The organism is Dyadobacter sp. CY261 (genome assembly GCF_021440085.1).
Classification (GTDB): domain Bacteria; phylum Bacteroidota; class Bacteroidia; order Cytophagales; family Spirosomataceae; genus Dyadobacter.
Map to the genome: position 1 here is coordinate 1 of NZ_JAKCPW010000014.1, position 115,343 is coordinate 115,343.

General features: G+C 48.7%; 92 protein-coding genes and 1 pseudogene (1 of these 93 running past the window's edge). 64 read left to right on the forward strand and 29 right to left on the reverse strand.

Going from position 1 to position 115,343, the window contains the following annotated elements; genetic code table 11:
* Both atpG and atpA read right to left on the reverse strand, forming a co-directional pair.
* Positions 1 to 860: ATP synthase F1 subunit gamma (atpG, locus tag LZD49_RS28860; RefSeq protein ID WP_234671386.1), on the reverse strand; the 860-nt coding region annotated here is incomplete at its 3' end.
* An 88-nt stretch (positions 861 to 948) separates the two neighbouring features.
* Positions 949 to 2,526, reverse strand: coding sequence for a F0F1 ATP synthase subunit alpha (atpA, locus tag LZD49_RS28865; RefSeq protein WP_234671388.1), 1,578 nt, complete (start codon positions 2,524 to 2,526; stop codon positions 949 to 951).
* A gap of 289 nt (positions 2,527 to 2,815) precedes the next feature.
* Between atpA and LZD49_RS28870 the strand changes: the two genes are divergently transcribed.
* Positions 2,816 to 3,574 (forward strand): FKBP-type peptidyl-prolyl cis-trans isomerase, encoded by a 759-nt coding sequence (locus tag LZD49_RS28870; protein WP_234671389.1) that lies wholly within the window; start codon positions 2,816 to 2,818, stop codon positions 3,572 to 3,574.
* Positions 3,575 to 3,585: 11 nt separating this feature from the next.
* A complete protein-coding gene (locus LZD49_RS28875; protein WP_234671390.1) occupies positions 3,586 to 5,712 on the forward strand; it encodes a carboxy terminal-processing peptidase in 2,127 nt (708 codons plus the stop codon).
* Between the two features lie 71 nt (positions 5,713 to 5,783).
* On the opposite strand, the gene LZD49_RS28880 is transcribed toward LZD49_RS28875, so the two are convergent.
* Complete coding sequence (locus tag LZD49_RS28880) at positions 5,784 to 6,053, reverse strand: helix-turn-helix transcriptional regulator (RefSeq protein ID WP_234671391.1); 270 nt, start codon at positions 6,051 to 6,053, stop codon at positions 5,784 to 5,786.
* Positions 6,054 to 6,220: 167 nt separating this feature from the next.
* On the opposite strand from LZD49_RS28880, the pseudogene LZD49_RS28885 reads away from it, so the two are divergent.
* The 3 genes and pseudogenes from LZD49_RS28885 to LZD49_RS28895 all read left to right on the forward strand — a co-directional run.
* Positions 6,221 to 6,655, forward strand: a pseudogene (locus LZD49_RS28885) (Spi family protease inhibitor); the annotation flags it as partial.
* Positions 6,656 to 6,816: 161 nt separating this feature from the next.
* Positions 6,817 to 7,542, forward strand: coding sequence for a C10 family peptidase (locus LZD49_RS28890; RefSeq protein ID WP_234671565.1), 726 nt, complete (start codon positions 6,817 to 6,819; stop codon positions 7,540 to 7,542).
* Between the two features lie 19 nt (positions 7,543 to 7,561).
* Entirely contained in the window at positions 7,562 to 8,008 is a 447-nt protein-coding gene (locus LZD49_RS28895; RefSeq protein WP_234671392.1) for a hypothetical protein, read from the forward strand.
* 49 nt (positions 8,009 to 8,057) lie between these two features.
* Here the strand turns inward: LZD49_RS28895 and LZD49_RS28900 are convergent, their stop codons facing one another.
* From LZD49_RS28900 to LZD49_RS28915, 4 genes are all read right to left on the reverse strand, one after another.
* The gene (locus LZD49_RS28900) at positions 8,058 to 9,500 is read right to left on the reverse strand and encodes an efflux transporter outer membrane subunit (RefSeq protein ID WP_234671393.1); all 1,443 of its coding nucleotides are present in this window, start codon (positions 9,498 to 9,500) and stop codon (positions 8,058 to 8,060) included.
* Positions 9,501 to 9,565: 65 nt separating this feature from the next.
* Complete coding sequence (locus tag LZD49_RS28905) at positions 9,566 to 12,718, reverse strand: efflux RND transporter permease subunit (protein WP_234671394.1); 3,153 nt, start codon at positions 12,716 to 12,718, stop codon at positions 9,566 to 9,568.
* A 29-nt stretch (positions 12,719 to 12,747) separates the two neighbouring features.
* Complete coding sequence (locus LZD49_RS28910; protein ID WP_234671395.1) at positions 12,748 to 13,899, reverse strand: efflux RND transporter periplasmic adaptor subunit; 1,152 nt, start codon at positions 13,897 to 13,899, stop codon at positions 12,748 to 12,750.
* Positions 13,900 to 14,086: 187 nt separating this feature from the next.
* Complete coding sequence (locus LZD49_RS28915) at positions 14,087 to 14,506, reverse strand: hypothetical protein (protein ID WP_234671396.1); 420 nt, start codon at positions 14,504 to 14,506, stop codon at positions 14,087 to 14,089.
* A 287-nt stretch (positions 14,507 to 14,793) separates the two neighbouring features.
* Here LZD49_RS28915 and LZD49_RS28920 point away from each other — a divergent pair, with 287 nt between their 5' ends.
* Together LZD49_RS28920 and LZD49_RS28925 are read left to right on the forward strand one after the other, a co-directional pair.
* The gene (locus tag LZD49_RS28920; protein ID WP_234671397.1) at positions 14,794 to 15,909 is read left to right on the forward strand and encodes a GNAT family N-acetyltransferase; all 1,116 of its coding nucleotides are present in this window, start codon (positions 14,794 to 14,796) and stop codon (positions 15,907 to 15,909) included.
* A gap of 1 nt (position 15,910) precedes the next feature.
* Complete coding sequence (locus LZD49_RS28925; RefSeq protein ID WP_234671399.1) at positions 15,911 to 16,528, forward strand: YdeI family protein; 618 nt, start codon at positions 15,911 to 15,913, stop codon at positions 16,526 to 16,528.
* A 36-nt stretch (positions 16,529 to 16,564) separates the two neighbouring features.
* Here the strand turns inward: LZD49_RS28925 and LZD49_RS28930 are convergent, their stop codons facing one another.
* The 7 genes from LZD49_RS28930 to LZD49_RS28960 form a co-directional block, all read right to left on the reverse strand.
* Positions 16,565 to 17,146, reverse strand: a complete 582-nt coding sequence (locus LZD49_RS28930; RefSeq protein ID WP_234671401.1) for an HmuY family protein — start codon at positions 17,144 to 17,146, stop codon at positions 16,565 to 16,567.
* Positions 17,147 to 17,172: 26 nt separating this feature from the next.
* The gene (locus tag LZD49_RS28935; protein WP_234671403.1) at positions 17,173 to 18,567 is read right to left on the reverse strand and encodes an HmuY family protein; all 1,395 of its coding nucleotides are present in this window, start codon (positions 18,565 to 18,567) and stop codon (positions 17,173 to 17,175) included.
* A gap of 35 nt (positions 18,568 to 18,602) precedes the next feature.
* A complete protein-coding gene (locus tag LZD49_RS28940) occupies positions 18,603 to 20,873 on the reverse strand; it encodes a TonB-dependent receptor domain-containing protein (protein ID WP_234671405.1) in 2,271 nt (756 codons plus the stop codon).
* A 119-nt stretch (positions 20,874 to 20,992) separates the two neighbouring features.
* Positions 20,993 to 21,529 (reverse strand): YceI family protein, encoded by a 537-nt coding sequence (locus LZD49_RS28945; protein WP_234671407.1) that lies wholly within the window; start codon positions 21,527 to 21,529, stop codon positions 20,993 to 20,995.
* Between the two features lie 25 nt (positions 21,530 to 21,554).
* Positions 21,555 to 21,893: a n-acetylglutamate synthase gene (locus LZD49_RS28950; RefSeq protein ID WP_234671566.1), complete on the reverse strand. Its 339-nt coding sequence runs from the start codon at positions 21,891 to 21,893 to the stop codon at positions 21,555 to 21,557.
* Between the two features lie 52 nt (positions 21,894 to 21,945).
* Positions 21,946 to 22,332 (reverse strand): glyoxalase/bleomycin resistance/extradiol dioxygenase family protein, encoded by a 387-nt coding sequence (locus LZD49_RS28955; protein ID WP_234671414.1) that lies wholly within the window; start codon positions 22,330 to 22,332, stop codon positions 21,946 to 21,948.
* A gap of 67 nt (positions 22,333 to 22,399) precedes the next feature.
* Positions 22,400 to 23,209 carry a helix-turn-helix domain-containing protein gene (locus LZD49_RS28960; RefSeq protein WP_234671416.1) on the reverse strand — a complete coding sequence of 270 codons (810 nt, stop codon included), beginning with the start codon at positions 23,207 to 23,209 and terminating at the stop codon, positions 22,400 to 22,402.
* 233 nt (positions 23,210 to 23,442) lie between these two features.
* Between LZD49_RS28960 and LZD49_RS28965 the strand changes: the two genes are divergently transcribed.
* The 3 genes from LZD49_RS28965 to LZD49_RS28975 all read left to right on the forward strand — a co-directional run bounded on the left by LZD49_RS28965 (position 23,443) and on the right by LZD49_RS28975 (position 26,665).
* A complete protein-coding gene (locus tag LZD49_RS28965) occupies positions 23,443 to 24,297 on the forward strand; it encodes a cupin-like domain-containing protein (protein ID WP_234671417.1) in 855 nt (284 codons plus the stop codon).
* Between the two features lie 77 nt (positions 24,298 to 24,374).
* Entirely contained in the window at positions 24,375 to 26,393 is a 2,019-nt protein-coding gene (uvrB, locus tag LZD49_RS28970; RefSeq protein WP_234671418.1) for an excinuclease ABC subunit UvrB, read from the forward strand.
* A gap of 53 nt (positions 26,394 to 26,446) precedes the next feature.
* Complete coding sequence (locus LZD49_RS28975; RefSeq protein ID WP_234671419.1) at positions 26,447 to 26,665, forward strand: hypothetical protein; 219 nt, start codon at positions 26,447 to 26,449, stop codon at positions 26,663 to 26,665.
* 302 nt (positions 26,666 to 26,967) lie between these two features.
* Here LZD49_RS28975 and LZD49_RS28980 read toward each other — a convergent pair whose 3' ends face one another.
* Positions 26,968 to 27,519 (reverse strand): 5' nucleotidase, NT5C type, encoded by a 552-nt coding sequence (locus tag LZD49_RS28980; RefSeq protein WP_234671420.1) that lies wholly within the window; start codon positions 27,517 to 27,519, stop codon positions 26,968 to 26,970.
* A gap of 115 nt (positions 27,520 to 27,634) precedes the next feature.
* Here LZD49_RS28980 and LZD49_RS28985 point away from each other — a divergent pair, with 115 nt between their 5' ends.
* A complete protein-coding gene (locus LZD49_RS28985; protein ID WP_234671421.1) occupies positions 27,635 to 28,384 on the forward strand; it encodes a DeoR/GlpR family DNA-binding transcription regulator in 750 nt (249 codons plus the stop codon).
* An 8-nt stretch (positions 28,385 to 28,392) separates the two neighbouring features.
* On the opposite strand, the gene LZD49_RS28990 is transcribed toward LZD49_RS28985, so the two are convergent.
* From LZD49_RS28990 to ileS, 5 genes are all read right to left on the reverse strand, one after another.
* Positions 28,393 to 28,551, reverse strand: a complete 159-nt coding sequence (locus tag LZD49_RS28990) for a hypothetical protein (RefSeq protein ID WP_234671422.1) — start codon at positions 28,549 to 28,551, stop codon at positions 28,393 to 28,395.
* Positions 28,552 to 28,647: 96 nt separating this feature from the next.
* Positions 28,648 to 29,043, reverse strand: a complete 396-nt coding sequence (locus LZD49_RS28995; RefSeq protein WP_234671423.1) for a hypothetical protein — start codon at positions 29,041 to 29,043, stop codon at positions 28,648 to 28,650.
* On the reverse strand, positions 29,040 to 29,819 hold the full coding sequence (locus LZD49_RS29000) for a 3-hydroxyacyl-CoA dehydrogenase (protein ID WP_234671424.1): 780 nt from the start codon (positions 29,817 to 29,819) through the stop codon (positions 29,040 to 29,042). Before LZD49_RS29000 ends, LZD49_RS28995 begins: the two co-directional genes overlap by 4 nt.
* Positions 29,820 to 30,010: 191 nt before the next feature.
* Entirely contained in the window at positions 30,011 to 30,454 is a 444-nt protein-coding gene (locus LZD49_RS29005) for a DUF6934 family protein (protein WP_409021359.1), read from the reverse strand.
* A complete protein-coding gene (gene ileS, locus LZD49_RS29010) occupies positions 30,454 to 33,885 on the reverse strand; it encodes an isoleucine--tRNA ligase (protein WP_234671428.1) in 3,432 nt (1,143 codons plus the stop codon). The genes LZD49_RS29005 and ileS overlap by 1 nt, the downstream gene beginning before the upstream one ends.
* Positions 33,886 to 34,062: 177 nt before the next feature.
* On the opposite strand from ileS, the gene can reads away from it, so the two are divergent.
* Together can and LZD49_RS29020 are read left to right on the forward strand one after the other, a co-directional pair.
* Positions 34,063 to 34,692, forward strand: a complete 630-nt coding sequence (gene can, locus LZD49_RS29015) for a carbonate dehydratase (RefSeq protein ID WP_234671430.1) — start codon at positions 34,063 to 34,065, stop codon at positions 34,690 to 34,692.
* A gap of 172 nt (positions 34,693 to 34,864) precedes the next feature.
* Positions 34,865 to 36,022 (forward strand): PepSY domain-containing protein, encoded by a 1,158-nt coding sequence (locus LZD49_RS29020; RefSeq protein ID WP_234671432.1) that lies wholly within the window; start codon positions 34,865 to 34,867, stop codon positions 36,020 to 36,022.
* A 74-nt stretch (positions 36,023 to 36,096) separates the two neighbouring features.
* Here the strand turns inward: LZD49_RS29020 and LZD49_RS29025 are convergent, their stop codons facing one another.
* Positions 36,097 to 36,924 (reverse strand): family 16 glycosylhydrolase, encoded by an 828-nt coding sequence (locus tag LZD49_RS29025; RefSeq protein WP_234671434.1) that lies wholly within the window; start codon positions 36,922 to 36,924, stop codon positions 36,097 to 36,099.
* A gap of 186 nt (positions 36,925 to 37,110) precedes the next feature.
* Here LZD49_RS29025 and LZD49_RS29030 point away from each other — a divergent pair, with 186 nt between their 5' ends.
* From LZD49_RS29030 to LZD49_RS29065, 9 genes are all read left to right on the forward strand, one after another.
* On the forward strand, positions 37,111 to 38,169 hold the full coding sequence (locus tag LZD49_RS29030) for a bile acid:sodium symporter family protein (protein WP_234671436.1): 1,059 nt from the start codon (positions 37,111 to 37,113) through the stop codon (positions 38,167 to 38,169).
* 3 nt (positions 38,170 to 38,172) lie between these two features.
* The gene (locus LZD49_RS29035) at positions 38,173 to 38,796 is read left to right on the forward strand and encodes a DUF4230 domain-containing protein (RefSeq protein WP_234671439.1); all 624 of its coding nucleotides are present in this window, start codon (positions 38,173 to 38,175) and stop codon (positions 38,794 to 38,796) included.
* A gap of 28 nt (positions 38,797 to 38,824) precedes the next feature.
* The gene (locus LZD49_RS29040) at positions 38,825 to 40,201 is read left to right on the forward strand and encodes a glutamine synthetase family protein (protein WP_234671441.1); all 1,377 of its coding nucleotides are present in this window, start codon (positions 38,825 to 38,827) and stop codon (positions 40,199 to 40,201) included.
* A 150-nt stretch (positions 40,202 to 40,351) separates the two neighbouring features.
* Positions 40,352 to 41,125 carry a glucose 1-dehydrogenase gene (locus tag LZD49_RS29045; protein ID WP_234671443.1) on the forward strand — a complete coding sequence of 258 codons (774 nt, stop codon included), beginning with the start codon at positions 40,352 to 40,354 and terminating at the stop codon, positions 41,123 to 41,125.
* Positions 41,126 to 41,252: 127 nt separating this feature from the next.
* Positions 41,253 to 42,638 carry an aldehyde dehydrogenase family protein gene (locus LZD49_RS29050; protein WP_234671444.1) on the forward strand — a complete coding sequence of 462 codons (1,386 nt, stop codon included), beginning with the start codon at positions 41,253 to 41,255 and terminating at the stop codon, positions 42,636 to 42,638.
* Between the two features lie 46 nt (positions 42,639 to 42,684).
* Positions 42,685 to 42,864, forward strand: coding sequence for a hypothetical protein (locus LZD49_RS35860; RefSeq protein WP_310590509.1), 180 nt, complete (start codon positions 42,685 to 42,687; stop codon positions 42,862 to 42,864).
* Entirely contained in the window at positions 42,858 to 43,271 is a 414-nt protein-coding gene (locus LZD49_RS29055; protein ID WP_310590510.1) for a Uma2 family endonuclease, read from the forward strand. Before LZD49_RS35860 ends, LZD49_RS29055 begins: the two co-directional genes overlap by 7 nt.
* Before the next feature lie 7 nt (positions 43,272 to 43,278).
* Positions 43,279 to 43,983, forward strand: a complete 705-nt coding sequence (locus LZD49_RS29060; RefSeq protein ID WP_234671445.1) for a glutamine amidotransferase-related protein — start codon at positions 43,279 to 43,281, stop codon at positions 43,981 to 43,983.
* Positions 43,984 to 44,035: 52 nt separating this feature from the next.
* Entirely contained in the window at positions 44,036 to 44,554 is a 519-nt protein-coding gene (locus LZD49_RS29065; protein ID WP_234671446.1) for a phosphoribosyltransferase family protein, read from the forward strand.
* A gap of 85 nt (positions 44,555 to 44,639) precedes the next feature.
* Here the strand turns inward: LZD49_RS29065 and LZD49_RS29070 are convergent, their stop codons facing one another.
* The 3 genes from LZD49_RS29070 to LZD49_RS29080 form a co-directional block, all read right to left on the reverse strand.
* Positions 44,640 to 46,847 (reverse strand): alpha-galactosidase, encoded by a 2,208-nt coding sequence (locus tag LZD49_RS29070; RefSeq protein WP_234671447.1) that lies wholly within the window; start codon positions 46,845 to 46,847, stop codon positions 44,640 to 44,642.
* 98 nt (positions 46,848 to 46,945) lie between these two features.
* Positions 46,946 to 48,892 (reverse strand): KUP/HAK/KT family potassium transporter, encoded by a 1,947-nt coding sequence (locus tag LZD49_RS29075; RefSeq protein ID WP_234671448.1) that lies wholly within the window; start codon positions 48,890 to 48,892, stop codon positions 46,946 to 46,948.
* A gap of 299 nt (positions 48,893 to 49,191) precedes the next feature.
* Positions 49,192 to 50,499, reverse strand: a complete 1,308-nt coding sequence (locus LZD49_RS29080) for an Nramp family divalent metal transporter (RefSeq protein WP_234671568.1) — start codon at positions 50,497 to 50,499, stop codon at positions 49,192 to 49,194.
* Between the two features lie 196 nt (positions 50,500 to 50,695).
* Between LZD49_RS29080 and LZD49_RS29085 the strand changes: the two genes are divergently transcribed.
* The 11 genes from LZD49_RS29085 to LZD49_RS29135 all read left to right on the forward strand — a co-directional run bounded on the left by LZD49_RS29085 (position 50,696) and on the right by LZD49_RS29135 (position 62,633).
* Positions 50,696 to 51,358, forward strand: a complete 663-nt coding sequence (locus tag LZD49_RS29085; protein WP_234671449.1) for a metal-dependent transcriptional regulator — start codon at positions 50,696 to 50,698, stop codon at positions 51,356 to 51,358.
* A gap of 14 nt (positions 51,359 to 51,372) precedes the next feature.
* The gene (locus LZD49_RS29090) at positions 51,373 to 52,455 is read left to right on the forward strand and encodes an LptF/LptG family permease (protein WP_234671450.1); all 1,083 of its coding nucleotides are present in this window, start codon (positions 51,373 to 51,375) and stop codon (positions 52,453 to 52,455) included.
* Between the two features lie 2 nt (positions 52,456 to 52,457).
* On the forward strand, positions 52,458 to 53,381 hold the full coding sequence (locus tag LZD49_RS29095; RefSeq protein WP_234671451.1) for a DMT family transporter: 924 nt from the start codon (positions 52,458 to 52,460) through the stop codon (positions 53,379 to 53,381).
* 85 nt (positions 53,382 to 53,466) lie between these two features.
* The gene (locus LZD49_RS29100; protein ID WP_234671452.1) at positions 53,467 to 54,417 is read left to right on the forward strand and encodes a glycosyltransferase family 2 protein; all 951 of its coding nucleotides are present in this window, start codon (positions 53,467 to 53,469) and stop codon (positions 54,415 to 54,417) included.
* A complete protein-coding gene (locus tag LZD49_RS29105) occupies positions 54,410 to 55,846 on the forward strand; it encodes a DUF6056 family protein (RefSeq protein ID WP_234671453.1) in 1,437 nt (478 codons plus the stop codon). Before LZD49_RS29100 ends, LZD49_RS29105 begins: the two co-directional genes overlap by 8 nt.
* The gene (locus LZD49_RS29110) at positions 55,830 to 57,527 is read left to right on the forward strand and encodes a hypothetical protein (RefSeq protein WP_234671455.1); all 1,698 of its coding nucleotides are present in this window, start codon (positions 55,830 to 55,832) and stop codon (positions 57,525 to 57,527) included. The genes LZD49_RS29105 and LZD49_RS29110 overlap by 17 nt, the downstream gene beginning before the upstream one ends.
* 72 nt (positions 57,528 to 57,599) lie before the next feature.
* Entirely contained in the window at positions 57,600 to 58,544 is a 945-nt protein-coding gene (locus LZD49_RS29115; protein ID WP_234671457.1) for a glycosyltransferase family 2 protein, read from the forward strand.
* 4 nt (positions 58,545 to 58,548) lie between these two features.
* On the forward strand, positions 58,549 to 60,018 hold the full coding sequence (locus LZD49_RS29120; protein ID WP_234671458.1) for an MBOAT family protein: 1,470 nt from the start codon (positions 58,549 to 58,551) through the stop codon (positions 60,016 to 60,018).
* A gap of 92 nt (positions 60,019 to 60,110) precedes the next feature.
* A complete protein-coding gene (locus LZD49_RS29125; protein ID WP_234671460.1) occupies positions 60,111 to 60,491 on the forward strand; it encodes a co-chaperone GroES family protein in 381 nt (126 codons plus the stop codon).
* Between the two features lie 181 nt (positions 60,492 to 60,672).
* Positions 60,673 to 61,701, forward strand: a complete 1,029-nt coding sequence (locus LZD49_RS29130; RefSeq protein WP_234671462.1) for an aldo/keto reductase — start codon at positions 60,673 to 60,675, stop codon at positions 61,699 to 61,701.
* Positions 61,698 to 62,633, forward strand: a complete 936-nt coding sequence (locus tag LZD49_RS29135; protein ID WP_234671464.1) for a polysaccharide deacetylase family protein — start codon at positions 61,698 to 61,700, stop codon at positions 62,631 to 62,633. The genes LZD49_RS29130 and LZD49_RS29135 overlap by 4 nt, the downstream gene beginning before the upstream one ends.
* A 63-nt stretch (positions 62,634 to 62,696) precedes the next feature.
* Here LZD49_RS29135 and LZD49_RS29140 read toward each other — a convergent pair whose 3' ends face one another.
* Positions 62,697 to 62,888: a cold-shock protein gene (locus LZD49_RS29140; protein WP_234671466.1), complete on the reverse strand. Its 192-nt coding sequence runs from the start codon at positions 62,886 to 62,888 to the stop codon at positions 62,697 to 62,699.
* Positions 62,889 to 63,002: 114 nt separating this feature from the next.
* Between LZD49_RS29140 and LZD49_RS29145 the strand changes: the two genes are divergently transcribed.
* The 16 genes from LZD49_RS29145 to LZD49_RS29220 all read left to right on the forward strand — a co-directional run bounded on the left by LZD49_RS29145 (position 63,003) and on the right by LZD49_RS29220 (position 87,705).
* Positions 63,003 to 63,974 (forward strand): YheT family hydrolase, encoded by a 972-nt coding sequence (locus LZD49_RS29145; RefSeq protein WP_234671467.1) that lies wholly within the window; start codon positions 63,003 to 63,005, stop codon positions 63,972 to 63,974.
* Positions 63,975 to 64,216: 242 nt separating this feature from the next.
* A complete protein-coding gene (serA, locus tag LZD49_RS29150) occupies positions 64,217 to 66,124 on the forward strand; it encodes a phosphoglycerate dehydrogenase (RefSeq protein WP_234671468.1) in 1,908 nt (635 codons plus the stop codon).
* Between the two features lie 78 nt (positions 66,125 to 66,202).
* Positions 66,203 to 67,276 carry an aminotransferase class V-fold PLP-dependent enzyme gene (locus LZD49_RS29155; protein WP_234671469.1) on the forward strand — a complete coding sequence of 358 codons (1,074 nt, stop codon included), beginning with the start codon at positions 66,203 to 66,205 and terminating at the stop codon, positions 67,274 to 67,276.
* Positions 67,277 to 67,354: 78 nt separating this feature from the next.
* Positions 67,355 to 68,263, forward strand: coding sequence for an Rpn family recombination-promoting nuclease/putative transposase (locus LZD49_RS29160; protein ID WP_234671470.1), 909 nt, complete (start codon positions 67,355 to 67,357; stop codon positions 68,261 to 68,263).
* Between the two features lie 150 nt (positions 68,264 to 68,413).
* Positions 68,414 to 69,031 carry an RNA polymerase sigma factor gene (locus tag LZD49_RS29165; protein WP_234671471.1) on the forward strand — a complete coding sequence of 206 codons (618 nt, stop codon included), beginning with the start codon at positions 68,414 to 68,416 and terminating at the stop codon, positions 69,029 to 69,031.
* A gap of 92 nt (positions 69,032 to 69,123) precedes the next feature.
* Positions 69,124 to 70,269 (forward strand): FecR family protein, encoded by a 1,146-nt coding sequence (locus LZD49_RS29170; protein ID WP_234671472.1) that lies wholly within the window; start codon positions 69,124 to 69,126, stop codon positions 70,267 to 70,269.
* Positions 70,270 to 70,484: 215 nt separating this feature from the next.
* A complete protein-coding gene (locus tag LZD49_RS29175) occupies positions 70,485 to 73,979 on the forward strand; it encodes a TonB-dependent receptor (RefSeq protein ID WP_234671473.1) in 3,495 nt (1,164 codons plus the stop codon).
* A gap of 17 nt (positions 73,980 to 73,996) precedes the next feature.
* Positions 73,997 to 75,904 (forward strand): RagB/SusD family nutrient uptake outer membrane protein, encoded by a 1,908-nt coding sequence (locus LZD49_RS29180; RefSeq protein ID WP_234671474.1) that lies wholly within the window; start codon positions 73,997 to 73,999, stop codon positions 75,902 to 75,904.
* A gap of 27 nt (positions 75,905 to 75,931) precedes the next feature.
* On the forward strand, positions 75,932 to 76,633 hold the full coding sequence (locus LZD49_RS29185) for a DUF3823 domain-containing protein (RefSeq protein ID WP_234671475.1): 702 nt from the start codon (positions 75,932 to 75,934) through the stop codon (positions 76,631 to 76,633).
* 50 nt (positions 76,634 to 76,683) lie between these two features.
* Entirely contained in the window at positions 76,684 to 80,274 is a 3,591-nt protein-coding gene (locus tag LZD49_RS29190) for a PVC-type heme-binding CxxCH protein (protein ID WP_234671476.1), read from the forward strand.
* 173 nt (positions 80,275 to 80,447) lie between these two features.
* Positions 80,448 to 81,188: a ThuA domain-containing protein gene (locus LZD49_RS29195; protein WP_234671477.1), complete on the forward strand. Its 741-nt coding sequence runs from the start codon at positions 80,448 to 80,450 to the stop codon at positions 81,186 to 81,188.
* Between the two features lie 153 nt (positions 81,189 to 81,341).
* Positions 81,342 to 82,460 (forward strand): Gfo/Idh/MocA family protein, encoded by a 1,119-nt coding sequence (locus tag LZD49_RS29200; RefSeq protein WP_234671479.1) that lies wholly within the window; start codon positions 81,342 to 81,344, stop codon positions 82,458 to 82,460.
* Positions 82,461 to 82,522: 62 nt separating this feature from the next.
* The gene (locus tag LZD49_RS29205) at positions 82,523 to 83,395 is read left to right on the forward strand and encodes a sugar phosphate isomerase/epimerase (protein ID WP_234671480.1); all 873 of its coding nucleotides are present in this window, start codon (positions 82,523 to 82,525) and stop codon (positions 83,393 to 83,395) included.
* Positions 83,388 to 85,463, forward strand: a complete 2,076-nt coding sequence (locus LZD49_RS29210) for a hypothetical protein (protein ID WP_234671482.1) — start codon at positions 83,388 to 83,390, stop codon at positions 85,461 to 85,463. Before LZD49_RS29205 ends, LZD49_RS29210 begins: the two co-directional genes overlap by 8 nt.
* Before the next feature lie 22 nt (positions 85,464 to 85,485).
* Entirely contained in the window at positions 85,486 to 86,511 is a 1,026-nt protein-coding gene (locus LZD49_RS29215; protein WP_234671485.1) for a family 43 glycosylhydrolase, read from the forward strand.
* A 21-nt stretch (positions 86,512 to 86,532) separates the two neighbouring features.
* Positions 86,533 to 87,705: a cellulase family glycosylhydrolase gene (locus LZD49_RS29220; RefSeq protein WP_234671486.1), complete on the forward strand. Its 1,173-nt coding sequence runs from the start codon at positions 86,533 to 86,535 to the stop codon at positions 87,703 to 87,705.
* Positions 87,706 to 87,751: 46 nt separating this feature from the next.
* On the opposite strand, the gene LZD49_RS29225 is transcribed toward LZD49_RS29220, so the two are convergent.
* Together LZD49_RS29225 and LZD49_RS29230 are read right to left on the reverse strand one after the other, a co-directional pair.
* Positions 87,752 to 87,913: a hypothetical protein gene (locus LZD49_RS29225; RefSeq protein WP_234671487.1), complete on the reverse strand. Its 162-nt coding sequence runs from the start codon at positions 87,911 to 87,913 to the stop codon at positions 87,752 to 87,754.
* A gap of 12 nt (positions 87,914 to 87,925) precedes the next feature.
* Positions 87,926 to 88,375, reverse strand: coding sequence for a DUF6934 family protein (locus LZD49_RS29230; protein ID WP_234671488.1), 450 nt, complete (start codon positions 88,373 to 88,375; stop codon positions 87,926 to 87,928).
* 172 nt (positions 88,376 to 88,547) lie between these two features.
* On the opposite strand from LZD49_RS29230, the gene LZD49_RS29235 reads away from it, so the two are divergent.
* From LZD49_RS29235 to LZD49_RS29305, 15 genes are all read left to right on the forward strand, one after another.
* Positions 88,548 to 90,080 (forward strand): arylsulfatase, encoded by a 1,533-nt coding sequence (locus LZD49_RS29235; protein WP_234671489.1) that lies wholly within the window; start codon positions 88,548 to 88,550, stop codon positions 90,078 to 90,080.
* 120 nt (positions 90,081 to 90,200) lie between these two features.
* Positions 90,201 to 91,211 (forward strand): T9SS type A sorting domain-containing protein, encoded by a 1,011-nt coding sequence (locus tag LZD49_RS29240; RefSeq protein ID WP_234671490.1) that lies wholly within the window; start codon positions 90,201 to 90,203, stop codon positions 91,209 to 91,211.
* Between the two features lie 104 nt (positions 91,212 to 91,315).
* Positions 91,316 to 91,915, forward strand: a complete 600-nt coding sequence (locus LZD49_RS29245; RefSeq protein ID WP_234671491.1) for an RNA polymerase sigma factor — start codon at positions 91,316 to 91,318, stop codon at positions 91,913 to 91,915.
* Between the two features lie 116 nt (positions 91,916 to 92,031).
* Positions 92,032 to 93,156, forward strand: a complete 1,125-nt coding sequence (locus LZD49_RS29250; protein WP_234671492.1) for a FecR family protein — start codon at positions 92,032 to 92,034, stop codon at positions 93,154 to 93,156.
* 191 nt (positions 93,157 to 93,347) lie between these two features.
* Positions 93,348 to 96,683, forward strand: coding sequence for a TonB-dependent receptor (locus tag LZD49_RS29255; RefSeq protein ID WP_310590511.1), 3,336 nt, complete (start codon positions 93,348 to 93,350; stop codon positions 96,681 to 96,683).
* 36 nt (positions 96,684 to 96,719) lie between these two features.
* Positions 96,720 to 98,156 (forward strand): RagB/SusD family nutrient uptake outer membrane protein, encoded by a 1,437-nt coding sequence (locus LZD49_RS29260; protein ID WP_234671493.1) that lies wholly within the window; start codon positions 96,720 to 96,722, stop codon positions 98,154 to 98,156.
* Between the two features lie 23 nt (positions 98,157 to 98,179).
* On the forward strand, positions 98,180 to 100,258 hold the full coding sequence (locus LZD49_RS29265; protein WP_234671494.1) for an FAD-dependent oxidoreductase: 2,079 nt from the start codon (positions 98,180 to 98,182) through the stop codon (positions 100,256 to 100,258).
* 197 nt (positions 100,259 to 100,455) lie between these two features.
* The gene (locus tag LZD49_RS29270) at positions 100,456 to 102,099 is read left to right on the forward strand and encodes an FAD-dependent oxidoreductase (protein WP_234671496.1); all 1,644 of its coding nucleotides are present in this window, start codon (positions 100,456 to 100,458) and stop codon (positions 102,097 to 102,099) included.
* 157 nt (positions 102,100 to 102,256) lie between these two features.
* The gene (locus LZD49_RS29275; protein WP_234671497.1) at positions 102,257 to 103,498 is read left to right on the forward strand and encodes an MFS transporter; all 1,242 of its coding nucleotides are present in this window, start codon (positions 102,257 to 102,259) and stop codon (positions 103,496 to 103,498) included.
* Positions 103,499 to 103,553: 55 nt separating this feature from the next.
* Positions 103,554 to 104,075: a gluconate 2-dehydrogenase subunit 3 family protein gene (locus LZD49_RS29280; protein WP_234671499.1), complete on the forward strand. Its 522-nt coding sequence runs from the start codon at positions 103,554 to 103,556 to the stop codon at positions 104,073 to 104,075.
* 95 nt (positions 104,076 to 104,170) lie between these two features.
* Complete coding sequence (locus tag LZD49_RS29285) at positions 104,171 to 105,883, forward strand: GMC oxidoreductase (RefSeq protein WP_234671502.1); 1,713 nt, start codon at positions 104,171 to 104,173, stop codon at positions 105,881 to 105,883.
* 175 nt (positions 105,884 to 106,058) lie between these two features.
* Positions 106,059 to 106,724: an RNA polymerase sigma-70 factor gene (locus LZD49_RS29290; protein ID WP_234671504.1), complete on the forward strand. Its 666-nt coding sequence runs from the start codon at positions 106,059 to 106,061 to the stop codon at positions 106,722 to 106,724.
* Positions 106,725 to 106,824: 100 nt separating this feature from the next.
* Entirely contained in the window at positions 106,825 to 107,850 is a 1,026-nt protein-coding gene (locus LZD49_RS29295; RefSeq protein WP_234671506.1) for a FecR family protein, read from the forward strand.
* A 19-nt stretch (positions 107,851 to 107,869) separates the two neighbouring features.
* Complete coding sequence (locus LZD49_RS29300; RefSeq protein ID WP_234671507.1) at positions 107,870 to 111,334, forward strand: SusC/RagA family TonB-linked outer membrane protein; 3,465 nt, start codon at positions 107,870 to 107,872, stop codon at positions 111,332 to 111,334.
* Between the two features lie 27 nt (positions 111,335 to 111,361).
* A complete protein-coding gene (locus LZD49_RS29305; RefSeq protein WP_234671509.1) occupies positions 111,362 to 112,861 on the forward strand; it encodes a RagB/SusD family nutrient uptake outer membrane protein in 1,500 nt (499 codons plus the stop codon).
* 119 nt (positions 112,862 to 112,980) lie between these two features.
* Here the strand turns inward: LZD49_RS29305 and LZD49_RS29310 are convergent, their stop codons facing one another.
* Positions 112,981 to 114,075, reverse strand: a complete 1,095-nt coding sequence (locus tag LZD49_RS29310) for a phytase (RefSeq protein ID WP_234671511.1) — start codon at positions 114,073 to 114,075, stop codon at positions 112,981 to 112,983.
* A 149-nt stretch (positions 114,076 to 114,224) separates the two neighbouring features.
* Positions 114,225 to 115,343: the 3' portion of a right-handed parallel beta-helix repeat-containing protein gene (locus tag LZD49_RS29315; protein ID WP_234671513.1), read on the reverse strand. Its footprint extends 144 nt past the window's final position; 1,119 of the gene's 1,263 nt are visible here — the last part of the coding sequence; its start codon lies off the right edge, out of view; it ends in the stop codon at positions 114,225 to 114,227.

Genomic DNA, 115,343 nt, shown 5'->3' on the forward strand with positions numbered 1-115,343 from the left:
CCTACGATTTCGAGGATCTCTTTCGTGATCGCTGCCTGACGCGTCCGGTTGTAAACCAGGCGCAGTTCTTTGAGCAATTCCTGAGCGTTTTCCGTTGCTTTGTCCATCGCTGTCATACGTGCTCCCTGTTCCGATGCATTGGATTCGAGAACAGCGCGGTACAGCTGAATTTTCAACGATTTTGGGATCAGTTCCGCAAGGATTTCTTCCTCGGTCGGTTCGAAAATATAGTTAACCTCAGTCTTTTTCGACTTGGTCAATTTGTTCTCAGCTTTGATCGGAAGATATGGATCGGTATGCAGTATTTGCGTTGCGACGTTTTTGAACTCGTTGTAAACGATATCCACCGCGTCGTAACGACCTTCGGAGAAATCCTTCATGATCTCTTCGGCTGCGTTTTTCACGTTCACAAAGCTCAGACGTCCGAAAAGATCGGTAAAAGCAGTGTTTACGGTAAATCCGCGGCGTACCAGCGACTCAGCGCCTTTTTTGCCGATTGCAAAAATCTCTACATTTCCTTTCGCTGCCTGAACCGCATATTTGGATTCGATCCGCGCGAGTGTAGCTTTGATAACATTGGTGTTAAATGCTCCGCACAATCCACGGTCGGACGTTACGACTATGATCAGCACCTTCTCCACCGAGCGAACGGCTTTCAGCGGGCTGTCGGCAGCGCTCTCCGATGCTGACGAAACTGTCAGAAGCATTTCTCCAAGCTTCTGTGCGTAAGGACGCATCTGAACGATGCTGTCCTGTGCACGACGCAGCTTGGCGGCCGCTACCATTTTCATGGCTTTGGTGATCTGCTGTGTGGAATTAACCGAAACAATGCGGTTACGTACTTCTTTTAAGCTTGCCATTCTCTGGGTGTTTTATGCGATCCGGTGATCCTATTGAACGTGTATCAGGAAAAGGCCGTAACGTGTTCGGTTACGGCCTTTTTACCGGTTAACGATACTTTACAGCAACTTCTCTAGCTACTTTCTCGATAACGTCTGTTACGCTGTTGTCCAGTTTTCCGGCACGCAAGCCAGCAAGGGCTTCTTTATATTGTCCAGCCAGTACGGTAGTAAAGTCTTTTTCAAATTCCTTCACACGTGCAACGTCTACGGTATCCAGCAAACCTTTGGTGGAAGCGTAAACAGTCGCTACCTGAAGTTCGACAGGTACCGGCGCATACTGTGCTTGTTTCAAAACTTCCTGGTTGCGGCGTCCCCGATCGATCGCCAGCTTGGTAGCGGCATCAAGGTCGGAACCGAATTTAGCAAATGCTTCCAATTCGCGGAACTGCGCCTGATCAAGTTTCAGGGTACCCGAAACTTTCTTCATCGATTTGATCTGTGCATTACCACCTACGCGGGAAACCGAGATACCCACGTTGATCGCAGGACGGATACCCGAGTTGAACAGGTTAGATTCAAGGAAGATCTGGCCGTCGGTGATCGAGATTACGTTCGTTGGAATGTAAGCCGAAACGTCACCAGCTTGTGTTTCGATGATCGGAAGGGCTGTCAATGAACCACCACCTTTTACCTTGCCTTTCAATGAAGGTGGAAGGTCGTTCATGTTGGCAGCAATGCTGTCATCAGCGATGATTTTCGCAGCACGTTCCAAAAGGCGGCTGTGGAGGTAGAATACGTCACCTGGATAAGCTTCGCGGCCCGGAGGACGACGGAGCAGCAGGGACACCTCGCGATAAGATACCGCTTGTTTCGAAAGGTCGTCGTAGATAACCAATGCAGGACGGCCGGTATCACGGAAGTACTCACCAATCGCAGCACCTGTAAATGGTGCGTAGAATTGCATTGGAGAAGGATCGGATGCACCAGCAGCAACGATCACGGTGTAGTCCATCGCTCCGTATCTGCGAAGTGTAGCTTCAATCGACTTGATCGTAGAAGCTTTCTGTCCACAGGCAACGTAGATACAGAATACCGGTTCGCCTTTGTCGTAAAATTCCTTCTGGTTAATGATTGTATCGATCGCAACCGCAGTCTTACCCGTCTGACGGTCACCGATGATCAGCTCGCGCTGTCCGCGTCCGATGGGGATCATCGCATCGATCGCCTTGATACCGGTTTGAAGCGGCTCAGTTACCGGCTGACGGTAGATTACCCCCGGAGCTTTACGCTCGATAGGCATTTCGAAGGTCTCACCAGTAATAGGTCCGTTTCCGTCGATCGGCTCAGCCAGCGTGTTTACCACACGGCCGATGATTCCGTCACCCACTTTCACGGAAGCGATTTCTTTGGTACGTTTTACAGTCGCACCCTCTTTGATGTCACTGAAATCCCCCAGCAATACGGCTCCCACATTGTCTTCCTCGAGGTTTAGAGCGAGGGCCTTAAGGCCGTTCTCGAAAACAAGCAGCTCACCCGCTTGTACCTGGGAAAGACCATAAATGCGGGCAACACCGTCACCAACCTGAAGGACTGTTCCTACTTCTTCGAGTTCTGCTTCTGATCGAGCGCCTGCAAGTTGTTCGCGCAGGATGGCCGAAACTTCATCCGGTCTAACAGATACCATAGTATAATTGACTTATTTAGAGTATAGTAGTAAGTTTTCTGAAAACTCGCGCAAAGGTAGAGTTTTATTTTGGTAAAAACAGAATGATTTAACTAAAAGCTGCGATATAAAATTAGATTTTTCTAAGGAAGTGCATGGGATGGCTTTGCGGTCGGCTAATTTACCATTTATCCGCCGGTTGGAACATTTTTAAAACTTTTTTAGGTACTGATTGTGTTTTTGTTGTAATTGAGATCGTTAATAATACTTATCTATTAAATTTTAATCTTTTCGACCGTTCATCAGTGCAATGTACAAATTAGAAAAAACCATTTTAGCAGTCCTGGCATTTGGAGTATTGGCAACCGCGGAAGGCACAGCACAGACTATCAAAAAAACAACTAAACCGGCCGCAACAGTAAAGAAGTCAGCGGCAACAACTTCAAAAACAACAGCAACTCCTGCAACACTCAAGACAACTGCTGACTCTTTGTCTGCGGCGATCGGAGTGAGCTTCGCAAACTCGCTATCTTCACAAGGTATTAGCGATATCAACAGCGAACTACTTACACAGACCGTTAAAGCGGCTTTGAAAGGTGAAAAAACGGCATTTACGTCGGATCAGGCTAATTTGTTCATTCAAGGCTACTTCACAAAGATGATGGAGGAAAAAGGGGCTGTGGTACGGAAAGAAGGAGAGAAGTTTTTGGAAGAAAACAAGAAAAAGGAAGGTGTAGTGACCACCGAGAGCGGTCTGCAATACCAGATCATCAAAACCGGCGAAGGTCCGAAACCGGCTGCAACCGATAAAGTAAAGACACACTACCATGGCACACTGACCAATGGAACAGTTTTTGACAGCTCGGTCGACAGAGGCGAGCCGGTCGAGTTTCCGGTCAATGGCGTGATCAAAGGATGGACCGAGGCGCTTCAGTTAATGCCGGTCGGATCGAAATGGAAGCTTTTTATTCCATATCAACTGGCTTACGGTGAGCGTGCGGCAGGACCTCAGATACCGGCTTATTCAGCCCTCGTATTTGAGGTTGAATTATTGGAAATCGTAAAATAGCAAACGTGCAAATGAAAAAGTATCTTATCACTCTTATTCCGGTTGTGTTGCTGGGTTGGCAGCGGGGCCCTGTTCAGGAACGAGTGGGGGTAATGGCACCAGCGGCCGCCTCCATGGATGAAGATATCAAGCCGATTCCGGCACAATACAAGGCGGAAGAGCTGACAACCAGGATCCTATCCAGCTATCACTATAGAAAAACCAAGCTGAACGATTCTCTTTCGACAGCGATGTTTGATAAGTATCTCGACGCGATAGACCACGGAAAGCTCTATTACCTGGCTACCGACATTGCGGAATTCGAGCAGTATAAGAACTCTTTCGACGACTATCTGCAAAAAAGAGAACTTGACGTTCCATTCCAAATTTATAACGTTTTCAGAAAGCGCTATAAAGAAAGGAGTGAATACATTCAGACCTTGCTGAAAGAAGCGAAACCTTTCGACTTTACGCAAGACGAGTCCATGAACACAGACCGCGAAAAAGCGGCATGGGCTAAAAATACCGACGAATTGAACGATACTTGGCGGAAATACCTCAAAAGCGAGGCATTAGACCTCAAACTGTCAGGAAAGGCGGACACTGCGGTGGTATCAACCCTTCGTGATCGCTACAAAACCCGTGATCGTGCATTAGGCCGTATCCGTACAGAGCAGGTGTTCCAGATGTTCATGAATGCTTACGCGGAATCACTCGACCCGCATACCAGCTACATGGCGCCTACGTCGGCCGACCGTTTTAAACAGGAAATGAGCCAGTCACTGGAAGGTATCGGTGCATTGCTTCGCGAGGAAGATAATTATATCAAAATCGTTGAAGTAATCCCGGGCGGACCTGCATTTAAAGGAAAACAACTCAAAAAAGAAGATAAGATCGTTGCCGTTGCCCAAGGCGATGAAGGCAAATTTGTGGATATCGTCGGCTGGTTTGTGGACGATGCGGTCAAACTGATCAAAGGCCCGAAATCGACTGTGGTTCGTTTGCAGATCATCTCTGCTGATGCATTGCCCGGATCGGCCCCGAAAGAATATCGCCTAGTTCGCGAGAAGATCAAGCTGGAAGAGCAACGTGCTAAGAGTGAAATCGTATCTATCAATAATGGTAGTAAGGATTTTAAAATCGGCGTAATCGACATTCCGTTGTTCTACCGTGACTTTGAAGGCGCTCAACACCGTGAGAAGGAATTTTCAAGCACTACCCGCGACGTTCAGAAGCTGATCACCGATTTGCACGCTTCCAATGTAGACGGTATCGTGATTGATTTGCGTAACAATGGCGGTGGCTCGCTTACCGAAGCTGTTTCGCTGACAGGTCTGTTCATTAACCGCGGTCCGGTTGTTCAGGTGAAGGAAAGCCAGGGCGAAATTGAAGTGCAGTCCGATAATGATCCCAGCATTGCGTACGATGGCCCGCTGGCTGTCATGGTGAACCGTTTTAGCGCGTCAGCATCTGAAATCTTCGCGGCTGCGATCCAGGATTACAAGCGTGGGCTGATCGTAGGGGAGCAGACGTATGGAAAAGGAACCGTTCAAACGCTGATCGACCTGAACCAATGGGTGCCGAAAGAGCAAGATCAGTTGGGTCAGGTGAAACTTACCGTTGCGAAATTCTACCGCGTTAACGGCAGCAGTACGCAGCTAAAAGGTGTGATGCCGGATTTGGAATTGCCTACCGCATTCAAGGTTAATGAATATGGCGAAGGCTCTCAGCCCAGTGCATTGCCTTGGGACCAGATCCCATCTTCGCGCTACGAGGTAAATAGCAATATCAACCCGAAAATCGTTGAACAACTTCGTGATAAGTACAAACACCGTTTGAAAACTGACGAAGAGTTGAAAACGTTGGTAAAAACGCTGGATGAATTCAAGACGGCACGCGAAAACAAAGTCGTTTCCCTACAAGAATCGAAACGCAAGCTGGAACGCGACGAGGCAGAGAAGAAACGTGCAGCAATGAAGCAGCTGGGCGAAGACAGTGCCGACGATGAGGAAGAAGAAACCGACTCAAAAGTAGCCGAAGCTCCTAAGGAAGTGAAAAAGAAAAAGGACATTTACCTGACAGAAACAGGTAGAATGCTAGCCGATCTGATCGTGATCTCGAAAGAGCCGAGCCTGGCAGGTACTAAGAAGAAACAATAAGGATAATTTGCAGTATTATTGAGGAGGGCACCGGATTAGGTGCCCTTTTTTTGTTGCTGGATCGTGTCCAATTAAACTAATTGATTTTCACGCACTTCTTTCTTGCTGATGTATTTTTCGTAGAAAGCCTCCATTTCAAATTGGTTACAGAAGCCAAAGTATTGGGCAATTTTTTCTGCGACCGCTTTATCTATGCGAACCTTCCCATTTTCAATCTTGCTTATCGATTGCTGCTTGACGTTCAGGAGGCAAGCAATTTCACTTTGCTTAATTCCTCTCATCATTCTTATAGCCCTGATTTTTTCGTTAAACCCTGTTGACATAATAAAGAAGGGAATCATAAGTGTGCGACTTAATGCTGCAAAGTATATGATTTAGAATTGATCGTCAAGTTGTAAAATACAACCGGCTTGGGCGTAAAGTACAACCGGTTCTTTTTTGAGTACTAAAAGTAGTTTGGTCTTTTTGTGGAAATATCTGTTACAATGATTTTTCCAAACTGAAGACCATGAAAAAGAAATTTGCATTATTTGTCCTTCCCATTTTTGTTCTCGGCCTCTGCCTCATTCAGTGTAAGCAGGATAGAAAAGATCCGTGGCCAACCTCCAACAAATCAATTGAACCGTTGTCGGTAAGCGCTTCCAGGGCGACGGAAATAGCATCAAGCTATGCAGATTTTAACCGTAATCAGGAAACTGCCGGGAAAAACCTTCGCACGAGTGCGACGACGACAGGCACACCCAGAAAGGTGGGTAAAGTCAGGACCTTAAAGGATAGTCGGGGGGATGATTTAATGCATGTTATTGACTATATAGGCGATAATAGCGAGAACCGCGGCTTTACTATTGTCGCGGCAGACAGACGGGTAACACCGATATTGGCAAAAGCAGACAGCGGTACTTTTAACCCCGGCAACCCGGGCGTCCAAGTGTGGATCAGTCACGTGATGGATCAGGTTTATCAAGGGAAAAAAGAGCTATCGAAACCGGAAAAGGATATAGAAGCCCTTTGGAGGGATTTTGAAAGACACGCTGATATAAAGTCCGGAAGAATTACAACAAAGGCAGACCCTCAATTACCGCCTGGCCGTAATTGTCCTGACAACTGGGAGGCGTTTGTGTTACCGATTTACAAACGAGTTGGGGGCAAGGTTGGGGATATAACAGGTATTGTCCCAGCCGTTCATGTGCGGTCGCAGCAGACTGTAACAATGCGCCGGCGGGATGTGGTGCAGTTGCGATCGCACAGGTTTGGAATGCAAGCAATTTACAAAAGCCAACTCACTACACAGTACCTCCTGCCGGTCCCCAGCCTATTACTTATCCTCTTCTCGATCTCAGTGCACTTTTATGCAATACCAATGATCCCGAAGATATGATGATTGCCAGCCTGATTAGAGTTGCCGGTATGTGGGCGGGGTCAAACTACAATTTTATTGGCTGTAACACTTTGACATGGAGGGAAAATATTAAGGATGCCTTTGTCGCTGCCGGATATTCAAAGCCAGGCACGCGGGTAGCTTGGACTACTTATGAAAATAATGCCTTATCAGAATTATCTTTTGGTTATCCGGCTATCATTGATGGTACAAAAGGGACGGATGACATCGGACAATTTCATATATGGGTTGTGGATGGGATAGAGGCGGTCAATCATTATGTTGAGCCGGAAGACCCGTATGCGCAATGCATTGAAACGCGCCTCAGGTTGTATCATCTGAATTGGGGGTGGAATGGTAGTGATAATGGTTATTACGCACTTGGCAATTTTATGGGTAGCGCGCTCAATTATCGATCATATTTGAACGTAACTTATGGATTTAGGCCGTAGTCAATAATAATGGAAAATTATGTTTAGGTACTCTGTTATGCTTGTTCTTGCGCTGGGAGCACTGGTAGGTTGTGACGGTTGCAGGAAGGATGAATTTGAAGTTTTTAACCGGGTATTTCCGCCTTGTAATGTTTGTACAGCGGTGAAAATGGTGAATCGAAAAGCTAACGTAACGACCACATTTGACAGTCAGATGGTTCAGACACTCCGGAATGTAAATGACTCTCTGGTAATAAGGCAAAATGGCGTTGTTATCGTTGAGCTTGCCAATTTTAAGCAAAGAATGGATATGACGAATAGGAAGAAACGAAAATATTATTTCCAATCAGTTACAAGTTCAGGGACTAAAACAATTCGATTTGGCCTGACAGGTGCCGCAGATACACCGCTTGTCACGAGCGTAGTTATGGATGGAGAATATAACCCGGCAATTGATACGGTGGACATCTATTACAGGCACTACTGAATAGATACTTCAACAGGACAATCACAAACCGTCCTGTTGAAGCTTCCGTTTATTCCCAGCCTCCCCCGACTGCCCGATACAATTCTATCAATGCCAAAAACTGTTCTTTCTGCACATTAGTCAAATTCAATTCTTCCTGCAAAACGCTGCGCTGTGCGGTGATAACTTCCAGATAGGAGGCATAGCCTGTCAGGAAAAGGTCTTTGGACGTGGCCACGGCTTGTTGAAGTACTTCCACTTCCTGTTTTTTCAGTTCACCGATCTGCTTCATGTTTTCCAGCTTTTTGAGACTAGTACTTACTTCGCGAAAACCATTGAGCACCGACTTGTTGTAGGCATAAAGCGCTTCCAGGCTAGCTGCTTCAGTGCTTTTTTGCGCCGCTTTTAATGCTTTGCGGTTAATTAATGGTGCTGTCAGCCCGCCCAGCGCGGAGTATGCAATGGAACCTGATGAGAATAGCAGATTGCTCTTGAATGCATTGAATCCCAGGAATGCCGTGATGTTCAACGATGGCAAAAATGCTAGTTGCGCGGCTTGTTGTTCGGAATAATTGGCTTGCAAATCGAGCTGCGCCTGCTGAATGTCCGGGCGTCTCCTTAGCATTTGAGCTGGGACGCCTGCGCCGATCGTCTGCGGCATTGTCTGTTGCAGCCCATTGCTTCTCGGCACCGATTGTGAAAAACGGCCGGTGAGCAGGTTTACATTGTTTTCAATTTCAGTAACCTTTTGCTGGACCTCGAACTCCAGACTGCGGGTATTCAGCAGCTGCGCGGTCAACTGGCGGACTCCGAGTTCGTTGGCACGACCGGCCTCTTTCTGGATTTTGATCGTCTCTACGGCCGATTCTTGCAATGCGATGTTCTTCCGGATAATGTCAAGCTCGGTATCAAGCGCCAAAAGTTCGTAATAGGAACGCGCGATTTCCGCAATCAGCCCTGTTACGATCGCCTGACGACCTTTTTCGCTAGCCAGCAACCGGCTATATGCGGCCTTTTTTCGATTTTTGAGCTTGCCCCAAATGTCGATCTCCCATGAGCTGCGAAGCCCGACAAAATAATCGGGCATAAATGGGGCAGGGAGGCGACGGTCCTTGTCGATGTTTTCGGAGAAGTTGGTGTCGTAGTTACCCACACCATCCATCGTGTAGTCCCCGAATTTACGACCACCACCAGAAACATCTGCGCCGACTACCGGCAGCATGGCACCGCGTGCGGCAAGGATACCTGCACGTGCCATTTCGATGCGCTGAACAGCCATTTTTAGGTCGAGGTTATTTTGAAGCGCGGTGTCGATGAGGGCTACGAGGTGCTGATCGGCGAAAAATGCCTTCCATTGAATGGCACCAATGCCTGTCGAGTCGTTTTGCCCCGCGAATGTGTCGGGTGCTTTTATGCGGGCGCGTTGCTCTATCGGCTGCGTGAGCTTGCAGCTCGTAACCGATATGAGCAAAGTGACCACCAGCACGTGGGAGAGCTTTTTATAGTTTTTCATTAAAAATAAATGCTGATATGAATGGCCGCGGAAAGCCCCGCGGCCTTAAATGAGATTTGAGGGCATTAATGCAGCAAGGCTTCCTCTTCCTTCACCACCGGACGAACCTTTTTGGGTTTTACCATACTTGCAAAAATCACATACAAGCCAGGGATGATGATCACCCCGAAAATGGTCCCGATAAGCATTCCGCCCGCAGCCGCAGCCCCGATAGAGCGGTTGCCGATCGCACCCGCACCCGAAGCCATTACCAATGGAATAAGGCCAGCCACGAATGCAAAGGAAGTCATCAGGATAGGACGGAGACGTTCGGTAGCGCCTTCCAAAACCGCTTCTATCACAGTTCGGCCTTCTTTCTGACGGATAATCGCATATTCCACGATGAGGATCGCATTTTTACCCAAAAGTCCGATCAGCATGACTAATGACACCTGGGCGTAGATGTTGTTTTCCAAGCCCATTAATTTCAGGGCAAGGAATGCACCAAATACTCCGGTAGGTAGTGAAAGGATAACCGGCAATGGCAACAGAAAGCTCTCATATTGTGCCGCAAGCAGTAAATACACGAACACAAGACAGATGCCGAAGATAAAAATAGCCTGGTTTCCGGAAAGGATCTCCTCCCGCGTCATGCCTGACCAGTCGTAAGTGTAGCCTTTCGGCAGACTGGTGGCTGCTACCCGTTCGACGGCCTTAATAGCGTCCCCGCTACTATATCCCGGTGCAGCGTCACCGTTGATCATCGCCGATGTATACATATTATAGCGCGTCAGCAACTCGGGCCCGTAAACGCGCTCTAATCGGATGAAAGTGGAGAACGGCACCATTTCGCCCCGATTGTTTTTGACATACAATTTCAGAATGTCCTCGGGATTTCTGCGATAGCTCGCGTCGGCCTGCACCATAACCTTATACATTTGTCCGAAACGGATAAAATTGGAGGCATAATAGCTACCAATCATAGTTTGCAGCGTGCTCATGGCAATGTCGATAGAAACGCCTTTTTTAGCGGCGATATCGGAATCGACGTGGATCATGTATTGCGGAAAGCTCGCATCGAAGCTGCTGAATGCGGCGGAGATTTCAGGTGTGGCGATGAGGGCTTTGACAAACTGGTTGGTTACTTCCGCTGTTTTCTGCAAATCCTCGTTACCCGAGCGGTCCTGCACGCGCAATTCGAAACCGCTGGAATTACCGAAGCCAGGCACGGTAGGAGGTGGGAAAAACTGGATTTCGGCATCGGTAATGTGCTTCGTTTTCGCTTCCATTTCTGCGATAATGTCCTGAACGGATGCCTTACGCTGATCCCAGGGTTTCAGGTTGATCATCGCCATTCCGTAAGACGAACCAGCCGATTCGGTGAGCAGGCTGTAACCGGAAAGCGATGAAACGGATTCAACCGGTTCGAGGCTTTCGGCTACTTTTTGAATTTCATCCAAAACAGCCTCGGTTCTTTCCACGGTTGCGGCGACCGGAGTCGTTACGTTCACGTTAATCACGCCTTGGTCTTCAGTTGGAATAAAACCGCTTGGAAGGATGGAGTTGATGCCAAAGGTGGCCACGCAGAATCCTATCAATAACCCGATCGTGATCATCCTGCGGCCGATGATCGAGGATAAAAGTTTTCGGTAACCGCTCTGAACACCGTCGTAACCCTTGTTAAATCCGCCAAAAAAGCGTGTAAGCAGGTTTTGTCTAACAGGCTGACCGTGGGTGTTTTTCAGCATCAACGCACATAATGCAGGCGTAAGCGTAAGCGCATTAATGCCTGATATCACAATGGAAATCGCCAGGGTAATCGAGAACTGCCGGTAGAAAATCCCGACGGGGCCGGACATGAATGCCACGGGGACGAATACCGCCGACATTACGAGCGTAATGGCGATGATGGCGCCGCTCATTTCCTTCATGGATTCGATGGTTGCTTCTTTCGCATCGAGGTGTTTTTCGGCCATCTTGGCGTGTACCGCCTCGACGACCACAATGGCATTGTCGACTACAATACCGATTGCTAAAACCAATGCAAAAAGCGTCAGTAGGTTAATCGAAAAGCCGAACATCTGCATAAAAGCAAATGTGCCTACCAGCGCCACGGGTACCGCCAGGGCGGGAATGAGCGTCGAGCGGAAATCCTGCAAAAACAAATACACGATCAGGATCACAAGTATGAAAGCCTCGATGAGCGTGCGGATTACCTCGTGAATGGAGGCATCGAGAAAACGGGAGACGTCGTAGGAAACAAAATAGTCCATTCCGGGAGGGAATGTGGTCGTTTTCAACTCAGCTACTTTGTCTTTGATATCCTGGATCACTTCCTGGGCATTCGATCCCGGGCGCTGCTTGATCATGATCGAAGCGGAAGGGCGTCCGTTCGATTTGGAGGCCATGTCATATTCCAGCGTCCCAAATTCGATTTTGGCAACATCCTTGAGTTTCAGAACAGAACCGTCCGGGTTCGACCTCAATACTATGTTTTCATATTGCGCGGGTTCAAATAGCTTGCCGGTGTATTTCAATACATATTGCAGCACATTCTTTTCGCGGCCGGAGCTTACACCGGTTTTTCCGGGCGCGGCCACCACGTTCTGGTCGCGAATCGCCTGGATTACTTCGTCGGCAGAGACACTATAACTGTTCATGCGGTCGGGTTGCAGCCAAACGCGCATGGAGTAATCCTTGCTACCCATGATCTGCGCACGGCCCACGCCGTCGATCCGTTTGAGCTCTTTGAGGATATTAATGTCGGCGAAATTGTAAACAAAATCTTCCCCGACCGTAGAATCGGAGCTCATGATGTCGAGATACATGAGCATACTGTTTACTTCCTTTTCGGTCGTTACACCGGCTTTGATTACCTCTTCGGGAAGCTCGTCGATCACCGTTTGGACGCGGTTCTGAACGTTTACGGCTGCGAGGTCGGGATCGACACCTACGTTAAAGGAAATATTAATAGTAGTAACCCCGTCGTTACCGGAAACGCTGGTCATATAGGTCATCCCGGGCACCCCGTTGATGGCCTTTTCGAGCGGTACGGCCACGGCGTCGACGCACACTTCGGCATTGGCGCCAGTATAGGTTGCGGTTACGACTACGGACGGAGGAACGATGTCGGGGAATTGTGAAACGGGCAATTCCAGCACTGCCAGAATCCCGAGCAGAGTTATGAAGATAGAGATGACCAGCGAGAGTACCGGTCGCTCAATGAATTTTTGAAACATAATTTACAAATCAGGTGGAAGAAGAATTGCTACCGCGCGGTAAGCTCGATTTTTTCGGCCGACGCGTCGGTGGTGTCGATGGAAACAGTCCTGGGATTGATGGTCACGCCATCCCGCAATGACTGAATGCCTTCATAAACAATCGTTTCTCCTGGTTCCAGGCCTGATTTGACTACATAAAAAGTAGAGAGCCGCGAATGCGGTACAAAGCTGCGCGTCTTGATCTTGTTGTCTTTCCCGAGAACATATACAAAATTCTTGTCCTGAATTTCGAAAGCTGCTTTTTGTGGGATCAAAATGGCATTGTCGACGGTGTTGGTCAGGCGGATCGTGCCCGTGGAGCCATGTTTCAACAATTTTTCCGGATTAGAAAATTTCGCGCGGAATGCGATGGACCCGGTCCCTTCGTCGAATGCACCTTCCATGGTCTCGATAGTGCCTTTATGTTTGAAAAAAGAACCATCGGCCAGTTCGAGCTCTACGACAGCATTTTTGGTAGCCGCATTGCCTCTTGCTTTGACATATTCCAGGTATTCGTTTTCAGATACATTGAAATAAGCATAAACAGCCTTGGTGTCCGACAGGGTTGTCAGCAATGTGCCCTCATCAATAAGGCTGCCCATCTTATGTGGCAGACGATCGACCACTCCGTCGAATGGCGCTTTGATCACCGTATGTGCCAATAGGATTGCCGCATTCGATTTCTCGGATTTGGCTTCTTCGATTTTGGCATTGGCAGCAGCAAGTTTCGCCTGTGCCACTTCGAGTTCGGTTTTTGAAACGACGTTTTTGTCAACCAGCAGTTTTACACGTTTCATTTCCAGCTCGGCGCCTTTTGCATCGGCTATCGCGCTCTGCAATGTCGCTTTCGCCTTGGCAAGCTGCGCTTCGTATTCTTCATTATTAATGCGAAAGAGAGTCTGTCCTCTTTTTACTTCCTTGCCTTCGTCCACGTATACCTCTTCCAGGTAACCTTTTACACGGGCATATATTTCAACGTTACGCACGGCGTGGATGTCGCCCACGTATTCGCGGTGTAATTCTGTTTTCTGAGGTTTGAGTTCCGTTACGGGGATGGTCAGAACGCTGTCTTTTGCGTCGGACAACGTTTCACTTTTGGATGCACATCCGTAGGCGAAAACGCTGACGAGCAAAAGGAGTGGCCATTTTAAATTTTTCATGATGATGCGTTTGTATAAATTGGTTGGCAGTAAAGCAAGGGAGTAGTATAGCCTTCTAGCTGCGCGGCAAACCGGCAGAAAGAAGGAAACAGCGTAAAGCCCGGGTTCGTCCGAATATGCGCGAAAGGGCATACGGAACCGACCGTTGGTTACGAAATTTTTGGATTAAAGAACGCTTGCGGCGATTTCAAAAGGGGCAAAGGCGATGGAGAAAGCTGTAATAGTCGGGCAGCTTGATCTCTCCATTGCTAACGGGCAATAGCTGGACGGATTCCCTGATAACCTTGGGAACCCTGGTGATTTCGTATTGAGGCGCGGCCTGAGAGACCAGCGTCACGAACCGGTAAGTAGAGTGTCGGTGTCTTAGCAGGTCGGAAATAGCTTCTTTCCATGCGAATTCGTCGGCCCGGACAACCGTCTCGTCTTTGCAAACCGTATCGTCGATTAAGACAATATTACCCGTACCTGGTTTTTCCTCAACTTCGTATGGGGAAAATGCCTCGGTTCCCATATCAATCTTGCACGCAACAACCCCTTGCTGCCCGATGAGCAGTGAAATGGCAAATTGTGCGAGCCAGAAAAACAATACAAAAGTTCTTTTTATCATGAGGCTGATTGAAATCAGGTCATTAAAAAATTCATACTTTTATAATGAATTCAAGAATGATTGGAACTATTGGAGCGGAATTGTGATACAAACGACCAGTAATTCAAATATAACGTTTCAAATGTAGATTGCAAATTTTAAGCAATGTTAATGAACGTTAACAAAAATGCTACTGCCTTGAAAATCAAAAAACTATACTGCTTTTTTGTTCCTCACAATCGGTTGGTCGTTCAGAAGGACCAACCGGAAAGTGTAGTTTTCGAATGAGTGCAACTCTTTAATAAAAAATGTATATTTATCTGACCTCTTTCCGGGGAAAGAAGACAACAACCGAACCCATGGTCATACAACCTATATATACTGAGCATTTTGTACTGACCAAGATGACGGCCTCGGATGGTGACAAGTATTACAGATTGAGCAATAATGAGAATGTAATGAAATATGTGACTGGCTATTCGCTCACCCGCGAGGAGTCGGACAGGATGCTGGCGGGCTTTCTGGAAGAACATGGGATGGATACTTATTTGGGTAGGTATCTGATCGAGGACCGGCATTCCGGGGAATTGATCGGTGCGGCCAAGCTCGACAAGATTGGGGCGGCAATCGAAATTGGGTACAGGATAATGGAGGAATTTTGGGGGCGTGGAGTAGGTACCGAAATTGCGACCGGGCTCATCCGGTTTGCGAAAAATGTTCTGAATGCCACAGATGTTATCGCATTTGTGAATGTCGATAACGCAGCGTCCATCAGGGTGCTGGAAAAAGCCGGTATGACCAATACCGAGCGGATTGAAGATCTTGATGAAGTTAAGTACAGGTTTAATTATTCACCCAAAAGCATTTCCTCTATGAAAAAAGTGCTCTACATTTTGCTGGGACTTATTGCACTGTTCCTGATTGCCGCTTTTATCATGCCAAAGGATTACGCCGTCGAGCGCGAGATTGTCGTCAATAAACCAAAAGCGGAGGTTTTTGAATATCTCAAATCCCTCAGGAAACAGAACGACTGGAGTGTCTGGGGACTTCGCGATCCTAATATGCAGAAGACATTCTCAGGAACAGACGGTACGGTTGGTTTCGTATCGATGTGGGAAGGGAATGATGAGGTTGGGAAAGGAGAGCAGGAGATTACGAAAATCGAGGAAGGCCAGCGGATCGATACCGAGCTGCGCTTTCTGAAACCGTTCGAAAGTACAAGTGATGCCTACATGATCACTGAGGCAGTCAACTCGACGTCTACGAAGGTTCGTTGGGGCTTCACGGGAAGAATGCCCATTCCGATGAACGTCATGCTGCCATTTATGAATATGGAGGAATCGATTGGCAAGGATTTTCAGGAAGGGTTGACCAATTTGAAAGGAATTTTGGAGAAGAGAAATCCGGAAACCATCGTTAATTAAAATGACTTATAGCGACCCGCGTATTGACGCTTACATCGTCAAATCGGCCAGTTTTGCGATCCCTATTCTCGAATACCTGCGCGCGCTCGTACACGAAACCTGCCCGGAAGCAAAGGAAACCATGAAATGGAGTTTTCCGCATTTCGAGTATAAGGGCAGTATCCTGTGCAGCATGGCTTCATTTAAGCAGCATTGCGCGTTTGGCTTCTGGCTGGAATCGCGGCTTAACGATCCGCATCAACTGCTGGCTGTCAATGGCGAACGCGTCGGAATGGGTAGTCTCGGTAAAATCGCTAGGATGGAAGATCTGCCCGAAGAAACACATCTGAAAGGGTTTATCCTGGAAGCAATGCGGCTGATCGATAGTGGGGTGAAGCAAAAAAAGGACGACAAACCGAAAGAAACAAAGGATTTGGTCATCCCCGCTTACCTGACCGAAGCATTGGAAGATAACCCCGCCGCAAAGACGGTTTTTGAGGATTTCAGCCAATCCAATAAAAAGGAATATGTGGAATGGTTCGAAGATGCCAAAACAGAGGCGACACGTTTGAAGCGCCTTGAACAAGGATTGGAATGGCTGGCCGAAGGGAAGGTAAGGAACTGGAAGTATGTCAGATAGCAAAAAAGACTCCGGAGCTCCGGAGTCTTTTTTGCATTAGAACTTGCGGTCTTCGCCGGCAATCGCGTATCTGAAAGTGTAATAGCTGGATTCTTCGGTCGGCACATCTTCGGGTGCGCCTTTGTAGTAGCTGATAATCTCCACTTTGGCGACTTTGCCGTTCGCAGTCTTCACCAAAAGCGTCCTTCCCGGAATCGGCAGGATCGCGTGCACGCTCATATCATATTTATACCATGAATTTCCGCTACCACCGGGAATTGCAAAACCAGCGTCTCCGTCGGTCTTGAATCCATCTTTCGGAGCTTCGGTTACCTGGTCAAATGGTTTTTCCAGCACAATCGCACCGCCTTCGCCAGGGCCGCTTGTGCCGCTATTGGTAGCGATGGTGGTTTTGCTGAATGCAATATCCCAGTTCTTTGTTTTGGCGTCGGTGGCAGGAACTTCCTTACCGGTGGCCAGGCTAAAATAGATATAGGACTTGGTATTTGCATTCAGGTCTTTAATCACCTTGATTTCCGGTTTGGCAGCAGCTTTTTGCATGACAAAATTCTGCTTGGCCGCCCTTTCCGGCATTGCGGAAAGGGCAATGGCCGAGAGGATAATTGATTTCAATAACATACTTAAATGTGTTTGATATTGTAATTTTAAGCTCCTTTTTTGACGAGCTTGTATTCCAGCTTAGGCTTGCCGCGCTCGCCGCCGTCGTTCGGGTGGAAGCTCACGAAACGGAGTTTGTAAATATTACCCGCCGGATCTTTGATGAGGTAGAAACGATCGGTTTTTACACCCACTGTGCCACCGGAAGTTACACGCCATTTGGAACCGATTGCGTCGGCAGCCTTGCTGAATGTAATACCAGTGAGGTTGCTTTCGGCAAATGCGTCGTATGTAGCAGCTGAGGTAAGGACTTCGGCTGCTTCAACATTAGCCAGGCTGTTGGTAAATACGAGGTCGGAGAAGCCGTAAGGAATTAGTCCGGTACCGAAGTTGGTAAAGTACATGCTGTAACCCCATTTCAGGTCCCAACGATCTTTGGCAGGTTCCACATCTACGGTAGCGCCTTTTTCAAGTGAAACAAACTCAAAGTTGTAGGCCGCATCTTTGGTAACGTCGAGCGTCTTGAAAGTTGTTTCGTTCACTTTCGCATATTGGAGCGTATAGCCAGCGCCTTTGCGGAGAACGAGGATTTTGTACAGGTCAGTTGTAGCGAGTACGCTGCCGCTTCCGCCTTTGCGGTTCAGGATGTAAACTTTGTTGTCGGCATCGGTTGCTGACACAGCCTGGATAACAGTCTTGGTAAGGTCTCCCGCAGCGTCATCAACGAGGGCCAGTTTTCCAACGCCCTGGCCGACTGCCAATGAATCACCCACAAAATCCTTGTCAGAAACGGCATTGATGTCCGTTTTGGTGGTGACAAGGGCCGAGGCACCGTTGGTTCCGTTGATGGTCACGCGAAAATCAGTGCCATTGAAGAATCCGAGGTCCCAGCTATCCCGGAGGACAGGCGTCTGCGCATTGCTGCTCAGATCGAGGAAAACGGAATTGGCCGCGCTGCTGCCGGGTTCTGTACCCGCGATGCCATTGAGCTGGATGCCCGTTCCTTCCGAAATAATCGCTTTGAAGCTAAGTTTCAGGGAAGAATTGGTTCCTACCAATACAGGGGTGCCAACAGATGAAATTTTGAACTGAATGCTTTCGTCGCCGTCCAGCAATACCCCGGTTTTTTTAGTTATCTTGAAAAAAACAGACGACTGTCCCGCAGGTACCGACAGTGTGATAGCATTGTTTGCGGCAGCAGGTATCGTAGTGAATTCGGTGCCGTAAGTGAGCTGCGTTGGGGTCAGCGACACCGAAATAGCCGTAGCTGCGTCTACCGCTCTCGAAAGGGCGATCTTAATTTCAGTTTCCTCACCTTCAAACCCTTTTTCAGTGCTTTCGAAAGCAGCGAGGTTGTCCGGTAGTGGCGGTTCGTCGTCACTACATGCATTGAAAGTTCCCAGGAATGCAACCAGTAAAAGTGACCGGACTATTTTCTTCATAATTTATTGGAGTTATAATGAAAGGGTATTGATTGTTAGTTTTTTGTGAATTGAAAGTTCAGGCCGAGGAAGTATGATCTTCCAAACGACATCGGTACCGCACCGCCCGTGCTGTGCGCTCCGCCGGTATCGGTGGATGTATTTTGCAGGTTGGTGACGTCGAAAAGGTTCTTGATGCCGCCCAGTAGATTGAGATGCTTACCGAGTGTTTTGCTGGCGGTCAGATCGGCCATATGGAAGTCCTCCGTTTCTGCGAGGTGGACGTTAACCTGATCGGCGGTTTCATAAACAGGGCGTTTGCCTGAATATTTATAGAACAGGTTAACGCTGGCCCCCGCTTTTTTAAAGGAGTAAAGCAGATTAGCATTGATTTCCGTTGACCATACAAATTTGGGTAAAGAGCCGAAATCTTCCGGCGATTCGGAAAACTCGTTGTACCTGCCGATGTAAGTGGCACCGAGCGTCGCTTGCAGGTTTTTCCAGGATATTTTGTTGTCGAGTGAAAATCCGGTGGTTTTAAAAAGATGGATATTCAGATAGGTCGTCTGTGTGCGGTCGTCCGGATCTATGCCGGTGTCGATCAGATCGTGGAAAACATTGTAGAAGCTGCCAAGCGTGGAGCTAACCCTGATCCCCGTACGGCTCGCGGCCTGCCATACCAGGAACGAGTTGAAACTGTTCGAATATTCGGCTTTTAGATTGACATTTCCATTGATTGAATGCGACGCGTCGTGAAAATCGAAATAAAGTTCGCGCAAGGCAGGTGAGCGGAAGCCGCGCGCATAGCCGAAGCGGAAATCAAGCGATTTGCTGATGGTCAGTTTAGCATTGACGGAGGGGATTGCCGGAGGCGCGTCGTAAACGGAGTTTTTCAGGAACCGTAGGCCTGGTGTAAGTTTGAAAAAATTACCAAGGCGGATCTCAGGTGCGAGAAATAATGCATATTCATTAATCGTAGGAGTTCCAAGAATACGTGCGCCGGAAGCATTTTCGTTCGAAAAATCGATTCCTGCCAATATCGAAATGTAAGTGGCTGCTTTATAAAATGCCGTTCCCCTGAAAAAAGCAGTGGTGAAAATAGACTTATCCTGAGCGCCGGGATCGAGCGATAGTGTCCGGCGACCGGTAGAATCTTCGTTGGTGCTAAGTGTTTTACGAGAATAGTCAGTGAAAGATGCGACGCTGTTGAGATTCAGCTTTTCATTGAGCTTGATTTCTGACTGTACCTGATGGAACCATCGGTTGGTAATATAATCCTTATCAGCGGCAATGCCGGATACTGAGTTACGGTTGCCCAGGTATTTGATGGTTTCATCGGTCCCGTTGAAGCGGTACCAGATGTTCCATTGTTTGCCGCTATAACGTACGCCTGCCAAGTAAAGCATTTGGTCCTTCGGCATCCAGGCCTTGGCGCGGCCAATAGAGGCTCCCCGCCATCCACCGAAATTGTTTCGCGTAACATTACCGGAAAACTGCCAATGTTCATTTTGCCAGGTGAGGCCCAAACCTTGATTATGCGTGCCCTTTTTTGTGAGGGCATTATATTCGTCGCCCGCTGTTTCTTCCTGGATCCGGGCGTTAACTGTGAGCGGCGAGTCGCTGTGCCCCTTCTTTGTAATGATATTGATCACCCCAGCCAATGCATCGGTACCGTATATGACCGACATGGGTCCTTCGACGATTTCGATGCGCTCGATGGTATTGATATCGATCTGCCCCAGGCTTTCGCGCGTGCCGCCCCGGTCGACCATCGGAATGCCATCGAGAAGGATTTTGACGCCTTGCCCCGACATTCCCATCAGCTGTATGTCGCTGGTACCGAGGGTAAGATCGTTGGAAAAACGGATTCCCAGCTCTGTATTGAGGATTGTTTGCAAATTCGTTGCCCCGCGCAGACGTATGCGCTCGTTGTCGATCGTGCGTACCTGGTATACGGAGTTTCGCAGCGATTGTGGCCCCGATTGTCCCGTAATCACCACTTCATTTAGTGCAAGCGGGGTCTCGGTTAGTTCAATATCGTCCAGTTTGAGTTTTTCTCCGGCTTTAATCGAGATTTTAAGGGTCGATTCTTCATTCCCGATCGTGCGTACTATCAATGCATAATCGCCGGATGGAGCTGAGAGCAAAAAGAGGCCTTCTGCTGACGTTTGCGTGCCGTGAACCGTATTCCTAAGAAAAATGGTGGCCTCCGAAACAGGCTTGCCACTTTTTGATAATACCCGCCCTTCCACCGAACCACTGCTGTCCTGGGCTAAAAGCCTGCTGAATGTCAGGAAGGTGAGGAAAAGGGTAAAATAATACTTCACAGAAAATTAATTTAGACTAATTATAATTGTAAAGGAAGATATTATTTAGACTAATTACAATTACACCAGGAAAAATTTTAGTGACAGGTAAAATGAAGAGTAAGAAACGGAGGGGAACGCTACTTGATTGTCGCTTGCAGATTGACCGTCACGACGTCTTTCAGCTTCCAGTCTTTTTCGCCGATCTTGTAGTCGAGGCGGTTGACTTCAAAGGTGCTTGTAAGCAAATAGCTGCCGTCGGCATTCTTTTTAGCTTCGAAAGGAAGGGTCACGGTTTTGGAAACGTCCCGCATAGTGAGCGTACCGGTAGCCTGGTACTTGCCGTCTTTCTTTTCGACTTTGGTAGATTTAAAATGGATATCAGGATATTTTTCGACCCAGAAATACTTGTCGCTCTTGAGATCCTTATCCCGGGAGTTGTTGTTGGTTTTGAATGTATTCGCCGCAATTTTTATGTCGAAAGACGCACTTTCCGGATTCTTCTCATTGAAAATGGCTTCGCCGCGCGGTGCGTCGAATGTGCCATTACAGGTTCCGAGGATGAATTTGACGTTGAATTTAGTGGAGCCCGAAGCGATTTTAGACGTTTGGGCAAAAGCGTTACCAGCGAACAACGCGAGTATGAACAGCAATGTGAGCGAGAGCCGTATGCGCATGGCAGTTTTTAGTTTGGATGAAATATCAGAGTTCTTCCAGCAACGATTCCCCTTCCGACCGGTCGCCCGAAGTCCATTGCCATTTCTCGTGCATACGGATTTTGCCATTGGGGAGTTGCTCGGGCGTTGATTTGCAAATGCCGGTGGTGATCTCGCCTCTGTCGTTCACCTGGTGGTAACGCATGTCCAGGTTGCCCTGTCCATCCACGAGCGCGATCAGATGCCCGCTGCGGATACGCCCGCCGGAATAGGACGAGGTAACGATATTGCCTGCTTGTTTGTAAACAAATTGCATCTCCAGATCCACCTCGCCATTCTCTGAATTGGACAACGGGACGAAAATTTTGTTGTTATAATCGATCATAAGCTGAATGCCGTCTTGATGCGCTAATATAGGCATAAAGACGGCATTGCTGTTATAGGACGGCGGTGATCCACCAGGTGTTTCCGCAGGGATCGGTAACCCCGCAGCTTCGGCCATAATCCTGGTCGGCGGGTGGCATGATGCTCGTGCCGCCGGCATCCAGCGCTTTCTGGTAGCTGTCATCAGCGTTTTCAACGTACACAAACAGGTTGGCAGGTTGCGCGGGCCATTCGGCCCGGCTGTCGCAAAACATGATCGTGCTGTTGCCGATCGTCACTTCCGAATGTTTGATCTGATCGCGATTATCCTCCTGAAAGTGCGTGGAATTGATCGTCCCTGCAAAAACGGTGGTGGTGAAATCTTTGAATTTTGCGGCACCGTCCAGCATCAGGTAAGGCATGATGGTCTGGTGGCCGTTCGGGATTTTTACATTACTCATGATTTTTTGCTTTTGGTTTAAACAAAACTAGACAGGCCCCTAATCCGGAAATTGGAAAAATACGACATCATACATCCCGGTATCCCATGCCCTCGGCATTACCGGAAAAATAGGTTTTGGGATGCTCTCCCGAGAATGCCTTGAAATCGTGGATGAAATGCGACTGATCGTAATAGCCGCATTCGTAAGCGATTTCGGTAAGCGACTTGTCCTTATTACCATATTCATTGAGTGCCGAATGAAAGCGGATTATCCGGCTGAAAAGCTTCGGGCTGAAACCCGCGAAAGCCAGGAACTTTCGCTCAAATTGCCTCGTTGACAGAAAACTCTGTGCCGCAAGATCGGGGATCCTGGCAACGCCATTAGAACGTATCACGTTGCCAATAATGGAGAAAACCGCCGGCTCGTGTGTTTCATGGTTGCGGGCACAATTTCTCAGGAAATCGGAAATGATGTTGATGCGCGAAGCATGGTCGACGGCCAGCATGACCCGCTCTTCCAGTTCCGAACCGGCTTGTCCAAGGAATGTGGTAAGGTCGGGCATTTGGTTACTCAATTCCACCGCAGGTATGCCAAACAGCGCAGGAACGGCGTAAGGATAAAGATATACTCCCAAGATCCCGAAGTCCTGCCCGATCACAAACCGCCGGAACGATTGCGATTGCCCGTGAATGCCGGAGTGGAACGAAGGTTCTGATTCATTGGTTTCGAGAATTTCATCAAACCGCCCTTTGAAATGAAATATCATTTCCGCGCAGCCGTCAGCCATTGTTCGGTGGAAATACGGCTCAGAGTCCGAGAGTTCGTGTTCCAGTACCCAGAAGAAGCGGACATAGCGGGCCAGGTCGGCTGAGGGTGGTAAGGTGAAATATTTCATGGCTGGCGGTTTTTGAAAGCGCTGTCCTAAAATAGCGATTTTACTGGCAAAATAGTAAACTATATATCCTATCAATATTAAAGAGAACGTTTATTATATTCTGTGAAATTTATATTTTTGAAATCTCTTTAATACATTTGAACGGCGTACGGGCCACTTGAAAAAAGATGGTTTTGTGCCGTTGCAAAGGCGGCAATATTTTAACTAGTCGATTACCTACTCAGTTTCTTGATATGAAATTAGTGCCCATAGAAAAGCGCACCGGACTTACGCGCGAAGAATTCATTGAAAATTACTTAAAACCAAGTCGCCCGGTTGTGTTCACCGACCTGGCGAAAGATTGGCCGGCGGTTCAAAAGTGGACTTTCGACTGGCTGCGTGAAAATCACGGGAACCTCGATGTGCCTTTGGTGGATAACCATATTCATGATGCCGACAAATATTTCCAGATCGCTAAAACCATGAAGTTCGGCGATTACCTGAGCCTTATCGAAAAGGGGCCGACCGATCTCCGCATTTTCCTGTTCGATATTTTCAAGAAAATCCCCGAGCTCGCGGACGATATCCGGTTCCCGACGATCATGGATGGCTTTTTGAAGTCCTACAAATTCGTATTCTTCGGCGGGGAAGGTTCTATTACCAACCTGCATTATGATATGGACTGCTCGAACGTGTTCCTGACGCAATTCCAGACCCGTAAGCAGGTCATTTTATTCTCTCCCGAAGAAAGCCGCCGTTTGTATCACCACCCATTCACCGTCATGAGCAAGGTGAACCCGCTCAACCCGGATTATGAAAAATTCCCGGCTTTGGAAGGGGCAACAGGTTATGAAACGATCCTTCACCACGGCGAGACGATTTTTATTCCTTCGCTCTGGTGGCACTATATCCGTTATGTAGATGGTGGTTTTAGCCTGGCATTGCGTGCGAATAATTCCATTTTCACGGCCGTCCGTGGCGGTATGAACCTCGTGCGCCACACGTTCGTCGATAAAAGTATGACCAAGTTGCTCGGCCTCGATTGGCAGCACTGGAAAGAGAAAAAGGCTGTCGAGAATGCACAGCCGCTGTTGCAGAAGCAAGCATAGGGGAATCAGGGACGCATTTCAAGGAAACTAATCTATCTTTGAAATGCGTTATCCTTGTTACTGCCTTACGACTTGTTATGAACTTCGAACTCACTTCAGAATACCAGCCGACGGGCGATCAGCCGGAGGCAATCATCCAACTCATACAGGGAATAGAAGCCGGAGAACCGGCCCAGACGCTTCTGGGTGTTACGGGTTCTGGAAAGACATTTACAGTGGCCAATGTGGTGGCGAAGGTCAATAAACCCACCTTGGTTTTGAGCCATAATAAAACGCTCGCAGCCCAGCTTTACGGCGAATTCAAGCAATTTTTCCCTACCAATGCTGTCGAGTACTTTATCAGCTATTACGACTATTACCAGCCGGAGGCATTCATTTCCACCACCAATACCTACATTGAAAAGGACCTGATGATCAATCAGGAGATCGAGAAGCTGCGTTTGCACACGGTTTCGTCACTCATGAGCGGACGTCGGGATGTGATCGTGGTCGCGTCTGTGTCCTGTATCTATGGTGCGGGTAACCCTATGGAATACAAAAAGAGCATTGTCAGTGCCAAACTGGGCGATATCGTGCCGCGTAACCAGTTTTTATTCAGGCTGGTGGAAATCCTTTACAGCCGTACGGAAGTGGAATTCAACCGCGGTAATTTCCGGGTAAAGGGAGATACGGTGGATGTGTTTCCGGGATATGCTGATTTTGCATATCGGTTTATCTTTTTTGGGGATGAAATTGAGGAAATCCAGCGTATTGAGCCTGAAAGTGGCAAGAAGATTTCTTCTGAAAAAGCCATTGCCATATTTCCCGCAAACTTGTTCGTGACCGGCCGTGATGTACTGAACCAATCCATTAAGGAGATACAGGACGATTTGCAGACACAGATCAAATATTTCATTTCGGAAGGCAGGCTGGCTGAAGCGGAACGCGTGAAGGAACGGACTGAGTTTGACATGGAAATGATGCGCGAACTGGGCTACTGCTCTGGTATCGAAAACTATTCGCGTTACTTCGACCGACGCATGCCGGGCCAGCGTCCATTTTGCCTGCTGGATTATTTTCCCGAGGATTTTCTGATGGTAGTGGACGAAAGTCACGTCACAATGCCACAAATCCGCGCGATGTGGGGCGGTGACCGTTCACGGAAAGAAGCATTGGTAGAATATGGTTTCAGGCTCCCATCGGCGTTGGACAACCGACCATTGACATTCCAGGAATTCGAGGACATGACGCCGCAAACCATTTTTGTAAGCGCCACGCCTGCGGACTATGAGCTACGTAAGTCGGAAGGCGTTGTAGTTGAGCAGATTATCCGCCCTACCGGTTTGTTAGACCCTGAAATAGAGGTAAGGCCAAGTCTGAACCAGATCGATGATCTTTTGGAAGAAATCAACGAACGTACCAAGCTCGGAGATCGCACCCTGGTCACTACGTTGACCAAACGTATGGCAGAAGAGCTTAGTAAATATCTAGATCGTGTGGGTATCAAATGCCGGTACATTCACTCCGAAGTGAAGACACTGGACCGCGTGGAAATATTGCGCGAATTGCGTCTGGGTGTTTTCGACGTGCTGGTAGGTGTAAACCTCCTGCGAGAAGGCCTTGACTTGCCCGAAGTATCGCTCGTCGCCATCATGGATGCCGACAAAGAGGGCTTTTTGCGCGACACTCGCTCGATGATCCAAACGATCGGCCGCGCTGCACGTAACGACCGGGGGAAGGTAATCATGTACGCGGATACGATGACCGGCTCCATGCAGCTCGCGATCGATGAAACCAACCGTCGGCGGAGCATTCAAATGGATTATAATGTAGAGAACGGCATTACACCGAGAACGGTGCGGAAATCCAAGGAGGCTATTATGGAACAAACGTCCGTTGCCGACTCGAAAGTCCGCAAAGTGTACGTTGAGCCGGATGAAGTCCGCATCGCCGCCGATCCTGTTGTTCAATACATGGGGAAAACTGACCTGCAAAAACTTATCGCGGAAACCCAGCGAAAAATGGAGGCAGCGGCGAAAGACCTCGACTTTTTGGAAGCGGCGAGGTTGCGGGATGAGTTGCTGCAATTGAAGGCCCGGGTGCAGGAGCAGGGGTGATTGCGAAATGCGGATAATGTTTTTAAATTTATCAAAAGTTTATCAACCAGCTCATGGTCAGAACACTGATTACGCCGGAAAACACTAACATCTCATTGGAAGTGCCAGCCTCTTTCGTTGGAAAGCAGGTCGAGGTGATTGCGTTCACGGTTAATGATTTTGTTGAAGAGCGCATTGAGCAGGATAAAACCTTGACACACTATGCCAGCCAGAAAACGCTCGAAAAAGACTGGCTGACGGAAGAAGAAGATGAAGCATGGCAAAATTTATAAAGGGCGAAGTTGTAGTCATTCCCTTTCCATTCTCTGACCTGTCTGGTTCCAAAAGACGTCCGGCTCTGGTGCTGGCCGATTTACCAGGGGATGATCTGCTGCTATGCCAGATCACATCGCAAACTCTAAGGATATTCACTCAGTACCGTTGTTAGCAGCAGATTTTTTGACCGGCTCGCTGCCTGTGAACAGCTTTATCCGCCCGACTCGTCTGTTTACCGCCGATAAAAATATAGTTCTTCGGAAAGCTGGCCTGATTAAGGTAAAGACTATTAATGATGTTACTCAGACGATCATTAAGCTTATTCAGTGACTTGCTGTGGTTCTGCCAAGCGCTCTAGCAATTCCAAAGCCTCTTCCCAATTATTTACCCGCGTATGCCTGTCGATTCCCCTGTTATGCCCTGCTGTAAATAGAATAGGCTTGCCTTTATGGAAATCCAGGTTTTTGAAGTGATCGTCGATCAGGTAGTCGGTATTTATGACGCTCTTGTCGCCGCAGAAGATGATGTTCCTCCAATGGATGGACGGGAAATGCTCGGCTAGCCAGTCGTATTTCTCGGGCAGCGAATTCGGGAACTCCATAGCGGCCGACACAATGTATACCTCATAATTTTCCTGCAATTTGATTATGGCCTCCTGCGAGCCGGGGATGACGGGTGCATTGCGGAAAAATCCCGGTTTGTAAATCAGGTTTCGTGCGGCTAACGGATCCGGAAAGGCCTGGTCTTCGGGAATGCCGTGCATAGCCTCTTTCGTAATCCTTATCCCGAAAGCGTCTGCGTACCAGTTGATCCAGTTAGCTTCAATGTCGACGATGACATTGTCCATATCCACTGCAATCGATTTTTTCATGATTTGGTAAATTAGTACTTGCAATTATTTGCAACAAATGTACGGTATGCGTGCAATATTTTGCAATATTAAATTTAAAATGTTTGTTAAATTTGCATCCATAATCGGGGTTACTATGTTAAAAGAAGAACGGTTTCAAATCATACTGGATCAGCTAGGGCACGAGCAAAAGGTATATCTGGGGCATCTGAGTACACTTTTGAATGTGTCGGAGGATACGGTCAGAAGGGATATCAAGGAACTGGCTGACCAGGGATTATTGAAATCGGTGAGGGGAGGTGCAGTACCACATTCACCTGGGCCGCACCATTTTCGTGACCGAATGACATATGATAACGAGCAAAAGCTGATAATTGCAAAAAAGGCATTGCAATTTCTTAAAAACGGCCAGGTCGTCATTTTCGACGGCGGTACATCGGCTTTGCTGATTGCCCAAATGCTTCCGAAAGACCTGGAATTGACTGTAATCACCAACAGTTTCCCGATTGCTTCGATCCTGGAAGAACATGAGCATGTAGAGGTACTCTTTGCCGGCGGCCGCTTGTTAAAAAATTCCTTTGTAACAATCGGCAACGACGCCATGCAGTTCTTTAAAAAATTCAGGGCTGACATCTGTTTGCTCGGCATTTGCAGTATTCATGCCGATCTGGGAGTAACCGGACCGGATTTCGAGGAAAGTGAAGTCAAAAGAACTATAATTGAATCTTCGAAAGAGGTGATCGCCCTCGCAACGACAGAAAAACTGGGCACGGCCGAAGCCTATTATGTTTGTCCGACCGATCGGCTTGCAACGATCATCACCGATCAGCCGGACGACAATGAGGAATTCAAAATCTACAAGGATATGGGTATTCGGATGGTATAACCCGGTGCCTAATCGTGCTCATTTTGTTCAACTTGCTCTATTTTGAAAATAGTATCATCCAAAGTCTTTGTTTCCTTGTTGAGCGCATTGGAAAAGCCCAACATAAACGAAAGGGCTAATCGCAGCATCCATTTTTTTAGATGCAGGAGAATGGGTTTGATTTCCATGATTTTCTGAAAAAGTAATGAGTCATGGCCGGCACGGACGTGTGCAGGCGGAAACGATGCGCTGTGAGGTTGAGTGAACCTTTTGCGATCAGATTTTCAGGAATAGAAATCGATAGGATCTTCGGAGGAGAGAGATCTGCTTTTGAAATGAAGGTGATTGACGCTCTGCCGGACCATTAATGGCTTCGGACTATTGGTCACGAGGCGGGAAGCAATCGAAAGGCGGACTTTTAGAATTTCGAAAATTGCCGATTGATAGTTTTTGAAATCGTAAAAACTACTGACATTGCTAACCGTAGAGGTAGCAAAATGCGTGATTTGAGGAATTCGTGCACAACTTGCAAGCGTTCTACGCTGACTAACCAGCTCAACCCGGTTCGTTCTGCTAACGCCGACTTCGTTGAAATGCAGAAATCCTGTTGAAAGGACGACCAGAAATAGCCACTTCAATAAGATATTGTGATGTCGTATTTCAGAATTAGTCTTCATCATTTCGGTGCCATGCGTATTGCTCCATCCAAACGGATCACTTCCCCGTTTAGCATGGGATTTTCAATAATCGATTTGGCCAACAATGCATATTCAGAAGGCTTTCCAAGACGGGAGGGGAACGGAATTTGCTGTCCCAGCGAAATGCGTGCATCTTCGGGCAAGCCCATTAAAAGTGGTGTTTCAAAAAGCCCCGGCGCAATGGCCATCACACGAATGCCCGATTTTGCCAAATCACGCGCAACGGGAAGCGTCATACTCACGATCCCACCCTTACTGGCCGCATAAGCTACCTGGCCCATTTGCCCATCATAAGCAGCCACAGAAGCCGTATTAATGATCACGCCGCGTTCACCTTCCTCATTCGGTTCATTCTTCTCCATCGCAAAAGCAGCCAAACGCATCACATTGAATGTGCCGATCAGATTAATGCGGATAGTTTTTTCAAAAAGCTCAAAAGAATGCGGGCCGTAGATGCCGTCTGCTTTACCAATGATCTTACGTGCCGGAGCGATGCCTGCACAGTTGATTAGGATTTGAATGCTGCCGAAGGTTTGCAATGCAATATCTATCGCATTCTGGACTTCGCTTTCGCTCGTGACGTCGGTTTTAATGAATTTAAGCTCGTCGGAAAATTCGTTTTCGAGCGCTTGCCCGGCTGCTTCATTTAGATCCAGGACGACAACTTTGGCTCCCTGACTTGCGAATAGCCGCGCAGTCGCTTCTCCAAGGCCGGAGGCGCCGCCGGTGATGAGGGCAGTGGAGGTTTGGAGGTGCATAGGACGTTATTTCCTGTGCAGATTTTCAGGAACGGGATATTTTTCAAGAGTCTTACGAGCTCTCTCTGTTTTATCCAATACAATTTGAGGTATCGGAAGATTGTCCAGATGGGGGTTGTAAGTGATATTGTCGGTTTTCCCTGACTTTTTATCTAAGACTTTCATATTTCTGGAAGACTGTTTTTATAAAGTTAAGGCTTTTTCTCAGCCAAAAAACCTTCAAAATTAACATTCGGTTCAAATGGAAACCATTGATCGTCTTGAAGGCCGCTAATTAACAGATCCGACTGTTCAGGATAATAAATCTTTGAAATAGCAATTTGATACAACCGGGTTCTGGCAGGCGTGCTTCCTTCAAAATAGATTTTCTTACCAGGATTTGAACCAAGAAATTGATGAATGGCGGAGATTGCGGTAACAAGGACTTCGGGCATGTCCCCATTGTCAGTTACGGATAAGTCGTCATAACTTCCCGTTGCTTTATCGTAATCAACCAGAGATAAGTTATAGGTATCAATTGTCAAAGGCGTAAAGAATATGACCTTTTCGAAAACACCACGCTTCCCGATACTTTGGAACTGGAAGCGGGTGTTTTCTTCGTTGCTTTCGGTCTGATATGCCTTATACTGCCCCATCAGCCAACCACCTCGATCTTCACCTTCAGCAAAAATTCATCCATCTCGATCTCGGTCGCTTCTCCATTAAGGTCGCCGACGAGGTTGAGGTCCAGGGCTTGTACTTCCTGGCAGATGTAGTCTTTGTTGGCGATTACTGCGCTGGCGAGCAGGCCGTCGTTGTTTTGTAAAGTAATACGGATTTTGTCGGTTACTTCAAAACCGCTGTCTTTACGCAGGTTCTGCACGCGATTCACGAAATCGCGGGCGATACCTTCCAGACGGAGGTCTTCGGTAACGGTAATGTCTAGAGCAACGGTGAGGCCGCCTTCGCTGGCTACCAACCATCCGGGAACGTCTTCGGCAATGATTTCCACGTCGGTCAATGCGATCTCGATCGGGCCGCTCGCGGCAGTTAATGCAATGGTGCTATTGATTTCGATTTCGCGGATCTGATCTTCGGTCATCGCAGAAATAGCTGCCGCTACCTCTTTCATCTTCGGTCCGAATTTAGGGCCGAGGGTTTTGAAGTTGGGCTTGATTTTCTTTTTCAGAATGCCGCTATCATCGTGTACAAATTCGATATTTTTCACATTCACCTCGCTGAGGATGATGTAAGCCACTTGCTCGATCTGACGTTTGGTTTTATCGCTTAAAACCGGGATCAGGATTTTGGACAATGGCTGACGAACTTTCAGCTTATGCCCTTTCCGGATGGAGTGAACCAGCGAACTGATTTTTTGTGCCAGTTCCATCGCCTCTTCCAGATCAATATCCACCACTTCCGCTTCGATTTTTGGCCAGTAAGTCAAATGCACCGATTCGTATTTGAATGGCGCATTATGCCGGATCGATGCTTCGCGGTCGCTGTCCGTCAGGTTTTTATATAGCCATTCACCAAAGAAAGGTGCGATCGGCGACATCAATTGGGAAACGGTTACCAGGCAGTGGTGCAAAGTTTCGTAAGCTGCGGCTTTGTCGTCTGTCAAACCGGTTCCCTGCTCCGCCGATGGGTTCCAGAAACGGCGACGGTTCAGGCGGATGTACCAGTTCGAAAGCTGGTCGGTCACGAAATCCTGAACGAGACGGCCTGCTTTGGTCGGGTTGTAGTCGTCGAACTGCTCGCCGACCTCTTTGATCAATGTATTCAGTTTCGAAAGGATCCATCGGTCGAGCTCAGTGCGTTTTTCGATGGGCACAGAATTCGCTTCATGGAACTCATAACCATCCAGATTCGCGTATAATGCGAAGAAGTTATACGTGTTCACCAGGGTTCCGAAGAACTTGCGCTGCACTTCGCCGATCCCGTCAATATTGAATTTCAGGTTATCCCAGGGCTCCGCATTGGTGATCATGTACCAGCGCGTCGCGTCCGGTCCGTATTGGGCCAGGGTCGAAAACGGGTCAACAGCATTGCCGAGGCGTTTCGACATTTTGTTGCCATTCTTGTCAAGTACCAGGCCAGTCGATACCACATTCTTGAAAGCAACTGAATCGAACAGCATTCCCGCAATGGCGTGCAGGGTGAAGAACCAGCCACGGGTTTGATCTACACCTTCCGAAATAAAGTCGGCCGGATAGGCTTTGTCGAAGATTTCCTGGTTTTCAAACGGATAATGCCATTGCGCATACGGCATCGCGCCCGAATCGAACCAAACGTCGATCAGATCCGGTTCGCGGTGCATGATATGGCCGGTTTTGCCTACCAATACTACATCATCCACGTACGGACGGTGCAGGTCATAGTCACCATGTTCGAGTTTTTGAAGGTAATCCGAGTTGTGCAATGCCTGCTCGCGGGTCAAATGGCCGGAGATAATGGCTTCTTCCAACAAGTCTTTCAGTTCTTCGATCGAACCGACGCATACTTCATCACCATAATCATTCCGCCAGATCGGCAGCGGCGTTCCCCAGTAGCGCGAGCGGGACAGGTTCCAGTCCACAAGGTTTTCGAGCCAATTTCCAAAGCGGCCGGTACCAGTGCTTTCGGGTTTCCAGTTGATGGTCTTGTTCAGTTCTACCAAACGGTCTTTCACCGCCGTGGTGCGGATAAACCAGCTATCGAGCGGATAATAAAGCACCGGCTTGTCGGTACGCCAGCAATGTGGGTACGGGTGTTCGTATTTTTCAACTTTGAATGCCTTGCCTTCTTCTTTCAGTTTAATGGCAATAAGCACGTCGGTAGGACGGAATTCAGGATCGTCCTGTTCAGCCTGGGAGTAATATTCAGGTTTTACAAAACGGCCTGCATAATCCGTGATCTCTTTTACAAAACGGCCCTGGCGGTCGACAATAGGTACTTCTTTGCCATTTTCGTCCTTCACCATAATAGCCGGAATGCCGTTCGCCTGTGCAACCCGGAAGTCGTCCGCGCCAAAGGTAGGGGAGGTGTGCACCACACCGGTACCGTCTTCGGTAGTCACGAAGTCGCCGAGGATTACCCGGAATGCGGGCGTTTCCGGCTGGATATAGGGCAAAAGTTGCTCATATTCGATGCCTTCAAGGGCTTTACCTTTGAATTCTTTCAAGATTGTCCATGGCAATATTTTTTTGTCGCTGACCGCATAGCTTTCGAAATCGCCGTCGTGGCCTTTTTCGGAGAAATATTTGCCTACCAGATCCTTCGCAAGCACAACTGCAACAGGCTCGTGTGTGTAAGGATTAAAGGTTTTAACCAAAACATAATCAATATTGCCGCCCACCGTCAATGCTGAGTTGGCAGGAAGCGTCCAAGGCGTAGTGGTCCAGGCGAGGATGCGAATATCGAGGTCTGCCGAATCGGTAAGTACCTCCCATTTTGCAGCATCTTTCACCTTGAACATCGCTACAATAGTCGTGTCCTTCACGTCCTTGTACGTGCCGGGCATGTTCAACTCGTGTGACGACAGACCTGTTCCGGCAGCCGGAGAATAGGGTTGGATCGTGTAGCCTTTATAAAGCAAACCTTTGTCGTACAGCTTTTTGAGCAGGTTCCAGAGGCTTTCGATGTATTCACTTTTATAAGTAATATAAGCATCATCGAGATCGACCCAGTAACCCATTTTCTCCGTCAGGTCATTCCATTGGTCGGTGAATTTCATCACCGTCTGGCGGCATTTCTCGTTATAATCCGCTACCGAAATTTTCTTCCCGATATCGTCCTTAATAATGCCCAATTCCTTTTCAACCTGCAATTCAACCGGGAGGCCGTGTGTATCCCAGCCTCCTTTACGCTTCACCTGGAAGCCTTGCAGCGTTTTATACCGACAGAAAATATCCTTAATCGCCCGGGCCATTACGTGGTGGATACCCGGCGTTCCGTTGGCCGACGGCGGTCCTTCGTAAAAAGTAAATGAAGGTGCGCCTTCGCGGGTTTCAACCGACGCTTCAAAGATCTGCTTGTCTTTCCAGAATTTCAGTACCTCGTCCCCGATTTGAGGGTAACTCAGATTTTTATATTCGTTGTATTTCATATGCGTGGTTGGCTCCGGCATTTGCCGTGGCCGGTCAATGTAAATAGCACTATTTATAACCCTCTCCGGATTTTAAGAGTGCAAAATTACGGATTTTTTTCCGCTAAAAGGGTGCGTGCTTTTGAATGAATCTGAGAGAGATTGTATTATTTTGGTACTTCAACTTTCAATCACAAAATGGAACTTATCAACACCCTATTGACAGCCAATAAATCGTGGGCAGCCAAACAGCTCGAAGTGGACGAAAAGTATTTTGATAACCTCGCCAAGGACCAAAAGCCGGATTTTCTCTGGATCGGATGCTCCGACAGCCGTGTTCCCGCCGAAGACCTGACTGGCTCGCAACCAGGTGAAATGTTCGTCCATCGCAACGTGGCAAATCTTGTCGTGCATACGGATATGAATATGCTTAGCGTGTTGCAATATGCCGTGGAGGTGTTGAAAGTGCGGCATATACTTGTAGTAGGGCATTACCAGTGCGGTGGCGTAAAGGCATCGATGATGCACAAAGATCTCGGCCTGATCAACCGCTGGCTGCATAATATTAAGGACGTGTATGACAAGTACTCGACCGAACTGGACGCTATCGAGGACGAAAAAACGCGTTTCGACCGACTCGTAGAACTGAATGTGATCCAGCAGGTGCATAACCTCGCCCAAACAAGCATTGTACAAGGCGCATGGCACAAGGGGCAGGAGGTGCATTTGCACGGTTGGGTGTTCGGCCTGCACGACGGGCTTTTAAAAACCCTCGCGCATATGCCACCAAGCACCAAGGTCGAAGGGATTTACCGCTACGACTTCTGAACAGAGCCAAGCCTGCCTCGCGCAGGCTTTTTTTGCGGGAGGAAGGGAGGATGGAGGAAGGGAGTAAGGGAGTCCTCCTTTCCTCCATCCTCCCTTCCTTTGGTGGTTCGAGTCGTTCGTCCTATATTCGTATTCTTAATTGAGTCTAAATAAGATAATAGCGACGAAATCGATGAAAAAACTGATTGGAAAACTGCATCTGTACCTTGGGCTTGTCTCGGGCATTATGGTGTTCATCATTTCCATCACGGGGTGTATCCTGGCATTTGAGCAGGAAATCAAAGCTATTACGCAACCCTACATGTTTGTAAAAGGCCCGACGGGCGGGAAGGTATTGACACCCTCGGAACTGGGAGCGATCGCCAGAAAAGCTCTTCCCAACAAAGTGGCGAAAGGCGTTCTTTACGACACGCCCGACCGTAATGCACAGGTCGGTTTTTACAACATCGATCCTGAATATTATTACGTCGCCTACATCAACCAATACACAGGGAAAGTAGAACATATCTGGAACGAGGATGACGATTTCTTCCATTTTATCCTTCACGGACATTATTATCTCTGGTTGCCCGAGAAAATCGGTCAGCCGGTAACTGCTTCGGCGACGCTGGTTTTCTTTTTCATGATGATCAGCGGAATGGTGCTTTGGTGGCCCAAAAACAAGTCTGCAGCCAAGCAGCGCTTTTCGATCAAATGGAACGCGGCCTGGCGGCGTAAGAACTACGATCTGCATAATGTGCTGGGCTTTTACATCCTGTCTATCGGCGTGATTCTGGCCGTTACCGGCCTGGTTTGGGGGTTTCAATGGTTTTCGCAAGGCTTGTACACCGTTACGGGTGGTAAGGGCTCGGATATGTATTATAACCCGACTTCGGATACTGTGTCAACGGCGCAGGTAACCGGCCCGATGCAAGCTGTGGATAAAGCCTGGTTTCAATTACAAAAAGAATATCCTAAATATTCGACGCTGAACATTTCCTTCCCAACTGAAAAAGCAGAATCGATTTTCTCGTACGTCAATTTCCGGGAAGGCACTTATTATAATGTCGACTATAACTATTTCGATCAATATTCGGTCAAAAAGATCGAAGCGACAGGGCCTTACAGCGGCAAATACAGCGAGGCAAACTTCGCCCAGACCTTGCGGCGGATGAACTACGATATCCACACCGGTGCGATTCTTGGCTTACCGGGCAAAATGCTCGTATTCTTTGCCAGCCTGATCTGCGCATCATTGCCCGTCACCGGTTTTGTAATCTGGTGGGGCAGAAGAAAGAAAGCGCCGAAAAAGATCAGAAAGAGCGTTCCGGCTATGAAAACGGCCATCTGATAGGGTCGCCCAGACGGGGTCGCCCAGACGGGGTCGCCTAGACGGGGTCGCCCAGATCACGTCATCGGCATGCATTACTGTTTTTGGTAAATTCTTACATAATCCACTTCAAAGCGGGCGGGGAAATCAGTTTTGGACAAATCGCCGCCATTATCGCCTCCTAATGCAAGTCCCAGGAGAATGTAATGCGGCTGCTTGAATGGGGTAATTTCCTTGTTTTTAGCATTAATGGCCGTTGCCTGGTCTTGTGACGTAAGCAGCAAGTCGTCCACATACAGTTTGATGGAATTTTCGTCCCAGTCCATCCGCCAGACGTGAAATTTGGATGACCAGTCCGGGTCGTTGAAGGTGTTGATTTGTTTTTTAACCGAATTCCAAATGGGTTTGTAGCGTTCGCTGGAACCCCAGGCGAGGTTGGCGAGTAGCATTCCCCTGTAAAATTCCATGATGTCGATTTCCCCATTGTCGGGCCATTCGCCCTTTTCACCCAGCGTCCAGAATGCCGGCCAAAGGCCCGAGCGCATATCGATCTTCGCGCGCATTTCGAAACGGCCGTATTGAAAGCTCTTCTTGCCGCGGGTAATGATACTTGCGGAGGTGTATTCGGCATATTCGCGATTTTCCTTCCAATTTTGGCTGCCTGCCACATATTTAGGATTCTTAATCCGCTCCTTTTTGGCTTCGATAATCAGATATCCACCTTTGCAATAGGCATTTTCTCCCTGGTACCATTGGTCTTCATGGTTTCTGGTAAACCCCTTTTCCGGTTGCCAGACATTCGGGTCAGGAGCGCCATCATAGTCGAATTCGTCGGCCCAGGCGAGCTTGTACTGTGCCGTCGCGGGTGCCAGCGTGGTCAGTGTGAATAGAATTATGAGGAGCAATTTGTCAGGAGTTGTCATGAGGTAGTCATTGATGGTTCTTGATGCTAGCCGAAAAAGTGATACCGACCGCTCATTTACCCAAAACACTAAGTTGAAAAGAATTGACACTATTAATCGCCTAGCCGGGTTTTATTTCTGACAGTTTTCCATTCTTTTGCAAAGGGTAGCATACCACAGTTACAATGGTTGCCCACGATTTTTGATATGAATAAATTTATTGATACAGCAAAAAAAGCGGGCCTCGATGGTTTCATGCTTGCATTGCTCAGTATGATCGTGCTGGCTTGGCTCTGGCCAACGCCCGGGATGCAGGACAGTCCGCTGCATCTCTCAACGGTTTCGACTTATGCCGTTTCCGTGATATTCTTCTTTTACGGTCTTCGCCTGAGTCCCGAAAAACTGAAAGCGGGGCTCGTGAACTGGCGGCTGCACGTGATGGTGCATTTATCCACTTTTGTACTTTTCCCTGTGCTGGCGCTTGCATTCAAGCCGCTTTTCCACGCCGGTGAAGGACAAACGATGTGGCTGGCGATATTCTTCCTGACCGTATTGCCATCGACCGTTTCGTCGTCGGTAGTGATGGTTTCCATTGCCCGCGGCAATGTTCCGGCGGCGATATTCAATGCCAGTATTTCGAGCCTGATCGGCGTTTTTATCACGCCGTTGTGGATGGGGCTTGTGCTCGATTCGGGTTCAGGGCATTCCATCCCGGGGCATTCCAGCCCGGAGCAATCCAGCCCGGAGCATTTTGATCTGCTCTCGGTAGTCGGAAAACTAGCGATGCAAGTATTACTTCCGGTATTCGCCGGGATTGCACTCAACCGCCGTTGGGGGCATTTCGCGGAGCGGTATAAAAAGTACATCCGCTACTTCGACCAGTCATCGATTTTGCTGATCGTGTACACTTCTTTTTGCGAATCTTTCGGGGAACACCTCTTCGATTCGCTTGGAATAAAAGAAATCGTATTTTTAGGGATAGGAATGCTCGCGCTTTTTTTCGGGATCTATTTCCTGCTGACATTCATCAGTGGTTTGCTGCATTTCAACCGGGAGGACAAGGTGACGGCTGTGTTTTGCGGTTCTAAAAAGTCCCTGGTACAAGGCGCGGTGATGTCGAAAGTGTTGTTTGCAGGCCCGGAAGCGGGGTTGATGCTGCTTCCGATTATGCTCTATCATGCATTGCAACTGATCGCGGCAAGCATTATTGCACAGCGGATGGCCCGGGGAAGCGAAACAGCGGAGGATTTTGTACTTAAAAAATAATGTATGCGTCTGATATCGTGGCTGGTGCGGCTGGTCGTGTTGATTTTACTTTTAGCTGGGATTAATGCTTTGTGGTCGGGGTTCCGTACCGGTAGCTGGTTGCCCGAATGGCTTGGCGGGGAAGACAAGATAGAGGCGATGCACACTGTAGTTTTGCAGGAAATTACTTCCATGGGCAAACTGGAAGTGGTTAAATACAATTTCAAGGATGTGGTAGAGCAGGAAATTGTGAAAATGTGGCTGCCTAATGCCAAAGCGATCCTGATAGTACAGGGAGAGGCGATTGGTTGCGTGGACCTGGCCAAAATCTCCATGGAAGATATCAGTTCCGACGAGGCAACATTGGTGATCAATATGCCGGAGCCGGAGCTTTGTGTTTTTAAAATAGATCACAGTAAATCAAAAGTTTACAATACCGAATACGCATTTGCCGACGAGGCCAAATTAGTGCAGGAGGCTTATAAGCAAGCCGAAAACCAAATCCGGCAATCGGCCCTCGATATGGGGATTCTGGATCAAACCAAAGTAAATGCCCAAAAGATACTGACGCCTTTGCTGGAAAAGGCTTCCGGCAAAAAAGTGGTGATCAAGTTTCCGATGAACGCCAAAGTAGATAAGTTGCGATAATATCAATGCGCTAAACCAACGCTTTCTGATGAGTAAAAAAGGATTTCTGACGCTGGATGAACTTTCGGGCAAGATTGGGGAGGGAGAGATCGAAACCATTGTCGTTGCATTTACTGACCATTATGGCCGTTTGATGGGCAAGCGTGTGGACGCGGACTTTTTCCTCGATTCGGTTTCCGGATCGGGCACGCACGGTTGCAATTACCTGCTCACGACCGACATGCCCATGAACCCCGTGCCCGGTTACAATTATGCCAACTGGGAGCTCGGTTATGGCGATTTCCACATGGTGCCCGACCTCGCCACCTTGCGTATCGCCGACTGGCTGGAAAAAACAGCCATCATCATCTGCGACGTCCATAACGACAAATCGCACCAACTCGAATCCATTGCACCAAGATCAATATTAAAAAAGCAGCTTACCACACTCGCCGGCGACGGGCTCGAATGCTTCGCCGCTTCTGAATTGGAATATTACCTGCTGGAAAACAGCTATAAACAGGCATTTCAGCAAAACTATCAGAACCTCAGTCCGGCCGGATATTACCTGGAAGATTACCACATTATGCAAGGCACGCGGAATGAGAAGTTTACCTCGGCGGTGCGCCGGCATTTGAAAAACTCAGGTATTGCAGTGGAGACATCGAAGGGCGAATGGGGATTAGGACAGCATGAGTTGAACGTAAAATATGCTGACGTACTCTCGATGGCCGATAACCATGTCGTCTACAAGCAATGCCTGAAAGAAGTGGCGGATGCTATGGGTATTTCGGTAACCTTCATGGCCAAGTTTGCAACGGATCAGGCCGGTTCAAGCAGCCATATTCACATGAGTTTGTGGAACGACGGAAAGAATGTCTTCGACGGCGAGCAGCAATTCGGGCCGGTGAAAGGCTCCGACATTTTCCGCTGGTTCCTCGGCGGCTGGATCAAACATGTGACGGATGTAATGCCATTCTACGCACCAACTGTCAATTCATACAAGCGTTTCGTCGACGGCTCCTGGGCGCCTACGCGGCTTGCATGGAGCTACGATAACCGCACAGCAGGTTTCCGGGTGGTGGGCAGCGGGCCAAGCCTCAGGATCGAATGCCGTATTCCTGGTGCGGATTGCAATCCTTATCTCGCATTCGCGGCATCGCTGGCCTCGGGACTTGCAGGTATTAAGAACCGCATCGAACCGCCCGAATGCTTTATCGGCGACATTTACGCCGCCGCGCATCTGCCCCGCGTACCTTATACACTCGCGGAATCTATCACGCTCTTTGAAAACAGCCCGTTTGCGAAACAAGCATTCGGCGCGGAAGTCGTGGAGCATTATACGCATTTTTTCAAAAGCGAGCAGCGGGCATACGATATGTCTGTGACTGACTGGGAGCGCAAGCGGTATTTTGAACAGATTTGATTTGAAAAGTTTGGCGTTGTTGGATAGACAGGAGGCTTCTATGGAGCCTATTTGACCGAATGGCCTAAAAAGGATATTTTACCGTAATGAATCGATTTGTTCTGAGTACCATTAAACTCAATTACTATTTTTAATATCAACCAATCAACCATGCGCTTAGAAAACAAAGTCGCGCTTATTACCGGTGGGAGCGGCGGCATTGGCCGCGAAACCGCCATTCTGTTTGCCAAGGAAGGAGCTAAAATTGTCGTAACCGATGTGAATGACGAGGGCGGTCAGGAAACTGCTGATGAAATTGTCAAAAGCGGTGGCGAAGCCTATTTTTTGCATTCAGATGTTTCCAAAGCGGCTGATTGCGAGGCTGCTGTGGCATTCGCCGAGGAGAAGTTCGAGAAGCTGAATATCATTTTCAATAATGCCGGCATCATGCACAGCGATGACGACAATGCGGTCACCACTGAGGAGGCGATCTGGGACCTGACGATGAACATCAATGCCAAAGGTGTGTTCCTGGGCTGCAAATATGGCATACCGGCATTGCAACGCGCAGGCGGCGGGTCTATTATCAATACTGCCTCGTTTGTGGCGATTTTGGGTGCTGCAACGCCGCAAGTGGCTTATACGGCCAGCAAAGGTGCCGTTCTTGCACTTACGCGTGAACTCGCCGTCATCCATGCACGCGAGAACATCCGCGTGAATGCATTATGCCCCGGCCCGCTGCGTACCGAGCTGTTGATGAAGTTTTTGAATACCGAAGAAAAGAAACAGCGCCGCCTGGTACACATCCCGATGGGCCGTTTCGGTGAAGCCAAAGAAATGGCCTACGCCGCATTGTTCCTGGCCTCCGACGAAGCGTCATTCGTAACCGGTACCGACTTCCTCGTCGACGGCGGTATCACTTCTGCTTATGTAACTCCTGTTTAAATGGGAGGAAGGAGGTTGGAGAAAAGGGAGGAGGGAAAAAGGATTTCGTTTAAGATTTTTTCTCCCTCCTTTCCCCCTTCCTACCATTGTTCCTTCTTCCCTTCTCTCCCTTTCTCCTTTCAAAAAAATGATTCAAAAAACAATAAGCCCGATCGATGGCTCCGTGTACGTGGAGCGCGAGCTGGCGACCGCGGCGGCTGTGGAGGCTGCATTGGAAAAGGCGGTATCCGCGCAAAAGGAATGGAAGAAAACGACGCTGGCCGAACGCGAGGCGATATGCCGGAAGGCTGTTGAATACTTTCTGAATAACGCCGATGAGATCGGCCTTGAGCTGACCTGGCAAATGGGCCGACCGGTGCGTTACACGGCTAATGAGATCCGGCGGGGGTTTCAGGAAAGGGCTAATTATATGATCTCGGTGGCGGAAAAGGCATTAGCCGATGTAGAGGTCGATGAAATTCCGGGATTTAAGAGATTCGTGAAAAGAGACCCGCTGGGCGTGGTGTTTGTCGTTGCTCCGTGGAATTACCCTTATCTGACATCCGTCAACTCGGTAATACCGGCAATCATGTCGGGTAATGCAGTGATTTTAAAGCATGCGCAGCAAACACCGCTTTGCGCGGAGCGTTATGCGGCGGCATTTGAGTATGCAGGCTTGCCTGAGGGTGTGTTCCAATACCTGCATTTGAGCCACGATCAGGTGGCGCAGGTGATTGGTGACACACGCGTAGACTATGTCGCGTTCACGGGTTCTGTGGAAGGCGGTCATGCGGTTCAGAAAGCTATTAATGAGCGTTTTATTATTGGTGGGCTCGAACTCGGCGGAAAAGACCCCGCTTACGTACGTCCGGACGCCAACCTGGCCGATGCGGTCGAAAACCTCGTCGATGGTTCATTTTTTAACTCCGGACAGTCGTGCTGTGGAGTAGAGCGCATTTACGTGCATCAGGATGTCTATGAAGAGTTTGTAAAAGGATTTGAACAGCTGACTAAAACCTACGTCCTCGGAGATCCGCGTGATCCTGAAACCACGCTCGGGCCAATGGTCAGGACGTCAGCTGCTAGTTTTGCCCAAAAGCAGATCGACGAGGCAGTTGCACAAGGCGCCACCGCGTTAATCGACCCCGCATTGTTTCCTTCGCATCAATCAGGGACACCTTACCTTGCACCGCAGGTACTCGTGAATGTAACGCATTCCATGGAGATTATGACCGAAGAGACCTTCGCTCCGGTAGTGGGTATTATGCCTGTTGCGAGCGATGAGGAGGCCATTCGCCTGATGAACGACAGCCAATACGGCCTCACGGCGTCTATCTGGACATCTGATGTGGACGCTGCATTGCAAATCGGCGAACAGGTTGAAACCGGCACGTGGTTTATGAACCGTTGCGATTACCTCGATCCGGCATTGGCCTGGACCGGCGTCAAGAATTCGGGTCGTGGTTGTACATTGTCTGTTGTGGGGTATGAGGCGTTGACACGGCCTAAGTCTTTTCATTTGAAAATAGGGTAACTTCGTTTTACAGGCTATCCTTCATATCAAACCAGGCAATTGAATCATGAACAGCATTGACACACTGGACTTGAACGGTACGTATACCTACGCCGACTATCTGAAATGGCAGTTTGAAGAACGCCTCGAGTTGATCAAGGGAAAGATCTTCAAAATGTTACCCGCACCGGCAACCCGGCATCAAAGAATTTCCGGATTGCTTTTGCCGAAATATGGCAGTTGCTGAAAAACAGGGAATGTCAGGTTTTTGCTGCGCCGTTCGATGTAAGGCTACCTAGATTTGATGCGAGAGGCGACAAGGAGATTTTTACCGTCGTACAGCCGGACGTTTCCGTGATTTGCGACGCTACGAAAGTTGATGAGAAAGGTTGTATTGGCGCACCCGACTGGGTCATTGAAATACTTTCTCCGGGTAATACGGGGAAGGAAATGAATGAGAAGTTTGATGTATATGAAGAGTCGGGTGTGAAGGAATACTGGTTGGTAGAACCCAATGATGAAGTAGTGTTGGTATATGTGTTGCATGAAGGGAAGTACATCGGATTGAAACCATTTACGGTAGGTCAGGCTTTGACGTCGGTCACATTGCCCGAATTTACCGTAGAACTGAACCAGCTTTTCGATAAAAAGTAACGATAAGATGACAAAAGTCGGTTTACTGGAATGTGACCATGTGCGGGAAGAACTGGTGCCAATCGCAGGCGACTACCGCGAAATGTTTCCTGCCTTATTCTCACAAGTAGCGCTGGATTGGGAGTTTACGTTTTACGATGTCTGTAATGGACATTTCCCCGCGTCCGTGAATGAATGTGATGTGTATTTATGCACAGGCTCGAAGTTTTCGGTGTATGATGATGTGCCATGGATAGGGAGGTTAAAGTCATTTGTGAAGGATATTTACGATTCGGGGAAAAAGTATATCGGCGTTTGCTTCGGGCATCAGATGCTGGCGGAGGCGTTGGGTGGGAAGGTACAGAAGTCGGCGGTGGGGTGGTGCGTAGGTGTGCATAACTTCCAGATATTGATCCATGAAGAATGGATGACGCCAGCGCGCGCATCATTTAATTTGCTGATGATGTGCCAGGATCAGGTGGTGGAATTGCCGCCTGCCAGCACGCTTCTGGCCGAAACGCAGGACTGTCCGATTGGCATGTTTCGTGTGGGCGAGCATATGGTGGGCATTCAGGCGCATCCCGAGTTTCCGAAACCTTACGAACAGGCATTGATGGAAATCCGAACGGAACGCATTGGTCAGGCGAAGGTGGACATGGGTATCGTGAGCCTGGAATTACCATTGCATGAATTGACTTTTGCGAATTGGTTAAAGAATTTCGTGGCATTATGAAGTGGTTTGCTATTTTTACCACAACTAAGTTGTTAACCTACCAATACCCGCAATGACCGAGAACAGCACGGTGTCCCAGCGTCAGATTTTAAGTGCCCATCAGACGGGCCAGAAAATTCGCCGGATCGCTTTTGAAATATTTGAGCAGAATTTTGAAGAAAAAGGCATCATCATCGCCGGTATCGCTGGTGAGGGCTATGCATTTGCTAAAAGGCTCACAGCCGAACTGACGGAAATTTCCCCGCTCGATGTACAACTGATTGAACTGCGTTTCGACAAAAATATCCATCAGCAAAGCCCAATACTGTTCGACCACGAGCTGAATGTAGAAAACCAGGTTGTGATTGTCGCGGATGATGTGCTGAACACCGGCCGCACGCTCGCATTCGCATTGGAGCCGTTCCTGAAAGTCCGGATGAAAAAGGTACAAGTTGCTGTGATCGTCGATCGCAGCCACCATAAATTTCCCATCCATGCCGATTATGTAGGCTATTCATTGAGTACTACGCTTACCGAGCATGTGAAGGTGGTTTTGAGCCGCGCGGAAGAAGAGGGAGTTTATTTGAAATAAGTTAAATGCCGGGAAGGCACGAATTTACACAAAGCGCATTCGTGTAAATTCGTGCCTTCCTGGCATTTCTATTTTATAGCGAAACTTATTTCACTTCCAAAATCTCCAAAATCACACTAGCCCTTCTCGCATTCACAACCGGATTAAAACCAGCCGTCATCAGAAAATCCCCCGAATAAACCTGGTCTTCCTTAATGGGCGTTTTGGTGTCGGGATAGAGGTTCAGCTCTTTCACCTTATACTTTTTCCCGGCATCCAAACCCTGCAAACGGATGGCAAGGTCCGACCCTGCACCATTGCGGTTACTTACGAGATAAGAAAAGGCGATCGCGCGGTCTCTATTTTTAGTTGCAAAAAGCAACGACGCAAAGTCGTTTTTCTTCGGATCTACGAGACGGTACAAATCGCCGTGCCATACCACGTCCTTGATCGCATTGTAAGTCGCCACGGACTGTTGACTGAATTGCAAGTCTTTTTCATTCAAATGGCTTACCACGATGTCATAACCCAGCTTGCCCATCATGGCCACGTCGGTACGGAATTTGAGCGGTTGCTTGCCCCAGTCGGTCACGTGCGCACTTTGCGCGAGTGCAGGGAAGAAATATGAGTACTCCCATTGCATGAAAATGCGTTCGAGCGGGTCGGTGTTATCGCTGGGCCAGAACTCGGTGAAATATTTCAATGCCTCATAATCCACCCGGCCGCCGCCGCCCGAGCAGAGCATCATGGGTACTTTCGGGTATTTTGCACGTAACTTTTCGAGGACTTTGTAGAGACCTTTTACATAATCAACATAAAGCTGCGATTGCTTTTGCTTGGTTTTTTCGAGGTAAGCAGAATGTGCATTGAAAGTAATAGCATTACAATCCCATTTGATGTAAGCGATGTCCGGATTTTCGGTGAAAAGCTTGTCCAGAATGCCGTAAACAAAGTTTTGTACCTCCGGGTTGGATAAGTCCAGTGGAAGCTGGTTGCGCATGTAATGCTCTGGACGCTGCGGCTGGCGAATCACCCAGTCGGGGTGCTTTTCGTACAATTCGCTTTTAGGGTTTACCATTTCCGGTTCCACCCAGATACCGAATTTGATACCTGCGTTTTTGGCCTCTTTTACAAGGTAACCAATGCCGTGCGGAAGCTTTTTGACGTTTTCCTGCCAATCGCCCAGACCTGCCCGGTCGTCGTTGCGGGGGTATTTGTTGGCAAACCAGCCGTCGTCAAGCAGGAAAAGATCGACACCCAGCTTTTTGCCGTCTTTGAAAAGTCCGGCCAGTTTTTCCTCGTTAAAATCGAAATAAGTCGCCTCCCAGTTGTTCAGCAACGTCAGGCGTGAGCCTTCACCATCGAGAATGCGGTATTTGCGGGCCCAGTTGTGCAGGTTGCGGCTCGCTTCGCCTTTCCCGTTGTCGGAGAATGTGTAAATGAATGAAGGCGTTTTGAATTCCTTGCCCGTCGCTAGCGGGTATTCTGACGCGTAATTGTTGATCCCGGCAATGAGGCGCAGGTTGTGGTAGGAATCCAGTTCGAAATCCATCCGGAAATTACCCGACCATGCGAGCGTTCCGAGTAGCACTTTGCCTTCGGTTTCGGTAGCAGGTTTGTCAAATGAAAGCTGGAAACTTGGTGGCTGGAATAGGTTCGCACGCGTGCCCAGCTTGGAATCCAATACACGGACACCGGCAGTTAACAGTTCTTCTTCCGGAGTCATTTCACGTGCCCAGGTGCCATTGTAATGGGTCAAGTAGAACTCCTTGCCGGGGAAATAGAGGTTCGCCGAGGCATATTTGTTCAAAGTAATCTCGCCCTTTTCCGCACTTTTTATCACATTCCACTGCTCCACCACATTTTCGCGTGAATAGGTTTTGTAAAACAATGTAACCTCAATGGCGTACACCGGGTCTTTGAGCTGAATGCGCGTGACGGATACATTGTCGTTCTCACGCGTCGTCTGATGGTTGACGTAAACCAGATCGGTCGACTTGTTGCCGTCCGCATGTGTAATTTGCAAAGCAGGTTCCGAAACGCTCCACGAGCCTGAGGGCGTGTGAGCGGAGTTGTAAATGCCCGCATTGCCGTCGCGTTGGCGGCTTTGAGCGGTTACCAGGTCGTACTCGGCCGTCTGATTCAATTTTTTTCCAAAGTAAAGGATCGATAGGTGCTTATCCTGATCGGTTTGCAGCACCAGGGCATTCTGTGCGGTTTCGATGGGAATAGTCACCTTGTTCTGGGCCGTCGAGTCGAAAGTGTGCATGCATAGCAGCAACACGGGAATGGCGATGCGCCGGAGGAAATTCATTGGAGTCTTTAAAAGATAATGGTTTGACATAAAAAAGGACCGATACCGGCAATGTTACTTGGCAATATCGATCCTTTCAAAGGGTTTAAAATCTGAAATCAGGAGAACACTCTCCTCAGTTTGATGTTTTCCGCGGGGCGGATGATCAGCGGCACTTTCTCGATTTTGACCGAACTGCTATCCAGTCCGAACCACTTGTCTTCGGGTGTCGTGAAATCCTTCACAAAGAAATATGTCTTCATCACAAGCTGTTCGAACAAGGGGAGGTCGTTTTCAAATGAAAGGAACCTTTCTAATACTACAAACCGGAAGTCGCCCGTAATGTTCTGTTTACTGAGCGATTCGTATCGGCTGGTAATGTCGACCTCCTTGTTCAAAACCATATCTTCCACCACTTTCCTGAAGAACATATTGATCCGCTGATCGACACGGAACCCGAGCCGGAAGTTAATTTTGATCACATTGTCATGGTTATCTTCATCGGACAACACCTTATATTCCATGGTATAGGGATCATCCATAATATCGACGTGGATAAACCAGTACACATCAGCGCGTTTTGGCCGCTTCTGGAATATGGAGTAGATCACCTTCGTTTCAATCTCGGTCGCCCGTGAGGCGTTGGTCATGAAAACGAGGTGAGTGGTATATTTCGGAATGCTGATATCACGGCTCAGTTCGTGCAATGCAGGGAGGTATTTTTCCAGCTTCGTGTATTCAGTAAGCCGGAGTTTAATGTAGAACGCTTTCAGCCACACCGCCATCAGCCCTGCTACGAGCGTGCCAACCATGATCGTGAACCATCCGCCGTGAGTGAATTTCAACAGGTTAGCACCCAGGAACATACCTTCAATGCACAGGTACAGCAGCATGAACGCAATCACGATCCAGAGATTTACCCGTTTGATATACAAATAATAAGAGAAGAGAATTGTCGTCATGATCATCGTCAGCGTAATGGCGAGCCCATAAGCCGCTTCCATATTGGACGACTTCTGAAAAAACAGCACCACGCCGCAGCAGCCCAGCCACAAGAGCCAGTTGATACTCGGTACATAAAGCTGGCCTTTCTGATCGCTGGGATAAATGAGGCGGACTTTCGGCCAGAAATTCAATCGTATTGCTTCTGAAATCAATGTAAATGAACCGGTAATGACTGCCTGGCTGGCGATAATGGCAGCCAAGGTTGCGATCACAACACCTGGCAGCAGCCACCATTCCGGCATGATTTCGTAGAATGGCTTACGGGCATCAAGGAGGTTGCCCATTTCGGTCAATAGCCATGCTCCTTGGCCGAAGTAATTCAGTATGAGGCATATTTTGACAAATATCCAGCTTATTCTGATATTTTCCCGGCCGCAATGCCCGAGGTCGGAATACAATGCTTCGGCTCCGGTGGTACACAGGAACACGGCGCCGAGCATCCAGAAACCGCCGGGGTGTTTCGTTAGCAGGTCATAACCGTATATAGGATTGAGTGCTTTCAGGATTGCGGGATGGTCTTTGATCTGGTTCAAACCCAGCAGGCCGAGCATTACAAACCACGTTACCATGAGCGGCCCGAATGCACGTCCAACCACCTTAGTGCCAAATGCCTGGATGACAAAGATCATGGTCAAGATCGCGATGACGATCGGAACTGTCTGAATATTAGGGTATAATAGCTGTAAACCCTCCACAGCCGAAGACACGGAAATGGGCGGTGTAATGACCCCATCGGCTAGCAGCGTACTTCCCCCGATCACCGCCGGTACCGTAAGCCACTTCGCATGCTTGCGTACAAGCGCGTACAGTGCGAAAATCCCCCCCTCTCCGCGGTTGTCGGCCCGGAGGATCAGGATTACGTATTTGATGGTGGTTTGGAGAGTGAGCGTCCAGAAAATACACGAAATCGCACCATAGACGATTTCCTCGGTGATGGGCTCATTCATGATAATGGCCTGCATTACATAGAGCGGCGACGTCCCGATATCGCCGTATATAATGCCGAACGCCACCAGTAACCCGGCAGCCGTCACCTTGTCAACTTTGTGTTTTGATTCCATCCACCTTTTTTGAAAAAACGGCGAAAGTTAGGAAACCATAGAGAAAAAGGTTCCCGGGTGGTGTATTAAATTTTCAGTTTGACGATCGGCTATGACATGTTTTTTGTCGGACTGATAACTTGCCGATCTAAACTAAACACGGCAGCGCGGTTTGATAAACCAGTTGTCAAGTCAGACTTAGGTACGATTACTGATGGTAAGCTTCCGCAAATGATGGCGTTTGGTGGGGGGATGATAGCTGGTGTCAGTGGTGGAGTGCTTAATCTTGAAGCGCAACAAGTTTGCCTATATGGGAAATGTCAAACAAATGTTTCCCATAACAAAAACCCATTTAACCCAATAATAATGGCTGCAATTGTCCAGCTTAGCACTACTACTGGCTTCGAATTGGCGAAGCGGCCCATGAGTTTGCTGTTGGAGGTGAAAAACACAAGTGGTACCACGGCAAAACTCAGTTGCAGGGAAAGGATTACCTGGCTAAGCACAAGCAGTTCGGCGGTGCCGCGTTCTCCGTAGAGATAGGACACGATCAATGCAGGGATGATGGCAATGCCGCGGGTGAGCAGACGGCGTACCCAGGGTTTCAGACGAATGTTGAGAAAGCCTTCCATGACGATCTGACCCGCTAGGGTGCCGGTAAGCGTAGAGCTCTGACCGGATGCGAGCAATGCCAGCGCGAAGAATATGCCCGCGAGGCTTACACCCAGAACGGGATCAAGAAGATGATAGGCATCAGTGATGTCGGCGATTTCGTAATGGCCGTTGGCGTGGAATGCGGAGGCGGCCAGGATGAGGATAGAGGCGTTGATAAAAAATGCTAGCGCCAGCGAAACGGTGGAGTCGATGGTAGCGAACTTAATGGCGGAGCGCTTGCCTGGCTCGTCCCTCTTGAAGTTACGCGTTTGCACAATGCTGGAATGCAGGTACAAATTATGCGGCATGACGGTGGCACCGAGGATACCGATGGCGATATAAAGCATTGCGGAGTCGGTCACGATCTCTTTTTTAGGAACGAGGCCTCCCATGATGCCCGCCAATGAAGGTTGCGAGACGATCATTTCATACAGGAAACTCAGCAAGATGATGCCCATCAATCCCGCTACGATGCTTTCAATAATGCGGAATCCCTTTTGCTGGAAATACAGCACAATTAGCACATCGAAAGCGGTAAACAGCACGCCTATGGGCAATGGCAGGCCGAAAAGTAAGTTCAAGGCAATGGCTGAGCCAATTACTTCGGCGAGGTCGGTGGCGGCGATGGCGATTTCAGAAAGTATCCAAAGTACAAATGACACGGGCCGCGAATAATAGTCGCGGCATGCCTGGGCGAGGTCGCGGCCTGTTGCGATGCCTAGTTTCAACGACAGATGCTGTAAAAGCATCGCAAAAAGATTTGATATAAGAATGACCGAAAGTAATGTGTAACCGAAGCGCGAGCCACCCTCGATGTCGGTAGCCCAGTTGCCCGGATCGATGTAGCCGACGGCCACCATGAGCCCCGGACCAGTGAATGCAGCCATTTTTTTCCAGAAACCGGCTCCTTCCGGCACGGAAATAGAGGAGTGAACTTCGGACAATGACCGGAGCTGGTCACCGCCATCAGGCATTTTCTCTTGCAAGGATTTATCTAGTTTTATATCGTCAATCATTCCATTAGTCTCCGAAATAAACAATTAAGTTCTCTGAAAACAAAGATAAGGAAATTCTTAATATATTTTTAGGCTAGTCTAAATTTTTTATTTTACAATTAGGAAATCGTACTTTTGCCGGATACTTAGGATTGGTAACCGGGGCTAACTTGCAATGCAGAACTCCTTCACAGAAGAAAATTATTTAAAAATCATTCATGCGCTCTCGGGACGTGACGGGCTAGAGGTGAGCACGAATGCGCTGGCGGAGAGTACATCCACGCGTGCAGCGTCGGTGACAGACATGCTGCGGAAGCTCGCGGACAAGGGATTGATCCATTATAAGAAGTACCAGGGCGTCACGCTAACAGAGAGCGGAGAGAGGGTGGCGATTAAGGTAATCCGCAAGCACCGCCTCTGGGAGGTGTTTTTGGTTGAGAAATTGGGTTTTGGCTGGGATGAGGTGCATGACATTGCCGAAGAGCTGGAACATATACCATCGGAAGTGCTGGTTGAAAAGCTGGACGCTTTCCTGGGGCATCCGAAGTTCGATCCGCACGGTGATCCCATTCCTGATGCGAAGGGAAACCTGACCGAACCTGATTATCTGATACTAACGGACGTCCAGGTTAGTGAAAAAGTGTTAATGATGGGGGTGCTGGACCATGCGCCTTCTTTCCTGCAACACCTTGATCGATCGGGAATTACGCTTGGAGCGGTGATTGAAGTAAAGGAAATTAATGAATACGACAAGTCGGCGTCCGTACAGATTAACGGTGGACCGACGTTGTTTATCAGTCTCGAAGTGTCCAAAAACCTGCTGGTACAGCGCCGATGAGACCATAACCAGCCATGAACTTCAAAATCCTCGATCGTTATCTGATCAAAAACTTCCTGATTACCTATGTTTTCGTGGCGTTCGTCATCGTACTGATTATCTGTATGATCGACTACACCGAAAAAGTGGATGATTTTCTCGACAAAAAAGCGCCGCTCAAAGAGATAATCATCGATTATTATCTCAATCTGATCCCTTACTGGATCAATTACATCAGCCCTTTGATGGTGTTCATTGCTACGGTGTTTTTTACCTCGCGTATTGCGGCGCGCACGGAGATCATCGCAATGCTGAGCAGTGGGATCAGTTTTACACGGATGCTGATGCCCTATATGGCCGGCGCGATCGTATTGGGCATTCTGACATTCATACAGGTAGGGTGGATTCTGCCCAAGGCCAATAAAATCCGTAACGGTTTTGAAAAAACTTATGTAAAAAGCGAATTTTATTTCAGCGGGCATAATGTGCACATCACCATCGCGCCCGACGTGTACGCATACCTGGAAAGTTACAATACCACGACGCAGACCGGGAACAAGTTTACGATGGAGACGATCAAGGGTACGAAATTGCTCCAAAAGTTTTACGCCGAAAGAATCGTCTGGCAGCCTAAAAAGAAGAAATGGACCCTGCAGAATTACCAGGTCAGGACGCTCGACAGCCTCGGTGAGCGGCTAAGCAGGGGAACGGAAATCGACACAACCATCAACCTTTCGCCCAAAGACTTCGAAAGCGACTATAACCTTTTCGAAACCTTCACATTACCGGAGCTGAATGCTTACATCGACTTGCTGAAAAGCCGTGGCGCCGATGGTTTGGAAGTCTATCTGATTGAAAAATATACCCGTTTTACCCAGCCGTTCGCGATCCTGATCCTGACGGCCATCGGGGTGATCGTTTCGGCCCGAAAAAGCCGTCGCGGGGTGGGTTGGCAGATCGCGCTCGGGTTTATGCTCGCTTTCATTTATATCCTGTTTTTTCTATTGTCCAAAGGCGTCGCAGAGGCGGGGACAATCAATACGCTTTTTGCGGTTTGGCTGCCAAATATCGTCTTTGCCGGGATTGGGGTATTACTTTATAAAACATTGCCCCGGTAATTATGCTGTCGTCATCGTCCGTCCGCTCTTACCTGCACCTGCATTTCCTGGTAATGATCTGGGGTTTTACGGCGATTGTAGGATTAATGGTCGCTATTTCGCCGGTTGCGTTGGTGTTATACCGAACTTTTTTTGCTGCGATTGGGCTCGGTGCGGTAATTTTGCTTCAAAGAAAGAGTTTCGCTGCAAACCGCCGCGATCTGGTCAAAATGGTGGCGGTGGGCTTCGTGTTGTCGGCGCATTGGATGCTGTTTTTTGCTTCGGCAAGGGTTTCTACGGCATCGGTTTGCCTGGCAGGAATGGCTACGACCTCGCTCTGGACAAGTCTTTTAGAGCCATTGGTAAACAAAAGAAAGGTTCGGCCACTGGAGGTTGGGCTGGGTATTCTCGCGTTCGCAGGGTTGTATGTGGTTTTTAAATTTGAATTTGATCATGCATTGGGTCTTATGCTAGCATTAGCCTCTGCGGCGCTTGCCGCAACATTTACAGTGGCCAATAGCAGGCTCGTGCAACGGATCGATGCTTATGTGATCACTTTTTTCGAAATGGTGGGGGCGACACTATTCTCGCTCGTTTTTCTGGGTATTTCCGAATCCCGGAATTGGAACGGCGGTGCACCATTCGTCCCGGCATCGGGCGACTGGATTTGGATTCTGTTCCTCGCATTCATTTGTACTGTTTACGCGAGCACCATGGCAACGCAGCTGATGAAGCAGTTTTCAGCGTACCTTATTAACCTGACTATCAATCTGGAACCGGTTTATGGCATTGCGTTGGCGTTTTTTATATTCGGAGAGAAAGAGCGCATGACACAGGAATTCTATATGGGTACGCTACTGATTTTGCTGGCCGTGTTACTATACCCGCTGCTCACAAGTACCATACTGAAAAAGAATAACCGTAAGATAATTGAGGCCGGTAAATAGGTCTTTATCGGCCGGCCGGCGATATGAAAAGGAGCATATTAACTTATTACTGCTATTTTTGTCGATACAACCAACAGGGTGACATATGAATCCAGCTCGTTTACTTTTAGTTATACCATGCTACAATGAGGAAGCGATCTTGTTTCGGACGTATGCTAAATTAAACACCTACTACAACGGCATCAAAGAGCAGGGCCTCATTGCGGAGGACAGTCGCATCTGCTTTGTGAACGATGGGAGCCGGGATAAGACCTGGACGATCATTGAGGGCCTTTGCAGCCAGGACAGTCAAGTAATAGGAGTGGGGCTTTCCCGGAATTTCGGTCATCAGAGCGCGATCATGGCAGGTTTAGAAAAGCATGTCGATGATTTCGACTGCTTTATCACCATCGACGCCGACCTGCAAGATGATATCAATGCCATCACAGCCATGATCGAAAAGCACCGCGAGGGGGCAATGGTCGTGTACGGTGTCCGCAGCGACCGGCGCTCAGATACCTGGTTTAAGCGATTTACAGCCGAAGGGTTTTATGTATTAATGCAAAAAATGGGTGTTCCGGTGGTATTCAACCACGCCGACTTCCGTTTGATGGACCAGCGTGTGCTCAAAGAGCTGGGCAACTTTCGCGAAATCAACATGTTCCTTCGGGGCATTGTGCCACTCATTGGTTTCAAAAATGAAAAGGTATTTTACAGTCGTCTCGAACGTGAAGCGGGTGAAACGAAATACCCATTGAGCAAAATGTTGCTCTTTGCCTGGAATGGCATTACCTCTTTTTCGACATTTCCTATGCGGCTGGTGCTGTATTTCGGTTTTGCCAATTTTTTTATCGCGATGCTCATCGTAACCTATATCCTTTTTTCCTTCCTGATCGGTCACACCGTGGCGGGCTGGACGTCGACCATGTTACCGCTCACATTTTTCAGCGGTTTCAACATGATGGCACTTGGCCTGATCGGTGAATACATCGGTAAGATTTATGAAGAAGTGAAAGGCCGTCCCCGCTATATCATAGAAAAAATTGTAAATGAATAAATTTTATAGAAAATACCGGGTTGTTGGCAATTGGATCAATATTCTCCTGATGCTGACCGTACTGGTGCCATTGCTGGCGCTTTCGTACTTCAACCACCCGTCGCCAGCGGATGATTTCTGCTATATTTTTACTGTCTTCAAAATAGGCTGGTTTGAGGCCATGAAGCTGTATTATACAGAATGGACCGGTCGCTATTTCGGCATCTTTCTAAATCATACGAGCCCATTGCTTTTCCACTCCATCATTGGTTTTAAAATATTGCCGGTCATCTTACTTTCTGGGATGGTGTTTGCATTGTACAGCTTGTTTCGGCATCTCACGCCTACATTGTCAAGACTGGCGCATGTGGGCTTCGCGGGCATTGTTTTCTTTTTATACATTCTTAAAATGATGAGCATTTCGGAGGCATTCTACTGGATGGCTGCTTTCGTGACTTATACGGTTCCGAATATCCTCACATTGCTCTGGATCGTGCTTGTGCTACGCTGGTACCGGCAGGATACCCAGCCTGCTAAACTGTTCGTGGGGGCGCTTTCGGGCTTTTTGATATTCGCGGTGATCGGTAGCAGTGAAACCAACTTGCTTGTAATGGTGCTGTTGGTAGGGGCGTGGCTGGCGTACAGGGTAATTTTTCACAGGAAAGTCGATGCGTTTATGGTTGCGATGCTGATCGTCACCGGCGCTTCCTGTTACTTCTATTTTGCCTCTCCCGGAAATGCAGCCCGAATTGGCGGAAACCCGTTGGGTGGCAACGTCCCGTTTTCAGTGATTTCTTCATTTAAAAAGCTCGCTTACCTCGGTTACGACTGGGTTTTCAGAACGCCGCTGGTGTTATTTACGCTGGCATGGCTGTTTGTTCTGTCACGTTTGTCGGAAGGTGCCCGTAATTACTTTTCAATCCCCGTTTGGTATGCCATGCTGCTGTTTATTGGGGTATTGTCAGCGCAATTGTTCCCTTCCTATTATGGTGTTGGAATAGAGCCTACGCCGCGTGTGATCAACTGCGTCTACTTCTTCTTCCTGATTGGCTGGTTTTATATCATCGGCGTCATTTTCCATTACATCCGAAAAAGAAAAGTAACCGGATTTTACTTCACCACACCTCGCTATGGCATCGTATACGTGCTGCTGCTGGCGTCGGTGGGACTGGCGTTTTTTCGGAGCAGCAATGTAAAAATGATCTACTCTGATTTGCTGAAAGGCAAAGCAGCTGCATTCGACAAGGAGATGTATCAGCGTTACGCATTGATTAAGAATTCGCAGGAGGACATTCTGTACCTGCCGCCCGTCCGCTCAAAACCGATGTCTATTTTCCTAGACGACGACATCAAAACTGACCGAAACCACTGGTGGAACAAGTGTACAGCAGGCTATTTTGGCAAGGAAGCCATTTACATGAAAGATACCGAAGGTGAACAACAGCAATAAAAAGCCGCTCCTCTTTCTGGTCCTGGTGTTGCCCGTCGTGGTTTGGATTGCTGTGATCCTCTACTATTCGGTGAACCTGCCCTGGTACGACGATTTCGATCCGTTTCCCGATTTCCTGCACAAATGGATCACCAGTGACTCATTACCTGAACGTCTGACACTCCTATTTCAGCCCAATAATGAGCACCGGATGGTGATTGGCAAATTGGCTACATTGGGTTACTACTGGGTTACGGGGCATCTCAATTTTACATTCCTGCACGTTGGCGCGGCGCTTTTTACATTAGGTACGCTGGTGATCTTTTGGCGCGCGTTCAAACGCTCGAATCTCAATGCATGGTATTTTCTACCAGTCCCGTTTTTGCTTTTTCAGCTTCAATACCACCTGATTTTTCTTTGGGCGATATGCGGCTGGCAACATCAGCCGGTGGTCTTCTTCGTGGTGCTATCCATGTTTTTGCTCTCGGGAAGGCGTTTCACAGGCGCATTGGTTGCCGGTGTTTGTGCGACGTACGCCATGAGCAGTGGGATATTTGTCTGGCCTGCCGGTGTAGCAGTGCTATTATTGAGGTCTCAGTATAAGCAACTGGTTGCATGGATTTTGGTAGGTGCAGTCGCGGTAGGATTGTATTTCCACGGCCTTTCGGCGCAGGGTAACGAGTCAAGTTTAGCTTTTTTTACCAAATATCCGCATTTATCTGTGCTCGGCTTCTTTGCTTTTCTGGGAGGACTGTTCGACTTCTTTCCGGAGAAAAGCATTATTGTACGCTCTGCGTTACCGGTAGTGATGGCTTTCACTGCCATGATCTGGATCACGATCTGGCTGTGGCGACAGCTAGTGCCCTGGTTTAACAGGACATTCGGCGGATACAAAAGGCCTGCCGGGTCAGTTGATGCCGGAAGCATGAACAATCTCGAAGCTTTCCTGTTGGGCATCCTGAGTTTTTTGCTTGTCGAAGCATTGGTGATCGGATTGCTGCGGCCGCGTTTCGGCTTTTTTGTGATGATTGTGAGTAATTACAAAATTTACCCAGCCTTATTTCTGGTCGTTACTTATTTGACTTTCATTGTTTCAACCCAAAATGAAAATCTGCGGAAGCGCGCATTGCAATTAGCCGCGTTGGGGGGGCTTGTCATCTGGGGTGTTTCTATTTACTCGTATTTACCGGTCATTTCCGAACGCCGCAAATATTACATGGTGAACGGCTACAACCAGGAACACAATGGTTTCGGACTGGGACACGTGCCTTACTCGGAAGGCGCGCGATACGTGGATAATGTGATGAAATACCTGGTTAAAACAGGTGTTTACAGTTATCCAAGAGAAGGAAATGAGCTCGGCCGCCAGGTTCATGCGCTTACGACCGCATTCCCGGTGGAGCGGCAAGTGACTGTCGTACATCGCGAAAAGGGCATTTACATCAACGATCCGGAAGGAACGATTTCGCCTGTACGCACGAATGGTGAATATGCATTCGTACGCGATGCCCGGCGTTTGTATTTCTTTAAAATGGAGCCGCACAAGTACACTAGCCGCAATTTCTTCAAACAATACGATAAAGGTTTTGATATTGAAATACCACATTCATCGCTGTTGCCCGGCACATACGACCTTGGGATATTGAATGTGGAGGGAGCCGGTTTGAAAGGGGGCATTCTTGGAAAAGTGACAATACCTTAAATAACAGAATGTTTCGATAATGCACCGAAAGGTGTATTTTTGCCAGCATTGGTCATTGATAAACTTAGCATATTGAAAACTCCTCAAATTTCCATTGTCGCGCCGCTGTATAATGAATCTGAGACATTCCCACTGCTGGTACAACGTATCAATGCATTGATGGACGCCAGTCCGCTGTCGATTGAGGTGGTATTGATCGACGATGGAAGTAAGGATGATACTGCGCTTAAAGTGAGGCAAATAGCGCTGACTGACGAGCGTTATCATGGCGTTTTTCTTTCGCGTAACCACGGTCACCAGCTTGCATTGACGGCCGGAATTTCGGCTGCCCGTGGCACCGAGGCGCTATTTGTGATCGACGGTGACTTGCAGGATCCGCCGGAGCTCTTGCCGGAATTTTACAAATTGTTGCAGGAAGGTAACGATGTGGTTTACGCCGTTCGCAAGAAAAGGAAAGAGGGTTTTATAAAAAAAATGGGTTACTATTGGTTCTACCGCATTTTACGCTCCATTTCCTATGTAGATATCCCGCTCGACAGTGGCGATTTCGCACTGATCAGCCGGCGGGTGGTGAATGTACTGAACAAAATGCCTGAGGAAAGCCGCTATCTGCGTGGAATGCGTTCCTGGATTGGTTTCAAACAGATCGGCTATGAATACGAGCGCGATGCACGTGCGGCCGGGGAGTCTAAATACTCTTTCAAACAGCTTTTTGCGCTTGCTTACAACGGTATTTTTAATTTCAGCGAGTTCCCGATCAAGTTTATGAGCCGCGTCGGTATGATGGCCATTATTATATCGCTGATATACTTTGCAACGGTGGTAATTAAAAAGCTATTTTTTACCCACGTTATTGAGGGCTTTGCGGCCCTGCTCTTTGTGATTATTCTGTTCAGTGGTGTGCAGTTGCTGGCGCTGGGCATTATTGGAGAATATGTGCTCCGGATTTTTTTTCAATCCAAAAACCGTCCCCTGTTTATTATCAAGGAAGAAATAGTCAACCGGGAGTACATTTGACCTGATGGATTTTCATTCGATTCAATTTGCAGTTTTCTTTATAGTAGTCACGCTGGCCTATTTCAGCCTGTCATGGACTGGCCGTTGGGTGCTTTTGCTCCTCACCAGCTGCTATTTTTATATGGTTTTCAAACCGGTCTTCATCCTGATCCTGTTTGGTACCATTATTATCGATTACTATGCCGGGATTTGGATTGAAAAGTCGCAGGAACAGAAACAGAGGAAACTGCTGCTCGTTATCAGCCTGATCTCCAACATCGGCATTCTCGCATTCTTTAAATACTATGATTTTGTGCAGGATTCGGTGAATACGATTCTCACCAACCTGCATTTAAGACCTGCATTCCCCGCATTCACACGCCTCATTCCCGGCCCGATCGCGGAATGGATGACTACTGGGAGTGGCAAATTGCTGTTACCCATTGGTTTATCTTTCCATACATTCCAGGCCATGAGTTACACGATTGAAGTGTATCGTGGTAATCAGAAAGCCGAAAGGCATTTCGGGATTTACGCGTTGTATGTGATGTTTTACCCGCAGCTCGTGGCGGGCCCGATCGAACGGCCGCAGAATATGCTTTTCCAGTACCACTCGTTTTTTAAATACGATTTCGAGCAGGTAAAGGAAGGATTGATGCAAATGGCTTTCGGCTTCTTCAAGAAAATGGTGATCGCCGACCGCCTCGTTATGCTCGTGGATAATGCCTACAACGACCCGGCCGGGCATAATGGTTTGACCCTCGTTGTCGCCACTATTTTCTTCGCATTCCAGATTTATTGCGACTTTTCGGGATACTCGGACATTGCCATTGGTGCTGCGCGCGTGATGGGTTTCACATTGATGGAAAACTTCAAGACCCCCTACATTTCCAAATCCATTTCAGAGTTCTGGGGCAGATGGCACATTTCACTTTCGTCGTGGTTTAAAGACTATCTCTACATTCCCCTGGGAGGAAACAGGAAGGGCGAATGGAGCAAATACCGAAACCAGTTTATTGTGTTCCTCGTGAGCGGGCTCTGGCACGGCGCGAGCTGGAACTACGTAATCTGGGGAGCATTGCACGGTTTCTATCAGGTGGCGGCGTCTCTCCGCGACAAATGGCTGAAAAAAGCAGGGATCGAAATGCCTAAAAATGCGTTCATGAATGTCCTGAATACGGTTTTGACCTTTATACTAGTAACCATTACCTGGGTTTTCTTTCGCAACCATAAAGCGCCGGTTGGGCGGTCATTTCTAATTTTGCAAAAAATGGCTGGCTTCTCATTTTCCGAACCACTACAAACACCGTTGAACCATATAGAAATGTGGCTTTGTGTGGTACTGATCGTTTTCCTGCTGATCAAGGAGCACTATTATCTGAAAATACCTACACGGAATACGACCGTATTTTTCATGTTATTCCCACTGATACTGCTTGCCAACTATCTGCTGGGCGTAGTTTCCGAAAACCAGTTCATCTACTTCCAGTTTTAAAGGTGAAAGCAGCAAACATTTGCTCTTAATTATTTGTTACCATTTCTTGAAGGGCAACAGACGTTCTTATTACAGATTAAGTATCAATTACAATGTACGAAGTAACATCCGACAACAGGCTTAAAAGCCTGATCGTAGTAGGGGACCGCGTTTTGATCCGTCCCAAAAGTCCAAGCGATCGCACTAACAGCGGTCTCTACCTGCCTCCAACCGTCACTGAAAAAGAACAGGTGCAAACCGGCTATGTGATCAAAGTAGGTCCGGGCTATCCCATTCCCGTGGCCGTGGAGGAGGAGCCCTGGAAAGAGACGGAGGAAAAAGTAAAATATATGCCTTTGCAATCAAAGGAAGGCGACCTGGCCATTTACCTTCAGCGCAACGCCATTGACCTCGAATACGACGGCCAGCAATACGTAATCGTCCCGCAATCGGCGATTTTGATGCTGGAACGGTCGGAAGATTTGTTTGAATGAGGTTGATGACCGCTGACGGCCGACCGCGGACCGCCGATTGCAAACTTGTGACGGCGCTCGCAAAGAAAATGGCAGCAGACGGTCAATCGCAAGCCTGCCGCAACAAACTGACAAAAAGCGGCGGTCGGTGGTCGGCCGTCAGCGGTCAAAAATCCCAATCGCCACAAAAACGTAACAACGCATGAAATACAACTTTCTAGGCAACACCGGCGTACTCGTTTCCGAGCTTTGTTTCGGGACGATGACTTTTGGAGGGGATGGTTATTTTGAAGTGATTGGTAAGGTGCAGCAAGACGAGGGCATCGCGTTGGTGAAAACAGCGCTCGATGCAGGCATTAATTTCTTGGATACGGCCAATGTGTATTCCTATGGTAAATCAGAAGAGATACTGGGCCAGTCATTCAAGGCGCTCGGGGTGAAGCGAAGCGACGTGTTTATCGCTACCAAAGCTCGGGGCCGTATGGCATCGGGTGCCAACCAGGTAGGTCTGTCGCGCTTGCATATCATGGATTCGGTGAATGAGAGCCTTTCGCGCCTTGCTACGGATCATATTGATCTGTTCTACATTCATGGCGTGGATGAGGAAACATCGCTTGATGAAACCATGCGCGGCCTGGAAGATGTCGTGCGATCGGGTAAGGTGCGTTACCTGGGCGTGAGCAACCACGCGGCTTGGCAGATCATGAAGGCGAATGGGATTGCTGAGAAAAATGGCTGGACGAAGTTTGTGGCTTGCCAACATTATTACACTATTGCAGGTCGTGATCTCGAACGGGAACTGATCCCGATGATGAGGGACCAGAACCTTGGATTAATGCCTTGGAGCCCCCTGGCGGGAGGTTTTCTGTCAGGCAAATACACGCGCAACAGCGAAACGACTGGGGAAAACCGACGCGATAATTTCGATTTTCCACCGGTTGATAAAGAAAAAGCATACGACATTATCGACGTTATCCAGCCCATTGCGCAAGCACGCAGCGTTTCGGTGGCGCAGATCGCCCTGGCCTGGCTGCTGCATCAGCAAAGTGTCACCAGTGTAATTATTGGTGCAAAGAAACCGGAACAGCTTGCCGATAACATCGCAGCTACTCATGTGGTGCTGACAGCGGAAGAGCTCGATCAATTGAACAAAATCAGCGCATTGAAACCCGAGTATCCGCAATGGATGATCGAGCGGCAGGCGCGTGAACGTATTCCGGGTAAGCCATGAGAAGTCGCCTGATCTTTGCGCTGTTCTCCATCATCGGTTCGGCTGCTCTTGCCCAGGAGCGCAGCGTCGCCATTACCATCGATGATGTACCTAACGTTCATCTATATGCGTCGCACGGTAATTCATCCGGGTTACTTAAAAAGCTTGACTCGCTTAACCTGCCGGTGGCGATTTTTATTAATGAAGGAAATCTGAGGCAGAACAAAGCATTTGAAAAAAACAAAGAACTGCTTCAAAGCTGGATTTCCCGCAAATACATTACAGTGGGCAATCACAGCTATTCACATCCGAATTATGGTGAAATCGGGTTCGATGCATTCACGGCAGAGGTTTTGAAGGGCGAGGAACTGACGCGTAAAGTGGCTGAACAGGCTGGCAAAAAGCTGGAATACTTCCGGTTTCCGTTTAATGGAATGGGAAAAGACAGCGCCGAACAAACGCGCATGCAGAAATTCCTGACGGATCATCATTATATTTCAACACCTTTTACGGTCGAAAGTGAAGATTGGCTTTACACCCAGCTTTATGAAAAAGCCTTGAAGGAAGGTAAAATAGAAGAAGCCCGGGCCATTGGCAACCGTTATGTGGATCTCAGCCTGCAACTTTTCGAGTATTTCGATCGTGTAGCACAGGTAGCGGCGAAGAAGCCGGTGAAGCAAATTTATTTGTGTCACGACAACCAGCTGAATACCGATTATCTGCCGGTTCTAGTTCACAAATTGAGAGAAAAGCAATACCGGTTCATTAGTTTACAGGAAGCAATGGCCGATCCGGCTTATCAACTTCCCCTGCGGTATTATGGAAACGCAGGTTTTTCCTGGATTTACCGTTGGATAGAGAATGTCGATAACCGTCGCTCGCTTATGCGGATAGAACCCGTTGATAAGAAAGCTCAGCAGGCTTACGAGGCGATGACGAAAGGCAATAAATAGGCAAAGTAAAAAAGCACGTCTCTTGTTGAGCGTGCTTTCGAAATGTCCCTATTATGACTAAACTTAGATAACGCGAACGTTAACTGCGTTCAGGCCTTTTTTTCCATTTTCTACTTCGTAGGATACTTTGTCGTTTTCACGAATGTCGTCCTGAAGACCTGAAACGTGAACAAAAATGTCTTTCTCTCCATTTGATGGAGAAATGAATCCGTATCCTTTTGATTCATTGAAAAACTTAACTGTACCTTCTGCCATTAGTATTGCTCTTATATTTTGTAAAAACCAAATTTAGATATAAAAAGGAAATTTGCAATATTAAAGTTTAGGTTGATTAGAATAATTCCAAAATGTCAGAAAGCATTTAATTCCATGCCCTTAGTTTATCTTGAGAAGAAAATATCACCTAATTGGCTCCCTAATGGGCATTTTCAGAGCATTTATCCTGCGCTTTTCCGGCAGGTAAATGGTATAAAATATTTTCGTGAAAAAATTGTAACTCCCGATGATGACTTTCTGAATCTGGACTGGTCTTACGCCGAAAATGAAGGTGCAAAGCCGCTGGTAATCCTCTCGCACGGGCTCGAAGGAAACAGCACGCGCCAGTACATCACGGGGATGGTTAAAATCCTGAACCGCCACGGATTCGATTGTCTCGCCTGGAATTTCAGGAGTTGCGGCGGCGAAATGAACCAGACAGCCCGGTTTTACCACAGCGGTGCCACAGAAGATCTCGACGCCGTGATTCAATACGCTTTCAAAAAAGGTTATACCGACATCCGGCTGATGGGTTTCAGCCTTGGCGGTAACCTTACATTGAAGTACCTCGGAGAGACGGGGCGCAACACCGACGGCCGCATAAAAGGGGCGATGGTATTCAGCGTGCCAATGGACTTGAAAGCATGCAGCCTGGCCATTATCGAGCCTCGTAATCAGATATATATGCGCCGTTTTTTGAATACATTAAAACCAAAAGTGGTGGAAAAGGCGCGGGTTTTCCCGGAGAGGATCAGTCTCGACGATCACCGGCTGGTGAAGACGCTGTATGATTTTGATCATATCTACACATCACGTTTACACGGCTTCGATGGGGCGGATCACTACTACGCGCAATGCAGTTCCATGCACTTTGTGGAATCCATCGCAGTTCCCACGATGATCGTCAATGCGGAAAATGACCCGATTGTTCCTTTCAAAAGCTTGCCCATAGACATCATCCGTTCGCACACACACGTCTCACTTCTGGCTACGAAAGATGGCGGCCATTGCGGATTCCGCCCGGCCCAACTCATGGACGAATTCTACTGGTCGGAGAAGCAGGCCGTCCGGTTTTTGACACTTTAAAAACGGGTCTTAAACAACTCGTGACCATTTCGCAGGCAACTCCTGACGCTTTATCTGACCATTCCCGATATTTTCGACCCCTCTCGAATAGCACACGGTCAGAATTAAAACTGTTCCAAACATTATTTTGTTAGTGTCATATACCAACAGATTTGGTAATTTTGTGGCCTGTTTCAGACAGGTCGGACCCTTACAGATAAAAATTACGTCAACTCGATCATTTTTCAGTCATTTTCTGCTTCATGTCCACATTAACTCTCAATCCACCACCGTACATTATCATTGATTTCGACAGCACATTCACGAAAGTGGAAGGGCTCGACGAATTGGCCGCGATCGCTCTTAAAGGGCATCCGGAGCGTGATCAGATTGTTCAGAAGATTTCTGACCTGACCAACATGGGTATGAATGGCGAAATGTCGTTTGCGGATGGTCTGCGCCAGCGAATTGCCTTGCTGAAGGCCAACCGTTCGCACATTGAGGAACTGGTTTCTTTCCTGAGAACCAAGGTTTCGGATTCGTTCAAGCGGAATACGCAGTTTTTAACGGAGAATGCGGAGCAGATTTTTATCGTTTCCAGCGGATTTAAGGAGTTTATCGTCCCCGTTGTAACAGAGCTGGGCATCCTGGCTGATCATGTGTATGCCAATGAGTTCAATTTTGATGAGGACGGGAATATTGTGGGGATCGATGAGGAAAACGTATTGTCAATGGATGGCGGGAAGATCAAAATCCTTTCCGCGCTGAATTTATCCGGCGATGTTTATGCTATCGGTGATGGCTATACCGACTACGAGTTAAAGGCATCCGGCCTGGCCAACCGTTTTTATGCATTTACCGAAAACGTCGAACGTCCTAGAGTAACCGCCGTGGCGGATCATATTGCCACTTCTTTCGATGATTTTCTTTTTGATAATAAATTAAGCAGAAGTCAGTCTTATCCGAAAAGCAGGATCAAGGTATTGCTTCTTGAAAACGTTCACCCGGTTGCCCGCAAGGCATTCGAGTCGGAAGGTTTTAATGTAGAATTTGTAAAGGGTGCCCTGGATGAGGACGAGCTTTGCGAACGCATCAAGGACGTGTCCATTATCGGTATTCGTTCCAAAACGACCATTACCAAACGCGTACTCGAACATGCCAATCGTCTGATGGCGATCGGGGCATTTTGTATCGGTACAAACCAGATCGACCTGGACGAGGCTGCGAAAAAAGGTATTGCGGTATTCAATGCGCCATATAGCAACACCCGTTCCGTAGTTGAACTGGCTGTGGGCGAAATGATTCTGCTGATCCGTAATATCGTTGGTAAAAGCAACTCTATGCATAATGGTATCTGGGACAAATCTGCAAACGGAAGCTTCGAAATCCGTGGCAAGAAACTGGGTATGGTAGGTTATGGCAGCATCGGAACGCAGCTTTCCGTGGTTGCGGAAGCACTGGGTATGGATGTGTATTTCTATGATGCAGTTGAAAAACTGTCTATCGGAAACGCCAAGAAAGTAAGCACACTGGAAGAGCTGCTAGCGATGTCCGACGTACTGAGTTTGCACGTGGATGGCCGTAAGGAAAACAGTAACATGATTGGCAAACGCGAGTTTGATCTCATGAAAGACGGCGTGATTTTCCTGAACCTCTCACGAGGGCACGTGGTCGATATCAAAGCCCTTGCCGACGCCGTGAAAAGCGGAAAGGTAGCCGGTGCGGGTGTCGATGTATTCCCTAAGGAGCCGAAAACCAACGATGAAATGTTCGAAAGCGAGCTGCTGGGATTACCGAACGTAATCCTGACGCCGCATATTGGCGGGAGCACCGAGGAAGCACAGGAAAATATCGGTCATTTCGTGCCTTCCAAATTGCTGGAATTCATGAATAACGGTAGTTCGTACGGCAGCGTAAACTTCCCTGAGGTGCAATTGCCGAAGCTGAAAGACTCTCACCGTTTGCTGCACATCCACGCGAACGTACCGGGAGTGCTGGCAAAACTTAACCAGATCTTTGCGAAAAACAATATTAATATTACCGGCCAGTATCTCAAAACGAATGAGCATATCGGCTATGTAATCGTCGATATCGCCAAAGGTTATACAGAGGAATTTATCCAGGAAGTGAAAGAGGTAGAAGGAACGATCCGTTTCCGGATGCTTTACTAGGATTTGGTGTGAATGGTCATCTCTGTCAAGGCCGTCCATTCACTCATTTAGTCATTCACTCATTCACTCATTGACCTAATGTCATTAACATTTTTCACTCCGGGGCCTGCACAGTTATACCCGACGTTCGAGCAGCATTTGAAGGCATTCGTCGAAAATCAGCTCGGCTCGATATCACACCGCAGCCAACAGTACCGCGATCTGCATAAATTCACCGTAGACCAGCTGCGCACGCTGCTCGATGTACCCGATTCGCACGCTATCCTTTTTCTGGGTTCGGCATCGGAAGCCTGGGAGCGCATTTTATTCAGCACCGTGGAGCTGGAAAGCTTTCACCTGGTGAACGGCTCGTTTTCCAAGAAGTTTTACGATTACTCGAATGCATTGAACAAATACGCCCACAAGTTTGAGAAACCAATGGGCGAGGGGTTTACGGCATCCGAAATCGAAGTGCCTGAATATGCTGAATTGATCGCAACCACGCATAACGAAACCAGTTCAGGTGTGCAAATGCCGGTCGCTGAGATCCATAAATTAAAACAGAGGCATCCCGAGAAGTTTATTGCCGTGGATATGGTGTCATCAGCGCCTTACCCTGAGCTGGATTACAACCTTGTTGACACAGCGTTTTTTTCGGTTCAAAAGGCATTCGGTTTGCCTGCCGGCCTGGGCGTGTGGATCGTCAGCGAGCGCTGTCTGAAAAAAGCAGAATACATTCGCAATCAATATTCCATCGGCGCGCACAACGACCTGCCGACGCTGTGGAAGAATGCGCAGAATAACGAAACACCCGCTACGCCAAATGTGATGGGCATTTACCTGCTCGGCAAAGTCGCTGAGGATTTCAATCGCATCGGAGTGAGCAACATTCGTAAAGAAACAGAGCATAAAGCTGAATTGCTTTACAAATTTATTGAACAGGCACCTGGCTTTTCATTATTTGTGAAAGACAAAGCAATCCGCTCACAGACAGTGATCGTAGCAGATACTATTTCACTTTCGGCGGATATTATCAAGCAAATTAAAACAAAAGGAATGGTTATCGGCAGCGGGTATGGCGCCAACAAGTCTACCCAGCTTCGTATCGCGAACTTCCCCGCTACATCCGTAGAGGAAACGGAAAGATTGATCTATGAACTAGGCAAGCTCTGAAAAAATAGTTCTTGTAGAATAGTGTTACCAAAGGGGTGTCTGAACGTACAAATGTTCGGGCACCCTTTTCTTTTCAGCATGAAGCGGAACGACATTCTCTGGAAATCGATACTGGAAGACATTTTTGACGATTTTCTCCGGTTCTTCTTTCCCAACGCGGACACATTATTTGATCTCGAACGAGGATTCGAATACCTGGATCAGGAGCTCGACCAGCTTTTCCCGCCGGTAAGTGACGCGTGCGCTACCAGGTATGTGGATAAGCTGGTAAAGGTTTACTGTCGGTCCGGTGCGGAAGCCTGGTTACTTGTACACATTGAAGTACAAGGTTACCGCGACGATACTTTCGCTGACCGGATGTTTACCTATTATTACCGCATTTGGGACAAGTACCGTAAGCCCACTACCGCCTTCGCCATACTGACGGACGACTGTAAACATTACCTGCCCTACCAGTTTGAGCAAGCATGCCTGGGCACCAGCTTATGTTTTAAGTTTAACAGTTTTAAAGTGCTGGATCAATCGGAGGAAGTATTGTCGGAAAGTGATAATCCCTTCGCCCAGGCTGTGCTGATTACGAAGACAGCGCTCATCGGGAAAAGGCTTTCGGTAGAGGAGCTTTACCGTTTGAAAATTCAGTTGGCTAAAAGGCTTTTAAACCGTAATATTCCTAAATGGAAGATTGGAAGGTTAATGAATTTTTTGCAGTTTTATGTGAGGTTGGGAAACAGAGAACTGGATGTAGAATTTGATTTAGAAATAGATAGGGTGGTTGATCAAAACAAAATTCCTATGACATTTGAAGAAACTATTTTGATGATCGTAAAAGAGGAAGGATTGGAACAGGGAATATCGCAGGAACGCCTTGCTCGCAATACCGCCTTCGTCCGAAATCTCCTATGCGAAACGAAATTTAGCCAGAAGGAAATAGCCAGGCTGGTGGGCGTCACTGTCGCATTTGTAAGGGAAGTAAAGCGAAAATTATAGTAATAGAAATATGATAAGTTAGCTAAGCTGCCCCAGAAGGCAGCTTTTTGCATAAATAGCAAAAGCCGGACTACGATAGCCGGTGACCTCAATAGTATTTTAAGTATAAATTTTTAGCTTTATGCTTTCTTACGAAAACATAAAGACGCGGTGATTCATATTGCTACCTCAACGGGCGATACCAGGGACTATGAGCTATGGCAGCGGATTCGCATGGGTGATGAAATGGCCTTCACTGCGATTTTCGAAAAATACCACCGCACACTTTACAATTACGGCAGCAAGCTCTCGACAAACTCTTCATTGGTGGAAGACGCGATCCAGGATGTGTTTATCGATATCTGGCGGCTGCGTGCGAACCTCACCCAAAACGTTATTTCGGTTAAATTCTATCTCTACCGCGCATTGCGCCGACGTATCCACGTGGCGCTCGACAAATTTCCTTCCATGGAGGAAATAAGCGAGCTCGACGACGAGGAGATGCCCGCGAACCATACCCATTCCGAAGCGGTCCTGATCGAGATGGAATCATCTTCCATGCGGGCACAGCGCATTCACGAGTTGCTCAATCAACTTCCCGAGCGGCAGCTTGAAGCACTCACGCTTCGCTATTTCGACGATTTCAGCATTGAGGAGATCGCCGAAATTATGGGCGTCAATGAAAAATCTGTCCGTAATTTTATTTACAAAGCAATTACTTCCCTTCGCCAGAGCCGGGAGATTCTGCTTGTTTCTTCCCTGATTCTCTGGTTGTTACTATTTTTTTAAAATATTTCTTCAAAAAGTTTCATTTTGAAGAGGTCATTTCTGCATTTCGTCGCTCTTTACTATTGAACGACGATAACTGCATCCCGCGAACAATGAAGCATGATCCTTATTCTCTGACCGAACTGATCAGAAATGAAGAGTTTATCGCATGGGTAATGCATCCCGACGAGCTCAGCGACCGCAAATGGCAGGCCTTCCTGGAAAAACACCCGGGAAAGCGCAGTACGGTTGAGTCCGCTCGGGAGTACGTCATCTTGCTGGCGAAGGATACGGGAAGGCACCAACCAGATCAGAAGCAGAGCGACAGGATGTGGAGTGTTGTAGAAAGCCATATGCGCGACGATGCCCAGAAAACGGCGGAACCCGAGAAAGTGCCGGTTCTCAGGGTCACACACAGGCACGGGTGGCGTTGGATGAGGGTAGCTGCCTCGGCGGCATTGATCCTGAGCATTGGCTCGGTAAGTTACTGGTTTTACTACAAAAAAGCCGATGGGCCGTTGCGGGAAGCAGCTGCGCGCGAAAGCACCAAAATACCCTATACAATCCAAAAATATAATGATACCGACATGCCGATGACAGTTCTGTTGCAAGATGGAAGCTCGGTGGTGCTGCAACCCGGCGGAAGACTGAGTTACTCGGAGGGAGAAAATAAAAAGCGCAGGGAAGTTACATTGACAGGCAAGGCCTTTTTTGAAATCGTTAAAAACAAGCAGAGGCCTTTCTTGGTATACAGTTACGGCTTGGCGACGAAGGTGCTCGGTACCAGTTTCATGATTGACGCGACGTCCGAAAACAAGGATATCAAAGTAGAAGTCAGGACGGGTACAGTTTCAGTTTTTTCCATTAATAATCTTGACAAAACCCAAAAAGAAGCTGTTTTGGACAAACCCGAGCTGGAAGGCATTACGCTGAAACACGACGAAAGGATCGCATTTTCAAAAGAGAGCGGCAAGATCGTTCAGCTATCGGCACCGATTGCCGCGGCGTCGGATAAGGATGTTTCAAAACAACACTTTGTATTTGATGAAACGCCGGTTTCGGAAGTATTCCGGCTCCTGGAAAGCGCCTACAACGTCCGGATCGTGTACGACCGGGAAAAGATGGGCAGTTGCCCGCTGAATGCGACTTTGATCGGGCAGCCTTTGAGGGAAAAGCTCGAAGTGATCTGCAATGCGCTCGATGCGCAGTACGAAATGGCCGATAACCAGATAACGATCCTGGGAAAAGGATGTAAGTAGTTTTGACCCGACATATCAACAATGCCTTAAAACGCCGCCTATGACGTAACGTTACCCTATTGCCTAAAAATAAAAAAAGACCAGCCATGTTCCAGCATGACTGATCCTGAATTCCCCTCAGTAACGGACATTACTGCAACATCCATTTGGACAATGGATGAACCGGGGAAGATTTCGTTGAATAATCTCCTTAAACAACAAATTCATTCAAAAATATGAAAAAAGTTCGACGACCTGAAGACTTTCTCATCAAGCTCATGCGAATCACATTTATGCAATGTATGCTGGCTGGCCTGTTTGCAGGCATCACGTGGGCGAACGACGGGAGGGCTCAATCCGCATTGAGCCAGAAGGTTACCGTTGATATCCGGAATGAGGAGATCAAAACGATCTTTTCACAACTGGAAAAGCAGACCAATGCCAAGTTCATTTTTAGCTCAAAATTGATCCAATCGGACCGCAGGGCATCAGTGAAGGTTAAAAATGGTTCATTGTCGGCCGTCTTGGACGCCTTGCTGAAACCACTGGAGTTGCATTATAAGGTCAAGGACGATCTGATCGTGATTAAGCCCGACCATGCGTCGGCTGAACCGGTTTCGGAAGAAACGCCGTTGGTAGAAATCAGCGCTGCAACAGTGGATAAATCCATTTCAGGTGTTGTAAAAGACGAGGCCGGTGCTGGCTTGCCCGGTGTGAGTGTGGTATTAAAGGGTACGCAGACCGGTACTTCCACGGATGAAAAAGGTAACTTTTCACTCACACTTCCCGATGGGGAGCACTCGCTGATATTCTCCTTTGTAGGCTTCCTGTCCCAGGAAATAGTCGTTCCATCGGGCCAAAGTGCACTGGATATTACATTGAAAGTGGATAACAAGGCCCTTGAAGAGGTAGTAGTGGTAGGTTATGGTACACAAAGAAAAGAGTCGCTGACCGGCGCGATCGCCACGGTTACAAGTAAAGACATCGAGCGCGTTCACGGTGGTTCGACGGTGAGCTCAGGTTTGGCCGGTAAAATCCCTGGTGTGACATTCCGGATGCCGGATGGCCGCCCTGGCGCGAGCGCGAATATTCAGATCCGTAATATGGGTAGCCCGCTATTCGTGATCGACGGTATTCAGCAGGATGCAGGCCAGTTCAACAACATTTCGCCGAACGATATTGAAAGTATTTCGGTACTGAAAGACGCTTCCGCCGCCATTTACGGAGTTCGTGCAGCGAATGGGGTAGTGGTTGTGACGACCAAACGCGGTAAGATGGGTGCCAAAAATACGGTCAGTCTGGATGCTTACACCGGCTGGCAAAACTGGTCGCGCTTTCCGGATGTGGTAAATGATTCATACCAATGGATGCACGGCAAAGCCGAAGCTGAAATGAACCAGTACGGTAAAACATCGATCACGCAGGTCGAACTTGAAAAGTATCGCGCCGGTACAGAGCGTGGTTACCAGACATTTAACTGGAAAGATTTTATTGTGAAGAAGAATGCGCCGCTGCATTCGGTCAACCTGAATATGACCGGCGGCTCGGATAAAATCAACTACTACATTTCTGCAACACGCCTGAGCCAGAACTCGGTGTTGGGCCGGGAATTTACATTTGATCGTACTAACATCCAGAGCAATGTCGATGCCAAGATCACCGACCGCCTCAAACTGGGTGTGCAGATCAACGGTCGCATCGAGAAGCGCGACCAGCCCGGTATCCCCGGCTCGGATGACTACTGGCTGCCCCGCTTCGCGATCCTGCGTAACCGGCCATTCGAGCGTCCGTATGCAAACGATAACCCTGAGTATCTGAACGACATCAAGCACAATGAAACCAACTGGGCTTATAATAATAAGAAACTAGGCGGTTACTGGACGGAATATTGGCGTGTTTTGCAGACCAATTTCTCCGCTGAATATCAAATCCCGGGTGTGAAGGGGCTTTCCGCAAGAGGGATGTATTCTTACTACATCGCCGACCGCGTCATGAACGGACATGAGTACACCTATAAGGCTTACACATATAATCCGACCGACGATTCTTATACAGTGACCGGCGGCAGCACCAACCCCTGGCGCGAGCGCGGTACTAAAAAGGTTATGCGCAATGTGTATCAGGGTCAACTCGCCTATAACAATACGTTCGGGAAGCACACGATCGGCGCGACCTTCGTTTCGGAATGGCAGGATGAGCAGGTGCAGGAGCAATGGGTGCACGCTGTACCCAAGACCAACGTGCTCCCGCTGATCTACTTCCCGACTATGGACACGTATAATGATACTGATACCGAGCTTGCACGTATAGGGTATATCGGTAGGGTTAACTACGATTATGGCGGCAAATATTACCTTGAAGTTTCAGCCCGCCGCGATGCCTCGTGGAAGTTTGCTCCTGATCGCCGCGTGGGTTATTTCCCGTCTGCTTCTGTCGGTTGGAGGATTTCGGAAGAAAATTTCTTCAAAAAGGTGATCGGCGAGCGCAGTATTCTCGATGACTTGAAATTCAGAGCGTCCTATGGGATTCTCGGGGATGACAACATTCTTTTCGACAATGATCCCAACAGACCATTGAGCCCTTATGCCTATCTGCCTGGCTATGATTATAACAAAGGCAATGTGATCCTGAGCGGTAATGCTGTGGTGACTTCCCGCGATAAAGGGCAAATCATTAACAACATCTCATGGTTCAAAAGTAAGATATTAGACATCGGTGCCGACTTCTCTTTCCTCGGAACGAAGGTGACCGGTAGCGTGGACTATTTCTATCGCCTCCGTACGGGGCTTCTCGGACGTAAATACGACATTCTCGTTCCAAGTGAACTAGGCTATTCATTGCCTGACGAGAACGTAAACAGCGACTCGCAGCGTGGTTGGGAAGGTGCATTGGCCTACAATGGCAAGGCAGGCAATATCAACTATTCGATCGGCGGGAATGTCTCATTCTCCCGGACCCGGTTCGACGCGTCTTACAAGCCTATCTTCAACAACTCGTGGGACCGCTACCGTAACTCGAAGGAAGACCGTTACACCAACATTTTCTGGGGATTTGAATCGATTGGTCAGTTTCAATCGACACAGCAGATCGCGGAATATCCCGTAAATATCGATGGCCAGGGCAACCGTACATTGCTGCCGGGGGATTTGATTTACAAAGACATTAACGGCGACAATGTAATTAACGGACTAGACGAAAGGCCGATCGGCTACAATGCATCTGGTCAGCCTAATGTGAACTTCGGATTGAACTTCTCAGTAAGCTGGAAAGGCATAGGTTTCAATGCAGATTTCTCCGGCGGCGCGATGTATTCATGGAACCAGAATTACGAGCAGCGCTGGCCATACCAGAACGAAGGCGCTTTGAACAGTATTTTCCTTGACAGATGGCACCGCGCCGATCCTTTTGATGTAAACAGCGAATGGATCCCGGGCAAGTATCCTGCATTGCGGTACAACGATGGCGGACATATGAACTACAAAAACTCAACATTCTGGTTGCATAATGTAAAATACATCCGAGCCCGGACAATCGAGATTAGCTATTCGCTGCCCAAGTCGATCCTGGAAAAGCTTCGCCTGCAACGCGCCCGCTTCTATATCAACGGCTATAACCTATTCTCGATCGATAATGTGAAAGAGTATGGTATTGACCCTGAAATTGAGAACGATAACGGACTACAATTCCCGCAGAACAAGTTTGTGAACGTAGGCATCAACCTATCTATTTAAACCGATTGAATTCCAACATGAAAAAGATATTTCAAATATTATCGATTGCCGTATTGACATTGGGTTGGAGCTGCAATGACGACGATTTCCTGAACCGTCCACCGACCGGCCAGCTTTCGGAAGAGCAGATTTGGAATGATGAAGGCCAGGTACTCTCGGTGCTGGGTGACCTTTACAACCGCTATGTGGATCTTTCCACATTCAAAACAATCAATGACGTTCCGGGCTGGACAACGGTTGCTGATTTCAACGAGGCATTCTGGTCGGAGGCGGGTAGGTATAACAACTTTCAGAATAGCGGCTGGGATCTAAAATCATGGTCGACGTGGGATTATACTTACGTCCGTGAAATGAACCTGTTTATCCAAAAATGCACGGCCGCTGATAAGCTCAGCCCCGCGGTGCGCGACCGTTATCTGGCCGAGGCACGTTTCCTGCGCGCATCCTACTATTTCGAGCTCGTCAAAAGAATGGGCGGCGTGCCGCTGATCCTCGAACCAATGGCATACGATTACAGCGGCGATCCGACGTATCTGCAACATCCGCGTGCCAAAGAATCGGAGATTTATGATTTTATCATCAAAGAAGCCGAGGAAATCAAGGACAAGCTTCCGGCTACACCGGGCGAAAAATCGAGAGCTACAAAAGCAGCGGCATTGGCGATGGAGGTGAGAGCGGCACTTTATGCAGGTTCTATTGCAAAATACGGCGTGAACACACCCGCCGTTACATTGCCCGGCGGCGAAGTGGGTATCCCCGCCAGCGCAGCCAATAGTTATTACACCAAAGCATTGGCGGCAGCGAAAGAGATCATCTCCGGCAACGCGGGTGTTTATGCACTGTATACCAAGAAGCCTGATCTATCGGAAAACTTTGCCAGCATTTTTTATGATAAGGCTAATAATTCCGAAGTCATTTTTGTAGAGGATTTCAAACTGCAAAGCGGTAAAGTACATTACTTCACCGGCTGGAACCAGCCACGCTATGGTGCTGAGGAAGAGGAAGGCGGACGCATTAACCCATCGCTGAACTTCGTGGAAGCATTTGAAAAACTGGACAACACTTTCGCGTCGATCCCGACAACCAATGCGAACGGAACACCGATTTATTACAGCGACCAGACCGACATTTTCGCAGGCCGCGATGCGCGCCTGGCCGGAACGGTGATCCTTCCCGGAACTACATTCAAAAGCCGGAAAGTGGATATCTGGGCAGGCTACCAGCTTGGTAATGGCACGGTCATCAGCGGCGACGACCGAGGTGCGCAAAAAACGCTCCCAGGCAAAACGGTACCAGAGCAAGTCGTTGGTTTCGACGGACCGATCGACGGGTTTGAATTTACTGCACAAACCGGCTTTTATCTCCGCAAATACCTCGATCCTGTATTAGGTTCTGGCCAGCGCGGGGTGAACAGTGAGGTGTGGCTCGTTCGCTATCGCTATGCGGAAGTGCTTTTGAATGCAGCGGAGGCCGCATTTGAACTCGGCCAGGCTGCTGACGCGGCAGGTTATATGAACCAGGTCCGCGCCCGCGCAGGTTTGGTAAAGCCTTTGAAAGCATCGGAAATTAATTTCGATCGCATTGTGCATGAGCGCCGCGTTGAATTTGCATTCGAGGGACATTATCTCTACGACATGAAAAGATGGCGCATCGCACATCAGATCATGGACGGCAATGTGATCACCGCTGCCGAGCTTTCGAAAGACCTTGGTAAAGCGACGAAACGGAATACACAGCCATGGGGATTGTGGTCGTACAAAATCTACGATCCGGGCTCAGCGAATAATGGAAAATGGATTTACAAACCGGTGAAGTTAAGCCGTATCACCGGTGCCGACCGTTTCCAGCTGGGGAACTACTATTCGTACATCGACGATGCGATTATCAGCAACAACCCGAAGCTCGTCAGAAACCCGAACCAATAGGCCATCAAATTCAAACGATACGATATCATGAAAATTAAATTTCATATAATGCCGCTTGTGGCGATGGTTGCGCTCCTGTCGGCTTGTGACAAAGACAACTATACCGAGCCCAAATCGACGCTTTCGGGCCAGATCGTCTACCAAGGTGAGCCCATTGGTGTAGAGGAAGGCCAGGTGCGCTTGCAACTGTGGCAGCCAGGCTTCGGAAAACTGGCCGCCATCGACGCCCCGATCTCGCAGAACGGCTCTTATTCGGCATTGCTGTTCGATGGAAGTTATAAACTGGTTTTTCCAAGAAACCGGGGGCCATTCAAAACTATTGCCAAAGACGCGACCGCCAAAGACACGCTGTTTGTGAGTCTTTCCGGAAACCAGAAGCTGGATGTGGAAGTAATGCCTTACTATATGATCCGCACGCCGCAGTTCAGCGGGGGCGAAAGCAAGGTCAACGTTTCGCTCAAACTCGAAAAAATCCTGACAGGCACCGAGGGTAAAGACATCGAAAGGGTATCATTGTATGTGAACAGAACCGATTTCGTGGCGCGCGCTACCAATGTAGCCGTGACGGATGTGGCGGGAGCCGATGTCAAAGATTTAAATGCTATTAATATTACTGCCAACGTGCCCGCACTTTCGCCCGCGCAAAACTTTGTTTTCGCAAGGGTGGGCGTGAAGATCAAGGATGTAGAAGACATGGTTTTTTCGCCGGTTCAGAAAGTCAATCTATAAGGGTTCAGCCCTGCATTAAAACCGAAACTTTTCTTTAAAAGCCAATTTGAATGAGGAATTCCATTGCACTCCTGCTTGTCGGGCTTATGGCGCTGGCATGTGCAAAGAGTAAAACCGGGGTGTCGGCCACCGGAACGCCGGTCGTCAAGGCCGACGTTTCCAAAGGTCGGCGCGCCGAGGTATTATTTCTGGGGCATAACAGCAAACACCACGATTCGGGCAAATATGCGCCCTGGCTGGCGGTTAAGCTTTTTAAAAGCGGCATTAACATGTCGTACACTACAGATCTGAACGACATTAATCCCGAAAACCTAAGAAAGTACGACGGGCTAGTCATCTACGCTAACCACGATTCTCTGTCGCCATTGCAGGAAAGCGCTATGAAAGCATTTGTGGAAGGAGGTAAGGGGCTTATTCCAATCCATTCGGCTTCGGGTTGTTTCAGGAATTCGTCATGGTATATCAAAACGATAGGCGGCCAGTTTGCTTCCCACAAAACGGGCTCATTTCAAAATACTATTCTAAAACCGGAACACCAGGTCATGAAGGGCATCACTGCCTTTCAGACCTGGGACGAAACTTACGTTCACAAAAACCTGAACCCAGACAAGATTGTGCTCGGCGAGCGCGTGGAGGGCCGCCCGGAGGGCCGCCCGGAGGGTGATGTGCACGAGCCTTACACCTGGGTGCGCAACGAGGGCAAAGGTCGCGTCTTCTACACGGCATATGGACATGAAGACAGCACCTGGACCAACAAGGGCTTCCTTGATCTGGTAAGAAACGGCGTGCTTTGGGCTGTGGGCAATGATGTACAGGCTCAAATCGCTGCATTAAATTTGCCTGATGTGGATATTTATGGATCGGACACCATTTCGCACTACACCAAACGACATGTCGTGCCCAAAATACAGGAATCGCTTTCACCAGCCGAATCCAACAAGCTGACGCAGGTCCCGGCCGATTTTGAGATCCAGCTCTTTGCCTCCGAACCCGACATTACCAATCCCATTGCCATGGCCTGGGACGAGCGTGGGCGTCTCTGGGTGGTCGAATCAGTCGATTATCCCAACACATTCAAGGAAACCGACGGTGCGGCCAATGATCGCATCAAGATTTGCGAGGACACCAATGGCGATGGTAAGGCCGACAAGTTCACCGTTTTTGCCGACAAGCTGAATATTCCCACCAGTATGGTATTCTCGAATGGAGGTATAATCGTATCCATGGCGCCGGATTTCGTATTTATGAAAGACACCAATGGCGACGATGTGGCCGACGTGCGCGAAGTGGTTATGACAGGTTGGGGCAAAAACGACACCCACGCCGGGCCATCTAATCTGCAATATGGTTTTGATAATAAAATCTGGGGCGTGCTGGGTTACTCCGGGTTTAATGGTACTATCGATGGGAAGAAAATGAGCTTCTCACAGGGAGTTTACCATTTCAGCCCGGATGGTAAAAATTTCGAATACCTTGGGAGCAGCAGTAACAATACCTGGGGACTGGGAGTAACCGAGGATAACAACGTCTTCCTATCGACTGCTAACAACACACACAGCGCATTCTATTCCATGCCGGGGCGACTCATGCAACGCACTTTGGGTGAAGAGCAGCCATCCGTACAAGCCGTTCAGAAAATCGACGGCCATTACGATGCGCACGCTGTAACACCCAATTTGCGGCAAGTCGATGTGGTAGGAGGGTTTACTTCCGCCGCAGGCCACCATTTTTACACCGCCCGCAACTTTCCAAAGGAATACTGGAACCGCGTGGCGTTCGTAACTGAGCCGACCATCCGTTTAGTACATAAAGCCATTCTCGAACCTGATGGGGCCGGTTTCAAGGAAAAAGACGGTTGGAACTTCATGGCAAGCTCCGACGAATGGTTCGGCCCCGTTCAAGCCGAGGTAGGTCCGGACGGCGCGGTATGGATCGCCGATTGGTACAACTTCATTATTCAGCACAATGTGTTTGTACCTGCGCAATCGCCTTCGAAATTTATCCTGCCATTTGAAGAGCAGCCTCACGGCCCCGGTAATGCATTCAGCAGCCCCATGCGTGATCTGAACCACGGGCGGGTTTATAGGGTGGTTTATAAAAATAGCAAGAAGTCGCCTGCACTGAAACTGTCAAAAGACGATCTGCCCGGCCTTATCGCAGCATTAGAAAACGACAATATGTTCTGGCGCATGACCGCCCAGCGTTTACTGGTAGAGTCGAAAAAGCTATCCGTTCTGCCGGATTTGTACAAGATCATTAATAATCCGAAAGTGGATGAAATTGGTTTGAATAGTCCAGCCGTGCATGCATTATGGACATTACACGGCCTGGGTGTGTTTGACGGTTCGACGGTCGACGGCTCGAATGCGGAGGCTCTGCAAGTTGTGAGCAAAGCCCTGAGCCATCCCGCAGCTGGCGTTCGTAAAGCGGCGGCAAGTGTATTGCCAAGGCAGGAACAAAGTTTTGAAATACTTGAAAAAGGCTTAAAAGACGTCAATCTGAACACCCGACTGAGCGTATTCGTGGCATTGGCAGAGTTACCGGCTTCTGAAAAGGTAGGAGCGGCCATTTATCAGGCATCCCTAGACGAACGGAATGCGAAAGACCAATGGTTATCCCGCGCTATCCTTGCCGCTGCCATCAAGCATGAAAAAGGCTTTCTGGCAGCCGCAGGCAAGCATTCGCAGCCATCAGTATTCACAGCACAGGTAACGGAGGCATTGAGCAAAGAGATTTATCCATTAGGAAGAAGAAATACATTGCAATTCCCGCCGGATGTTTCAGGCAAAGAGATCACGATCCGCGCTACGGTTATCAAAGGCCGTGACCGCGCACTGCAGGGTTTTATTGCCGGGCAAGGCGGAAAGGACGGAGGTTACGCGCTGTATATCCAGGACGGAAAGCTGATCATGGCCGTCAAACAGCACGGCACGCTCAGCCAGGCGGCCACGACCGGTACATTACCCGATAAATTCGACGTGGTAGCGAGCCTGACACAAGGCGGAAACATTCGTATTGATATTGACGGAAAAGAAGCTGCCAGCGGTAAGGCGCATATGCTTTTCAATGCACCACTGAGTAACTCCCTGCGTACTGGCGAGGATATGGAAGGCGAGGACAGGATCGGTGATTACGAAGGTCGTTTTGGTTTTGTTGGAAACTTTCAAAAGGCATCCTTAGCACTCAATCGCCCGAGCGAAGGCGGAAGCAATGCCGTTTCCACCACGAAAACGGCTTCGAAAACAGCCGTGTCTGATGCGACGGTGATTGAGCTGAAAGTGGAAAAGGAAATCATGCAATACGACAAAAAACTGCTTACTGTGAAAGCCGGTCAGAAAGTGGTAATCAACCTTGAAAACCCGGATGGGATGCAGCATAACCTGCTTATTATCAAACCAGGCACATTGCAGAAAGTAGGGAAGGCCGCGGACGAACTTCTTACAAATCCGAAGGCTGCTGAAATGCAATATGTTCCGAAGATCCCGGAAGTGTTGTATTCCACCAAGCTGGTCAACTCCGGTGAAACGGTAACCCTGGAATTCACGGTACCCAACGAACCGGGCGATTATCCTTACGTATGCACATTCCCCGGCCACTGGCGCGGTATGAATGGGATATTGAGGGTGGTAAAGAGTTTATGAGTTGATGAGTTTAGAGTTTATGAGTTGCAGATTAAATGCTCAATCCATTGATGATACCTCAAAAGCTCACGGATACTTTAAACTCATAAACTCTGTACTCATAAACTCTAAACTCCTAAACTCCGAACTCATAAACTCTAAACTCATAAACTCATAAACTCATAAACTAAAATATGGCCCGTTCAACCTTGAAAACTATTGCCTCATTTTTGCTCCTGTTCGCCCTTTTCGCCGGTAATGCACTGGCGGAAATTAATCCGGGAAAGAAAAAAGCGATCCGTGTGCTGCTGGTAGGCGGTGGCTCTTCGCATGATTTTGATCGGTGGTATAAACAGGAAGATGTGCAGACACTGCAAAAAGGCGGCCTGGCGACGGTGGAGTACACCAGCGACCCGACGACGATTTTGCCAAAGCTGAAAGACATCGACGTGCTATATCTTTCCAATAACCAGCCCATCGCCGACGAAGCTACCCGCAAAGCCATTTTCGCATTTGTGGACGCCGGAAAGGCCCTGATACTCGCTCATCCGGCACTCTGGTACAACTGGGCCGATTGGCCGGAATACAACCAAAAACTGGTAGGCGGTGGTTCGAAAGGCCATGACAAATATGGGCCGTTTGAAGTAACTATTACCAATAAAGAACACCCGGTTACCAAAGGTGTCGCTGAGCAGTTCAAGCTGGACGACGAGCTGTACTATTTCAAACCCGATGCCGCAGGAACGCCGATCGAAGTACTTGCCACCGCCAAAGCCGAAGGCTCGGACAACGTATTTCCAAGCATTTTCATCGTCAAATATCCAAAAGGGAGGATCGTAGGCATCGCATTGGGCCATGACGCCAAGTCACACACCATCGAGCCATATCAGACCATTTTGAGAAATGCGATAGAGTGGGCATCAGGCAATAAATAATATCATCTATTGCCCTGACCAAGCTCCTGGATTCCAGATAAAGCATTTTAGATACAAGGGTTTAAGATAATAGAGGTGAAGGCTTAAAAAGGAAAAGTTAATCAATCCATCTTTAACCGCGGGTTTCAACCCCGGGCGCTAAACAAAACAACAATGAGTCAGAAGCAAATCACAGTCGTTATCGTGGGTATGGGTTTCGGGAAAGAGTTTATCCCTATTTATCAAAGCCATCCGAATATTAAAGCGGTGGGCATTTGTACGCGTAGCAAAGAAACCCGCGACGAGCTGACTGCCAAATTCAATCTGGATCCTAACCTGGTTTTCGAGCATTTCGAAGATGTGCCCAAACGCGAAGACGTAGACGCCATCCACGTCGTAACCCCAGTGCCCGATCACGCCCGCATGACCCTCGCGTCGCTGAATGCCAACAAACACACGGCTTGCACCATCCCGATGGCTATGACTGTCGAGGATTGCAAAGCCATTGTGGAAGCAAAGCGCCGCTCGGGTAAGGTGTATATGATGATGGAAACCGCGCTTTACACCCGTGAATTCCTTTACGGATTAAACCTCGCGCAAACCGGCCAACTCGGACGCATTCAATTCGTGCGTGGTTCGCATATTCAGGATATGAGCATGGAAGGCTGGGGCGAATATTGGAAAGGTTACCCGCCGATGCTGAATGGCACCCACGCCATTTCCCCACTTTTAAAAATCAACAATACCATTGCCGAAACCGTCGTTTGCCACGGCTCCGGTCGGTTGAGCGAAGACCTCGCCAGCCGCTACGGATCACCATTCGCGGTTGAAACAGCCACATTTACATTAAGGGGCACCGACGTCGTGGCTGAAGCAACCCGCTCGCTCTTCGATGTGGTGCGTCAGTACCGCGAGAGCTATGATGTGTATGGTACTAAAATGTCGTTTGAATGGGAGCAGTTGCAAGACGAGCAACACGTGATCTTCGATGGCGGTGAAAATGCGGTGCGCATTGACGTACCTGACACGGATGAGCTGCTGATCGAACCTATCAAACATTTCACCAAGCGTGAGAAGATCGACGACCCTAACCACGTCTCGTTCCTACAAGGCGCGGGCCATGGCGGTTCGCACCCGCATTTGGTGCAGGAGTTTGTGGCGGCGATCGTAGAAGGCCGCGATTCGGCGGTGGACGCTGCATTGGCAGCCAACTATACCTGCGCGGGCATCTGTGCGCACGAGTCGGCTATGAAGGGCGGTGTCCGCGTGGATGTCCCGAGTTTTGAAGAATAATTTGTTCCAATAAAACAAGCCAGGCCTCAAAAACCTGGCTTGTCGCTAAAACCTGACCCTTTATGCTATTCGGAGCCAGCACATTCATCTGGGTATCCCCATTCTCGGCGCAAAATATCGACCTGCTTACCAAGGTCAAAAATATGGGCTACGACATCATCGAAATAGCCGTCGAAGACGCGAGCATCATTGACTGGAAACTCATTAAGGACATTGCCCGCGACCTCGATCTGAAAATCACCATCAGCGGTGCATTCGGGTCGGAGCGGGACATTTCCAGCACCGATCCCGCATTCCGCGGAATAGGGAGGCAATACATTATCGATTGCATCCGCATTGCCGAACAAATGGGAAGTCCGGTTTTCGGCGGACCCGTGTATTCGGCAGTCGGCAAGACGCGGATTGTTTCGGAGGAGCAGAAAAGACAGGAACGCGACTGGTGTGTGAATACATTAAAGGAAGTGAGCCAAATCGCGGGTGATTGCGGCGTAACGCTCGGTTTGGAACCTTTGAACCGCTTCGAAACAGATATGGTCAACACCGTGGATCAGGCATTGTCGATCCTGGAAGAAGTAGGAAATCCGCATCTTAAAGTCGTGCTCGATACATTTCATTCCAATATCGAGGAAAAAGATATTCCGGCCTCGATCAGGAAAATCGGGAAAGATCTGCTTTGTCATGTACAAGGCAACGAAAGCGACCGGGGTACGCCGGGAACTGGCCATCTGGAATGGCAGGGCATTCAGGAGGCACTTTCCGATATCGGTTATGAAGGGGCCGTTGTGATTGAAACCTTCGGGCAACCTTCGAAAGAACTGGCACGTGCAGCCTGCATCTGGCGGCCATTGGCGAATAGCGCCGATGAACTGGCCGAGGAAGGGCTTGCCTTTTACAAGAAAATATTTGTTCCAACACACTCCGTCGTCAATGCGTAAAAATCTGATTGTTTTCTTGTCGGTTCTGGCAGGAGCCCTGCAAGCGCAGGTGCCTGTTGATCTCAAAAGTTTTGACAAGAAAAGCGGCGTTCAGGCGAGCGTGAGCGACGCTGCGCTGCATATCGAGTGGCCTGCCGGTAATGCCGAAACGGGCAAGGTGTCTATTGATTTAGACAAAACACACGCGCTGATCGGCAGTCTGGGCATTGGTACCAAAACCAAACAATACACCATCGCCCGCGACCTCGATCCGGCCATTATCCTTACCGTAGGCAAGCGCGACCTCGTTTCGCAAAACGGCTGGAATATTTTCTTTGACAAAACAGCCTATCAAAAATACCAGAGCTACGCGGTAAAGCTTGACAAAACCGACGTTAAAGTCTCTACCAACGGCTCCCGTACTGAAATCACAATCAATGGTGCCAAAGCCGGGCCATTCGCCGGGGCCATTCAACTGACGTTATACAACGGCAGCCCGCTGATGAATGTAGCGGCGGTAATGACGACCAACGTCGATTCGCTGGCCGTGATTTACGATGCGGGCCTCACTTCGCGCACTTCACCATGGGAGAAGCTTTTATGGGCGGATACCGACGATTTTATGCGGAATGTAGCCATAACCAAAATGGACACGGTCGAAATGATGGCGGTGAAATACCGGACGATTATCGGACAGGGAAAGGAAGGTAACCTGGCCGTTTTTCCGGCTCCGCACCAGTATTTTTATCCGCTGGATAACTGCTACAATCTCGAACACATCTGGTATGGCGACAATTACCGGAACCTGCTCCCGGGTTTCGGTATTGGTATCCGGCATGATCTGCTAGGCGACCGTCGCTGGGTGCCGTGGTTCAATGCACCGCCTGGGACGCAGCAGCGTTACAACTTTTTCTGTTTGCTAAGTCGCGAAAAGGATGGCAAGGTCCTCGAAAATGTGAAAGCATTCACGCATTCGGACAAGTATGAACCCATTCCGGGGTACTACACCATGGCCAGCCATTTCCACCAGGAGCATATAGACGATGTGCTCACGCGTAAGCCGCTACCCGATATGCCCGGTTTTGTAAAAGCATTCAGGAATACGGGTGTAAACATTGTGCATTTGGCGGAGTTTCACGGTCCGGGTAGCCCGCGTGGCCCGGAGGCGAAGCGTTGGCCGGAGCTGAAAACGATGTTTGCGGAATGCGCGCGGCTGTCCGGGGGTAATTTCCTGTTGCTGCCAGGCGAGGAGCCCAACAATTTCTTCGGCGGACATTGGATGAATATTTTTCCAAAACCCGTTTACTGGCTCATGTCAAGGGAAAAAGACCAGCCTTTTGTAGAGAACCATCCCGAATATGGCAAGGTGTATCGCATTGGCAACAAGGACGAAATGCTAAAATTGCTTGAAATAGAAAACGGCCTGGCGTGGACGGCACATGCACGCACAAAAGGCTCGACAGGCTTCCCGGACAAGCATAAGGACGAGACATTCTACAAATCCGACCATTTTCTGGGCGCTGCATGGAAGGCCATGCCAGCAGATTTGTCACAACCCAAACTCGGGAAACGCGTCCTCGACCTCATGGACGATATGGCCAACTGGGGCTACAAAAAGAACGTCCTCGCCGAAGCCGACCTCTTCCGCATTGAGCCGAATTATGAATTGTATGGACATTTAAATATCAATTACCTCCAACTCGATGAAATGCCGCGCTTTGAAGATGGCTGGCAGCCGGTACTGGACGCGATGCGCAAAGGAAAGTTTTTTGTCACAACCGGCGAAGTGCTGATCCCGACGTTTAAAGTGAACAATGCAGTAGTTGGAGAAACAGCCAAACCCGATGCGAAAGGTAATGTCGAGATTACCCTGGATGCCAAATGGACTTTCCCGCTGAATCGTGCCGAAGTGATTTCCGGAGACGGTAAGGAAGTTTTTCATGAAATTATTAATCTGAACGACACGCAGGCATTCGGTCAGAAAAATTATAAGTTTACCCAAAATATGAGGGGCAGGAAATGGCTGCGGGTAGAGCTTTGGGACGTGGCGGCCAATGGCGCTTTCACGCAGATCATCTGGCTGGAATAATTGATTTAAAACACATCCTGAAATGGTCAGATTTCTGATTTTACTACTATTTCCCCTGCTATTCAATGGCCTGGGTCCGGGCGATAAGGAATATAAAAACCCGGTTTTTGAGCCTATACTGGCTGATCCGACAGTCGTGAAAGCGGACGACGGCTGGTTTTACGCTTACGGAACGCAGGACGACTGGGGCGATGGCAAAGGCTCGAGGCTCATACCCATTGTCCGTTCGAAAGATCTTGTACACTGGGATTATGTCAAAGAAGCATTTACCGAAAAACCTACCTGGAAACAGAAGGGTGGTATCTGGGCACCGGATGTCGTGAAAGTGAATGGCAAATACCACATGTATTATGCCTATTCCACCTGGGGCGACGTTAATCCGGGCGTTGGTCTGGCGATCGCCGATTCACCGGCAGGACCGTTTGTGGATCAGGGCAAGCTTTTCAACAGCCAGGATGTAGAAGTTCCAAATTCAATCGATCCGTTTTACCTCGAAGTTGACGACAAGAAATACGTTTTCTGGGGCAGTTTCAGCGACAAACCAATGCAGGGAACTTACGGAGTAGAATTGTCGGCGGACGGCAAATCGATTCCTGATCTTTCTAAGAAGTTTAAAATTGCGGCGGGCGATTTCGAGGCGGTGATGATTCAGAAAAAAGGTGAGTATTATTATTTCCTGGGTTCCAAAGAAAGTTGCTGCGAATTCGAAAAAAGTAAATATCACATCCGTATGGGCCGTTCCAAATCCATTTTCGGGCCATTTGTCGATCAGGACGGGAAAGACTTGAGAGAGCGTGGTACAGGAACAGTATTGTTGCATAGCAATGACGTATACGCTGGGCCAGGCCACAACTCCAGGTGGGTAACCGACAATGCCGGTAATGACTGGCTGCTCTACCACGCCATCCTCAAAACTGAGCCGCGTGTGTCCACCGGTGCGAACCGCCGTGTGTTGATGCTCGACAAGCTGACATGGAAAAATAGCTGGCCGGAAATTTCAAACACAGAGCCAAGCTTAGAAAACCGTCCGTCGCCTCTTTTCAAATAACAAAACCAATTCCAATACCTGATGAAAATTTTAAAAACAACGATCTGGGCCATTGCGGCCTGTCTGATGTTGCAAAACTGCGCGAAAAAGGCAGAAGAAGAAAAGAAGGATGAGGCGGTAGCAACCGAGCAAACTACGGGCCGTGAAATATGGACAAAAGAGCAAGCCAAGGAATGGTACGCCAAACAAGGCTGGCTCGTAGGTGCCGACTTTCTGCCAAGTACAGCCATTAACCAGCTCGAAATGTTCCAGGCAGAGTCGTTCGACACCGCTACTATTGATAAGGAACTCGGCTGGGCGCAAAACATCGGTATGAACACTATGCGGGTTTACCTGCATGATTTACTATTCCAACAGGATTCAGCGGGTTTTATCAAGAGGCTGGACACATTCCTGGAAATCAGCAAAAAACATCAAATCAAGCCGGTACTCGTTCTTTTCGACTCCTGCTGGGACCCGTTCCCGAAATTGGGCAAGCAACGTGACCCGAAGCCTGGCGTGCATAACTCGGGCTGGGTACAAAACCCTGGCTTCGACGCATTGAAGGACAGCACACAGTATCCACGTTTGGAAAGATACGTGAAAGGTACCGTAGCCGCATTTGCAAATGACGACCGCGTGCTGATGTGGGACATCTGGAATGAGCCGGACAATACCAACAATAGCTCCTATGGCAAAGTAGAATTGCCTAATAAAGTTGACTACGTACTACCATTGATGGTAAAATCCTTCGAATGGGCACGTTCGGTGAACCCATCGCAACCATTGTCGTCGGGCGTGTGGGCAGGCGACTGGTCTTCGCCGGAAAAGTTAAAACCGATCGAAAAAGCACAGATCGACCAATCTGACGTGATTACTTTCCACAACTATGAAAATGCGCAGGAATTCGAGAAGCGTATTAAATGGCTGGAACCGTACGGTCGTCCTTTGATCTGTACGGAATACATGTCGCGCGGAAACGGTAGCTTTTTCGAAACTTCCCTGCCCGTAGCGAAGAAATACAACGTAGGGGCCATTAACTGGGGCCTCGTAGACGGCAAATCACAAACCATTTACCCTTGGGACAGCTGGAAGAAGACATACACCAAAGAACCTGATCTTTGGTTCCATGATATTTTCAGAAAAGACGGCACGCCGTATAAGCAGGCTGAGGTTGATTTGATTAAGAAATTGACTAGTGAGAAGAGCAGCTAGGTATTAAAAGCATACGGCCCGGGATTTACTTTCCGGGCCGTTTTGGTTATTGTTTGCATTTTCCGCCGGTGACTGAAAGCTCGGCACTTCTCATCAGTACTTGCATCAGTTGCCTATTCATTTCCCTGCCAAGTTCTTCTGAATTAGCAAATACTCCGACGATCTGCTTGGGTTTTTGGGCACGTGTCTTTTTTGCCTGTGCTTTCATTTAGATGATGTTTTAGGTTAGAAATCGACTTGCAATGAAAAAGAATTGATAGGGTTGATCCGGTTTAAACGGCTCCCGTCTCCCAGTGTCGCTTCTGACACCCCAAATCAGAAACTTATCCAAGAACTTATCCAGATCCCGGGCAATCGCAATCCGATAGAGCCGGATTTTGGCATCCGTATTTCCTGTGAATCCCACAATAGCCCGCGGGTTGTTAGTGGTAAAAGTTTCAATTGTCTTGGATACGGTAGCCATTGTTGGTTTCACGTCTGCATTGCTATTATTGATAATCACGCTAAGCCTTCCATCCCATTGGACTTCTGCCAATGTCAGCGAGTACAGAAATGGTATCTCAGTCTCGTTATAAATAATCGCTTTGTGAGTCGCTGTGTATCCGATACTTAGGAAGTCGAAACGGCCGCCGTCGTTCAAAACTTTGACATCGTATAAGAGTTCATCCATAGCATAGTGGTGTTATCGTCACGAGGTTACTGCTTTCAAAATGGCCTGTCAAATCCGTTTATCAGCCGGTTGACTTTTTTTCAATAACGCATTTCCGGGGTAAACTTTGGATTTTGGTAACTCACAATGCCACTAAATAAATATCTTCACACCCTAAATTCTTAAACCTGTTATGAAAATAAAGTACCTGTCGCTTCTGGCGGCTGTTTTGTTGTTACCATTCTCACTTGTCGCGCAAAAGCGGCAGTCCAAACCCAACGTTATCTTCATTTACGCCGACGACGTAGGCTATGGCGACCTTAGTGCTTACGGCGCCACCAAAATAAGCACCCCTAACCTCGACAGACTAGCGAAGGAAGGTATCCGCTTTACGAACGCACACGCCAGCTCGGCCACTTGCACACCCTCACGCTATGCGCTCATAACGGGCAAGTATCCCTGGCGGCAAAAAGGCACCGGCGTGCTTCCCGGCGATGCGTCACTGATCATTCCGACGAATCAGCTGACATTACCAACCATTTTCCAGCATGCAGGTTATAAAACGGCATCGGTGGGCAAATGGCACCTGGGATTAGGTGAAACCAACCGGCAGATAGATTGGAATAAACCTATTTCCAAAGGACCGAATGAGGTCGGTTTCGATTACGCATTCTTTTTTCCGGCCACTTCGGACCGTGTACCCACGGTTTTTGTAGAAAATCACGATGTGCAGGATCTCGATCCGAACGATCCCATTGAAGTGGATTACTCCAAAAAAATCGGCAACGAACCGACAGGCCTCGAAAACCCGGAACTACTCAAATTGCCCGCTTCGCTAAATCACGGACATAACAATACCATCGTGAACGGCATTGGCCGGATAGGCTGGATGACAGGTGGCAAACAAGCCCGCTGGACAGACGAGGAGATTGCACACGTGTTCCTTAGCAAGGCAGAGCAGTTTATCGAGGAAAATCATAAGAATCCTTTTTTTCTCTACTTTTCGCTCAATGACATTCACGTGCCCCGCATGCCGAGCACGCAGTTCAAAGGCAAAAGCAAAATGGGCTTGCGCGGAGACGTGATCCTGCAAATGGACTGGACGGTAGGGGAGATTTTGAAAAAGCTCGATGAACTCAAAATCGCCGACAATACGCTGATCATATTTTCAAGCGACAATGGCCCTGTGCTGGATGACGGCTATGCCGATCGTGCCGTGGAATTAGCAAAAGGGCACAGCGCTGCCGGACCATTACGAGGCGGTAAATACAGCGCATTTGAAGGAGGAACCCGGGTGCCATGGTTGGCAAGGTGGCCGCAGGCAATTAAGCCGGGTACGGTCTCCGATGCATTGATTTGCCAGATCGATATGATGGCTTCGTTTGCGCATTTCTTTCAGCAGAAAATAGGTAGCGAAGAGGCTGTGGATAGTTTCAATGTAATGGATGCGATGCTGGGTAAGGGCCCTGCCGGCCGCACCTGGCTGATCAAACAGGGCGGTGCATTGTCGATTACGCAGGGAAATTGGAAGTATATTGAACCGCGGGAAGGAAAGGCCATCGCCGAGCTGACGAATATTGAGACCGGTGCTAATCCGAAGCCGCAGTTGTACGATTTGAGTAAGGATATTGGAGAAAAAAATAATATAGCGGACAAATATCCGGCCAGGGTGAAAGCTATGGCCGCAGAGCTCGAAAAGGTTAGAGACGCTGGACGGAGTCATTAATTTTTAATATGCCACGAAGATTGGCAGTTGCGTGTCTTCGTGGCATTAAAAATTTTACTTCTACAAACCGTTACCATCAAAAACTTCTTACGTCTAAATGCATAAACTACAAACCGGTTTATGCAAAACAGATACCTCTTTCTCGCATTCGTGCTCCTGACATTCACAAGCAGCGCTCAAACAATCTACTTCCACCAGGATTTCAGCCAGACGACCTCACTCATTAACCCACAGCCGGACACCGGCCAGTTCAGTCACGTCATCCTCACTGCCCCGACGCTTTCCTACCATAAATTCCATAAAGGATACATGGAGTTGGTCAGGAGCCGTCAGGATTCCGCAACGGGGGGTATTATACGCGCTATGCGGGCAACGCCGTTTGCGCCCAATCCAGAAACACTTTTTATCCGTATCAGGCTGAGTGTAGAAGGCATTCAATCGCCGGCAGTGAACGCGCTGTACTTCTATGTCGGTGAAGACTTCGATCCTGTCAACAATTCTTTCCCCGGTAATGCACTGATGTTTGCCAAATGTTCGATGAATTTTACGGAGGACGGGTTCACCATCAAAGATCTTGAAACACAACAGGTAAGTCAAAATTATCCTGAGAAAAAAGTAGTTACTCTGATATGGGCGCTCAACAACTCCGACAAGCCGCTGCCATACCGCATTGGTAGCGGAACTCCTGAAGAGACCGTTCAGCCGGGAAGTTATGACTTTTGGGTGGACGACGAGCCTGTTTGCAAAGCCAGCGCTGCATATCCCGGCAATTCAGCCTATTCCAAAACCAAGCTTTCCAACTTCGAAATGCGGTTCAGGAACGGTGTCGGGAAAATCCGGATCGACGATATACGCATCGACAACGGCGTGCCAGGACAGGTCGCCAACGAAGTGATCATAGCCCCTAATCCAGCGAAACGCGACGGGATCATCGTCGGAGGTAAAGGGGTCAACATGGCGTCAATTCGTCTCATCGACGGGAACGGAATGATACTTCCTATTGAGACAATGCCGGAAGCACAGGGACATTTGAAAGTAAGACCGCTCAGCCCGCTGGCTTCCGGCATCCATATTTTGCAACTACAAAATCAGAATGGTAAAAAGCAGGCATTCAAGGTCATGGTCGAATAACTGGCAGGCATAGGACGATTGCCGGAATGAATTAAACTAATCTTGTAAAATAAATTGAGTTTGCGGTTAAGTTTAGCTTATTTAGTCGTCCCTTTCAGTAAGTTATGGATTCAACACCCTCTTTCTCGAATGATCGTTTGCTCTGGCAGGATTTTCTGGCAGGGGAAGTGCGGGCCTTCGAGAAGTTGATGTCCGATAATTTCCGACTGCTTTTCCAGTATGGATGCAAGTTTTCGAAAGACCGCGAACTGGTGAAGGATAGCATACAGGACCTTTTTCTGGTACTTTGGGAAAAAAGAGGTAATCTCAATCCCGATGCTGCGGTAAAACCTTACCTGATGGCATCGCTTCGCAGGCTGATGCACAGGCAAGTCTCATCGCGTGCGTGGGTAGGAGGCGAGGCATTACAGGAAGAGGATGATTATTTTGACATCGAATTCTCAGTAGAAGATGAATATATTGCCAATGAAGCGATAGCTGTGCGGTCGGGGCAACTGGAAAAGTTGCTTAATGCATTACCACGTCGGCAGAAAGAAGTGGTGTACCTCAAATTCTTCCAGGAACTCAGCCGGGAGCAAATCGCCGAGGTGATGGCCATATCGCCACAGACGGTTTCAAACTTGCTCCAAATTGCGATCAAACACCTGAAAGCGCATTGGAAGGCGGGATTTCTCCTATTTTTTCTCCTGCACTTTCTATTATAACTCCCAGATCATCAGGCTGCTCGTTATCTTTTGTTCTTTTCTGAAGAAAAAGTTTAAAAATTATTGGTATCCGGTATCATGTTTTGTCTATCACTACTTAGACACAATGAACTGGTATGGACCGCTACAACGATTTTTCTGTTGATGACTTTGTCTGGGACGATTTCTTTCGTCAATGGGCATTGTCGCCCACCCCTGAAACCGATTCGCTTTGGGACGATTGGATCGACGCCAATCCGGAAATGCTCGGAAAAGTGGAACAGGCCAAAGCCGTTGTTCTTTCGCTACGTCTGCATGAGCCCGACATCAGCGACGCGGAGATCAATCAGGTAGTGAAACGGACGGTCGGCCGTATTACCGAAGTGGACGAGGGCAATCTGCGGTCGGCGGGTCGGCGGGTGCCGGTTTTCTCCATTCCCTGGATGCAGTTCGCAGCTTCCATTGCATTTATCATGCTTCTTGGCTGGGCGGTATATTCCGTCATGATCAAAAGGGAGGAAAAGCCCCAGCTTGGCCAGCAGGACAGCATGATCGAAGAAAGCAATTCATTTATTGAAAAGACCAACACAAGCAGCCAGACAATGCAGCTCGATTTGAGTGACGGCAGCCGCATTAGCCTCGCGCCGAAAGGCCGAATTCGTTACCCCGAGCGGTTCGAAGGCGAGCGCAGGGAGGTGTTTCTGGAAGGAGAAGCTTTTTTCGATATCGCCAAAGATGCTGACCATCCGTTTTTGGTATATGCCAATGGATTGGTTACCAAAGTCCTGGGCACCAGTTTTCGCATCAAGGCTTATGGAGATTCCCACGAAGTGACGGTTGAAGTCAAAACCGGGAAAGTCGCGGTATTTGCCCAATCCGACCCACATTTGAAGGAAAAGGTAGAAGATAAACAATTCAAGGGTGTTGTGCTCACGCCAAATCAGAAAATAATCTACGCCCGCGACGAGGTTAAAATGGTGAAAACCTTGGTCGAAAAACCAGAAATGGTTGTTTCCAAAGCCGAAATCCCGCAGTTTGAATTTGAAGACACACCTGCCAACGAGGTTTTTAACACAATCGCAAAAGCCTATGGCATAGACATACTCTACGACGAAACATTGCTGAAAGACTGCCCGCTCACGGCGAGGCTCGACAGCCAGACGCTCCATGATAAGCTTAATATCATTTGCAAAGCAGTGGAGTCCAGTTATGAGATCATAGACGGGCAGGTGGTAATCCACAGCAAAGGATGCAGGAATTAAACCAAAACAATCACGTAACCCTTTAAAAATCACAGTCAAGAAACAGAAAGAATATCCCAAAAGAAGAGCCGGTAATGTTCCCGCATTACCGGCTCGGAAATATCCCTGATTTGGTTGGTCGCCATTACCCTCCCGGGAAGGGAGGCAGGGGTCGTTTTGCCAAATTTTAATCCTACAAAACAATCAAATCTATGAAAAAACCTTTAAAATACCGTAGGGTATTACTGTGGACCATGCGAATGACAGCTACTCAACTCATGCTTGCCCTTGTGTTCATAGCGACAGGTTACGCGCGTGAAGGTAGTGCCCAATCACTTCTTAGCCAGAAAGTTTCGGTTACAGCCAATGGCAGCGAGGTAAAGAAGGTACTGGGTCAGGTGGAAAAACAGATCGATGTGCGGTTTGTTTTTAGTTCCAAACTTATCAAATCGACGAGAAGGGTAACCGTTTCCATCAAGGATAAGCCCTTATACGAAGCCCTGGATCATATCCTGACGCCACTGGGGCTCGGCTACGAAGTTTCCGGCAAGATTATCATTCTCCGAAGAATCGACACGCCCTCTCCCGAAACAGCTCCGGGACAATCGTCCCAGAACGCTTCGCCAAAGCGGGCTCTGTCCGGGAAAGTGCTGGACGGCGAATCCAACACGGGTTTGCCAGGTGTAAGCATCGTTTTAAAAGGAACACAAACAGGTACAACCAGCAATAACGACGGTGATTTTCAACTGGAAATTCCGGAGACCACCGCACCGAATTCTGTACTCGTGTTCAGCTTTGTAGGCTATAAGTCGCAGGAAATCGTGTTGGGCAGCCAAACGTCCCTGACCGTGAACATGGTTCTCGAAGACAAGTCATTGCAGGAGATTGTCGTAATCGGTTATGGTGTGGTGAAAAAAAGTGACCTTACCGGTTCGGTTGCGTCCATTAAATCGACAGAGCTGAATGCTTACCCGGCTACAAACCTCGTACAGTCCTTGGCTGGAAGAGCGGCGGGGGTATATGTTTCCCAAAATACGGGAGCACCCGGTAGTCCGATCAGCGTGCGCGTGCGCGGTACCAACTCTATTCAGGGGAGTAACGAGCCGCTTTATGTGGTCGACGGCTTTCCCTATTCCGGCAACCCTACGCTGCTGAACAATGCGGATATTGAATCGATTGAAGTGTTGAAAGATGCTTCGGCCACAGCCATTTATGGTTCGCGCGGCGCTAATGGCGTTGTTTTGATTACTACTAAAAAAGGCAAAGCTGGCCGTGTGAGTGTCGATTATGACGGCTATTACGGCGTCCAGAGTATTCGGAAAAAGCTCGACCTGATGAATGCAACCGAATATGCTAATTTTTATAACGAGCAGGCAGCTAATGACGGCCTCGCCCCGCATTTCACGGCTGATCAGATAGCAGGTTTCGGCAAAGGCACCGACTGGCAGGACCTTGTTTTCCAAAAGGCGCCGGTTCAAAATCATGCATTGACGGTGAGCGGCGGAAATGAAAAGACCCGCTTTTCAGTGGCAGCGAGCAATTTTAGTCAGGACGGTATTATCATCGGCAGTAACTATGTCAGGAATGCGCTGCGCATGAACCTGAGCTCGGATATCGGTAAAAAATTCAAGTTTGACCTCAGTACACTATTGAGTCGCATCGATTCTGATCGCAAAAACTCAGAAAAGGGCAACCGCGGCGGAACGTTGATGTCGGCAATGCTTTCGGGCTATCCGACCATTCCCGCTACGCTTCCGGATGGCAGCTACTCCCGCCTGGCCGAATCCTATGCCTGGGGCTCGAACGTGATTACCAACCCTTTGAACTTCTTGTACCAGTTTTCGGACGTCATCAAATCGAACAAGATTCTCACTAATGGTGCCATTACGTTTGAGCCATTCAAAGGATTGACGATCAAAACGCTTGCCGGTCTGGAAAGCACCGACGACCGCACCGATACTTATACTACTACGAAGTTTGTTAACTCTAAAGGTAGCGCGGCTATAGAAACCCAACGGGTTACCAGCATACTCAGCGAGAATACGATCAGCTATATTAAGGATTTCGGGAAGCATAGCGTTTCGGCCGTAGCAGGTTTTACCTATCAGGACTACACATCCAATTACTTGAAAGCCAGCGGAAGCGGTTTCATCAGTGATAATCAGGAGACGCACGACATTGGCGCGGCGGCTACACAAGGTGTGCCGATATCGTCCTATTCCAAATGGGCATTGCTTTCCTACCTGGCGCGCGTCAATTATTCTTTTAATAGCAAAATCCTCGCAACGGCCAGCTTCCGTGCCGACGGTTCATCGCGGTACAGCGAAGGCCAGAAATGGGGCTTTTTCCCGTCGGGGGCGTTGGCATGGCGTATGTCTGAGGAGGAGTTTATCAAAAATATCCCTGTCATTTCTGACCTGAAACTGCGGGTAGGTTATGGCGAAACTGGCAATACATCCATTCAGCCCTATTTCACTTTAAACCAGCTATCCTCCGGCCAGGTGGTGTTCGGGGATGCGTTTATGACTTCCTATGCGCCAAGCAATCGCCTGGCGGGCTCTCTGAGATGGGAAACAACCGCTCAGACCGACTTCGGGATCGATTTGGGTTTGTGGAATAACCGCATTAGCCTCTCAGCCGATTATTATATCAAAAACACCCGCGATTTGCTGAACAATGTGTCGCTTCCATCGTCCCTTGGTTACACATACACCATTCAGAATATCGGAAAAATTCAAAATAAGGGTTTTGAGCTGGCAGTTAATGCAACCGTGCTGGAAGGCGCATTCAAATGGAATGTTTCGACCAATTTGTCTATTAACAGAAACAAGGTGATGAAGCTGTATGGTGGCAATGATATTCTGGGCCAGACCATTGGAGCGGCAGTGAATGATAATGTCAATATTCTGCGTGAAGGCTATCCGCTGGGATCTTTTTATGGCTATGTAGAAAAGGGGTATGACGACAAAGGTCTTATTGCCTACGAAGATTACAATAATAACGGAAGCCGCGATGCCGGCGACAAGCAGATCATCGGTAACCCCAATCCGAAATTTACCTATGGCTTTAATTCCAACATGTCGTTTAAAAATTTCGAACTGACATTCTTCATCCAGGGATCGCAGGGCAACGATATTTTCAATTTGAGCGCGCAAGGGCAAGGCTACGACTACGGCCAGGCGCTGAATATGCCCAGAGAAGTGTATCTCGACCATTGGACACCCACCAATACCAATGCGAAATACCCGATCATCAAAACCTCTTCACAAGCGCAAATGTCAAACCGTTTTGTGGAGGACGGCTCTTATCTGCGGTTTAAAAACATTCAGCTGAGCTATAACCTGCCGGTTGCCAAGCTGCATATCAAATGGATGAAATACGGACAATTGTATGTAAGCGGCCAGAACCTGATCACGCTCACCAAGTACTCGTGGTACGATCCCGAAGTCAATTCGTACGGAGGTGGGAACTCCTTCGTTCAGGGCGTCGACCACTATGTGTATCCGGTGGCCAAGACTACCACAGTGGGTCTAAGGATAGGTTTTTAAGGTCAAGTTTAACAACCGGTTAAAGGAATTATTGATATGAAAAAGATATTCATCAGTTTGTTTTTAGCGGCGGTTTGCATGGGCTGTTCCGATATTTTGGAAGAGAAACCCAAATCGTTAGCATCAGAGAACTTTTACAATACCGCAGCGGAGGCCAAGGCGGCTGTCAATGCGATTTACGGTCCGATGCGCGTCGACAATGCATTGTCGACCAACTATCCGGCGCAGCTCGAAGGATTGGCAGATTATGGCAATTCGCGAGGCACGCAAACGCCCGTGAGCTTATACCAGGGGCTCGATAACACGAATATCAACCGCGTCGCGACGATTTGGGACAACTTCTACCAATCTATCCGGAATGCGAACCTGGTCATTGCCAATGTTCCGAAAGGTACCAGCATGACGGACGCGGAAAAAACAGCATTTGTGGCTGAGGCGAAATATATGCGATCGCTCATCTACTTTGCAATGGTGCGAAACTGGGCGGGAGTGCCATTGCGCACGGAGGAAAACATGACTGCCGCCGATATTCCCCGGTCCAGCGTGGACGATGTTTATAAGCTGATTGTCGCCGATGCACTGGTAGCCGAAGCTGGGCTACCGGATAACCCGTCTGAAATAGGTCGACCAACCAAATGGGCTGCCAAGACGTTGCTGTCGGAAGTTTATCTGTATTTGGAAAAATGGGAAGATTCGCGTGCGAAAGCGAAAGAAGTGATCGATTCGCAAAAGTACTCGCTGGTGGCGGTGAGCACTTCGGAGGATTTTCAGAAGATTTACGGCCCGGAGGTTGTGAATACGTCGGAAGAGATATTCTATTTTAAATATTCCCGTCAGCAAGGTTTTGGTCTGGTAAGTTATGCGCACCGCAAGATCGGCCAATACAACTACTACGGTCCCGGCGGCGTGTACGCACAGTATACCGATTCGGTTTCCAATTCGGTGATCAAGAATTGGGATTTCAAGGATTTGCGCAAAAACCACATGTTTTATAATGTGGACATCGGCCTGGGTACTACTTCCCTGTTATACCGCAAATACCGCGATCCATTGGCGACAGGTGGGGCAGGCAACGATTATCCCTGGTACCGCTATGCCGACCTGCTTCTTTTTCACGCCGAAGCCGACGCCCGCGCCAATGGCAAACCCACTGCCGACGGCCTCGAAAGCCTGAATAAAATCCATCGCCGCGCCTATGGAAAGCCGGCCGAATCGGCTTCCACTGTGGATTTCAAGCTGGCGGATTTCACGCTCCAATCTTTTATTGATAAGGTAGTTCAGGAAAGAGGTTACGAAACCATGTACGAAGGCAAGCGCTGGAACGACCTTAAACGCCTCGGGATAGCCAAACAGCGTATTCTGGAAGTAAAGAATATCGTAGTGGCCGAGAAACATATGCTCTGGCCGATCCCAAACTCGGAGATTTTGTACAACAAAGCCATTACAGCCAAGGATCAAAATCCAGGGTATTAAGTCTTGAACAAACAGGTTTTAAAATGATGAGAAAAAAAATAGCATTAGCGCAATTCGCATGTGGTCTGGCATTCCTGCTATCCGGGTTTCTGCCCCCGGGGCGGCGACCCCCGGGGCTCCGGCCCCCGGGGGGGCGGTTTACAGCCGAAGCCCGGCTGGATGCCCAGGCGCAGCAAGTCGATGTTTGCATTTATGGTGCCACATCGGCCGGGGTGATAGCGGCTTACACGGCGAAGAAAATGGGTAAAACAGTCGCATTAATCGAGCCGGGCGGGCATTTGGGAGGCATGACTTCGGGTGGCCTCGGTTACACCGATATTGGTAATAAATACGCAATTACCGGCCTGTCACGGGACTTTTACCGACGGATTGGCAAGCATTATGGCAAATTCGAGCAATGGACGTTTGAACCGAAGGTAGCGAAGCAGTATTTGCAGCAATACCTGGATGAGGCGGGCATTAAAGTCATTTACCAAAACAGGGTTATCAGTGCCAACAAGGCTGGTGCGGAGATCAAATCCATTGTTTTGGAGAATAGTCTTAAGCCCGATTCGAAAACTAACCAGACTATCGCAGCAAAAGTCTTTCTTGACTGTACATACGAAGGTGATCTGATGGCGAAGGCGGGTGTGCGTTACGCTGTCGGCCGGGAGGGTAACAGCGATTACAACGAAACCATCAATGGTGTGCAGCTCATGAAAGGGCACCAGTTGCCCGACGGTATCGATCCTTACAAAGTAGAAGGTAAGCCGGAAAGCGGCCTGCTATGGGGCGTGTCGCCAGCCAAACTGGAACCAAACGGCACAGGCGATAAAAAGGTACAGGCCTACAACTACCGGATTTGCCTCACTTCGGACCCCAACAATATGGTGCCCATTACCAAACCGGAAGGCTACGATCCTGTGCATTACGAGCTCCTCGCCCGCCTGATCGCGAAGCAACCGGAAAGGAAAACGCTGAATGACTATTTCATCTGGAGTAAAATGCCCAACAACAAAACGGACATTAACAACCGGAACGGCTTTTCGACGGACATGATCGGCATGAACTACGAATATCCGGACGCCGATTATAAAAAACGCGAACAGATCATCAAAGCGCATGAGACGTACACCAAAGGCCTGCTCTACTTCTTTGGTCACGACCCGCGCGTGCCTGTGGAACTACGCGAATCGATGCTGAAATGGGGTTATCCTAAAGATGAATATGTGAAAACCGGCAACTGGTCGCCACAGCTTTACGTACGTGAAGCCCGACGAATGGTCGGGAATTATGTGATGACGCAGGCCAATTGCGAAGGAAAGGAAGTGGTGAAAGATGGCGTCGGAATGGCCGCTTATACGATGGATTCGCACAATATTCAGCGCATTGTGGTAAATGGCATGGCAAAAAATGAGGGTAATGTCGAGATCGGCGGTTTCGGGCCTTACCCGATTGCCTATGGCTCGCTGGTGCCGAAGGAAAAGGAATGCACCAACTTGCTCGTACCTGTGTGCCTCTCCGCGACACATATTGCCTATGGGTCGATTCGCATGGAGCCGGTGTTTATGGTGCTTGCGCAATCGTCGGCCATTGCAGCCGTGATGGCTATTGACGCCAAAACCAGCATCCAGCGCGTCGATATTGCCAAATTGCAGGCGAAGCTTAAAGCAGATCCGCTGGTGAACGGCGCGACGCCTGAAATCCTGGTCGATAATGAGGATGTGAAGCAAGTTTCTGTCAAGGGAAGCTGGGAGCCGGTGAAAAAGGGTGGGTATGGACCTTCATTTTTAACCACGGCGGAAGGCGATAAAAATGGCGGCTCGGTGACTTTTACTCCGGAAATAGCGAAAGCAGGCACTTACCAGATCTACGCTTATTTTCCAAAAGTGGCCAAACTGGCTTCTGAAATAAAACTTTCGGTAAAATATGGCAATGAGGTGAAAGACCTGACCGTCCGTGAAAAAGACATCGTCGTGGAAGGACAAACGTCGGGTGAGTGGTATCACGTCGGCCAGTTCAATCTTCCGAAAGGCAATGCTTCGGCGGTAAATATTTCATCGGATGGAGCCAACGGCGCAGTCGTAGCGGATGCTATTCTATTCGTACTCAATTCTAAATAATATGGGACCGACTGCCGACCGCCGACTGCCGACTGCCGACCGCTGACCGCCGACCGCCGACCGCCGACCGCCGACCGCCGACCGCCGACCATAGACCATAGACCATAGACCATGGACCATGGACAGTCAGCGGTCAGCGGTCGGCGGTCGATCGTCCCGTCAATACGCAATCTTATAATCCTAAATCAGAATATTGAATGAAAAAATTACTCTTTCTGTGCCTGATCACCATTTCACAAGTCGGGTTTACGACCTCTTTTGCACAATCTTATGAGGCCGACGTGATCGTTTACGGCGGCACATGTGCGGCGGTTACGGCAGCTGTGCAGGTCATTAAATCCGGTAAAACGGTGTTGGTAGTGTCGCCCGACAAGCATTTAGGCGGGCTTTCATCCGGCGGCCTTGGTTTTACTGATACGGGTAATAAATCGGTGATCGGCGGATTGGCGCGTGAGTTTTATCATCGCGTTTACCTGCATTATGATAAGGCCGAAGGCTGGCATTGGCAGAAAAAAGAAGAATATGGTAACAAAGGCCAGGGAACTGTGGCGATGGACGGAGCCGAGCGTACAATGTGGATTTTCGAACCGCACGTGGCGGAGCAGGTTTTTGAAGATTTTGTGAAAGAAAACAATATCAAAATCTATCGCGATGAATGGCTCGACCGAGGTAAAACCGGCGTTCAGAAGAACAAAGGTCGGATTACTTCCTTCAAAACACTGAGCGGTAAAACATTCAAAGGCAAAATGTTCATCGACGCTACTTATGAGGGCGATCTCATGGCTGCCGCGGGCGTGAAATACCATGTAGGTCGCGAAGCCAACAGCGTTTACAACGAAGAATGGAACGGCATCCAGGCGGGCGTTTTCCAGCATGGGCATTATTTTAAAAAGAATGTAAGCCCTTATAAAGTGGAAGGCGACCCGAAAAGTGGTCTGCTGCCTTACGTTTCTGCTGAAAAAATTGGTAAAAACGGCGACGGTGACCACAAGATCCAGGCTTATTGCTTTCGGATGTGCCTTTCATCGCATCCGGAAAACCGCATTCCCTTCGCCAAACCGGCAGGTTATGATCCGGCGAAATACGAGCTGTTAGCCCGTGTATATAAAGCCGGCTGGACCGAAACTTTTGATAAATACGATCCTATCCCCAACCGCAAAACGGATACCAACAACCATGGCCCGTTCAGTACCGACTTCATTGGTCAGAACTACGATTATCCGGATGCGACTTATGAACGCCGCAAGCAGATCATCAAGGAGCACGAACTATACCAGAAAGGCCTGATGTACTTCCTTGCCAACGACCAGGCGGTACCCGCCGATGTGCGCACCAAAGTGAACGAATGGGGCTTGCCGAAAGACGAGTTCAAGGATAACGGTGGCTGGCCACATCAGATTTATGTCCGCGAAGCACGCAGGATGCTTGGCTTGAATGTGATGACAGAGAATGAGACATTGGGCAAAAAAGCGGTGGCGCAATCGGTAGGCATGGGCTCCTATTCGCTCGACGCGCACAATGCGCAGCGCTATGTGAAGGAGGATGGTTTTGTGCAAAACGAGGGCGACATTGGTGTGCATCCTAAAAACCCTTACGGCATTTCTTACGGTTCGATTGTCCCTAAAAAGGCCGAATGTGAAAACCTGCTCGTGCCGGTGTGCGTTTCTGCATCGCATATTGCCTATGGCTCTATCCGCATGGAGCCCGTGTTTATGATCCTGGGTCAGAGCGCCGCGACGGCTGCTGTTCAGGCGATTGATGCCAAAGTGGCTGTCCAGGATGTGGATTACACAAAATTGAAGGAACAGTTGCTGAAAGACAAACAGAAACTGGAACTTTAAGCAGGGGCTTGTATATATGAAACCAATGGAGAACCGGTGTCTTGTAAAACAAAACTTTCTCTTTAAATCTTATTAATTTACCAACGAATAGCCGGGCTTATGTCCGGCTATTTGCATAATATTGCAAGTTATTCCGATGAAACCCATACAAAACCCAATGTCATCCGTCACAGCAACGCGCTCAGACGCTTCCTATCTTTTCAGTGCTCCCGTTATAGTCGCTGCCCTTGGTTATTTCGTAGATATTTATGACCTGCTCCTTTTCGGGATCGTCCGGTTGCCAAGTTTGGCTGCATTAGGGCTTTCCGAGGCCGACATTTCCGTTACCGGGGCCAGTATTCTCAACTGGCAAATGACCGGCCTCCTGATCGGCGGTATCCTGTGGGGTGTTTTGGGAGACAAGAAGGGGCGGCTTTCCGTGCTTTTCGGCTCCATTATCACTTATTCCCTTGCCAATATAGCTTGTGGTTTTGTGCAGGATGTGACGGTTTACAAGCTGCTCCGTTTCGTTGCCGGCATTGGTTTGGCAGGTGAGTTGGGAGCCGGCATCACATTGGTTTCCGAGATCCTGCCTAAGCACCTGCGCGCAATTGGTACTTCCCTGGTGGCGGGTATTGGTTTGCTGGGTGCAGTAGTGGCCTATTTTACGGTCGAGTTTTTCGACTGGCGCTATGCCTATTTCATCGGCGGCGGATTAGGTATCTCGCTGCTTTTGCTGCGTATCGGGGTTTTTGAGTCCGGGATTTTTAAAGATATTAAAGACCAGAAACATGTCGAGAAAGGCAACTTTTTTGCATTGTTTACCAATAAAGACCGGCTATCACGTTACCTCAAATGTATCGGCATCGGCCTTCCCACCTGGTTTGTGATTGGTATCCTTGCCACTTTTAGTAATGAGTTTGGTAAGGCGCTGGGCATCGGCGAAGCGATCAAGCCGGGGCTTTCCATTATGTGGTGTTATGTGGGCCTTTCGTTGGGGGACCTATGCAGCGGGTTCATCAGTCACTGGCTCGAATCGCGTAAGAAAGCGGTTTTTTATCTGATGATCTTTACATTGATATGCAGCCTCATTTACCTGTTTGCGGGCATTAAAACCGCTATGATGCTTTACACGGTGGCCGCATTGCTGGGTTTTGGTATCGGCTACTGGGCCATGTTCGTCACCATCGGCGCGGAGCAATTTGGTACCAACCTGCGTGCCACAGCCGCAACCACAGTGCCGAATATGGTCCGCGGAACGGTAGTAGGAATGACCACATTATTTGCTATTTTTAAAGGTTCTTTTACAGTCATTCAGGCTGGGGCATTGGTAGGGGTGATCTGTTTTGCTATCGGCCTCTACTGCATCCTGACGATCCCTGAAACGCACGGAAGGGATCTGGACTTTTTGGAAGAGTAGCTTTTTTGTCAAAAGGTATCAATACAGTAACAACGTTTTAAACATAAAATATAAGATGGAAAGACGCGTAGCGCTGAAAAGTATGGCAGTAGCCATGGGCGCCATGGCGGGTTTGCCTTCCTGGGCATCCGGTTGGAGCAAGAGTGTGGTGGCGAAGGGCGGGTTGCTTTCGGCAGACCAATCCAAAAATCTTACGATGATCGTCGAAACCATTATCCCCAAAACCGATACACCGGGCGCAGGAGAGCTGGGGGTAGGTGATTTTGTGCAGAAAATGGTGAAGGATTGCTACGACTCAAAAGCACAGGCCGGCCTGTCGAGCGGTATTTCGAATATCGACGAGCAGAGCGTCCAGCGTTTTGGGAAATCGTATGCGGATGCCAGCAAAGAACAGCGCCTGCAACTTCTGCAAGATATTGAAAAAGGGAGCGATGCCGCGCAGAAAGCTTTTTTTAGCATGGTCAAAAACCTCACGATCCAGGGCTATATGACCTCCGAATACGTGATGACCAACATTACCCATTACGAAATGATCCCCGCCCGTTATCATGGGTGTGTACCTGTTAAAAAAGGTTGAACGGAGGAAGGGAGGAAAGGGAAATTGAGTCATTGATTTTTTATTATCCCCTTCTTCCCCTTCCTACTTCCTCTTTCCTCCCATTAATCGAAACTATGGCAAATTTTAATATTGATAGTAAAAAAGCGCGCACCTACGATGCCATTGTAATTGGCTCGGGGATTAGCGGCGGCTGGTCGGCGAAGGAGCTGACTGAGAAGGGATTGAAGACCCTCGTGCTGGAACGTGGCCGGGATGTGCAGCATATTAAGGACTATCCCACTACGAACATGATGCCGTGGGAGTTTGAGCACCGCGAGCGGCTTCCCAAAGAGATTGTCGATGCAAACCCTATTGCGGCCAGTTGCTACAATTTCAAGGAATCGTCCGCACATTTCTTCGCGAAGGATAATGAGCATCCTTATATTCAGGAGAAACCTTTCGACTGGATTCGTGGCTATCAGGTAGGCGGAAAATCGTTGCTATGGGCGCGGCAGACGCAGCGTTGGAGCAAGTACGACTTCGAAGGCCCGGCGCGGGACGGTTTCGCGGTAGAATGGCCGATTGGATATGACGATATTGCGCCATGGTACAGCCATGTGGAGAAATTCGCGGGCATCACCGGTAACAAAGACGGTATCGACACGCTGCCTGATGGCGAATTCCTCGTTCCCCACGACCTCAACTGCGTCGAAAAATATTTCAAAGAGCAGGTAGCAAAGCAATACAAAGACCGCCATATCATTATCGGCCGTGCAGCGCATATTACCGATCCACAGCAGATCCACCTTGATCAGGGACGTGCCAAATGCCAGCACCGGACTATATGCGAGCGCGGATGCCCGTTTGGCGGGTATTTCAGTAGTAATGCGTCTACCATTCCATGGGCAATGAAAACCGGCAATATGACGCTCCGTCCGCATTCGGTGGTGCATTCGATCATTTACGACGAGAAGAAACAAAAAGCTTCCGGGGTGCGCGTGATCGATGCCAATACCAAGCAGATGATGGAGTTTTATGCCGACATTATTTTCCTGAATGCGGCTGCATTGAACTCTAACCTCGTTTTGCTGAATTCGATTTCAAACCGTTTTCCCAACGGCCTAGGCAACGACAGCGGTGTTTTAGGTAAATACGTAGCATTCCACAACTACCGCGCGACCGTTTCCGGCGAATATGAAGGATTCCTGGATTCGACCACCGACGGCCGTCGCCCAAATAGCGGCTACATTCCGCGTTTCCGCAATGTATACAAGCAGGAAACCGACTTCTTAAGAGGATATGCGGCCGGTTTCGGTGCCAACCGGAATACGTATAACGACCGCAGCGGTCTCGGCGAGTCGCTGAAAGCCGGCTTAGCCGAAACCAAATACGGCAATTGGAGTGTAGGCTCGCACATGATGGGCGAGACGATCCCCAAAGAGAGCAATTACGTAGCCCTCGACAAAAGTGAAAAAGACCCGTTTGGTATGCCCAAACTGAGGATCTCGGTCGGCTACGACGATAACGACGAGAAGATGGTCAAGGATTATATGGAGCAGGTAAGCGAGATGTTTACCCAGGCAGGCTTTAAGAATGTGCGATCGAACGATAACCATCGCAAGCCGGGTAACGATATTCACGAAATGGGCGGTGTGCGCATGGGTAAGGATCCCAAAACGTCGCTCCTCAACAAATGGAACCAGCTCCACCTATGTAAAAACGTATTTGTGACTGACGGAGCCAGCATGACTTCCACATCTACCCAAAATCCATCGCTCACCTATATGGCATTGTCAGCGCGAGCGGTGGATTACGCCGTGAAACAAATGAAGGCGAAGAATTTGTAACCAAAAATATCTAGTTTAAGCAAAAAGCCGCTGTTCGAAAGGACAGCGGCTTTTTTAGTTTGCGGTTTGTATTTGTTAAGATATGATTAAAAAAAGTTTTAGTTTTTTTAATTTAAGAGTAAGGGATTTTAAGTGCAAGAAAGTCTTTTAATTATTACATACGAACAGATACTCAATGCACGATCCTTTGCTTAATCCGGAAACGAAGCGCCCTGGGCCATTTGTGTCTCCTGTACATGAAGGCAAGGCGCCTGTGAATGAAATCGATTCTGCAACGTTCCTGAAAGCGGCTTTTGAACAGAACCCGGGGAAGGGCCTCGAATTACTGTTCAAACGGTATTATAACCCGCTATGCAGCCACGCGGTGCGTTTTGTGTATTCCAAACAGATCGCTGAGGACCTGGTGAGCGAGGTGTTTTTCCAGTTTTATCGCACGAAAGCTTACGAGAACATTACGTCGTCGTACACGAGCTATCTGTTCCGTTCGGTGCGTAACGAATGCTATACGTATATGCGTAGAGAGTTCGGGAAAATGGACTCGCTTGAAATGAATGAGGAACATTCCATTTCGACCTATCATCAGCAGCCTGACGCGGAAATCCATTATAACAACCTCTTTCTGAAAGTCAATGAAGTGATCGCGCGGCTGCCGATGCAATGCCAGAAGGTGTTTCTGCTGAGCCGTTTCGAGAACAAAAAATACCATGAGATCGCAGAAGAGCTGCATATCTCGCCCAAGACAGTCGAAGTGCACATCTCCAAAGCATTGAAGCATCTTCGCACTGCCCTTCATGGCGAATGGATGATATCGGTGTGCCTCACCATTTTAAGTATCATCTAAGCCGTCCTGGAAGGGAACAACTGGAAGGGAGTCCCTTTGAGAGGACGCCTTGGAAGAATCGCCCCGACATGCCCTCGTCAACTTTATAAACCGAACAGAAATGGAAAAAACTATATCGAAATATACCTTTTTCGAGTACCTGGCCGGTCGGGCCAATCCGCTCGAAAGGCAGCTTGTGGAGGACTGGATTGTCCAAAAACAGAATGCCGACCTATTTCACCAATGGCTATTGGAATATGAAACGAAATGCCCTCAGTTTATCCCCGACCAAGACACGGCGCTTGAAAATTTGCTTCTCCGCCTAAATTCGACAATGGAACAGGTGGAGGAAGGGAGGAAGGAGGAAGGGGAGGAAGAAGAACGCGAGGAGCGTACTCCTTTCTGGCTTGGGCGGCGTAGTAACCGGTTTTGGCTAGCGGCGGCCTCGGTGACATTGCTGGTGAGCTGCGGCTGGTGGTTTCGCGATCCGCTACAATACAAATCCTACCAAACGGCTTACGGGCAAACCACCGATGTTTACCTCGAAGACGGAAGCCGTGTAGCTTTAAATTCAAACTCTACATTAAAGGTCCCGCGGCTCGGTTTCTGGGGCGATGTGCGCGAAGTGGGCCTGGCAGGCGAAGCCGAATTTTCAGTAAGCCATACCATTGATCATAAGCGCTTTGTGGTCAAAACTTCGGAAAAATTTCAGGTCGAAGTGCTGGGTACCACATTTTCGGTATTCGCAAGGCCGAGAGGCACCAAAGTGGCGTTGAAATCCGGCAGCGTCCGCATCGATTATTCGCAAAACAATCGGCGCAGGGAAGTGATGATGGAGCCGGGTGACCTGGCGTTCCTGGATCAGGAAGGCGCCGTACAACTGGAACGTAAGCAGGACATTAAAACATTTGCGCCCTGGACCGAACAGCGCTATGTGTTCAACGGAACGCCTGTAAAGGAAATCCTTGCGATGATCGAGGAGAACTTCGGTCAGAAGGTAAGCCTCTCGGACCCGAACATTGCCCTGCGGTCGATTACGGGCAATTTCAAAACTAAAAATGCGGAAGAACTTTTGAAGACGATCTCGGAGGTGCTCGATCTCAGGGTCGAGCAAAATGGCGCTACAATCCTTTTAACGAACAATTAATTATCCAAACCAATTGATTATGAATCTAACGCTATCAGCCAAGCAATGGGTGGCGATCGGGATTGTGTTGATGACACAATCGTCCCTGGTCGTGCAATCCCAGGTCATTGCCTTCGCATCGATGCCGTCCAAGCAAACTGCTTCCATCGGACAGGAGATGAAGCTCAAAAACGTGCTCCTGGACCTGCAACGGCATTACGGGGTGGAAATCATGTTTGAAGACCGTCTGGTAGGCTCCGTGAACGTTGCTTCGACCAATCTGGATTTCAATCAGCCAATAGAAAAAAACCTTGATTTGTTGCTACGCCAGAACGGCCTGAAATACAAAAGAACACGCAAGAATACATTCGTCATTACAGAAGGCAAGGCCAAGGAGACGACGAAAGAGAAGGAGGGTAAGGATGAAGCAATGGCATTGCCAGACTCGCAGCAGGTACTGGAAAACCCGACGGAATCAACGCTGTTGGCACATGCAGTGGACCGGGCGGTAAAAGGCAATGTTACCGACGAGGCCGGAGCGGCCCTTCCCGGTGTGAGCGTCGTGTTGAAAGGTACCCAACGCGGTACTTCCACCGGTGCTGCGGGGGAGTTTAGCCTCGACATTCCTGATGGCGGGCAGCAGGTGCTGGTATTTAGCTTTGTGGGTTACAAATCAAAGGAAGTGGCGGTTGGAAACCAATCGGCACTGAATGTAACACTGGCCCCGGACGAGAATGCATTGGAAGAAGTGGTGGTGGTGGGTTATGGTACTGTTAAAAAATCTGACCTTACCGGTGCTGTCGGGACCCTCAAAGCGGAAGTCTTGCAGGAACGCCCTGCTTCCTCTTTGAACCAAGGACTGTCGGGCCGCATTACTGGGGTGAACGTGTCGTCCAACTCGGGCCGTCCAGGTGGCCGCGCCAACATACGCATTCGCGGAGCCAGCTCTATCAGTGTTTCAAACAACCCTCTTTATGTAATCGACGGTGTGATCCTGAATGCCTTTACCCTTCAGAACGGCAGTACACCGATCGACTACCTCAACCCGAACGATATCGCGTCCATCGAGGTGTTGAAAGACGCTTCATCAACGGCTATTTACGGTGCACGGGGTGCCAACGGAGTTATTCTCGTTACCACCAAGCGCGGTACATCCGGGGGCGGAAGAGTTACTTATGATTCCGATTTCAGCATCGGCGTAGCTCCCCGCAAGTTATCCGTATTGAATTCAAAGGAATTCTTGCAAGTGGAAGAAACGCTTTATGCCAACGCGGCCAAATACGATCCCGTGGGCTGGGCGACCGGTACCAAATACACCGATCCGAAGCTGAAACGCACCAATCCGTTGCTTTTCGATTCGAGCGGTAATCCACTGTACGATACCGACTGGCAGAAAGAGACTTTCCAGAAAGCGTTTACCCAAAACCATCAGCTGGGTTTCACCGGTGGAAACGAAAAGGGCAGCTTCGGTGCGTTCCTGAACTACCGTAATGAGAATGGTATTATCAAGGAATCCTGGCAGAAACGCTTCTCAGGCCGTTTTGTATTTGATTCACAAATCAAAAGCTGGCTGAAAGTAGGGGGTACGCTCGGGTATACCGATCAGAATGAAAAGCAGATCGACCAGTTGGATGGTGGTGGTATTACCGCCATGCGGCAGGTACTGGAAGCATTGCCGATCATCCCGGTGAAGTACCCGGACGGTAAATGGGCCAGCAACCGCGATTATCCAGGTATGGAAGGCGGAGACAGCCCGTTGCGCGTCGTGAACGAGCGTCTCTATTACCTGAAAACACAAACCATGCTGGGTAATATGTATGCGAACATCCGTCTTGCCGACGGTTTGGACCTGCGTTCTACGGTTGGTGCCAATGTTATCAACCAGCGTAACGACTATTTCGCTGCGGCGGGCTTGCAGTACATTACCAGCAATGGCGAAGCGTGGGTGGTCAATAACCGGTTCAATTCCTGGCAGTTTGAAAACTACCTGACCTACGTCAAAGACTTTGGTAAAATCCATTCGATCAATGCTATGGTTGGTTTGTCCTGGCAGCACGTCGATCGGTTCGATAACCAGGCACGAAGCCAGAACTTTACGGATACTTACTTCCAGTATAATAACCTCAGCGCAGGTGCCATCGCGGTGGCTCCTACCTCGAACGCGCAAGCTTACGGTTTGAACTCCTATTTCGCCAGGATCAATTACAGCCTGATGAACAAGTACCTCGTTACTTTCACAGGCCGTATGGATGGTTCGTCGAAATTCGGTGAAGCCAACCGATACGCATTCTTCCCATCGGCGGCTTTGGCATGGCGTGTGAATGAAGAGGAATTCCTGAAAAACTCGAACTCGATTTCCAACCTCAAAATCCGTGCAAGTTATGGTGCTACCGGTAACTCGGAAATTCCTGCCTACCGCGCACTTGCGGGGCTGGCAAGCTCGGATGTCATCTTTGGAGGTACCCGTAACATCGGGATCGGCGTAGGCCGGATGTCGAACTCGAACCTGCAATGGGAAAAAACACAGCAAGTGGATTTCGGGGTAGAATTGGGGCTGTTCCAGAACCGCGTCAGTTTCGAACTCGACCTGTACCGCAGAAAAGTGAACAAAATGTTGCTGGACGCGCCACTTCCATCGAGCAGCGGCTACACGAGCATTTTTACCAATGTCGGCAGTATGGAAAACAAAGGGGTTGAATTTGCCATCAACTCGACCAATATTAAAGCCGGTGATTTCTCTTGGAGCACTACCTTCAATATTTCTGTAAACAAAAACAAAGTATTGGCGCTTTCGGGTGGCAGTGATATCTTCTCGGGTGCTACGGTTATCCGCGTAGGCGAACCGGTGGGTTCATTCTTCGGACGTGTACATCAGGGCACCTGGTCCACTTCGGAAGCAGAGCAGGCCAAAAAATACAATATGTTGCCAGGTGATGTTAAATACGCGGATCTGAACAACGATGGCGCGATCAACGATAACGACCGCACGATCATCGGTAAAGGTATCCCCGATGGCTTCGGTACATTCCTGAACACATTCACGTATAAACAATGGTCGCTGACCGTCGATTTGCAATACATGTACGGCAACGACGTGCTCGACAGAAGTATCCACTCGGCTGAGGACCGCCAGGGTATCGCGAACAGCTATAAAACGGTGTTGAATGCATGGACAGAAACCAACCAGAACACGCCGATCGCGCAGGTTCGTCCGATCAACGCCTATTATACCACCAACAACGACAGCCACAAGGTAACCGACGCTTCGTTCATCCGCGGACGTAACCTTTTGTTGGCCTATGTTTTCCCGGCCAGTGTAGTTTCGAAAATGAAGCTGGACCGTCTGAGAGCTTATGCGTCCGTTCAGAACTTCTTTGTGTCAACCAAATACAAAGGTTTTGACCCAGAGGTGTCCAACTCAGGATCGCCATTCGATCAGGGATTTGGTTTGTATGACTATCCGAAGCCAAGAGTATTTATGGTTGGCTTGAATATCGGTTTATAATAAAATTGACTCTTACCGAAGACAACAATGAGAATCATATCAAAGAAAATCGGATTGCTCGCAATGCTGAGCTTATTCGGAGCGACGAGTTGCTCCGACTTCCTGGACGAGTCCGACCCCAGTAACTTCACCGAAGAGAATTATTTTACGCGTCCGGAACATGCGCGGAGCTCTGTAAACGCCATCTATTTCCCATTGCGTGAACCAATGGTAAGCGGTTTTGGCGGAGGGACGTGGATGATGCCCGAGTTTGCTACCGGTTTGGCCGGGACTGACCTTGGACAGGCCGTGAACAGCTACTTTATCAAGGATCTGCGAAATACTTCCGACAATTCCTATGGCCAGACCTACTGGACCCAGTATTACAAAGGAATTGCAGGTGCCAACTTGTCTCTTGCCAGGATCCCCGGAATTACGATGGATGCCGCCGAAATGAAGCGGGTGCTGGGCGAAGCCTATTTTCTTCGCGCATTCTACTACTTCCAACTGGTGCAGATGTTTGGCAATATTCCGCTGATAACCGAGCCCGTGAGCCTGCAATCGGAGCAGTTACGCCCTAATGCTGCCACACCGGAAGCGGTTTATACCCTGATCGTGGAAGATTTGAAGGCTGCCGAAGCATCGGGGCTTCCGATGAGCGAAAACAGTGGTAAGGTGACGCTCGGGGCGGTGAAATCGCTGCTGGCGAAGGTTTATCTTACAATGGCAGGTTATCCGCTGCAAAAAGGTGCTGCATATTATGATCTGGCTGCGAAAAAAGCGGAGGAAGTGATCGATTCGAAGCAATTTAAATTGTTTGCCAGCTATGACGACCTGCACAATCCCGCGAAGAAGAATATTGAAGAAAACATCTTCATGATCCAGTACAAAACCGGGCTGATCGCCTCGGGCTGGCAGGTTTCCATTATTCCCTATAACAAGAACATCTCGGCGTATTCCGATGAAACGGGTGGTATTTATGCGACCGGCGATTTTGTGAAGTCGTATGAGGCCAATGATTTGCGTGCGAAAGAGAAACAGTTCTTTTTTACAAAATTCACTAACGAATCCGATCGCAACAAAGAAGTGGATCTGGGTGGGTATTTCATCTATAAACACTTCGATAACGTGGCGCAAACCAGTAGCGCAAACAGCGACCTGAACTGGTCGGTGCTCCGCTACGCCGATGTGTTGCTGATGTATGCAGAAGCTTCGAATGAGGTGGGAGGGCCATCGGCTAAGGCTTACGAAGCTGTGAATGCCATTCGTACGCGGGCACAGTTGCCTGCATTGACCGGTCTGACAAAAGACACATTCCGCGAGGCGGTCTGGAAGGAGCGTTGGCATGAGCTGTGCTTCGAAAACATCACATGGTTCGATATGGCACGCCTTCGGAAGGCATTTAATGTGAAGACAAAGAAATTTGATAATTACGTAGGCCACACATTTTCCTACGGTCCAACTTTGTCAGCCCGCGAATTACTTTTCCCTATTCCAACAGCCGAAATTCGTAACAATACAAATCTGAAACAAAACGACGGATATTAGCAGAACAGGTTAAGATTAAACTCAGTCAGTTTAATAGTAGATAGTAAAATAGATAAGCCGTCGGAGTTTTCCGGCGGCTTATTTGTATTTGGGAAAGTTAAAAAACGCTACATAAATGCTTACTTAGTTGCTTTCAAATACCCCCCGGCAATATCTTCCCAGCGGTAGAGGTGGAAAGTCTTGTCGTCGCTCATGACTACGAACAGGCCGTTTCGGAACTGTGCATTGAGGGGAACGGAAACAACTTCGGAGCCATCGCTGTGGCTGGCTTTGACGGTGACTTTTCTTAACAAAGGATGCCCATGGGGCTTGCCGGCTGTGCCTTCGCGAGGGAATAGCTGGAAACTGTTGGCGCCCTGGTCGGATACGAGAATGTACCCGGTGCTGTCTGTGAGCTGGTAAATGGAAATTCCTTCGTGATCCTCGGTAAAACCATTCGTGGCAAACAAGGCCAGTTCTTCATCGCCTTTTTCAGGATCGGCGTAATATTTGCGGACACCTTTGCCTTCATCAGAATAATACACGTAGCCTAGCTGGTCGTCGACAGCAATGGCTTCAATTTCTTTTAACCCACTATACTTTCCGAACTTACGGACAAGGGAGGCTTTCACCTGGCCCTTACCATTATCTTCCAGTGCATATTGCCAAAGGTAAGTGCCATTGGTAGGGCCTGATTTGCGGCCTACGATGGCGTAAATTTTGCCTGATTTGTTTTTGTAAAGCGCAATGCCCATCAAATCACGTACATTTTCACCCGTTTCTCCCACGAACACTTCGATTCCACCGTTGTCGATAGGCTTCATGTCGGGCACGCTGTAAATACGTAGCTTGTGCGTGAAGCGCTCGGTGGTTACGGCGATGTCGGTGGGTTTGCCTTCCAGCATCAGCCCATATTCAATGTCGACGTTATCGGGGCGTTTCAAGCCCGTCACGGATTTGTCTTTCTGCAATTTGCCTTGCAGGTCAAAAACGTACAAGCCGCCATCCTGGTCCTTGTCGGTGCCAATGATCAGGCTTTGGGCAGGGTCGGCCGGGTTGATCCAGATCGCTGGATCGTCGGTATCATGGGCGACGGTATCGGTGATGAAAACCGGCTGGATGATCGGGCTGATCGTGTCAGCTTTGGCAGATTGGATGGGGCTGTTTTGATGGGACTGGCAGGCAATGAAGAATGCGGCCAGACCGATAACGGCCAAGAATAAGAATGCTTTCACTGGTGTTAGAATAATGTAGATTGTACCGAACTGAAAATGTCATGTTGAGCGAACGGGGCCGCCCGGCGGTCGAAACATCGTGCGATGATGTTTCGGCTGCGCTCAACATGACATTGCATCATGCCTGGTACACTTTATTTGAATAAAAATTACTTAACACCCAATGCCCCGATGTAGTCGGCAGGGGCCGGCGATTTGTAGGTCACGCCGTTGAGGACGAGGCCGTCTGCATACAGGCGGGTGAAGCTCGTCTTACCTTTGCCAAGGGCCGGTGAACCGGCTTGCAAATGGAAATCCCACGCAGTGTTGAAAGTGGCGTTTTTGTTGTCGGTAGTCAATGGGTAGTTGACGAATTTAGGATCGTTGTCACCCACTTTGGTAGAAACAATGTCGTTCACACCTTTCAAAATTTCGACCGACGGCTGGAATTGTTTCACGCCTTCTTCCGTAGCACCATAATACAATGTGTTGGCGATTACCGAGCGGGCATCCACAGATTTGTCTAAATTCTCTTTTTTGATACCAAAGCGGTCGTTTGCCAGCAGGTTGTTGTAAAGATCGGCACGAACACCTTTTTCAAGCCAGATTGACCCACCTTTCGTAGTAGGCCTTCTCCAACCTGCATTGATAATCGTGTTGTTATAACCTACGATATAAGCCTGGGGCGTGCGGTCGCCGCTGTTGGAGAGTTTCAAAGCATTGGTATTAGGGCTGTAAACCACGTTGAAAGCGACATCAGCCTGTACTCCCGACTTGATGTTGATTGCGTCACCACCTGATACACCGGTTGTATAAAATGTGTTGTTTGCGACGATCACTTTACCACCTTCGATATAAAAACCATCTTCATTGAAGTTACGGATGGTGCTGCTCACAACCACCAGCTTTCCATTTATATTGGGATAATACAAAACCGGCACGTGCTCGCCCGCGGCAGCTTTGTACAAACCGGCCTTCACCGACGGGGACTCTTCGGTCGTTACCGCACCGCCGTATTCAAGGATGGTGTTGCTCAATACAAATTCAGCAGAATTAGGGCCGGCGATCAATCCGCCCCAAAGGTTACCGAACTGGTTCCCGGCTGTTTTCCAGGCATCAGGAACGGTGAATTTAACAGGTGCAGCGGCAGTTCCGAGGCTGTACAAATTCCCTTTTACCACTACTTCGGGTTTGATCACCGAGTCGCTGAAAAGTACGGTCACGCCTTCTTCGATGGTCAGGGATTTGCCTTCGGGAACTTGGATGTGGCCGGTTACTTTGTAGGTGTT

Excerpts from the sequence above, each read along its gene's own strand:
- atpA (WP_234671388.1), bottom strand. The coding sequence starts at position 2,526 with ATGGTATCTGTTAGACCGGATGAAGTTTCGGCCATCCTGCGCGAACAA.
- LZD49_RS28870 (WP_234671389.1), top strand. The coding sequence starts at position 2,816 with ATGTACAAATTAGAAAAAACCATTTTAGCAGTCCTGGCATTTGGAGTA.
- LZD49_RS28875 (WP_234671390.1), top strand. The coding sequence starts at position 3,586 with ATGAAAAAGTATCTTATCACTCTTATTCCGGTTGTGTTGCTGGGTTGG.
- LZD49_RS28880 (WP_234671391.1), bottom strand. The coding sequence starts at position 6,053 with ATGATTCCCTTCTTTATTATGTCAACAGGGTTTAACGAAAAAATCAGG.
- LZD49_RS28895 (WP_234671392.1), top strand. The coding sequence starts at position 7,562 with ATGTTTAGGTACTCTGTTATGCTTGTTCTTGCGCTGGGAGCACTGGTA.
- LZD49_RS28900 (WP_234671393.1), bottom strand. The coding sequence starts at position 9,500 with ATGAAAAACTATAAAAAGCTCTCCCACGTGCTGGTGGTCACTTTGCTC.
- LZD49_RS28905 (WP_234671394.1), bottom strand. The coding sequence starts at position 12,718 with ATGTTTCAAAAATTCATTGAGCGACCGGTACTCTCGCTGGTCATCTCT.
- LZD49_RS28910 (WP_234671395.1), bottom strand. The coding sequence starts at position 13,899 with ATGAAAAATTTAAAATGGCCACTCCTTTTGCTCGTCAGCGTTTTCGCC.
- LZD49_RS28915 (WP_234671396.1), bottom strand. The coding sequence starts at position 14,506 with ATGATAAAAAGAACTTTTGTATTGTTTTTCTGGCTCGCACAATTTGCC.
- LZD49_RS28920 (WP_234671397.1), top strand. The coding sequence starts at position 14,794 with ATGTATATTTATCTGACCTCTTTCCGGGGAAAGAAGACAACAACCGAA.
- LZD49_RS28925 (WP_234671399.1), top strand. The coding sequence starts at position 15,911 with ATGACTTATAGCGACCCGCGTATTGACGCTTACATCGTCAAATCGGCC.
- LZD49_RS28930 (WP_234671401.1), bottom strand. The coding sequence starts at position 17,146 with ATGTTATTGAAATCAATTATCCTCTCGGCCATTGCCCTTTCCGCAATG.
- LZD49_RS28935 (WP_234671403.1), bottom strand. The coding sequence starts at position 18,567 with ATGAAGAAAATAGTCCGGTCACTTTTACTGGTTGCATTCCTGGGAACT.
- LZD49_RS28945 (WP_234671407.1), bottom strand. The coding sequence starts at position 21,529 with ATGCGCATACGGCTCTCGCTCACATTGCTGTTCATACTCGCGTTGTTC.
- LZD49_RS28950 (WP_234671566.1), bottom strand. The coding sequence starts at position 21,893 with ATGATCGATTATAACAACAAAATTTTCGTCCCGTTGTCCAATTCAGAG.
- LZD49_RS28955 (WP_234671414.1), bottom strand. The coding sequence starts at position 22,332 with ATGAGTAATGTAAAAATCCCGAACGGCCACCAGACCATCATGCCTTAC.
- LZD49_RS28960 (WP_234671416.1), bottom strand. The coding sequence starts at position 23,209 with ATGAAATATTTCACCTTACCACCCTCAGCCGACCTGGCCCGCTATGTC.
- LZD49_RS28965 (WP_234671417.1), top strand. The coding sequence starts at position 23,443 with ATGAAATTAGTGCCCATAGAAAAGCGCACCGGACTTACGCGCGAAGAA.
- uvrB (WP_234671418.1), top strand. The coding sequence starts at position 24,375 with ATGAACTTCGAACTCACTTCAGAATACCAGCCGACGGGCGATCAGCCG.
- LZD49_RS28975 (WP_234671419.1), top strand. The coding sequence starts at position 26,447 with ATGGTCAGAACACTGATTACGCCGGAAAACACTAACATCTCATTGGAA.
- LZD49_RS28980 (WP_234671420.1), bottom strand. The coding sequence starts at position 27,519 with ATGAAAAAATCGATTGCAGTGGATATGGACAATGTCATCGTCGACATT.
- LZD49_RS28985 (WP_234671421.1), top strand. The coding sequence starts at position 27,635 with ATGTTAAAAGAAGAACGGTTTCAAATCATACTGGATCAGCTAGGGCAC.
- LZD49_RS28990 (WP_234671422.1), bottom strand. The coding sequence starts at position 28,551 with ATGGAAATCAAACCCATTCTCCTGCATCTAAAAAAATGGATGCTGCGA.
- LZD49_RS28995 (WP_234671423.1), bottom strand. The coding sequence starts at position 29,043 with ATGATGAAGACTAATTCTGAAATACGACATCACAATATCTTATTGAAG.
- LZD49_RS29000 (WP_234671424.1), bottom strand. The coding sequence starts at position 29,819 with ATGCACCTCCAAACCTCCACTGCCCTCATCACCGGCGGCGCCTCCGGC.
- LZD49_RS29005 (WP_409021359.1), bottom strand. The coding sequence starts at position 30,454 with ATGGGGCAGTATAAGGCATATCAGACCGAAAGCAACGAAGAAAACACC.
- ileS (WP_234671428.1), bottom strand. The coding sequence starts at position 33,885 with ATGAAATACAACGAATATAAAAATCTGAGTTACCCTCAAATCGGGGAC.
- can (WP_234671430.1), top strand. The coding sequence starts at position 34,063 with ATGGAACTTATCAACACCCTATTGACAGCCAATAAATCGTGGGCAGCC.
- LZD49_RS29020 (WP_234671432.1), top strand. The coding sequence starts at position 34,865 with ATGAAAAAACTGATTGGAAAACTGCATCTGTACCTTGGGCTTGTCTCG.
- LZD49_RS29025 (WP_234671434.1), bottom strand. The coding sequence starts at position 36,924 with ATGACAACTCCTGACAAATTGCTCCTCATAATTCTATTCACACTGACC.
- LZD49_RS29030 (WP_234671436.1), top strand. The coding sequence starts at position 37,111 with ATGAATAAATTTATTGATACAGCAAAAAAAGCGGGCCTCGATGGTTTC.
- LZD49_RS29035 (WP_234671439.1), top strand. The coding sequence starts at position 38,173 with ATGCGTCTGATATCGTGGCTGGTGCGGCTGGTCGTGTTGATTTTACTT.
- LZD49_RS29040 (WP_234671441.1), top strand. The coding sequence starts at position 38,825 with ATGAGTAAAAAAGGATTTCTGACGCTGGATGAACTTTCGGGCAAGATT.
- LZD49_RS29045 (WP_234671443.1), top strand. The coding sequence starts at position 40,352 with ATGCGCTTAGAAAACAAAGTCGCGCTTATTACCGGTGGGAGCGGCGGC.
- LZD49_RS29050 (WP_234671444.1), top strand. The coding sequence starts at position 41,253 with ATGATTCAAAAAACAATAAGCCCGATCGATGGCTCCGTGTACGTGGAG.
- LZD49_RS35860 (WP_310590509.1), top strand. The coding sequence starts at position 42,685 with ATGAACAGCATTGACACACTGGACTTGAACGGTACGTATACCTACGCC.
- LZD49_RS29060 (WP_234671445.1), top strand. The coding sequence starts at position 43,279 with ATGACAAAAGTCGGTTTACTGGAATGTGACCATGTGCGGGAAGAACTG.
- LZD49_RS29065 (WP_234671446.1), top strand. The coding sequence starts at position 44,036 with ATGACCGAGAACAGCACGGTGTCCCAGCGTCAGATTTTAAGTGCCCAT.
- LZD49_RS29070 (WP_234671447.1), bottom strand. The coding sequence starts at position 46,847 with ATGAATTTCCTCCGGCGCATCGCCATTCCCGTGTTGCTGCTATGCATG.
- LZD49_RS29075 (WP_234671448.1), bottom strand. The coding sequence starts at position 48,892 with ATGGAATCAAAACACAAAGTTGACAAGGTGACGGCTGCCGGGTTACTG.
- LZD49_RS29080 (WP_234671568.1), bottom strand. The coding sequence starts at position 50,499 with ATGCCTGATGGCGGTGACCAGCTCCGGTCATTGTCCGAAGTTCACTCC.
- LZD49_RS29085 (WP_234671449.1), top strand. The coding sequence starts at position 50,696 with ATGCAGAACTCCTTCACAGAAGAAAATTATTTAAAAATCATTCATGCG.
- LZD49_RS29090 (WP_234671450.1), top strand. The coding sequence starts at position 51,373 with ATGAACTTCAAAATCCTCGATCGTTATCTGATCAAAAACTTCCTGATT.
- LZD49_RS29095 (WP_234671451.1), top strand. The coding sequence starts at position 52,458 with ATGCTGTCGTCATCGTCCGTCCGCTCTTACCTGCACCTGCATTTCCTG.
- LZD49_RS29100 (WP_234671452.1), top strand. The coding sequence starts at position 53,467 with ATGAATCCAGCTCGTTTACTTTTAGTTATACCATGCTACAATGAGGAA.
- LZD49_RS29105 (WP_234671453.1), top strand. The coding sequence starts at position 54,410 with ATGAATAAATTTTATAGAAAATACCGGGTTGTTGGCAATTGGATCAAT.
- LZD49_RS29120 (WP_234671458.1), top strand. The coding sequence starts at position 58,549 with ATGGATTTTCATTCGATTCAATTTGCAGTTTTCTTTATAGTAGTCACG.
- LZD49_RS29125 (WP_234671460.1), top strand. The coding sequence starts at position 60,111 with ATGTACGAAGTAACATCCGACAACAGGCTTAAAAGCCTGATCGTAGTA.
- LZD49_RS29130 (WP_234671462.1), top strand. The coding sequence starts at position 60,673 with ATGAAATACAACTTTCTAGGCAACACCGGCGTACTCGTTTCCGAGCTT.
- LZD49_RS29135 (WP_234671464.1), top strand. The coding sequence starts at position 61,698 with ATGAGAAGTCGCCTGATCTTTGCGCTGTTCTCCATCATCGGTTCGGCT.
- LZD49_RS29140 (WP_234671466.1), bottom strand. The coding sequence starts at position 62,888 with ATGGCAGAAGGTACAGTTAAGTTTTTCAATGAATCAAAAGGATACGGA.
- LZD49_RS29145 (WP_234671467.1), top strand. The coding sequence starts at position 63,003 with ATGCCCTTAGTTTATCTTGAGAAGAAAATATCACCTAATTGGCTCCCT.
- serA (WP_234671468.1), top strand. The coding sequence starts at position 64,217 with ATGTCCACATTAACTCTCAATCCACCACCGTACATTATCATTGATTTC.
- LZD49_RS29155 (WP_234671469.1), top strand. The coding sequence starts at position 66,203 with ATGTCATTAACATTTTTCACTCCGGGGCCTGCACAGTTATACCCGACG.
- LZD49_RS29160 (WP_234671470.1), top strand. The coding sequence starts at position 67,355 with ATGAAGCGGAACGACATTCTCTGGAAATCGATACTGGAAGACATTTTT.
- LZD49_RS29170 (WP_234671472.1), top strand. The coding sequence starts at position 69,124 with ATGAAGCATGATCCTTATTCTCTGACCGAACTGATCAGAAATGAAGAG.
- LZD49_RS29175 (WP_234671473.1), top strand. The coding sequence starts at position 70,485 with ATGAAAAAAGTTCGACGACCTGAAGACTTTCTCATCAAGCTCATGCGA.
- LZD49_RS29180 (WP_234671474.1), top strand. The coding sequence starts at position 73,997 with ATGAAAAAGATATTTCAAATATTATCGATTGCCGTATTGACATTGGGT.
- LZD49_RS29185 (WP_234671475.1), top strand. The coding sequence starts at position 75,932 with ATGAAAATTAAATTTCATATAATGCCGCTTGTGGCGATGGTTGCGCTC.
- LZD49_RS29190 (WP_234671476.1), top strand. The coding sequence starts at position 76,684 with ATGAGGAATTCCATTGCACTCCTGCTTGTCGGGCTTATGGCGCTGGCA.
- LZD49_RS29195 (WP_234671477.1), top strand. The coding sequence starts at position 80,448 with ATGGCCCGTTCAACCTTGAAAACTATTGCCTCATTTTTGCTCCTGTTC.
- LZD49_RS29200 (WP_234671479.1), top strand. The coding sequence starts at position 81,342 with ATGAGTCAGAAGCAAATCACAGTCGTTATCGTGGGTATGGGTTTCGGG.
- LZD49_RS29205 (WP_234671480.1), top strand. The coding sequence starts at position 82,523 with ATGCTATTCGGAGCCAGCACATTCATCTGGGTATCCCCATTCTCGGCG.
- LZD49_RS29210 (WP_234671482.1), top strand. The coding sequence starts at position 83,388 with ATGCGTAAAAATCTGATTGTTTTCTTGTCGGTTCTGGCAGGAGCCCTG.
- LZD49_RS29215 (WP_234671485.1), top strand. The coding sequence starts at position 85,486 with ATGGTCAGATTTCTGATTTTACTACTATTTCCCCTGCTATTCAATGGC.
- LZD49_RS29220 (WP_234671486.1), top strand. The coding sequence starts at position 86,533 with ATGAAAATTTTAAAAACAACGATCTGGGCCATTGCGGCCTGTCTGATG.
- LZD49_RS29225 (WP_234671487.1), bottom strand. The coding sequence starts at position 87,913 with ATGAAAGCACAGGCAAAAAAGACACGTGCCCAAAAACCCAAGCAGATC.
- LZD49_RS29230 (WP_234671488.1), bottom strand. The coding sequence starts at position 88,375 with ATGGATGAACTCTTATACGATGTCAAAGTTTTGAACGACGGCGGCCGT.
- LZD49_RS29235 (WP_234671489.1), top strand. The coding sequence starts at position 88,548 with ATGAAAATAAAGTACCTGTCGCTTCTGGCGGCTGTTTTGTTGTTACCA.
- LZD49_RS29240 (WP_234671490.1), top strand. The coding sequence starts at position 90,201 with ATGCAAAACAGATACCTCTTTCTCGCATTCGTGCTCCTGACATTCACA.
- LZD49_RS29245 (WP_234671491.1), top strand. The coding sequence starts at position 91,316 with ATGGATTCAACACCCTCTTTCTCGAATGATCGTTTGCTCTGGCAGGAT.
- LZD49_RS29250 (WP_234671492.1), top strand. The coding sequence starts at position 92,032 with ATGGACCGCTACAACGATTTTTCTGTTGATGACTTTGTCTGGGACGAT.
- LZD49_RS29255 (WP_310590511.1), top strand. The coding sequence starts at position 93,348 with ATGAAAAAACCTTTAAAATACCGTAGGGTATTACTGTGGACCATGCGA.
- LZD49_RS29260 (WP_234671493.1), top strand. The coding sequence starts at position 96,720 with ATGAAAAAGATATTCATCAGTTTGTTTTTAGCGGCGGTTTGCATGGGC.
- LZD49_RS29265 (WP_234671494.1), top strand. The coding sequence starts at position 98,180 with ATGATGAGAAAAAAAATAGCATTAGCGCAATTCGCATGTGGTCTGGCA.
- LZD49_RS29270 (WP_234671496.1), top strand. The coding sequence starts at position 100,456 with ATGAAAAAATTACTCTTTCTGTGCCTGATCACCATTTCACAAGTCGGG.
- LZD49_RS29275 (WP_234671497.1), top strand. The coding sequence starts at position 102,257 with ATGTCATCCGTCACAGCAACGCGCTCAGACGCTTCCTATCTTTTCAGT.
- LZD49_RS29280 (WP_234671499.1), top strand. The coding sequence starts at position 103,554 with ATGGAAAGACGCGTAGCGCTGAAAAGTATGGCAGTAGCCATGGGCGCC.
- LZD49_RS29285 (WP_234671502.1), top strand. The coding sequence starts at position 104,171 with ATGGCAAATTTTAATATTGATAGTAAAAAAGCGCGCACCTACGATGCC.
- LZD49_RS29290 (WP_234671504.1), top strand. The coding sequence starts at position 106,059 with ATGCACGATCCTTTGCTTAATCCGGAAACGAAGCGCCCTGGGCCATTT.
- LZD49_RS29295 (WP_234671506.1), top strand. The coding sequence starts at position 106,825 with ATGGAAAAAACTATATCGAAATATACCTTTTTCGAGTACCTGGCCGGT.
- LZD49_RS29300 (WP_234671507.1), top strand. The coding sequence starts at position 107,870 with ATGAATCTAACGCTATCAGCCAAGCAATGGGTGGCGATCGGGATTGTG.
- LZD49_RS29305 (WP_234671509.1), top strand. The coding sequence starts at position 111,362 with ATGAGAATCATATCAAAGAAAATCGGATTGCTCGCAATGCTGAGCTTA.